The organism is Lentisphaera marina (assembly GCF_028745505.1).
Classification (GTDB): domain Bacteria; phylum Verrucomicrobiota; class Lentisphaeria; order Lentisphaerales; family Lentisphaeraceae; genus Lentisphaera; species Lentisphaera marina.
In genome coordinates, this window is sequence record NZ_JAQZZL010000001.1 from 2,191,517 (window position 1) to 2,306,859 (window position 115,343).

Annotated in this window: 85 protein-coding genes and 1 pseudogene (2 of these 86 running past the window's edge); 31 read left to right on the forward strand and 55 right to left on the reverse strand. The window is 42.0% G+C overall.

Annotation, left to right across the window (positions count from 1 at the left end; translation table 11 throughout):
* The 19 genes from PQO01_RS08965 to PQO01_RS09055 all read right to left on the reverse strand — a co-directional run.
* Nucleotides 1-556 carry the 5' portion of a restriction endonuclease subunit S gene (locus PQO01_RS08965; protein WP_274313680.1) on the reverse strand. Its footprint begins 629 nt before the window's first position, so 556 of the gene's 1,185 nt are visible here — the first part of the coding sequence; its start codon is at nt 554-556; its stop codon lies beyond the left edge, outside the window.
* Nucleotides 556-2,010, reverse strand: coding sequence for a class I SAM-dependent DNA methyltransferase (locus tag PQO01_RS08970; RefSeq protein WP_274313681.1), 1,455 nt, complete (start codon nt 2,008-2,010; stop codon nt 556-558). The genes PQO01_RS08965 and PQO01_RS08970 overlap by 1 nt, the downstream gene beginning before the upstream one ends.
* 701 nt (nt 2,011-2,711) lie before the next feature.
* The gene (locus PQO01_RS08975; RefSeq protein WP_274313682.1) at nt 2,712-4,211 is read right to left on the reverse strand and encodes a sialate O-acetylesterase; all 1,500 of its coding nucleotides are present in this window, start codon (nt 4,209-4,211) and stop codon (nt 2,712-2,714) included.
* Nucleotides 4,212-4,397: 186 nt separating this feature from the next.
* Nucleotides 4,398-5,048, reverse strand: coding sequence for a hypothetical protein (locus PQO01_RS08980; RefSeq protein ID WP_274313683.1), 651 nt, complete (start codon nt 5,046-5,048; stop codon nt 4,398-4,400).
* 6 nt (nt 5,049-5,054) lie between these two features.
* Nucleotides 5,055-5,642 (reverse strand): type II secretion system protein, encoded by a 588-nt coding sequence (locus PQO01_RS08985; protein ID WP_274313684.1) that lies wholly within the window; start codon nt 5,640-5,642, stop codon nt 5,055-5,057.
* 165 nt (nt 5,643-5,807) lie between these two features.
* Nucleotides 5,808-6,407, reverse strand: coding sequence for a type II secretion system protein (locus PQO01_RS08990; RefSeq protein WP_274313685.1), 600 nt, complete (start codon nt 6,405-6,407; stop codon nt 5,808-5,810).
* 149 nt (nt 6,408-6,556) lie between these two features.
* Nucleotides 6,557-7,546 (reverse strand): hypothetical protein, encoded by a 990-nt coding sequence (locus PQO01_RS08995; protein ID WP_274313686.1) that lies wholly within the window; start codon nt 7,544-7,546, stop codon nt 6,557-6,559.
* Nucleotides 7,543-8,121 (reverse strand): sigma-70 family RNA polymerase sigma factor, encoded by a 579-nt coding sequence (locus tag PQO01_RS09000; RefSeq protein ID WP_274313687.1) that lies wholly within the window; start codon nt 8,119-8,121, stop codon nt 7,543-7,545. Before PQO01_RS09000 ends, PQO01_RS08995 begins: the two co-directional genes overlap by 4 nt.
* 155 nt (nt 8,122-8,276) lie before the next feature.
* The gene (locus PQO01_RS09005; RefSeq protein ID WP_420792915.1) at nt 8,277-9,638 is read right to left on the reverse strand and encodes a sulfatase family protein; all 1,362 of its coding nucleotides are present in this window, start codon (nt 9,636-9,638) and stop codon (nt 8,277-8,279) included.
* A gap of 192 nt (nt 9,639-9,830) precedes the next feature.
* A complete protein-coding gene (locus PQO01_RS09010) occupies nt 9,831-10,598 on the reverse strand; it encodes a hypothetical protein (RefSeq protein ID WP_274313689.1) in 768 nt (255 codons plus the stop codon).
* A 106-nt stretch (nt 10,599-10,704) separates the two neighbouring features.
* Nucleotides 10,705-12,261: a sulfatase family protein gene (locus PQO01_RS09015; RefSeq protein WP_274313690.1), complete on the reverse strand. Its 1,557-nt coding sequence runs from the start codon at nt 12,259-12,261 to the stop codon at nt 10,705-10,707.
* Between the two features lie 536 nt (nt 12,262-12,797).
* On the reverse strand, nt 12,798-13,136 hold the full coding sequence (locus PQO01_RS09020; RefSeq protein ID WP_274313691.1) for a hypothetical protein: 339 nt from the start codon (nt 13,134-13,136) through the stop codon (nt 12,798-12,800).
* Between the two features lie 694 nt (nt 13,137-13,830).
* Entirely contained in the window at nt 13,831-15,252 is a 1,422-nt protein-coding gene (locus PQO01_RS09025; RefSeq protein ID WP_274313692.1) for a sulfatase, read from the reverse strand.
* A gap of 126 nt (nt 15,253-15,378) precedes the next feature.
* Nucleotides 15,379-16,116, reverse strand: a complete 738-nt coding sequence (locus PQO01_RS09030; RefSeq protein ID WP_274313693.1) for an EF-hand domain-containing protein — start codon at nt 16,114-16,116, stop codon at nt 15,379-15,381.
* Nucleotides 16,117-16,122: 6 nt separating this feature from the next.
* Nucleotides 16,123-18,771 carry a DUF1592 domain-containing protein gene (locus PQO01_RS09035; RefSeq protein WP_274313694.1) on the reverse strand — a complete coding sequence of 883 codons (2,649 nt, stop codon included), beginning with the start codon at nt 18,769-18,771 and terminating at the stop codon, nt 16,123-16,125.
* Complete coding sequence (locus tag PQO01_RS09040) at nt 18,768-20,048, reverse strand: DUF1552 domain-containing protein (protein WP_274313695.1); 1,281 nt, start codon at nt 20,046-20,048, stop codon at nt 18,768-18,770. The genes PQO01_RS09035 and PQO01_RS09040 overlap by 4 nt, the downstream gene beginning before the upstream one ends.
* 498 nt (nt 20,049-20,546) lie before the next feature.
* The gene (locus tag PQO01_RS09045) at nt 20,547-21,227 is read right to left on the reverse strand and encodes a prepilin-type N-terminal cleavage/methylation domain-containing protein (RefSeq protein ID WP_274313696.1); all 681 of its coding nucleotides are present in this window, start codon (nt 21,225-21,227) and stop codon (nt 20,547-20,549) included.
* A gap of 214 nt (nt 21,228-21,441) precedes the next feature.
* Nucleotides 21,442-22,125: a prepilin-type N-terminal cleavage/methylation domain-containing protein gene (locus PQO01_RS09050; RefSeq protein WP_274313697.1), complete on the reverse strand. Its 684-nt coding sequence runs from the start codon at nt 22,123-22,125 to the stop codon at nt 21,442-21,444.
* Between the two features lie 406 nt (nt 22,126-22,531).
* Nucleotides 22,532-23,791 (reverse strand): IS110 family transposase, encoded by a 1,260-nt coding sequence (locus tag PQO01_RS09055; protein WP_274312477.1) that lies wholly within the window; start codon nt 23,789-23,791, stop codon nt 22,532-22,534.
* Nucleotides 23,792-24,224: 433 nt separating this feature from the next.
* Between PQO01_RS09055 and PQO01_RS09060 the strand changes: the two genes are divergently transcribed.
* Both PQO01_RS09060 and PQO01_RS09065 read left to right on the forward strand, forming a co-directional pair.
* On the forward strand, nt 24,225-24,386 hold the full coding sequence (locus tag PQO01_RS09060; protein WP_274313698.1) for a hypothetical protein: 162 nt from the start codon (nt 24,225-24,227) through the stop codon (nt 24,384-24,386).
* Nucleotides 24,387-24,632: 246 nt separating this feature from the next.
* Entirely contained in the window at nt 24,633-25,892 is a 1,260-nt protein-coding gene (locus PQO01_RS09065) for an IS110 family transposase (protein ID WP_274313421.1), read from the forward strand.
* Between the two features lie 44 nt (nt 25,893-25,936).
* Here the strand turns inward: PQO01_RS09065 and PQO01_RS09070 are convergent, their stop codons facing one another.
* Nucleotides 25,937-28,636 carry a DUF1592 domain-containing protein gene (locus PQO01_RS09070; RefSeq protein ID WP_274313699.1) on the reverse strand — a complete coding sequence of 900 codons (2,700 nt, stop codon included), beginning with the start codon at nt 28,634-28,636 and terminating at the stop codon, nt 25,937-25,939.
* Nucleotides 28,633-28,818: pseudogene (locus PQO01_RS09075) on the reverse strand (DUF1552 domain-containing protein); the annotation flags it as partial. The pseudogene PQO01_RS09075 and the gene PQO01_RS09070, both read right to left, overlap by 4 nt.
* Before the next feature lie 85 nt (nt 28,819-28,903).
* Between PQO01_RS09075 and PQO01_RS09080 the strand changes: the two are divergent.
* On the forward strand, nt 28,904-29,992 hold the full coding sequence (locus PQO01_RS09080; RefSeq protein ID WP_274312032.1) for a transposase: 1,089 nt from the start codon (nt 28,904-28,906) through the stop codon (nt 29,990-29,992).
* 158 nt (nt 29,993-30,150) lie between these two features.
* Here PQO01_RS09080 and PQO01_RS09085 read toward each other — a convergent pair whose 3' ends face one another.
* The 17 genes from PQO01_RS09085 to PQO01_RS09165 all read right to left on the reverse strand — a co-directional run bounded on the left by PQO01_RS09085 (nt 30,151) and on the right by PQO01_RS09165 (nt 50,340).
* Nucleotides 30,151-31,260, reverse strand: coding sequence for a DUF1552 domain-containing protein (locus tag PQO01_RS09085; protein WP_274313701.1), 1,110 nt, complete (start codon nt 31,258-31,260; stop codon nt 30,151-30,153).
* Between the two features lie 292 nt (nt 31,261-31,552).
* Entirely contained in the window at nt 31,553-32,326 is a 774-nt protein-coding gene (locus tag PQO01_RS09090; RefSeq protein WP_274313702.1) for an EF-hand domain-containing protein, read from the reverse strand.
* Between the two features lie 41 nt (nt 32,327-32,367).
* Nucleotides 32,368-34,854, reverse strand: a complete 2,487-nt coding sequence (locus PQO01_RS09095; protein ID WP_274313703.1) for a DUF1592 domain-containing protein — start codon at nt 34,852-34,854, stop codon at nt 32,368-32,370.
* A complete protein-coding gene (locus tag PQO01_RS09100) occupies nt 34,851-36,134 on the reverse strand; it encodes a DUF1552 domain-containing protein (RefSeq protein ID WP_274313704.1) in 1,284 nt (427 codons plus the stop codon). The genes PQO01_RS09095 and PQO01_RS09100 overlap by 4 nt, the downstream gene beginning before the upstream one ends.
* A gap of 58 nt (nt 36,135-36,192) precedes the next feature.
* The gene (locus PQO01_RS09105; RefSeq protein ID WP_274313705.1) at nt 36,193-36,870 is read right to left on the reverse strand and encodes a prepilin-type N-terminal cleavage/methylation domain-containing protein; all 678 of its coding nucleotides are present in this window, start codon (nt 36,868-36,870) and stop codon (nt 36,193-36,195) included.
* A gap of 929 nt (nt 36,871-37,799) precedes the next feature.
* Nucleotides 37,800-38,456 carry a prepilin-type N-terminal cleavage/methylation domain-containing protein gene (locus PQO01_RS09110; RefSeq protein ID WP_274313706.1) on the reverse strand — a complete coding sequence of 219 codons (657 nt, stop codon included), beginning with the start codon at nt 38,454-38,456 and terminating at the stop codon, nt 37,800-37,802.
* Nucleotides 38,457-38,726: 270 nt separating this feature from the next.
* A complete protein-coding gene (locus PQO01_RS09115; RefSeq protein ID WP_274313707.1) occupies nt 38,727-39,398 on the reverse strand; it encodes a prepilin-type N-terminal cleavage/methylation domain-containing protein in 672 nt (223 codons plus the stop codon).
* 269 nt (nt 39,399-39,667) lie between these two features.
* On the reverse strand, nt 39,668-40,339 hold the full coding sequence (locus PQO01_RS09120; protein WP_274313708.1) for a prepilin-type N-terminal cleavage/methylation domain-containing protein: 672 nt from the start codon (nt 40,337-40,339) through the stop codon (nt 39,668-39,670).
* Nucleotides 40,340-40,564: 225 nt separating this feature from the next.
* The gene (locus tag PQO01_RS09125) at nt 40,565-41,677 is read right to left on the reverse strand and encodes a lactonase family protein (RefSeq protein ID WP_274313709.1); all 1,113 of its coding nucleotides are present in this window, start codon (nt 41,675-41,677) and stop codon (nt 40,565-40,567) included.
* A gap of 99 nt (nt 41,678-41,776) precedes the next feature.
* On the reverse strand, nt 41,777-43,696 hold the full coding sequence (locus tag PQO01_RS09130) for a serine/threonine-protein kinase (RefSeq protein WP_274313710.1): 1,920 nt from the start codon (nt 43,694-43,696) through the stop codon (nt 41,777-41,779).
* An 89-nt stretch (nt 43,697-43,785) separates the two neighbouring features.
* The gene (locus PQO01_RS09135) at nt 43,786-44,361 is read right to left on the reverse strand and encodes an RNA polymerase sigma factor (RefSeq protein WP_274313711.1); all 576 of its coding nucleotides are present in this window, start codon (nt 44,359-44,361) and stop codon (nt 43,786-43,788) included.
* A 291-nt stretch (nt 44,362-44,652) separates the two neighbouring features.
* The gene (locus PQO01_RS09140) at nt 44,653-46,017 is read right to left on the reverse strand and encodes a sulfatase family protein (RefSeq protein WP_274313712.1); all 1,365 of its coding nucleotides are present in this window, start codon (nt 46,015-46,017) and stop codon (nt 44,653-44,655) included.
* A 241-nt stretch (nt 46,018-46,258) separates the two neighbouring features.
* Nucleotides 46,259-46,801, reverse strand: a complete 543-nt coding sequence (locus PQO01_RS09145) for a carbohydrate-binding protein (protein WP_274313713.1) — start codon at nt 46,799-46,801, stop codon at nt 46,259-46,261.
* A 21-nt stretch (nt 46,802-46,822) separates the two neighbouring features.
* Entirely contained in the window at nt 46,823-48,247 is a 1,425-nt protein-coding gene (locus PQO01_RS09150; protein WP_274313714.1) for a sulfatase family protein, read from the reverse strand.
* A 279-nt stretch (nt 48,248-48,526) separates the two neighbouring features.
* The gene (locus tag PQO01_RS09155; protein WP_274313715.1) at nt 48,527-49,234 is read right to left on the reverse strand and encodes a hypothetical protein; all 708 of its coding nucleotides are present in this window, start codon (nt 49,232-49,234) and stop codon (nt 48,527-48,529) included.
* 159 nt (nt 49,235-49,393) lie between these two features.
* Nucleotides 49,394-49,786 (reverse strand): hypothetical protein, encoded by a 393-nt coding sequence (locus PQO01_RS09160; RefSeq protein ID WP_274313716.1) that lies wholly within the window; start codon nt 49,784-49,786, stop codon nt 49,394-49,396.
* 11 nt (nt 49,787-49,797) lie between these two features.
* Entirely contained in the window at nt 49,798-50,340 is a 543-nt protein-coding gene (locus PQO01_RS09165) for a hypothetical protein (RefSeq protein WP_274313717.1), read from the reverse strand.
* Nucleotides 50,341-50,509: 169 nt separating this feature from the next.
* Here PQO01_RS09165 and PQO01_RS09170 point away from each other — a divergent pair, with 169 nt between their 5' ends.
* The gene (locus PQO01_RS09170; protein ID WP_274312071.1) at nt 50,510-51,676 is read left to right on the forward strand and encodes an IS256 family transposase; all 1,167 of its coding nucleotides are present in this window, start codon (nt 50,510-50,512) and stop codon (nt 51,674-51,676) included.
* A gap of 21 nt (nt 51,677-51,697) precedes the next feature.
* On the opposite strand, the gene PQO01_RS09175 is transcribed toward PQO01_RS09170, so the two are convergent.
* The 5 genes from PQO01_RS09175 to PQO01_RS09195 all read right to left on the reverse strand — a co-directional run bounded on the left by PQO01_RS09175 (nt 51,698) and on the right by PQO01_RS09195 (nt 57,664).
* A complete protein-coding gene (locus PQO01_RS09175; protein ID WP_274313718.1) occupies nt 51,698-51,979 on the reverse strand; it encodes a hypothetical protein in 282 nt (93 codons plus the stop codon).
* Nucleotides 51,980-52,063: 84 nt separating this feature from the next.
* A complete protein-coding gene (locus PQO01_RS09180; protein WP_274313719.1) occupies nt 52,064-52,489 on the reverse strand; it encodes a hypothetical protein in 426 nt (141 codons plus the stop codon).
* Nucleotides 52,490-53,001: 512 nt separating this feature from the next.
* Nucleotides 53,002-53,610 (reverse strand): hypothetical protein, encoded by a 609-nt coding sequence (locus PQO01_RS09185; RefSeq protein ID WP_274313720.1) that lies wholly within the window; start codon nt 53,608-53,610, stop codon nt 53,002-53,004.
* A 158-nt stretch (nt 53,611-53,768) separates the two neighbouring features.
* Complete coding sequence (locus tag PQO01_RS09190; RefSeq protein WP_337994441.1) at nt 53,769-56,402, reverse strand: DUF1592 domain-containing protein; 2,634 nt, start codon at nt 56,400-56,402, stop codon at nt 53,769-53,771.
* Nucleotides 56,399-57,664 carry a DUF1552 domain-containing protein gene (locus PQO01_RS09195; protein WP_274313721.1) on the reverse strand — a complete coding sequence of 422 codons (1,266 nt, stop codon included), beginning with the start codon at nt 57,662-57,664 and terminating at the stop codon, nt 56,399-56,401. The genes PQO01_RS09190 and PQO01_RS09195 overlap by 4 nt, the downstream gene beginning before the upstream one ends.
* A gap of 320 nt (nt 57,665-57,984) precedes the next feature.
* Between PQO01_RS09195 and PQO01_RS09200 the strand changes: the two genes are divergently transcribed.
* Entirely contained in the window at nt 57,985-59,151 is a 1,167-nt protein-coding gene (locus PQO01_RS09200) for an IS256 family transposase (RefSeq protein ID WP_274312071.1), read from the forward strand.
* 21 nt (nt 59,152-59,172) lie between these two features.
* Here PQO01_RS09200 and PQO01_RS09205 read toward each other — a convergent pair whose 3' ends face one another.
* The 12 genes from PQO01_RS09205 to PQO01_RS09260 all read right to left on the reverse strand — a co-directional run bounded on the left by PQO01_RS09205 (nt 59,173) and on the right by PQO01_RS09260 (nt 74,079).
* A complete protein-coding gene (locus PQO01_RS09205) occupies nt 59,173-59,838 on the reverse strand; it encodes a prepilin-type N-terminal cleavage/methylation domain-containing protein (protein ID WP_274313722.1) in 666 nt (221 codons plus the stop codon).
* A gap of 135 nt (nt 59,839-59,973) precedes the next feature.
* Nucleotides 59,974-61,413 (reverse strand): sulfatase family protein, encoded by a 1,440-nt coding sequence (locus PQO01_RS09210; RefSeq protein ID WP_274313723.1) that lies wholly within the window; start codon nt 61,411-61,413, stop codon nt 59,974-59,976.
* A gap of 299 nt (nt 61,414-61,712) precedes the next feature.
* Complete coding sequence (locus PQO01_RS09215; RefSeq protein WP_274313724.1) at nt 61,713-63,803, reverse strand: sulfatase-like hydrolase/transferase; 2,091 nt, start codon at nt 63,801-63,803, stop codon at nt 61,713-61,715.
* A 79-nt stretch (nt 63,804-63,882) separates the two neighbouring features.
* On the reverse strand, nt 63,883-65,259 hold the full coding sequence (locus PQO01_RS09220; protein ID WP_274313725.1) for a sulfatase family protein: 1,377 nt from the start codon (nt 65,257-65,259) through the stop codon (nt 63,883-63,885).
* 31 nt (nt 65,260-65,290) lie between these two features.
* Nucleotides 65,291-66,697 carry a sulfatase gene (locus PQO01_RS09225; protein WP_274313726.1) on the reverse strand — a complete coding sequence of 469 codons (1,407 nt, stop codon included), beginning with the start codon at nt 66,695-66,697 and terminating at the stop codon, nt 65,291-65,293.
* A gap of 73 nt (nt 66,698-66,770) precedes the next feature.
* Entirely contained in the window at nt 66,771-68,225 is a 1,455-nt protein-coding gene (locus tag PQO01_RS09230; protein WP_274313727.1) for a sulfatase, read from the reverse strand.
* Nucleotides 68,226-68,234: 9 nt separating this feature from the next.
* Entirely contained in the window at nt 68,235-69,431 is a 1,197-nt protein-coding gene (locus tag PQO01_RS09235; RefSeq protein WP_274313728.1) for an FG-GAP repeat domain-containing protein, read from the reverse strand.
* Nucleotides 69,432-70,053: 622 nt separating this feature from the next.
* A complete protein-coding gene (locus PQO01_RS09240; protein ID WP_274313729.1) occupies nt 70,054-70,395 on the reverse strand; it encodes a hypothetical protein in 342 nt (113 codons plus the stop codon).
* Nucleotides 70,395-71,372 (reverse strand): hypothetical protein, encoded by a 978-nt coding sequence (locus tag PQO01_RS09245; protein ID WP_274313730.1) that lies wholly within the window; start codon nt 71,370-71,372, stop codon nt 70,395-70,397. The genes PQO01_RS09240 and PQO01_RS09245 overlap by 1 nt, the downstream gene beginning before the upstream one ends.
* Before the next feature lie 125 nt (nt 71,373-71,497).
* Nucleotides 71,498-71,797 carry a hypothetical protein gene (locus PQO01_RS09250; protein ID WP_274313731.1) on the reverse strand — a complete coding sequence of 100 codons (300 nt, stop codon included), beginning with the start codon at nt 71,795-71,797 and terminating at the stop codon, nt 71,498-71,500.
* An 84-nt stretch (nt 71,798-71,881) separates the two neighbouring features.
* On the reverse strand, nt 71,882-73,084 hold the full coding sequence (locus PQO01_RS09255; protein ID WP_274313732.1) for a hypothetical protein: 1,203 nt from the start codon (nt 73,082-73,084) through the stop codon (nt 71,882-71,884).
* Complete coding sequence (locus tag PQO01_RS09260; RefSeq protein ID WP_274313733.1) at nt 73,081-74,079, reverse strand: FAD:protein FMN transferase; 999 nt, start codon at nt 74,077-74,079, stop codon at nt 73,081-73,083. The genes PQO01_RS09255 and PQO01_RS09260 overlap by 4 nt, the downstream gene beginning before the upstream one ends.
* Before the next feature lie 460 nt (nt 74,080-74,539).
* Here PQO01_RS09260 and PQO01_RS09265 point away from each other — a divergent pair, with 460 nt between their 5' ends.
* The 26 genes from PQO01_RS09265 to PQO01_RS09390 all read left to right on the forward strand — a co-directional run.
* On the forward strand, nt 74,540-76,921 hold the full coding sequence (locus PQO01_RS09265; RefSeq protein ID WP_274313734.1) for a PSD1 and planctomycete cytochrome C domain-containing protein: 2,382 nt from the start codon (nt 74,540-74,542) through the stop codon (nt 76,919-76,921).
* A 3-nt stretch (nt 76,922-76,924) separates the two neighbouring features.
* Nucleotides 76,925-78,331: a DUF1501 domain-containing protein gene (locus PQO01_RS09270; RefSeq protein WP_274313735.1), complete on the forward strand. Its 1,407-nt coding sequence runs from the start codon at nt 76,925-76,927 to the stop codon at nt 78,329-78,331.
* 81 nt (nt 78,332-78,412) lie between these two features.
* Nucleotides 78,413-81,451 (forward strand): FAD-dependent oxidoreductase, encoded by a 3,039-nt coding sequence (locus PQO01_RS09275; RefSeq protein ID WP_274313736.1) that lies wholly within the window; start codon nt 78,413-78,415, stop codon nt 81,449-81,451.
* Between the two features lie 3 nt (nt 81,452-81,454).
* Nucleotides 81,455-83,053 carry a sulfatase family protein gene (locus PQO01_RS09280; protein ID WP_274313737.1) on the forward strand — a complete coding sequence of 533 codons (1,599 nt, stop codon included), beginning with the start codon at nt 81,455-81,457 and terminating at the stop codon, nt 83,051-83,053.
* 41 nt (nt 83,054-83,094) lie between these two features.
* Nucleotides 83,095-83,937: an alpha/beta hydrolase gene (locus PQO01_RS09285; protein ID WP_274313738.1), complete on the forward strand. Its 843-nt coding sequence runs from the start codon at nt 83,095-83,097 to the stop codon at nt 83,935-83,937.
* Nucleotides 83,938-84,570: 633 nt separating this feature from the next.
* On the forward strand, nt 84,571-85,659 hold the full coding sequence (locus PQO01_RS09290; protein ID WP_274312032.1) for a transposase: 1,089 nt from the start codon (nt 84,571-84,573) through the stop codon (nt 85,657-85,659).
* A gap of 282 nt (nt 85,660-85,941) precedes the next feature.
* The gene (locus PQO01_RS09295) at nt 85,942-86,514 is read left to right on the forward strand and encodes an RNA polymerase sigma factor (protein ID WP_274313739.1); all 573 of its coding nucleotides are present in this window, start codon (nt 85,942-85,944) and stop codon (nt 86,512-86,514) included.
* 1 nt (nt 86,515) lies between these two features.
* A complete protein-coding gene (locus tag PQO01_RS09300; protein WP_274313740.1) occupies nt 86,516-86,773 on the forward strand; it encodes a hypothetical protein in 258 nt (85 codons plus the stop codon).
* 181 nt (nt 86,774-86,954) lie between these two features.
* Entirely contained in the window at nt 86,955-88,535 is a 1,581-nt protein-coding gene (locus PQO01_RS09305) for a protein kinase domain-containing protein (protein WP_274313741.1), read from the forward strand.
* 368 nt (nt 88,536-88,903) lie between these two features.
* Nucleotides 88,904-90,928: a right-handed parallel beta-helix repeat-containing protein gene (locus PQO01_RS09310; protein WP_274313742.1), complete on the forward strand. Its 2,025-nt coding sequence runs from the start codon at nt 88,904-88,906 to the stop codon at nt 90,926-90,928.
* 168 nt (nt 90,929-91,096) lie between these two features.
* Nucleotides 91,097-94,453 (forward strand): DUF1961 family protein, encoded by a 3,357-nt coding sequence (locus tag PQO01_RS09315; RefSeq protein WP_274313743.1) that lies wholly within the window; start codon nt 91,097-91,099, stop codon nt 94,451-94,453.
* Complete coding sequence (locus PQO01_RS09320; protein WP_274313744.1) at nt 94,453-95,952, forward strand: sulfatase family protein; 1,500 nt, start codon at nt 94,453-94,455, stop codon at nt 95,950-95,952. The genes PQO01_RS09315 and PQO01_RS09320 overlap by 1 nt, the downstream gene beginning before the upstream one ends.
* A gap of 121 nt (nt 95,953-96,073) precedes the next feature.
* A complete protein-coding gene (locus PQO01_RS09325; protein WP_274313745.1) occupies nt 96,074-97,591 on the forward strand; it encodes a sulfatase family protein in 1,518 nt (505 codons plus the stop codon).
* Nucleotides 97,591-99,087, forward strand: coding sequence for a sulfatase-like hydrolase/transferase (locus tag PQO01_RS09330; protein WP_274313746.1), 1,497 nt, complete (start codon nt 97,591-97,593; stop codon nt 99,085-99,087). Before PQO01_RS09325 ends, PQO01_RS09330 begins: the two co-directional genes overlap by 1 nt.
* Complete coding sequence (locus PQO01_RS09335; RefSeq protein ID WP_274313747.1) at nt 99,084-100,517, forward strand: sulfatase-like hydrolase/transferase; 1,434 nt, start codon at nt 99,084-99,086, stop codon at nt 100,515-100,517. Before PQO01_RS09330 ends, PQO01_RS09335 begins: the two co-directional genes overlap by 4 nt.
* Nucleotides 100,514-102,688, forward strand: a complete 2,175-nt coding sequence (locus PQO01_RS09340; RefSeq protein ID WP_274313748.1) for a sulfatase-like hydrolase/transferase — start codon at nt 100,514-100,516, stop codon at nt 102,686-102,688. Before PQO01_RS09335 ends, PQO01_RS09340 begins: the two co-directional genes overlap by 4 nt.
* Before the next feature lie 114 nt (nt 102,689-102,802).
* Nucleotides 102,803-103,012, forward strand: a complete 210-nt coding sequence (locus PQO01_RS09345; protein ID WP_274313749.1) for a hypothetical protein — start codon at nt 102,803-102,805, stop codon at nt 103,010-103,012.
* 888 nt (nt 103,013-103,900) lie between these two features.
* Nucleotides 103,901-105,442: a hypothetical protein gene (locus PQO01_RS09350; RefSeq protein WP_274313750.1), complete on the forward strand. Its 1,542-nt coding sequence runs from the start codon at nt 103,901-103,903 to the stop codon at nt 105,440-105,442.
* Between the two features lie 91 nt (nt 105,443-105,533).
* Nucleotides 105,534-107,426 (forward strand): hypothetical protein, encoded by a 1,893-nt coding sequence (locus PQO01_RS09355; RefSeq protein WP_274313751.1) that lies wholly within the window; start codon nt 105,534-105,536, stop codon nt 107,424-107,426.
* Nucleotides 107,427-107,460: 34 nt separating this feature from the next.
* Complete coding sequence (locus PQO01_RS09360; protein WP_274313752.1) at nt 107,461-107,691, forward strand: hypothetical protein; 231 nt, start codon at nt 107,461-107,463, stop codon at nt 107,689-107,691.
* Between the two features lie 4 nt (nt 107,692-107,695).
* Nucleotides 107,696-107,896, forward strand: a complete 201-nt coding sequence (locus PQO01_RS09365; protein ID WP_274313753.1) for a hypothetical protein — start codon at nt 107,696-107,698, stop codon at nt 107,894-107,896.
* A gap of 120 nt (nt 107,897-108,016) precedes the next feature.
* Nucleotides 108,017-109,534: a sulfatase family protein gene (locus PQO01_RS09370; protein ID WP_274313754.1), complete on the forward strand. Its 1,518-nt coding sequence runs from the start codon at nt 108,017-108,019 to the stop codon at nt 109,532-109,534.
* A 55-nt stretch (nt 109,535-109,589) separates the two neighbouring features.
* Entirely contained in the window at nt 109,590-111,029 is a 1,440-nt protein-coding gene (locus PQO01_RS09375; protein WP_274313755.1) for a sulfatase family protein, read from the forward strand.
* A gap of 277 nt (nt 111,030-111,306) precedes the next feature.
* Nucleotides 111,307-112,794 carry a sulfatase family protein gene (locus PQO01_RS09380; protein WP_274313756.1) on the forward strand — a complete coding sequence of 496 codons (1,488 nt, stop codon included), beginning with the start codon at nt 111,307-111,309 and terminating at the stop codon, nt 112,792-112,794.
* Nucleotides 112,795-113,002: 208 nt separating this feature from the next.
* On the forward strand, nt 113,003-114,310 hold the full coding sequence (locus tag PQO01_RS09385) for a discoidin domain-containing protein (RefSeq protein ID WP_274313757.1): 1,308 nt from the start codon (nt 113,003-113,005) through the stop codon (nt 114,308-114,310).
* An 84-nt stretch (nt 114,311-114,394) separates the two neighbouring features.
* A protein-coding gene (locus PQO01_RS09390; protein WP_274313758.1) for a sulfatase family protein crosses the window boundary here: on the forward strand, nt 114,395-115,343 show its 5' portion. The gene runs 683 nt beyond the window's last position; the window shows 949 of its 1,632 coding nt (coding positions 1-949); its start codon is at nt 114,395-114,397; the stop codon falls past the right edge of the window.

Below are 115,343 nucleotides of genomic sequence, written 5' to 3' on the forward strand. Positions count from 1 at the left end.
AGACTTTTTGCAGGTAGGAATCAAAGAGTTCGCGGGCATTTTTGAAGTTGGCTTCGTCATTGGCACGCGCCTTTGCGATATCCGCAAAAGCCTGATCCAAAATCTCCACAATTCGCTTTTGTTCAGGGGTAGAGGGGCACCATAACGGGCATTTTAGAATATCACCTTTACGAAGATTTGTTTGATTCTCACCATTATTAAAAGACAAAAGAAATGGATGTCGATTAAGTTGATAATAAAGAAACTTTGTATTGAATTTATTAGATCGTATAGCACAAATCCGTTGATTTAATGAGTACAAATCATCTTGATCAACAATGAAACATTTTGCTAAAGCTTTTCCATTTGGCACATCACTCATTACAAAACAAATATCCTCTTTAACTAAAGGAAATATTTGATGAGCAGTTTTTTTATATACATTACCTTGAGTAGAAATGAACTTTGAATTTACAACTATAAATTCACCTTGGTCATCGATACTTTTCTCATGAGCTTTACCATTATAAAATTCGCATACATCACCTAAGTTAAATATATCGGATTCCAACATCATTAGAGCAATCCTTGAATGCTAGTTAAGATTTTCTCACTTTCTTTATCAAGAGCGATGATGTCCTCAATAATAACTGAGGGCTCACGCAAGGGAGCTTCATCTTCGAGATTGGGATTTTTAACCGAAAGATCGTATGTCGTTTGATCTACATCGCTGACTTTTATTGACCAAGACTTATCGGAATCCGCAAAAGTCTTTTGTAGGTCGACAAATTCTTTGAGGTCTTTATCATTGAGTGGATTCGTCTTACCTAGTGAACGTCCTGGATCGAGTGCATAGAACCAAGTCTTTTCGGTGGGTGCACCTTTCTCAAAAAACAAAACCACGGTTTTAACACCAGCACCTATAAAAGTTCGTGCTGGACAGTCGAGCACCGTGTGAAGATTACAGTTTTCTAAAAGTTCTTTTCTTAGGGCGACTGAGGCATTATCCGAATTGGAGAGGAAGGTATTTTTAATTACCACTGCAGCACAGCCACCTGGCTTGAGGCTTTTCATAAAGTGCTGAAGGAAGAGGAAGGCCGTTTCACCCGTTTTGATTGGGAAGTTTTGCTGAACTTCTTTCCGTTCTTTACCGCCGAAGGGAGGATTAGCTAAAATGATATTGTATTGATTGTGAAGCTGAATATCCGCTAAGTTTTCACCAAGAGTGTTGGTGTGAATCACATTGGGAGCCTCGATACCGTGGAGGATCATATTCATAATGGCAATCACATAAGCCAGAGACTTCTTTTCCTTGGCGTAAAAAGTCTTCTCCTGAAGAGTCTTTAAATCGCTAGTTGATAAGCCTTCACGCTTGCGCAAGTGATCAAAGGCTTCGCAAAGGAAACCCGCTGAGCCCGCAGCACCGTCGTAAATAGTTTCACCGATCTTGGGGTTCACCACATCGATCATGGCGCGAATCAAAGGTCTTGGCGTGTAGTACTCACCACCATTGCGACCCGCATTGCCCATGTTTTTAATCTTCGTCTCATAGAGGTGCGAGAGTTCATGCTTCTCTTCTTGAGAGCGAAAGCGTAATTCATCGATTTTCTCTAAGGCATCGCGCAGTGAATAACCACTTTGAATCTTATTCTTGATCTCACCAAAGATCTCACCAATCTTATACTCAATTGTGTCGGGACTCTCTGCTCTTTGCTTAAAGCCCTTGAGGTAGGGAAAGAGTTCTCCATCCACATACTCCATAAGATCATCGCCCGTTAGAGCCTCATTGTGATCAAAGTTGCCTTCCGCATCCTTGGGCGCAGCCCACTCACTCCAGCGATGCTTTTCATCAATGATGTATTCGTATTCCTCACACTCCAACTCAGCAACAACTGCCTTGTCCTGCTCCAAGTCATCTAAATACTTTAGAAAAAGCATCCATGAAGTCTGTTCCGTGTAATCCAGCTCACTCGAGCAACCCGCATCCTTATGAAGGATATCATCAATATTTTTAAAAACTTGTTCGAACATAACTTCTTTCCCCTAGTCTATCTAAAATTTCTAAGGAAGCCAATGCAAACATCATTCAGCAATACGTTCTCAATTCAATTACTGACTCTCCCTTATTACAGTTTCATACTATTAAGGACATGCGCAATTAGTCAAAAGAAGAAAAGTTTGTACAGGGAAATAAATGGAATTTTCTCAAGTAATTTTAGGGTTTATTTTCTCTCTACAAATAATACACTGCTTTTAAAGCAGCTCTATACAGTTTTCAAGAGAGAGTTTGTTTGTATAATTCGGGCTTAGGGAACTAAGCCCGAATGGGGAATTTGATTACTTAAGGGTGGTTAAGTTATCTTTGTTTTGGAATTGGATGGTGTCGCTATGGTTTGACCAGGTGAAGTAATTTGGCGGTCAGAGCATATTCAGTCAAAGCGCCATAGAATGGCTTCTCCGGTACATTCCATGCTTGGGGTTTAATCTTCCCGTTCTGATCAAAGTCCCGACGAGTAATCGAAGAGAAAATAACGGGCTTACCCCCGGCCTTGATCACTCTATCTACATAGGATTTGAGTTTTTTCTTATATTGGTTTTGATTAAAATTCGGGAGAAGTAATTTCGTGTCAGCTTTTCTTTACTTTGTGCGCATTGGTCCCTATAGAAAGGCTGTCGACATCCAGTTGACTTTGCGGAGCTAAAAATCCATGTCTTTGCGCCTTTCGCTAAATTTATCGAAGGCTTATTTCCTTGGGTGTACGCCAGCGCCAACGATCTGTTCTAAAGGGGTAAGCTGCAAAGTTTTCTTTATTGTAGAGATTACAAAGGGGAAAAGGAGCCCAAGCATAGCGTACAGCGATAGGCTTTTTGACTGAGGGATGAGAAAGAACGACGCTATCATTGCCCTCAATAAGCGCATTAGCGGGGTAAAAGACGCCGCCCTCATCGACTATTTCAAAACCTAAAAGTGTTTCTTTAGGGACTTCATGTCCATCTAGGTTTAGGGTTTTGCTCGTGAGGCCAGTACCGACGAAGTCAAACTTTACCAAAGCCTTGTTCCCTAGGACTTCCCATGACTTAAAAACAGGCCCTCTATAAACTCCTGCTTTCTTATAAACCTTAGCCAATGCCATAGCGCTAAAACGCTGCGCAGGAATTTCCTTAAAAGGTGGATGAATATCTTTTTGCATGCCCCCATCGGGTATGGTAATAAGCCAAGCATTTTCTATGCTCTGCTCTACTTCAGCTAATCCCTCGGCAAAGCGGGAACTATGAGAATCTATCGGCTTATCTTTTCTAGCTCCAAATGGAGCTAGCGAGGTCATAATAAAGGGAAGCTTAGGCGATTTAAATAGACGACGCCAGTCAGCAATCATAGTAGATATTTTATGCTTATAGGTGGAGAACTCCCAGACGTTACCCTCACCCTGGTACCATAAAACACCCTTTAAACCATAGGGCATGATAGGCCCAATCATTCCATTAAAGTGACCGCCTGGTCCGGAAAAATTAGGATCTTTCTTCCTCCGTTCATCAACTTTTTTAATAAAGGCTTTGCAGTCCGCTCTTTTTTTAACCACATCACTTTGCATCCACTGCTCGATAAAAGTGCCACCCCAACTGCCATTAATGATGCCAATAGGGACTGCTAGTTCTTCTTGAATACTTTGACCGAATAGATACCCAATAGCTGAGAACGGGAGTGAGGACTTCTTTGTTGCTACAGCCCAATTGCAATCAACATCCGTCTGTAGCTCATCCGAGACCGATTTCGGAATCGTACAGAGACGCAGTAAGTTATTACCTGCTTTTTTATGAGCATCAGCAACTGGCTTAGACTTTAAACAAGCACGTAAAGACATCCTCATATTGGACTGCCCTGCACACAACCATACATCACCTACAAGAATATCTTTAAGAGCAATGGAATCACCCTCAGTATTTGAGGCAAGTAGTGTTCTGCCTTCTGCAGAAGACTCAAGAGGATCAAGCGTCAATAACCACATGCCGTTTTTATCTGCCTTCGTCGTTTTCTTTTGTCCAGCAAAATCAACGCTCACCTGTTGACCTGGAAATGCCGTACCCCAGATGGGTACAGGACAGTCTCGTTGAAGAACAGCGTGATCTTTAAAGATGCCGCTTAAAGTGATCCTTTTATTGTTTTGATCTCCCGCAAAAGACGGCAAGATCAAACTCATTGCGATGACTATAAATAAGGTTATTTTTTTCATTTATTAACTCGATATCTTAACTAAATTTAAAGAGAAGCATAGGTCCCAATTCATACTCAAAATAATGTTGATTCGAAGGGTTCATGACCTAAAGATCCCTTATAAAAGTTTCTCATCTAGTACATTGTACAGAAAAGCAAGATCTTACAGGATGCTTAAAAACTTTTGTGTAAATGATAAGCTGAGTTATTTCTTGAGCTTAACCACAGTTAGATTATCAATTCTAGCGGGACCTTTGCCAACTGCCCAGCGGATATTGTCGATGGGCCAGTTGATGTAATCGTGCTTAATGCTTAAAGGCTCAGAATTCTCCGCATTTAAAACTCTAGCCGTCAGTTGGTCATGATTAAGTTCAAGCAGGATTTTGTAGTACTTATCAATAGAATATTTTTGCTTTCGAGTCTCATAGACAGCCTTAGGCTTACAGTCACTCTGGACCCTCAGAAAATTAGGAGTTAAAACGACACGACAAATATGTCCTTTCCCAGGGCCTTTGCCGTTTAGGGTGACAATAACATTTTTTGCCTGGTGTAATTGCACTTCAAAGTAAACCAAAGCACTATGACCAATATCTAAATCCATGCCCGAAGTTGAGACGTGTTTGTCTTCAGCGAGTTCTCTGCCTTCCAACTTCCCCTCAAGGACTTCATACTTACCTTTTATGGGGATCCATTTGGGAGAGAGTTTCTCATAAGTCGTATTTTCAAAATCAAAGTCACACAAGATATCGAATTTTTCGTCAGACCGTTTATCGAGCTCAGTCTGCAATTCAGGTGGAATAGCAAGAGCACTCAAATTAAGCAGTAAGAGGAGATGGAAGATTTTGGTGTACATCATTTATTCTTATTCTTTGTCCCAAAGTTCATCACTTAGATGAATACTAATCATGTCCTTCAGTGTTGAAACGTGGCCATCGACCCATAATAAGTTGGGCGCTTCATTATGGCGAAGTCCAATGGGAGCTGCCCAGGCAGACTTGTTGTTAATCAAATAACCTGCAACAGGACGATTATTCCATGGGTGAGTTGTATTTTTATGCCCACTATCAGCAAAGAAGACAGTCTCTGCTGGATTCTTGACTTCACTAAGCTTTTGACTATGTAAATTCCAATAATTAAAACCATAAGAGGGCTCCCATTGTTCTGGATCAGCCTTATCGTCGCTAGGGCACTCCAAGATACTCGTATCGCCAGGAAAGTTACTCCTTTTCGACCAAGGACCAGGATTTGGAAAATGAGCATGAGCTATGATGCGTTCAGAATCATCGTGGTAGATAAACATCGTCGTAGCGAGTTGTTTTAGATTGTTTTTACAGACACTTGCACGACTCTTATCCCTAGCCTTACCCAAAACCGGCATTAAGAAAGATACAAGAATACCAATAATAGCCACCACCACCAAGACTTCGATCAAAGTAAATTTATTTTTCATATCCATTTTATTCCTTTAAGACCACTATTATCCTGAGATTACTTTGGATGACATAAACTCGTATTTTTGTATAATTGTACAAACTTTTGAAGATCTTATATCTTTTTTGAAAAAAATTACGCTCGGATAATGCCGAGATCAAAATAAACTACCCATCATTTTTTCTTATTCTCTATCCCAAAGTTCATTACTTAGATGAATACTAACCATATCCTTCAGTGTTGAAACGTGGCCATCGACCCATAATAAGTTGGGCGCTTCTTCATGACGAAGTCCAATGGGAGCTGCCCAGGCAGACTTGTTGTTAATCAAATAACCTGCAACAGCGCGATTATTCCACGGGTGAGTGGTGTTTATATGCCCACTATCAGCAAAAAAGATTGTCTCTTCTGACTTACTTATTTCAGCAAGCTTACGTTCCTTTAAATAGAAATAATTAAAACCATATGAGGGCTCCCAACTAGCTGGATTCGCCTTTTCATCGCTGGGGCATTCCAAAATGCTGTTATCTCCTGGGAAAACGTTTGCCCTTGACCAGGGAATTGGCAAGACATTAGAAGGATTTGTCTTAAAATGATTAATAATGTACTGAGAATCGTTCAGGTATAAATACATCGTTAAGCTCAGTTGTTTGAGGTTGTTTTTACATACACTCGAGCGACTCTTATCTCTAGCATTGCCCAAAACCGGCACTAAGAAAGATACAAGAATACCAATAATAGCCACCACCACCAAGACTTCGATCAAAGTAAATTTATTTTTCATATCCATTTTATTCCTTTAAGTCCACTATTATCCTGAGATTACTTTGGATGACATAAACTATGTATATTTGTACGAACTCTTGAAGATCTTATATCTTTTTTGAAAAATAATACGCTCGGATAATTCCTAAACCTTCCGCTACCTTCGGTTTACTCAACTGGAGATATCTTAATGCTCACTTTATCAAGGTAATGCTTCTCAAATTTCGAAGGCCCCACAACTGATTTCTCTGCATCAAGGACATAAACTAAAAGAATGAGGTAGCGGCTTTCTGCTGGCAAAACTGTCTCGGTCTCTATATTTTCCCAAGCGCCTCTCTCTTTGAAAGGCAAACGATTTTGTGCAAAAGTTAAAGATTGGTCCATTAACCATTGTGCCGAAATCTGTTTATGAGGCATTTCTGCATCTACTGGAAGCGATAAAATTTGAATTCCATAATGAGTCACTTGATCAGAAGCATTCGTGAAATTGGCACTCCCTTTACAGATGTATGTTTTCGACGGATCCAAATGATATTTCTTGAGGTCGAGCATATAAAACACATTACTGTTCGAGGGGTTACCAGCGGTAAGCTCCCCCTCAAAAGTTGAGCTAATCATCTTTAACATTGATTTGCCGTGCAGTGGGCTAACGCCATTTTCGGCTTGAACAACAAGCGCCGTATCACCTCCCCACTGCTTGGCCTCTATGGGTACGCCATGATCGTAGTAATCTATGTCCTGTTCAAAACTCTCAAAAAATGACATTGTTTGCTGTTTCAAACTCACAAAGATATTCTTCCCATAAGCGGCAGATGTCCCCATAAAACCTACGCATAAACCCGCCGCTAAAGTAGAAATGAGCTGGAATCGACGTCGCAGAGAACTCTTTCTATCATAGCTTGTGATGTCATTCATAACTGATGATTCCAGCCTATTGCCCTCCTCTTCGCTCTCGAGAATTTTATCAATCTTCAGCCATCGGGGAGTCTTTGTCTGGACTTCTTGTACTAAACCATTGAAGTAAAGCTCATCGGCCAATTCCTGTCGAAAGTCGGCATCCTCCTCAAGGCGCTGTTGCAATTGCTCTACTCGGCTTTCATCGAATTCCTCCACATCACCATAGCAAACTTTTAGTAAGTCTTTTAAATCCTTATTCATGATAAGCCTCCTTCTTCTGAGCAAGAGCTTTGGATACATTTCCTGAGCAATTCATTCGCTCTGTAACGAGCCTGGTAAATGGCATTGCGGTTCATTTCGAGTTCCGTTTCCAGGGTATCCAGCCTTAAACCTTTGAGGCCCGTCTCGATGATCCTACTCAATTTATCAGGGAGCTTGTTGATACAGTGTAATAAGCTTGCCATCTGTTCATCTTTGACATTCGCTGAGGCCTGAACAAGCTCTTCATCAATACTTGAAAAAATGTGCTCACGAAAATTATCCATGGCATTAGTACGGCGCTTTGTGGTTTTGAAGTAATTGCGCAAATGATTATGGGCAATTCCAAAGAGCCATGATTGAATGCTTTTCTCAGTATCAAAGGCCGATAGTTTTTTATAAGCAGTAATAAAAGTTTCCTGGGCGAGATCATCAACTTGATCCTGCTTGTAGAGCTTGGTCGCTAAATAAGATCTCACCATAAGCTCATATTCATGAATGATAATTCTGAATTGATTCTTATCGCCCGCTAAAATTGATTCGACTATCTTAGAGACCTCTGAATGAGACAAAGCCATAAATTCACCTATAGATATTATTTTCTAATCAATTATTGTACGCAGAACTTCAGATCTTATATAAAAATTGAATTTTTTTATAAAAAAAACCGCCAATTATCTCAAATTTTGCGAACTGCGCAATAATATCGTTTAAAAATGATTTATTCAGATCTTTATTTAATTTTCTTCAGTGGCTGCGGGTTCTCAACAAAAGCAGCCGGCCTGTTGTTCAGCTTCAGATCTTGCTCAAAAGCCTTGCCGTAGGCGAGTAAACGCTTAAGCACTTCAGGATGAGCTTTCGATACATCCTTAGTTTCACCAATATCTTGCTCCAGATCATAAAGAATCGTTGTTATTTTTTTCTTCTTACCCTGCCTTTTTAAGTGCATCTTCCACTTACCGGATCGCACCGCTTCAAGCGAGTTCGCTTTATAATAGAAGAAAGCCTCGTGTGGTGATTTCTCTTCACCTCTGATGACGGACCAAATATCCTTACCATCAATAACTCGATCGGAAGGAACTTCTGCACCGGCTAATTTCGCAAAAGTCGGCAAAAGATCCATAGTGCTCATAATTTCATTATTAGCCATTCCAGCGGGAATGTTCCCCGGCCAACGAATAACAGTGGGAACGCGCATGCCACCTTCTGAGGTGTGACCTTTTTTCCCCTTCAAGGGAGTAGCCTTGCCAAGTGCCGGGCCATTATCCGAGCTAAAAACTACTAGTGTATTATCGTCGATCCCATGTTTTTTGAGAGTATCAAGAATCTGACCAACAGACCAGTCCACCTCGGCAATGGCCTGGGATAGCAGTTGCTTGCGAGCATTATAATCGATGTAATTATCTTCTTTACTCAAACTTGTTTTGAGTCCCTCCGGTAAATCCTTCATATAAGCCGGGGAAACATGTAGTGGGACATGAGGAATCGGCTGTGGCATATAGATAAAAAAGGGCTCATCCTTGTTCTTTTCGATAAACTGCACAGCACGTTCGGTAAAACGCTTGGTTAAATAATCAGCATCGGGATCCATTTCTATGACCTCTTCTCCTTCAAGTAAGGGCAAAGGCGGAAACTTGAAATGCGCTTGTCGCGGGTGATAAGGGTGAATATCGTGACTGTAAGGAAGTCCAAAAAACTCGTCAAAGCCTTGTCTCGTCGGTAAAAACTCAGGTTGATCTCCTAGGTGCCACTTGCCAAATAAGCCCGTTTTATAGCCCTCTTTTTTAAGAACTTCTGCAATGGTAATTTCTTTAGGATTCAAACCTTTTTTGTCCCCTGCCAGCAGAACGACAAAATTGGAACCCCTAGCCATATCAATGCGTTTGGGGTAGGTCCCCGTCATCAAAGCCGCTCGCGAGGGAGTACACACTGACGCCGCTACATAAAAACTGGTTAATTTTGCGCCTTCAGCAGCCATCTGATCAATTCGGGGTGTACTGACATGAGTACCGCCAAAACAACTGAGGTCAGCATAGCCCTGATCATCGGTAAAAATGATAATGAAATTGGGCTTAGTCCTAGCCTCTTCTGCCATCAGCAAAGAAAGTGGACTAATCACCACAACAAGCAAAAATAATAAATTTAGATAAGACTTCACTATATGCCTATGATTTGTTTAGTTTTAAGTTTGCAGAATTATTCTGTAGTGGAATACGGATTTCCCAGTCAGTAATTTTCAATTGCATATAATGGCATGATTGAAAATTAAACCATGCCATCGATCTATTTACTTAACTTCCCAGAGCTTAATAGCGTCAAAAATAATGCGTTCTTCGAGGCCTTCTTTTGATTTAAAACTGAATCTTGGGCCGTGTTTATCTTTCTTATTTTCTATAGTCACCTGCTCGTGTTCGTAGACTTTACTGTGACCATTAACGCTAAGACGCATTTTTCCTTTTTGGTATTCGAGAATTAAATCGACCCATTCATTGATCTTCATTTCGGCATTAGCTTCGGTAAAAGGTACTTTTGTCTCACCTGGAAGAATGAGTCTATAACCTCCCTCAGGGTTGTAAGATAGCGTCATCATGTGATGACCAATCTGAAATGATGGCCTAGCAGGAACTAAGGCGTCTGTCACAAACTTATAACGCATATGCAGGACAAATTTTTCCGGCACTTTATTGAGGTGCCCTACTACGCCTAAACCAAGGTGATGATCCCGCTTGAGTTTCTTCATCGCCTCTTCTTTCGTTTTAAATTGCGGTGTCATTATTAAATGACCGTCTTTGAGGTACATTTTTTTAGAGCGTAGGTAGTCCTTGTTAAGCTCGCCATCAAAGTTATCTGAATAAATAAGCGTTCCCTGACTAAAGAGCTGTGAGTTAAACTCATCCGATAGAAATGTACTTGCTTGCTGCTTTTGTTCCAATTGAGAAATGTCTTTTTCAACTGTCGTGTGTACGGCCGGCTGGGGATTTTTCGTGCTCTTCACCTGACAACCCGTATTTATAAGACCTGCGAGCAAGAGCAGAGATAAACTTTTTTTATTCATTTCAATGAACCTTAATTAAGTGTTTTATAAGAAAAAATTAGACCTTTCATTAAATACAAAAAGCAGGGAAGAAAATTATCTTCCCTGCTTACTTCCTGTAAATCTATTACTTAGTTACAGGAATCATTTTGTCGTAGTACCACTTAGGGAATTCACCCTGATCAGCTTTGCCTTTGAGACGGTTAAAGAACTGACGTCCTTTATCCTTTTTCAATGGTATATACTTACCATCCGTTGAAGCGAGAATACTGAACATACGGTTTTTCATTTCAGCAATTCTTTCCTGATGCTCAGGAGCTTTGATGAGGTTATTTTTTTCTTCAGGATCATTCACAAGGTCGTAGAGTTCGTCAGTATCCCATACCCCATGGTAGCGGATGTATTTATATTGATCGCCACGAACTGCGTGAATAGTTGGAGTTTGCGGGTAGTTCCATTCCCAGAGGTATTCGTAGAGAAGGTAATCACGCCAGGGGATTTCTTTTCCTTGAAGAATTTTCCAGAAACTATCACCGTGCATTTGCTCAGGCTTAGCAAGACCAGCTGCTTCGAGAATTGTTGGAGCAATGTCAATATTCGCTACGATTTCGTCCACAACGGTTCCAGCTTTGAAACCTTTGGGGTAACGCATGATCATAGGAACGCGAATTGACGCTTCATAAGCAGTTCTTTTGTCGATTAAACCCTGTTCACCAAACTGGAAGCCATTGTCACCCATGTAGACAAATAGAGTATTGTCGAGTTCACCGATTTTTCTAAGGTGTTCAACTGTGCGACCCACTGCATCGTCGATAGGAATGAGGGCTTCACTGTAACGTTTGAAGTAAAAAGTTAAGTCAAAATTTTCGAGGTTGTAACCATAGTCAGAACCGTGACGACTATTGCGCTGATTTATGAGCCACATGGGTTTGTTCTTGCGATTTTCAGGAGTATTAGCGTAAGTGCTTGGAGGTGTCCAAGCTTTATTCTTGTAGATCCCTCTGTCTTCGTCGCGAGCAACAAAGTCTGAGTGCACACCCTTGTGTGAAACGTACATGAAGAAAGGCTTTTCTTTCTGCTTACGGTTATCGAGCCAGTCGATAGACATATCAGTCAATTCATCTGTGATGTAGCCCAACTGCGGAACTTTTTTACCGTTTACATTGTAGCCGTCATAGTTGTTTTGTGGTACAACGCGGCTAGCACCGTGGCCGTCTGCGTAGTAAGTACCCTGCCCTCTGAAGGCCGCCCAGTGATCAAAACCTCTTTGCGGTTCATTGGAATCACCCATGTGCCATTTACCAATGAAAGCTGTTTCATAACCAATTTTCTGTAAGTACTGAGGGAAAAAGAGTAAAGTAGGATCGACATCGTTGTAGTTATCAATCACGCCGTGACTGTGAGCATATTTACCAGTGAGAATTGAAGCACGACTGGGTGAGCAAAGCGAAGTCGTCACAAAAGCATTCTTCATGTGAGCCCCGTCAGCCGCCAGTTTATCAAGATGTGGCGTTTTCAAAAAGGGGTGCCCCATAAAACCAAGCGCATCGTAGCGGTGGTCATCTGTCAGAAAAAAGACAATATTTGGTTTTTTAGATTTGAGCTTTTTAGGCATCGTAATTTCTGCCGATACGAGTTTTGCAGAAAACATCGCAGCTAAACAGATACTCAATAGTTTCTTCATTATTACATCCTCATGAATTTATTTTATAGGTTGAAACTATGATTGTCTCACCATTTTAAACGATGACAGATCCCTAAATCTTTTTTCACTTTTTTATAATATTTTCCCCAAATAACTTATCAGAACAGAGCTGTATGAGCATTTAGAGACGTTTTAAGGGATTCATAGTTTGCGGGCTCCGCACAGCAAAATTAATAGATCGCTGCGCTGTAGATCGGCCTAGGGCCTACAGCTTGTTCGATCTTCATCTCACTGCAGTTTATGTGAGTAATTCTTAATTGAACTCAAATCGGCGTTTCCGGCATAACACGCAATTTTAAGCCGCATTGGAATGCGGTGCTCCCAGCATTATACGCAATTCTTAATTGAACTCAAATCGGCGTTTCCGGCATAACACGTAATTTTAAGCCGCATTGGAATGGGTCGCTCCTAGGTATTATACAGCTCATAAAAAGGATCTATATCAATAGCTTTACTATTTTGATATAGATCCTTTTTTATCCCCGAAGACATTCTTGGGAGGATAGATTCAAGTATTAGTTAATACTCTTAATGGCGATGATGCAGTTCTCATTAATTACTTTGCACTCGATAGTAACAGAGCTATCTAGCTTACCTTCTACTTCATCGTAAATATTTCTTGAAACGGTATAGGTTTTTCCACCGGAGGTAAAGATATAATCATCTCTATCCGCTTCATGTTTTTTATCTTTTAAAGTAAAAGTACCCGTCATTGAGCCTTTCGCTTCTTTAGTAAGCTCATCGTTATTGCCTCCTCCCTTACCTTTCCTCTTGCCTTTTTTCTTTTTCTTTGCTAAGGCCGAAGTACTCATCAAACACACACTCGTGGCTAATAGGAATAACCTTCTATTCATTTTTGTCCTCACTTTTATCTCTTAATATGATTCAGTGTAATGTCCGTTCCGTCCCATAACTGTGCAGTGATTTATTTCTTCTTAATCAAGAAATCTTAAAATGATTTTCTGCTTTTAGCTATTGTGAAACAAGAGCAATACATATCTTTTATGATCTTGAGGGAAGGACAGATAATCATTTTTTTTATAAAATTTTTCTAGCTATTGAACAGAAAAACAAAAAAGTTTTAAGTCGGAATTCTTATATATTCCATCTCAGAAAATCCTGTGAGCGACCCATTCCAATGCGGTATCATTTTGCGGACTCCGCAAAGAAGCTTTTGTCGAAGTAAATTTAAGCTCGCATCGCATAGATTTTACTTTGAGCATATGATGATTATTTTGTATTATTTAGTGCTTCGTTCTTTTTTATGATTAAAGAGCTAACACTAAGTAATTTCAAGAACAGAACATCACAGAAACGAACAGCCTATTTTTACTTAAAATAAGCAATTTTCAATTATAGTAATCCGTGTAAATTGCTGTCATCTGTGGATGAATAATTACATTCATCTGCAATTCAATACCGCATTGGAATGGGTCGCTCCCAGGCATTGCCATACCGGCGAATGAAATGAGCGATCTGCAGCGAGACGAAGTCGAACGATCTGCAGCGAAGCGATCTTTTAACTATTCTCTAACTGCATACTAAAAATCAATACTTATTTTTACGCATTTTTGGGTAGTCTTTCACCGTTTCGGCATCAACAGATTCAAGGAAAGTCACAAGCTTTTTCTTCATATCTTCGACACGCTCAGGTAATTGATGAGCGAGGTTATTACTCTCAGTGGCATCAGCTAAAGTATTGTAAAGTTCTGCCTGGCCTGGAGTTTCGCCATTCCAATTGAGTAAAAGTTTATATCTACCCTTGGTGTAAACTGATTCGCGTTGACGTGGACGGTGAAAAACCAAACCTCCTACAGCACGTTTAACGGGCTTAACAGCCTTATCGTGAATCAAGTGAACAAAACTGCCCCCATCGACAGTTTCCGGAAGCTCTTTAGCACCACCTGCGAGCTCATAAAAGCTCGGTAATAAATCATAGCTTGATACGACTTCATGGCACCAGGAATTGGCTTTTACCTTGGGACCTCGTACATAAAAAGGCACGCGAATACCGCCTTCATTGAGGGTGTGCTTGTAACCTTTGAGGGGATAATTGGGGTCCAAGCCTTCTGCAGCTGCACCTGGGATTTCGCCACGACCACCATTATCTGAGGAGAAAATCACATAGGTATTGTCGGCAATTCCAAGTTCATCCAGGGCATCGAGAATTCGACCTATGGCACTATCAGTTTCTTCAAGCATACCAGCAAATCCCGCCGTGTAACGACGATCTGGCTCACCTTTTTTCTGAAATTTCTTGAGGGATTTTTCTTCTAGTTCAACACTGAGGTGTGTTGCGTAATAACTCACTTGCGCGTAAAAAGGTTTACCAGCAGACTTTTGTTCTCTTATGAAAGTAATAGTTCTGTCCGTCACGGAATTCGTTCGTTTTGGGTCATCCATAATATGAAATGGCTGAAACTTATCTTCCATACCACCTGTTACATTGCCAGTTTCACCGTCACTTAGGTCGTATCCACATTGCTCAGGAGTTGAAATCATATGCTCACCCCATTTGCCGAAATGAGCACAGACATAATTTTCATCAGCCATTTTGAGGGCTCTGGGCATAGTCATATGCTCATGGGGGATAAAAGAACTCTTAAATTCGGTTCCACTACGCGCTACTGAAGCACCGCACAAAATACTTCTACGAGTTGGAGTACAGAGTGATGCCGGTGAATATGCACGCGTAAAACGCATGCCCTCTTCTGCGATTCTCGTCAAATTCGGTGTTTCGAGGTATTTTGACTTAGCCTCTTTCATTTCAGGATGGGGTATATGACCAAATTGACTCCAGCCATGATCATCGGTCATGATAAAAATAAAGTTGGGTTTTTCTGACTGTGAATAAAGGCTCATCATCAAAAAGCAGCTTAAAAAACAATACTTAAACCAAGGCTGTATCATTTTACTTTTATTAGCTGAGTTTTGGCAATTCTTTAGAGGTTTAGCAATTTTTGTATTCATAAATTTAAATTCCATTAATGGTGCCCAAAAGGCTAAATTATATTTAAAATAATGACTCACTTAAGAACATGAGCTTGAGTTGATTTACCTCTAAATTTGTAGGGACTAAGGAGCAAATGACAGCAATTAGTTTTTTTTACCAAAAATAAAGCTTTCGATTAATTGAGTGATTTCCGCCAAGTCAATATCACCTGATTTGTTTTTATCAGCTCTTTTAAAAAAAATCTCGATATGAGCTTCACTTCCCAAAAGACTGACCAGCTCTTCCTTGGACAAGAGATTATTCTGATCCTTGTCGTGGGTCTTTAACTGATCTTCCGGCATCACTCTCGACATCTTCCACCATTTTGTTTTTGCCAAAAATGCCGGGAACTCCTCTTGACTGAGGGCACCGGAATTGTCCACATCTGACTTGGAAAAAGTTACGGGTCCATGCTTGAGTGAATGCTTGATGGTTTTAGATATTTCCACATAAGAAATGCGACCATTCTGATTAAGATCCGCCAAATCAAAAAGTTCTTGATTACTCATCTTGACCATTTCTGGAGTCGGAAAAACCAGTTCCGTGCCAATTGCGGGAGTAACGTATATCGTTGAAATAACTTCATTTTTAACTTGGGCTCTTATACAAAACTCGGCTTTAATTTCTTTCTTGGTATCATCAAAACCAACATAATTAATTTTACTCGCCTCATTCAGAATAAGCTTGCGTTTAAATTTACCGCGAGTTACAACAATAATATGATCACTATGGGCTTCCTCAACAATCGCTATGACCATGGGACTGTTTGGCCCCTTACTTCCATTAGCAGCCAAGAAATTGAAAGAAACAAGGCAGAGTAAAAGAGTCGTTAAAATATTCATAATGACTTACTTGGTCCAGAATTGCTTACTACTAACGAGAGCCTGAACGAATTCATTCATATTGTAGTCTTTGCTTTTTGCAGTGCTTAGGATTTTCTGAGTTAAATCTTCATCGGTAAAGGCATAAGGACGACCAAGACCATACTCAATGAGGGCTTCGCTAAAACCACGCGCAAAGTCGTCTTTCTTATCGTAAATCCTATCTCTTAGCTCAAAGAAATCGGCAAAAGATGGTCCTTTATGAAAGGCGCCGGAGGCATCGACAATGCCCTTCTTATTGGTCTTAGAAATAGCATGTTTATCTTTTGTACGCCACTGACCAATGGCATTGAAGTTTTCTAAACCAAAGCCAATGGGATCAATTTTACGGTGACAGCTGGCACACTGAGGTTCTTCCTGGTGAGCGATTAACTTTTCTTTCTTAGAGATTTTTTTATCAGCTAAACGAGAGAGCTGAGGAACATTCGCCGGTGCTGGCGGGGGTGGATCATTGAGCATGTAACGAAGTACCCAGGCACCGCGTTCCACTGGGCTGCTTTCCATACCATCACTGCCCATGGCACTAATCGCCGCCATGCCCAAAAGACCTCCGCGAGGGGATTTATCTAAAAGTTCAACTTTGCGGAACTCTTCGCCTTCTACACCTGTCATACCGTAGTGAGCTGCCATCATACCATTAACCACCACAAAATCACTTTTGATGAGCTTATGCAGTTGACCGCTGTCTTTGGAACGGAGTAAGTGAAGGATAGTTTGGTACACTTCTTCACGGGAAGCTCTACGTAAATTTTGATCAAATTCACGGAAGTTCGTCACACTAAACTGGAATAAATCTAAACGTTGCATATCCAGCCATTGATGAGTTAAGCCAGCCACAAATCGATGTGCTTTGGGGTCCTTAAGCATGCGCTCAACCTGCTGACGCAAAACAGTTACATTGCTTAACTTGTTTTCTTTAACAACATTCAAGAGCTCCGCATCGGGAGGTGAACTCCAAAGGAAATAAGAAAGTCTTACTGCGGCTTCGAGGTTGCTTAACTGACGTGTTTTATCGTAACCCACTTCATTTTTATAAATAAAACGAGGAGAGGAAACGATGATGCTCAAGGGCGTTCTAATGGCTATATCAAAATCTTTCTCCATGGTCAGTCTATTTTTAAAGATCGCCATGACTGATTCAATAAATTCAGGTCTTGCTTTGTTTGTTCTAAAAGCTTCCTTGGAAAACTCTGTAAGTATATAACGTGCTCTTTGAATATCAGACAAACCTTCTTTATCGCGGTAGGCATCGTAGATTTTTGCCAGTTTTCCTGACTGAGGCTTAGCAATAGGCCCCTCTATTTCTACCCAATCAACCCAAGTCGAAGGTTCGTGGCCGTAACCATTTCTCTTTTTTTCTGCATGATAAACCTTACGCAGCTCATGCCAGGATGTGGGACGTCTTTCGCGTATAGCAAACTCGCGCTGAGTATCTGCTCTCACCTCAAATTCAGTTTCAATAACTCTGGGATTTGTTACCGAGCCCTGAACCTGAATTGCTTTGATTGGGAAGCCTTCAAAATCACCTCTATCATCAATGGGACCCCCAGGATGACCGAACTCAAGGAAATTACGATATGCCGGACTGCCTTCAACTGCGCCTGCCGAAACGCGAAGTTTATAAGTCCCAACAGGCATTTTTCCAGGAACCAACTCGAGCCTGGTTACACCATAATTAAGTTGAAGATAGGTGCCGTTTTCTCTGTGAGGCAAATTATGAAAATGCTTATGATATTCATAATCATTTTTTGACAACTCATAGAATTTTGCCGCATTAAAAAGATTGTATTTCAAGCCAAAATCCTTTGGATGTGGAGCCCCGTCGAGATAGGAAAGTTTTTCGTAATAGCGCCTTAAAAAAGCTTTATCTTTTTTTGACATCTTGGCTATAGTTTCGGCATTTTCCGGTCTTGCTGCAAATTCGTCTACAGCCTTTTTCAGCGCTTCAAACTTTTTGAAAAGTTCATCGGATTTCTTTAATCGCTGTTTCAATTTGGGATTGCCAATATCTTCTGCCTCTATACGGTAAACAAAAGGCTTCGCATTCTGAGCCGCTCTTTGTTCGTAAAATTCATCTATGGCTTTACGCCCCAGCTTTAAGTATTGCTCAAACTTGTCTCCCGACATGAAGAGAGAAGCCCCCACTGTATCGAAATCAGTTGAACCGTCATCGCTGGGCAAAATATTTTCATCCAGTTCGACCCCAACTAAACTTTGAATACTATTTTTGTATTCGCGTTTATTGAGGCGACTCATGGTAATTTTACCACCACTGTCGGAAAGTACTTTCCTTGCTGTGACCATGGTGTCGGACAAGCTTTCCAGGAAGTCAGCTTTCTCATGACTATTAGGCTGTTTTTTATCTTCGGGAGGCATATCGCCTGCATTGATGGCACTGAGTACACGCTGCCATTGCTCGGCCTGCTCAATCGTTGTTATATTAAAGTCCAGATCCTCAAGGTTAACTTTACCTTCCTGCTTTTCTTCGTCGTGGCAGTTTAGGCAGTAATTTGCCAGGAAATCAAAGTTTTTTTCAGGTAAAACAGCTTGGGGTTTTTCGGCCTGAGCACTCAAGCCCATAAGGAAACAGGATAAACCAGTTAAAACTTTCTTCATGCCTGGAGCTCCTTAACAATACCAGTACTATCACCGTGACTATCAACTTTCACACCTACTCCCTGCAACATCGTTAACCATACGTTGTTAAGAGGGGTTCCTTCTTCCAGAACCATATTGTGACCAAGTTTTATATTGGCTGCTCCACCCATAAGTATGGTTGGACAGTTATTTAAATAGTGAATGGAACGAATATTGGAACCAAAAGCCAAAGCAATATTATCGTAGAGGCTGGAGCCATCGACTTCTTTAGTGGCTTTTAGTTGATTGATCAGGCCATTGAGTAATTTTGATTGAGCTAAATCTCTTGCTTTTGACGCTTCTTCCTGAACCGTACCAGGTGCATAATGACTCATGGCGTGAGGGTTGCCACCAATGAATCTCTTCAGAGGCTGTCTGTAGGTAATCACTCGAGTGCTATCAGTTTGCAGGGCTGCAATCATGATTTTATACATGGTTTCAATTTCCTCAGGCCCACTCAATCCATCAGCGGGTGCGCCAAAAGGAGCTTTTGCCTTGGGAACATTCATCCAGGCTTCGGTTTTGCTCAAACGAGTTTCAATATCGCGAATGCCCTGGAAGTACTCACCGATCTTGTCTTTATCCGATTTATTCAAGGAACGTTGAATATCTTTAGCTTCGATGTGAACAGAGTCCAGAATACTACGCTTTTCAGCTAGTAGAGCCTTGCGCTGCTCAATGGGAAGATTGTCAGCTGAAAATAACTTATGATAAGCCTGCAAAGGAGAATTCCAGCCGGATACCGGCTTGCCGTTTTGATCCCAGGCTAAAGAAAGACCTGGACCATGACCTGAGCCATTAGTGTCATCAGAAGATAATTGTATAGACGAATAACGGGTGTACTTGCCAAACTGGGCAGCCGCAAGCTGATCGGCAGAAATTGTGTTGGAAAAAGACTGACCAGGCGTGCCATATTGATTAGCTCCTGTTAACCAGTATGTGCTGCCCCAGTGAGCTTGACGGGAAAACTTGTGCTCACAGCCCTGCACAAAAGTGAAGTTTTTCTGATTGCGAGCTAAAGGAGAAAGTCCCTTGGGTAATTTATAGCCTGTACCCGTTTCTGATTTACTTGGATACCAACTTTCCTGCGTTACACCAAAGCCCATACTCATGAAAGCCAGCCTTTTAGGCGGTACTGGTGTTTTTCTATCGGCGGCTGAAGCAAAAGCTTTAAAGCCTGCTGACTCGAGTAATGGCAATGCAACAAAAGCACCCGAACCACGCAAAAAATGACGTCTGTTGATATTTGATTTCATGAGTTCTTTCCAATTAGTAATTCAAAATTCTTTTTAGCTATCCCTGCTCTTTACTTGATGAATATTTTTTATACTCAAAATATATTCCATTATCAGCTCAGTTGCTATTGATAGCATTCTTTAACTTAAGATTGTATCGAAAACCTGAATAATGACAAATTCCACAAGAAAATGAGTTTATAGCTGATTTTTCTAATGAAGTTTACCTTTATCGACAGAAAATAAGTTTATTGATGCCGGGAGCGTCGCATTCCAATGCGGCACTTTTTACTAAGGATTCGCTAAATTATTTTGGGGTTTTAAAATGGCTGTGAGCGCCGATTGCTAATCGGCACACCTTAAAGCGGGTCATGTAAATTGGTGAATTGATTGAACAAGGGTTTGTGAAAAAAAACATTGAATTGAGCACGACATTTAATGCCGATTAGCAATCGGCGTTCCCGGGTATTTATCCACAGCTTTAATCCGCATTGGAATGCGAGGCTCCCAGCTAATTATCTAGAAATTGATGACTGCTCCACTTTCTGAAAAGATGTAATCGACTCCCAGCCCCTTTAAAGAAGTTAAGTGCTGGGGAGAGACATGACCATCAACAAACCAAAGATTTGCTTTCTCACTGTGTCGAGTATGAATTCTCAATGCTGATGATCTACCTTTATTTTTATATCCATATTCGTAAGTATTCCATTGTTTTAAGACGCCATTACTTAACTTAGCTGAATCGGCATACCAAAAAAACTCTGATGGTGATTCCACTTCAGTAATCTTAAAACCGAAATACGGAGTTTTTACCTCTCCTGGACGAGGCTCTCTCCAATTGTACTCTCTTGGAGCACCATAACTTACATAATGTTCATTAGTCCAATCTCCGTCAAAAGGCAGTGAGGGGCAAGTCATAGCTTCTTCTGTCCAGTTTATATATCCACCTTCTTTTAGAGATCCAGTCCACCAAGACGACTTAGTATAAGGTAAACTTCCGGAAGCACCAGCGGCAGGGACCTTACGATCATTATCCATGGCAAAGGCAAATGCCGATACGCCGAGTTGATTCAAATTAGAAGCACACACTGCTGCTCGACTCTGCTTTCTAGCCGAACTTAAAGTCGGGATCAATAATGACACAAGAATGGCAATAATGGCCAGAACCACCATAATTTCTATTAAACTAAATCTTTTCATATTTATAAGCTCCTTAGATAATATTTTTATTTAATCATCGTGAGGTGACATGGCTATGACAAATCTTGACTTAGATAAAGCACAAAGCCTAGATCCTTATATAAAAGAGTCATTTAACACAAAAAAGTAGTTGTAAACAATTCCAATACCAACACTCTACCCAGGAAATATATTTGTCGAATCATGCCGCTGAGAGCACCGATTATCAATTGAATTAGTAGGCTATTTGCGTCCCGCTTTCTGTCCAGCCACTGTTAAAACCAAGTTGCTTCAAGGTGCCAATTTTATGGGGAGCTACATGACCGTCAATAAACCAAATATTGCCCGCTTCATTATGGCGTGTATGAATTCTCATGCCTGCGTGATCTACTCCACTGCGAAAGACAAAATTAATCCACTGCTTTTCAGCTCCAGCTCCTTTAGCCGAATCAGCGTACCAGAAAAATTCTGATGGTGACTCAACTTGAGTCATTTTAACGCCTTCATAAATTTTATTATCATCATCATCCCTAATAACTATGCGTCCTGTACGATGATCCCTAGCCCTGTTGCCTTCGTTTGCTGCACCATAAGTTAAATAATTTTCACTATGCCAGTCCCCCTCATAGGGTAGTGATGGACAAGTAAATGACTCTTCTGACTTCTCTATATAATTTCCATTTTGCAGGTGCCAATCCCACCAAGAACTACCTGAGGATTTTCCAGAATAAATAATCCGCCCTTCGTTATCTAGAGCAAACATGATTGATGCCGCACCCAACTGCTTCAAATTGGAAGCACATACTGTTGCACGACTCTTCTTCCTAGCAGAACTTAAAGTCGGTATTAATAAAGACACCAAAACACCAATAATTGCCATAACAACTAAAATTTCTATCAAACTAAATTTTTTCTGCATCTTTCAATTTCCATATGATTATTAATTACATAGAGAATTATCGTGAAAATCCCGCAGATGACTGCTCTTGACAAGAACTGATTTTAAAAAAAAACATAAATCCGATATTGTTATATAAATAGAACGATATCACAACAAAAAATTAAGCGCTTATAAAACACTGAAGTTCAAAATTATAGACGGGAAATACCACAGATAAAAACAATTAAAACAGCAGATTCAATGTCGCTGGGAGCACCGATTGCTAATCGGCAATTCGTAATGTGGAAAAATAATTAAAACAGCAGATTCAATGTCGCTGGGAGCGCCGATTGCTAATCGGCAATTCGTAATGTGGAAAAATAATTAAAACAGCAGATTCAATGTGCTGGGCTTTTCTGAGTGCACTTACAACTAGAATTCGAGATTAATTAACGAATTTCTGAAACCATGCTGGTCGCCTCTGCTCCAATACTTCTAGATAGGTCTTTTCATTATATGGAGTTCTCGTTTTCCAACAACTGTACATGATACGAATCCATTTGTACGCCAAAGCTCTAAGTATTGTGAAGTGAGGTATGTTTAGAGCTTTCTTATGATAATAAAATTCATGTGCCCATATTGATGACCTTATGGAATTATTGGCAAACTCAACAAAACTAAGTTGAGTGAACCTGTCGCATAAAAAACGTCTTCGGACAATATTCATTTTCCCACTCTGAATTGTCACAGGAGCTATTTCACTGATTTTAAGAGCCTCATTTACAGACTGAAATTTTTCTCGATCGTTTCCAAAGAAGGCCATAAGACGTGGTCCGATACTAGGACCTGCTCCTGGAAATGATTGGAATATTTCATGATCTTCATTTTCCCTATAAGCTTGCTCAATTTTTTCGTCATAAGCTTTAATAACCTTATTTAAACTCCGGATTCTGTGGCAGAATTGTTGTATCTCAAATATGTAGTAATCCACCTCATCTTCATCATTAACAACAATAACAGAAGCGCGTAATATTTGAACCCTCACTTTTGTTTTTGTATGGCTTGTACTGCGTTTGTTAAAGAATTTAGTAATGCCGATTTGATGAGCATTAATGATATCCTGCGGGCTTGGATATTTATCCAAAAAATCTAGAAACATGTCTGCATATAAATGATTCCCCACGACTTTGAGTGCATTTGGATAATAGATCTTCAACAATGCAGTGAGTTGATTAGTTAAACGAGTTCTATCATTTACTAAATCACGCCTTTTTATATTCAGTCGCTTCAGTTTTCCTTTTGAAAAAGATTCGTCTACTCTTTTAACTTTATCAGGGTGTTTTAAGTATAGTTCAAGTAATGATTTGGTATCTGCTCGGTCACTTTTCGCGCCACTAAGATGGAATGTTTTAGCAAACTTCGAAGAAGTGGTCGGGTGAACTGTATAGACATCAAATTCACTAATGGATATCAATAAATTCATCAGTGCAGATTGGCAGCTTTCGATGACAACCGCGATGGGATCATTAACAGATTCAAGTATGAGTTCATTAAAGAATTTTTTGAGCGTAAGTAAATCACTACTGATAACTTTACATTCTTCTTCACAATCCCGAAGGATTCGTAGATCATGCTTTTGATCAGCCCAGTCAATCGCAATAATAACTGAGTATTCAGATGGCTTTTTAGTTCTTGTATAATACATTTTTACTCCTTAGGAATATATAGATTTAAAAGTCAGCGTGCGAAATTCCTATAGCATTCGTGGTGGAAGCTTTCTGAGTATTCGTCTTGCTGATAATCATTCCCGGTCGAAGTGCCCAGAAAGTCTTTCAAAGACAGGAGCGCCAATTCGTACCGAGAATAATTAAATTTATATGTTCCTTTTTTAATTCTAAAATTTCTCCCCCAGACCCCCTCATTATATTTATCTATTTAATTACTTGGACTACTATAGGAGCGCCGCATTCCTATGCGGCATTTCTAATAGCGCTTATAAAACTCTACTGAATTAAGTAGTAATGGTTTATGGAAAAACTTTTTTATTGAATTGAGCCCGAAGTTTAGTGCCGCATTGGAATGCAACGCTCCCGGCTTTCAAATCCTCAAATAGACGATTCATTATATCCCCAATCTAAATGCCGCATTGGAATGCGGCGCTCCCAGGTATTGCCATACGGGCAGATACGCTTTATCCACATTTTAAGCCGCATTGGAATGCGGCGCTCCCAGGTATTGCCATACGGGCAGATACGCTTTATCCACATTTTAAGCCGCATTGGAATGCGGCGCTCCTATAGTAGTCCAAGTAATTAAATAGATAAATATAATGAGGGGGTCTGGGGGAGAAATTTTAGAATTAAAAAAGGAACATATAAATTTAATTATTCTCGGTACGAATTGGCGCTCCTGTCTTTGAAAGACTTTCTGGGCACTTCGACCGGGAATGATTATCAGCAAGACGAATACTCAGAAAGCTTCCACCACGAATGCTATAGGAATTTCGCACGCTGACTTTTAAATCTATATATTCCTAAGGAGTAAAAATGTATTATACAAGAACTAAAAAGCCATCTGAATACTCAGTTATTATTGCGATTGACTGGGCTGATCAAAAGCATGATCTACGAATCCTTCGGGATTGTGAAGAAGAATGTAAAGTTATCAGTAGTGATTTACTTACGCTCAAAAAATTCTTTAATGAACTCATACTTGAATCTGTTAATGATCCCATCGCGGTTGTCATCGAAAGCTGCCAATCTGCACTGATGAATTTATTGATATCCATTAGTGAATTTGATGTCTATACAGTTCACCCGACCACTTCTTCGAAGTTTGCTAAAACATTCCATCTTAGTGGCGCGAAAAGTGACCGAGCAGATACCAAATCATTACTTGAACTATACTTAAAACACCCTGATAAAGTTAAAAGAGTAGACGAATCTTTTTCAAAAGGAAAACTGAAGCGACTGAATACAAAAAGGCGTGATTTAGTAAATGATAGAACTCGTTTAACTAATCAACTCACTGCATTGTTGAAGATCTATTATCCAAATGCACTCAAAGTCGTGGGGAATCATTTATATGCAGACATGTTTCTAGATTTTTTGGATAAATATCCAAGCCCGCAGGATATCATTAATGCTCATCAAATCGGCATTACTAAATTCTTTAACAAACGCAGTACAAGCCATACAAAAACAAAAGTGAGGGTTCAAATATTACGCGCTTCTGTTATTGTTGTTAATGATGAAGATGAGGTGGATTACTACATATTTGAGATACAACAATTCTGCCACAGAATCCGGAGTTTAAATAAGGTTATTAAAGCTTATGACGAAAAAATTGAGCAAGCTTATAGGGAAAATGAAGATCATGAAATATTCCAATCATTTCCAGGAGCAGGTCCTAGTATCGGACCACGTCTTATGGCCTTCTTTGGAAACGATCGAGAAAAATTTCAGTCTGTAAATGAGGCTCTTAAAATCAGTGAAATAGCTCCTGTGACAATTCAGAGTGGGAAAATGAATATTGTCCGAAGACGTTTTTTATGCGACAGGTTCACTCAACTTAGTTTTGTTGAGTTTGCCAATAATTCCATAAGGTCATCAATATGGGCACATGAATTTTATTATCATAAGAAAGCTCTAAACATACCTCACTTCACAATACTTAGAGCTTTGGCGTACAAATGGATTCGTATCATGTACAGTTGTTGGAAAACGAGAACTCCATATAATGAAAAGACCTATCTAGAAGTATTGGAGCAGAGGCGACCAGCATGGTTTCAGAAATTCGTTAATTAATCTCGAATTCTAGTTGTAAGTGCACTCAGAAAAGCCCAGCTCTCTTACTTCGAGTGAAATTCTTTTGACTGAACAATGGCATGTAAGAACTCACTGAGGGCATAGTTTTTGCTCTTAGCTGAATCCAAAATGTCATTTGCCAAATCTTCGTCAGTAAAAGCAAAAGAACGACCTAGAGAGTAAGCTACTAAAGCTTCAGTCAAACCACGGGCAAAGTCATCTTTGCGCTGGGCGATGATATCGCGCATTTCAAAATAGTTACCAAACTCCGGACCATTGTGAAATTGCCCGGCAATTTCGATGAGTCCTTTGGGGTTATTCTCAGTCACTTCGTGTTTATCTTCCAGGCGCCACTTACCTGCCGCACCAAAGTTTTCCAGACCAAGACCAATAGGGTCAATCTTACGGTGACAACTGGCACACTGAGCCTTCTCCTGATGAGCAAAAAGCTTTTCGCGAGTTGTCAGCTTTTTGCCCTTCAAGCGGGAAAGTTGTGGAACATTTGCCGGCGCCGGTGGTGGGGGATTATTTAACAAATGACGCAAGACCCAGGCACCGCGCTCAACCGGACTTGATTCAACGCCGTCACTACCCATGGCGTGAATTGCTGCCATACCAAGTAAACCGCCACGTGGAGAATTCTCCGGTAATTTTACTTTGCGGAACTCATCTCCCTCAACCCCTTCAAGACCATAGTAAGTCCCTAGAAGACCATTGATGATAACAAAGTTACTCTTCAGGAAGTTACCGATATAACCGCCATCATTACCTCTCAGTAGATGAGCAAATGTTTTATAGACTTCCTGACGGGAAGCCGCTCGGGTACTTTCATCAAACTCACGATGTAAGCTGACATCGAACTGAAATAAATCCAAACGCTGCATATCCAACCACTGATGCACAAAGGCGGCGATGAATTTATCTGAGCGCTTATCTGCAATCATACGATCTACTTGCTGACGAAGAACATCTGACTGCTTTAACTTACCTTCTTTGGCAAGTTCCAAGAGTTGCTCATCTGGAGGACTACTCCACAAGAAATAAGCCAAACGAACGGCGAGTTCACGTTGATTAAGATCACGGCGGTTTTCATCTGTTCCCGGTTCATCGAGATAAAGGAAACCCGGAGAAGCCAAAATGATACTCAATGGAAGTTTGATAGCCTCTTCAAAAGGGCTCCAATCAGAAATACCGACTGAGCCATTGCTGCGTTCTGCTTCATACAAAGCCATCAATTGATCCAGAAACTCTTCCGAAGCATCGGTTTCGCGCATAATCGCATGAGCAAAATCTTTCAAAGCAGCTCTAACTTCTCTGGCTTCCCACCCGTAGTCACGAGGGTTGCCTGCAACCTTAATCTGATGCTTAGCGAAAACCTTCTCAAGAATACTCATGTTTTCATTGCTTCTTATGGGGCCTTCCACCTCAACCCAGTCGATCCAGATAGAAGCCGGAGTTCCATAGCCGTTTTGCTTCTTGTCTCTGGCAAAAACAGGTCGCAAAGCAGTTCCTTTGGCTGGTTGTCTTTCCTGAACAGAAAATACGCGCGGCGTATCAGCCCTTACCAGGACTTCAGTCTCGATTAAACTGGGTTGAGCGACAGTACCGGTAATATGGTGAGTGCTTATGGGAAAACCATCTAAGCCATTTTGAAGTTGATGAGGGTGTCCCAGTTCGATAAAGTGCCTGAAATCAGGTGCGCCTTCAGCAATACCGGCACTTATTCTAATTTTATAAATCCCTGGAGGCATAGTTCCGGCAGGTGGTGAAATATCTACGCGGCCAACTCCCCAAGTCGTTTTTAAATAGGTGCCTCGATCATTGCCAGGCAGACTTAAATAATGTTTGGTGTAATTATAATTACGATCCTTAGTGATCTGAGCGAATAAAGCTCTACCCGCATCACGAAAACCATAGTCTTTGGGCTTGGGAGTATTTTTCAATTTTTCAGCATTTCGATAAAACAGCTGATCCTCGGGGAAGTTCTTTTTATTATTTTTCTTAAACTCCGGTAGCATTGCTTGATTTTCCGGTAAGTCAGCAACCTTATCAACTGCAGCTTTCCATGCATCTATTCGTCTTTGCCTGTCTTCCATCACAAGCACAGACTTTCGAAGTTTAGGATTCATTGTCTCTTCAGGTTCGACACGGTAAGCCATAGGTCTAGTGATGCCTTTAGTTTTCTGACGTTCAAAAAACTCATCCAAAGCCTTATGACCAATTTCTAAATACTTCTCGAATTGATCACTGGAGATAAATTGCGATGACCCGGAAGTGTCGTAACTACCACCTCCGCCATCCTGTGGCAGGTCAGCTACATCTACTTCCACACCAAGTGCTTCTCTAATAGTATTTTGGTACTCACGGCGATTAAGTCGGCGTATAGTGATCTTACCTCCGGAATCTGAAAGTAGTTTACGAGCATCAACCATAGTCGCAGCCAAATCGTCAAGGAAATCTGCCTTTTCTTCGTTTGTCGGCTGCTTTTTATCTTCTGGAGGCATTTCACCAGAATTCAAAGCCGCAAGAACTTTTTGCCAATGCTCAGCCTGTTCAATGCTTGTTATATTAAAATCTAGGTCCTCGAGATTAACTTTACCTTCCTGCTTTTCTTCATCGTGGCAATTGAGGCAGTAATTCGCTAGGAAGTCAAAGTTCTTTTCAGGTAAAATAGCTTGAGGATTTTCGGCTTGAGCACTCAAGCCCATAAGAACGCAGGATAAACCGGTAAAAACTTTCTTCATGCCATTAACTCTTTAACAATTCCTGTGCTGTCACCATGGCTGGAGGCTTTCACACCTGCGCCCTGCAGCATACTCAACCATACATTACATAAAGGTGTATCTTCTGGTAAAACCAGGTTTTGCCCCTGCTTGAAGTTAGAACCACCACCTGCGAGTAAAGTCGGGCAATCAGTTAAATAATGAGCCTTTTGCAAAAGTCATAAAACAAGCTGAATAAAAGTAGAAACATGTTATCTCAATAGTTACCAAAACAAAAAGAGAAAAAACATGAATCTACCCGGCTTATGGGATACCATAGAAAAGTATTTATTTCCAGGCTTAGAAGAACTTTTAGGCGGAGAATTAACTAAGAAAGAGAAAGAGTTTGTTCGCATCTGCACAATAACTGAGCTTGATCAGTTCAGCCATGAATTTGAATGGTGTGGATTTGGGCGACCTCCGAAAGATCATTTTAATATAGTGAAAGCTTACATAGCCAAATCCGTTTATAACTTCGATACAACAAGATCTTTTATAGACTTTCTCAAATCAAGTACAAAGATACGTCGTTTATGTGGTTGGGAATTTGCAAAACAGCTTCCTCATGAAAGTACTTTTTCTAGAGTATTTGCAGAAATCACCGCCTCTCAGCTCTGCCAAAGAATCCATGAATTCTTAGTGGTAAAACATTGTGGAGACACCTTAGTACCGCACATTAGTAGAGATTCTTCAGCAATTGAAGCTAGAGAAAAAGTCATGTCTGAACCAGGGGCTGAGCCTAAAGCCCCTAAGAAACGAGGGCGGCCTAAAAAAGGTGAGATCCGAATTAAAGAAAAAACCGTAGTGGAAAAGCAGGTCGACCGGTCACTTGAAGAAAACTTAAAAGAGCTCCCAACGCACTGTAATAAAGGGACAAAGAAAAACAGTAATGGTTATAAAGTTTCATGGAAAGGCTACAAGCTTCACTTAGATTGTATTGATGGAGATATACCAGTCGCAGGCCTATTGAGTTCAGCGTCTTTACACGACAGCCAAGCGGCAATCCCTTTAGCACAGATTAGCGCACAACGCATAACTAATTTATATGATTTAATGGATGCAGCCTATGATTCACCTTCTATCCATAAATTCAGCCATCTTTTAGGACATAAATCTATTATTGATCACAATCCTAGAAAAACTGGGGAGAAAAAGATTTTTGACCCGCCTGAAAAAGAACGGTACAAACAGCGGTCATCTGTTGAAAGAGTCTTTTCGAACTTAAAAGACAACTATGGTGGTAGGATGATCAGAGTACGAGGACATGCAAAAGTCATGACTCATCTAATGTTTGGCATTATTGCAATAACAGCAAACCAACTCTTCAAGACTATTTAGCAACTAACATAAAACTATACGTCATGATCAACTTGCGTCCATTTTTGGCTTGTTTATACTCACATGTATCCAATTTCGAGATACATGTGAGCGAGATCTTAAGATTTATCCTGGATGAACTTTTTAATCACTCTAATTCAGGACTTTTGCAAAAGGATCTAATGAATAGAGCGAATATTAGAACCAAACACCAAAGAGGTGTGATCAAATAGACTGGAGCCGTCAGCTTCTTTAATGGCTTTCAGCTTATCAAATAAACCAGCCAGAAGTTCGCTATGAGTTTTGTCTCTTAGTCTGGAATCATTTTTGCGGCTATCCGAACCATAATGACTCACGTTATGAGAACTGACAGTTACACCGATACTGTCAAGAAGTGTTTGGCCTGGCATTCTGTAAGTCATGACTCTGGTAGAATCTGTTTGTAGCGCGGCGGCCATCAAATCATACATTGTTTTGATGGCTTCTTTACCCTGAAGGCCCTCTTTTGGCTCTGCCAAAGGCGCTTTTGTCTTTGGAATACTCAACCACTGCTCATCTTTAGTCAGTCTCGTTTCAATATCGCGAATACTCTGGAAGTATTCGTCGACCTTATCTGTATCAGATTTTGAGAGGCCGCGCTGAACTCTTTTAGCCTCAGTCAAGACGGCATCGAGCACACTGCGTTTTTTGTTGATAATCGCCTGACGTTGTTCTAGTGGCATTTTTTCTTCTGAAAACAGTTTATGAAAAAGCTTAATCGGCTCATCCAGCCCGGAAACGGGCTTACCATTCTGATCCCACGCTAAAGATAAACCTGGACCATGACCGGCAGCTTTACCTTTTTCACTATCAAGCTGAATGGATTTGAAACGTGTCTCTGCCCCGAATTGATTCGCCGCAAGCTGATCAAGAGAAATACTGTTCGAGAATTTCTGACCCGGAACGGCATAACGGTTTGCTCCAGTCAACCAGAATGTACTACCGTAGTGAGCATCTTGACTATACTGGTGTGTACAGCCCTGAACTATGCTAAAATCCTTTTTGTGTCTAGCTAAAGGAGATAATCCCTCTGAAAGCTTATAGTTAAAGCCAGTATCCTTTTTATCCGGCAACCAGGTCTCCTGAGTCACACCAAAGCCGATTCCAAGACAAACCATTCTTTTAGGAATAACAGCAGTTTTGTTTTTGCTCGAAGCATGAGCCTTATAACCCAGAGATTGCAAAGCCGGTAAGGCAATGAGTGCTCCAGAACCACGTAAAAAGTGACGTCGATTAATATTTGCTTTCATATATCTTTTTCCTCTGATACGAAAAATTGATTATTTACTTATCTAATATTTGTCGTGATTTTAGAGGAAGTGACAAGCACTAAATTTTAGCTATATATTTTTGAGTATTGTTTTTATAAACCCGCTCAAGGCTGATAGATACTACCATACAGAACAAAATTGTATAAATTAAGAATGTGTTAGAGAAAATATACAGTCATTAATAAACTATAAACAAGTCCGTTTATATTGCTTTTCATAGTTTCAGGATACCTGTAATTACTGCAATGATAGCTATAGCGCAGACGAGTCTTTATGGCTTTTCTTCTTTCTCTAGTTTATTCGCCTTCTTGATATTTTTTGCTTTTTTACTCGGAAAAATTTCTTCATCGATATAAGCGGCGGCCTCCTCTAGGTCGAGGCTTCCGGATTTGTTTTTGTCAGCTCTGTTAAAAAAAGTATTTAGATGTGCTTTTTTACCTAAAAACAGTGCAAATTCTTCTTTGTTAAGCAGGCCATCGCCATCCTTGTCTGCAGGTTTGAACATTTCCTCTGGTGTTTTTCTTGATAAGTTCCACCATTCGGTTCTCGTTAATTGAAGCTCGAACTCCTTCAAATTCAGAGCGCCAGATTTATCTCTGTCGCTCTTGGAAAATTTTCTTGGGCCATGTTTGGGACTACGCTCAAGGACTTTTGCGATTTCCGCATAAGACACCTGGCCGTTGCCATCTAGGTCAGTTATTTTAAAAAGTTCAGGCGGAGTCATCTTTAACATTTCTGGAGTGGGCTCGACGATTTCATTTGTAACTGGCAAAGTAAGAGTAGCAGATTGAATAATCTCATCCTTGACTGAAACAGATATAGCATAATCAGCTTTGATCACTTTTTCAGTATTTTCAAAACTAAGGAATTTGATTTTACTTTGCTCATCTATTGTCAGCTTGCGAAGATAATTATCCCGCGAAAGCACCTCAACCTTGTTGCCCTCGACTTTTGTAACGACACCAATAATCAAAGAACTCTTCGGGCCTTTAAGGCTTTTTTGTGCATAGAGCTGTAATGAACTTAGGCAAAAGTAAACTAGCATTACCCTAATTAAAACTCTTTTACAGAATATCATCGTCCCCCCTATTTAGACTGAAATTCTTTTGATTGCACTATGCCGTGAATGAAGTCGACCAATTGATAATCTTGGCTCTTTGCTGATGACAATATTTTTGCCGCTAATTCATCATCTGTAAAAGCATAAGGTCGACGCAGGCCATACTCGATGAGAGCCTCGATGAAGCCCTGAGTAAAATCATCTTTTCTTTCGCTGATTCGATCTCTCAATTCAAAGAAATTAGCAAAAGCAGGACCTTTATAGAAGGCTGCGGAAGCATCGATCTTTTTGGGTTTGAAACCCTTCATTTTTTTTCTATCTTTTTTACCTAGATGTTTTATATCGTACACCTTACGCCACTTCCCTGCGGCATCGAAGTTTTCCAAGCCAAAGCCAATGGGGTCAATTTTGCGATGGCAGCTCGCGCACTGGGGCTCTTTCTGATGGGCGATTAAGCGCTCTCTATGTGTTAACTGTTTGCCATCCAGTTTCGAGATTTGAGGTACATTGGCTGGAGCTGGAGGTGGTGGATCATTGAGTATGTGGCGCAAAACCCAGGCGCCCCGCTCTACAGGATTACTATCTACGCCATCGCTGCCCATGACGTGAATAGCCGCCATGCCTAAAAGGCCGCCTCGCGGAGAGTTGTTTTCCAGCGGAACTTTGCGGTAGTGATCCCCCTTCACACCTTCCAGTCCATAATAAGACGCCATCATAGCGTTGACGACAACATAATCACTTTTTAATAAGTTATGGACTTGTCCCTGCTCTGCAGAGCGCAATAGGTAAAGAAATGATTGATACACTTCTTCACGCGAAGCCTCCCTGGTGTTTTCGTCAAATTCGCGGAAGGTCTGCCCATTAAACTGAAATAAATCCAGGCGTTCCATGTCCAGCCATTGATGTACAAGACCTGCGGCAAAGTTATGTACTTTGGGATCCTTGATCATGCGTTCAACTTCCTGGCGTAAAACTTTTGGATTTCGCAATACTCGCTTTTTGGCAAGGCTAATAAGTCTATCATCCGGAGGCGAGCTCCAAAGAAAGTAAGACAAGCGCACGGCCAACTCGCGATCACTTAAGCCCCGCGGCTTACCCTCCTGCCCAGGTTCATTCAGAAAAATAAATCCGGGCGAAGCCAAAATTATACTCAAGGGCTTTCTAATAGCGATATCGAAGTCTTTGTCAATTTTTAGCTGTCGCTTAAAAATTTCTAGAAGTGCATCGACAAACTGTGCGCTGGGTTGGTTTTCACGCAGAGCTTTAACAGCAAAATCTTTAATAATATTTCGAGCCCGCTTAAATTGATCTCCAGTACTTTTTTCATGATGAAGGTCAAGAATTTGATCCAAGGGCGATTTAGCCTGATTTTGCACTATAGGACCTTCAATTTCTATCCAATCGATCCAAATGGAGGGTTCATGTCCATAACCGTTTCTTGCCTCCTCTTTGTGCATTATCTTCCTTAAGGGGCCCCATTCAGTAGGCTGACGTTCACGAATAACAAAATCACGTCTTGTATCCATCCCCACTCTTATTTGAGCTTCAGTAACATTCGGCTGCCCTGGTCTTCCAGTGATATGCAAAGCCTTAATGGGAAAGCCTTCTAGTTGACTCTTAATATTTTTCCCTTCCTCAGGATGTCCCAACTCGATAAAATGACGGTATGACGGTGACTCTGCCGTGACCCCTCCAGCCACACGTACGGTATAAGTTCCAGGAGGCATCTCTTTTTTGGGGTTTATATGAATGAGCACATTACCGGTGGTGAGCATCAAATAAGCGCCTTTATCGTTATGAGGAAGTCTAGCGTAATGTTGACCGTATTTTCCCCCTCCATAATGTTGGGGCTTTTTAGCATCCTTCTTAGCTTTCGAGCTATTCTCACGAGCCTTTTTGATTAATATTTCAGGCTCTACACGAAAAACAAAGGGCTTAACATTTCGTGCAGCTCTCTTGAGATAGAACTCATCCAGAGCTTTGCGACCGCTTTTTAAATACTCTTCCAATTTGCTGCTGGACAGAAATAATGAGGCACCAACGGTATCGAAATCATTGGAGCCGCCATCAGCTGGAAGGAATTCTTCATCCAGCTTAACGCCTAATAAAGCATCAATACTATTCTGGTACTCTCTTTTATTGAGGCGGCTCATGGTGATTTTTCCGCCACTATCCGAAAGGACTTTTCTGGCATCTACCATGGTATTGGAAAGGCTTTCAAGAAAATCGGCCTTTTCCTTACTCTTGGGCTGTTTTTTGTCTTCAGGGGGCATTTCCCCGGAATTGATTGCATTGAGTACACTCTGCCAGAGTTCAGCCTGTTCAATGGTCTTAATGTGAAAAGGTAAATCTTCGAGGTTCACTTCGCCCTCTTCTTTTTCCGCATCGTGACAATTAAGACAATAATTAGCTAAGAAATCAAAGTTTTTTTCAGGCAAAATGGCTTGAGGTTTTCCTGCCTGGGCACCTAACCCCATAACTAGGCAGGATAAAGTAGTCAAAACTTTTTTCATGCCTGCAATTCCTTAACAATACCAGTGCTGTCACCATGACTTTCAACATTCATACCAACTCCCTGCAGCATGGTCAACCAGACATTATTTAATGGTGTATCCTTAGGTAAAACGAGGTTATGCCCCAATTTTAGATTGGCGGCGCCACCGGAAATAATCGTAGGACAGTTATCCATGTAGTGAATGGAACGAATATTGGACCCAAAAGCTAATGCGACATTATCAAATAGACTTGATCCATCCGCCTCTTTAGTTGCTTTTAATTGATCTATAAAACCAGCAAGCAATTCACAGTGAGCCTTATCTCTTTTCTTTGAAGCCTCCATGGTTTCGCCGGGTTTATAGTGACTCATATTATGCGGGTTATTGCCGATTGCCAAGCTTTGCATTAAGCTGTGAACTGGTAAGCGGTAAGTAATCACACGGGTGCTGTCTGTTTGGAAAGCGGCGACCATCAGTTTATACATGACTTCAATTTCCTGAATACCCTTCAAATTACCGGAGGGTGCTGCTAAAGGTGCCTTTGCTTTGGGAACGTCCAACCAACTCTCTTCCTTACTTAAGCGTGTTTCTATATCGCGTATGGACTGGTAATACTCATTCAGTTTATCCACATCTGTCTTGGTCAAACCCTTTTGAATGCGCTTGGCTTCAATGTGCATTGAATCCAGTACACTGCGTTTATCCGCAATAAGGCTTTGACGCTGAGCGAGCGGCATATCATCTGCAGAAAACATTTTGTGATAAGTCATAAGCGCTGAATTGAAGGCAGGTATGGGCTTACCTCTTTTATCCCAGGCTAAAGAAGTCCCGGGTCCATGACCGCCACTTTTAGTATCTCTGCTATCCAATTGAATAGAGGTAAAACGCGTGTATTTGCCAACGGCATTTGCCATGACCTGATCAGCGGAAATAGTATTGGAAAATGATTGCCCCGGAGTGCCATATTGATTAGCTCCTGTGAGCCAAAAGGTACTTCCCCAGTGTGGCTGACGACTGAATTTGTGCTTACACCCCTGAACGATGGTAAAGTCTTTCTTGTGGCGTTTTAAAGGAGCCAGTCCCTGACTAAGTTTGTAATCAGCTCCTGAGTCTTTGATATCCGGAAACCAGGTTTCCGCAGTTACGCCATAGCCCATGCCCATGAAAGCCAGTCTTTTAGGTGCTAATGTCTTTTTATTGGAGCTGGCAGCAAAGGCCTTAAATCCAGCTGATTCAAGTAACGGCAAGGCCACAAAAGCCCCTGAGCCGCGTAAAAAATGACGTCTGTTAATGTTCATGTGTGTTCCAGTTTGATCTTTTATAAAATAATAAAGCTTCGGCCTCTTCTCTAGATAACTAGAAACTAAGAGCTGTTCCATTTTCTGTAAAAATATAATCGATTCCCAATTGCTTCATTGAACCTAACCAATGGGAAGAGACATGACCGTCGGCAAACCAAAGGTTTGCCTTTTCACTGTGTCGATTATGAATTCTCAACCCTGAACTTTTTCCATTGTTGTTTTTATACCAATATTCATAGTTATTCCATTGGTGTATTACACCATCACTTTTTTTTGCGGAGTCTGAGTACCAAAAGAATTCTGACGGTGATTCTACTTCAGTAAGTTTGAAACCACTATAAGGACTTGTGATCTCACCTGTGCGCCCCCCAAGTCTTGGTGCACCATAAGTTACGTAATTTGTATCATTCAACCAGTCTCCCTCATAGGGCAATGATGGACAGGACATGGCCTCTTCTGTCCACTTAACATAGCCTCCCCCATTTAGAGCATGAGTCCACCAACGCCCAGGGGTATTAGGAAAACTGCCAGCTGCACCACTCACTGGAATTCTACCATCATTATCATCGGCAAACATATATGCAGACACACCAAGTTGTCCAATGGTGGATTTACAAACCGCTGATTTACTCTTCTTTCTGGCTTCTTTGAGTGTGGGGAGCAATAAAGACGCCAAAATACCAATAATAGCAACGACAACTAATAGTTCGATCAAACTAAATTTTTTTACCATCTAAAAGCTCCAAATTTATAACATTATTAATCTTTGATTATCGTGAAAATTAAAGCTTATGACAGATTTTGAAAAAAATTATAAAAAAAATTATTTTTTAATTTTTTCATTGTTTATCTACATTGATAATTTCGGAGCATGCCGGGAGCGCCGATTTGTAATCGGCAATTCTTATTGCGGACAAAAATTATCACGATTATCCAGTTAAGCGTGAAAGCTCATTTATACGCCGTTGCTTCAGAACGGTAAAACTTCTTAAATATAACTTCTATGGTTAAAGAGACTGTGTGAAAAACACAAATACAACTCAACTTAGGGCGTAAAGCCCGTCCGACTATAGCATGCACCGTGAGGTGCATGTGCCATGTTCGTAGCCATCAGAAAGGGCCCAATTTGTGGTCCGACACTATATGCCGGACTCACAAGTGAGCCCTTATTAACATTTTCACTAATATCCTGTGGCTCACGCCACGGACTATTCCATATCGGTGCTTTGCACCTAAAAGAGTATTTTTACACAGCCTCTAATGAGTTATGCTCAGTGCCTTTGGCACAATCATATTACATCGTTAGCTGGATAATCGTGAAAATTAAAGCTTATGACAAATTTTGAAAAAAATCATCTTTTTGAATTTCATAGAGTTCATCTACAAAGATAATGACAATTCATGCCGGGAGCAGCAAATACGAGCAATTACGAATTGAGAATTGAGAATTGAGAATTGAGAATTGAGAATTGAGAATTGAGAATTGAGAATTGAGAATTACGACTCCCGTCGGGAGCGCCGATTTGTAATCGGCACTTCTTATTTTAGATAACAAGTAAAATTTGACAATAATTGATTCTGCAGCGAATGAAATGAGCGATCTGCAGTGAGCTTTGCGAACGATCTGCAGCGAAGCGATCTCCTAACTTTAAAGGAAGGACCTCAGTAGTTTATCTGAGTCCCGCTTTCCGTCCAGCCGCTATTGAAGCCAAATTGTTTTAAGGAACCTATTCTATGGGGAGCAACGTGACCATCGGCAAACCATAGGTTGGCGGCCTCATCATGACGAGTATGAACCCTTTGCCCACTTGCACTTGCTGTTTGATGATAAATAAAATTATTCCATTGCTTATAAGCTCCTGTATCTTTAGCCGAATCTGCATACCAAAAAAACTCTGATGTTGATTCCACTTCGCTAATGCTGAAGCCAGAAAAACTGGTAATAGAAATTTCTCCTGTACGCCCTGCGAGTCTTGGCACACCATAAGTTACATAATTCTGTGTTGACCAGTCTCCTGGAAAGGGCAGTGATGGGCAGCTTGTAGCTGCTTCTGTCCATTTTAGATACCCCCCATCTTTTAGAGCATGAGTCCACCATCCACCGTTAGTATAAGAAAAATCACCGGAATAAGGAATTCTACCATCATTGTCATCGGCATACATACTTCCGGAAATACCAAGCTGTTTAAGTGTGGATTTACAAACCGCAGATCTACTCTTCCCCCTAGCACTCTTAAGAGTAGGTGCCAAAAGAGAAGCTAGAATCCCAATAATGGCCACGACAACTAAAAGTTCAATTAAACTAAATTTCTTCTGCATAGAGCTAACCTTATGATCTACTTTTAATTAAGATTGTATTGAAAATGAAGTAAATGACAAATTTCACAAAAAAATGATAAAAACACCCATTTAATTTATTTTATACACTTATGTATTTCATAAAAGGATAGCTTATGGAGAACTTATTCCGCATTGGAATGCGGGGCTCCCACTTTTAAAGTTAGAAGATCGCTTCGCTGCAGATCGTTTGCAAAGCTCACTGCAGATCGCTCATTTCATTCGCTGAAGACTCAAGATTATCAATTGAACTTAGTAGTCTATTAACGTACCGGCTTCCAACCAGCCGCTTCGAAAGCGCAATTGACTGAGTGAACCAATTCTAAGTGGGGCCACATGGCCATCGAGAAACCATACATTACCCGCCTCATCGTGACGGGTATGAATTCTTGAATCAGACCCTTGATTCCTTGACCTATTCCATTCAAAATTATGACTTTGGACTAAATCTCCACCTGAAGCCCTTGCGGAATCCGCATAAAAGAAATGCTCTGAACTCACTTCAACTTCATTTGAATTGAGCCATTTATTCTTAAGACCACCATCATCTGTATTATAATGCCCTGAACGAAGTGGAGCCTTATCCTGAACTACACCATAAACATTTAAAGCATTATCGATTTCATTCCAATTGGCCAAAGGTAGTGATGGGCAGGTAAAGGATTGTTCATTTATACTCGAAACATAGCCCATAGATCTCAATGGGTACACATACCAACCACCATTTAATTGAATGGTATACACGCCGTTATTATCTTCGGCATACATAACTGCGGCCATACCGAGCTGATGTAAATTTGATTTACACACAGCCGCTCGACTCTTTTCTCGAGAGCTCTTTAATGTCGGCGCCAAAAGGGAAGCAAGAATCCCAATAATGGCCACGACAACTAAAAGTTCAATTAAACTAAATTTCTTCTGCATAGAGCTAACCTTATGATCTACTTTTAATTAAGATTGTGTTGAAAATCAAGTAAATGACAAATTTCACAAAAAAATGATAAAAACACACATTTTATTTATTTTATACACTTATGTATTTCATAAAAGATAGCTCATGGAGAACTTATTCCGCATTGGAATGCGGGGCTCCCACTTTTAAAGTTAGAAGATCGCTTCGCTGCAGATCGTTTGCAAAGCTCACTGCAGATCGCTCATTTCATTCGCTGCAGACTCAAGATTATCAATTGAATTTAGTAGTCTATTAACGTACCGGCTTCCAACCAGCCGCTTTTAAAGCGCAATTGACTCAATGAACCAATTCTAAGTGGGGCCACATGACCGTCGAGAAACCATACATTACCCGCCTCATTGTGACGGGTATGAATTCTTGCACTAGAAGCTTGACTCATTGATCTATTCCATAGAAAATTATAACTTTGTACTAAGCTTCCACCGTTAGCCCTAGCGGAATCGGCATAAAAGAAATGCTCTGAACTCACTTTAACTTCATTTGAATCTAGCCATTTATTCTTAGGACCACCACTATTTACCTCATAATACCCTGAACGTACTGGTGCCTTGTCCTGGGCTACACCATAAACATTTAGAGCATTGTTAGTTACATTCCAATTGGCTAAAGGTAGTGATGGGCAGGTAAAGGATTTTTCATTAATACTCGAAACATAGCCCATTGCAGTCAGTGGATACACATACCAGCCTCCATTAAATGAAATGGTATACAATCCCTCGTTATCATCAGCATACAGGCCTGCCGCCATGCCAAGCTGATGTAAATTTGATTTACACACAGCCGCTCGACTCTTTTCTCGAGAGCTCTTTAATGTCGGCGCCAAAAGAGATACCAGAATCCCAATAATGGCCACAACAACTAAAAGCTCGATCAAACTAAATTTCTTCTGCATAGCTTACAACTCCTAATTTTACCAGCTATGATTGTCGTGAGCTGTCTTTGAATGACAAAACATCGAAATAAACAATTAAATTCTACAATTTGATGCCGATTAACAATCGGCACTCCCAGGCCTTTGCTTTATTCCGCGTCGGAACGCGGGGCTCCCAGCGATTACAAATCTTCAAATCGCCCGTTCACCAAATCCTCAATTAGAACGTTATTTCATACATATCTTTTATTCTGCAAAGATGATGCACAGGGGACTTGGAACACTGACAATATTTTTTGTATTAAAAGTCAACTCGCCCGTTTGCTGATTAATTTTAAAGACTGACACGGTGTTGGAAAATTGCCCTGCTGCGAGAATCCAGCTTGAGCTGGGATCCATATTGATATTGCGAGGCCATGACCCACGCACTGGCTCAGCTTCAACGAAGCTTAATTTGCCTGTAGCTGCGTCAAGCTTAAAAGCTGAAACGCTATCGTTACCGCGATTGGATGACCAGATGAATTTACCATTGGGATGAACGAGAATCTCGGCAGAGGAATTAAAAACTTCTTTGTCCTTCACTTCTTTAGGCAGTGCTGAGGTGACTTCCAATAATTTGGCTTCACCCTTTTTGCTATTGTAGGCAAAAGTAGAGACTGAGAGATCTAGCTCATTAAGTAGGTAAATAAACTTGCCATCAACTGAAAAACGCATGTGGCGTGGACCTCCACCGGGTATTGTTTTAGCGAGACCGTGTTTAGTAATTCCCGATAAGTCATCTTTCACTTTGTAGATGTGAATATTATCTGTGCCAAGATCTGGGACAAAGGCATATTTGCCATCAGGTGAAAAGCCAGTCCAATGAGGATGTGGATCATTCTGACGTGTGGGATGAACTTTCGAAGCGCCCTCATGTTCAATCCTCACCCTCTCCCCTAGTTCACCGTCTTTGTTAAGGGGAAAGTAAGCAACTGATGGCCCTAGATACTGGGCTGTCAATAAAAATTTACCTGAAGGATGAACGCTGATATGTGAGCCTTTATTGCACTTAATGAGTGAGCTGGAAAACTTCTTGAGTCCTCCTTTTTTGTCAATCTTATAAGCAACAACTGCATGCCCCTCAGCTAGCTCGGCACAAGCATAAAGCTTATCTTTTTCCGGATGAAGTGCTAAGAAATTGACATTTTTTAATTCTGCAGCCAAAGACGGATGAGACAGTTTACCCGACTTGGTATCAAATTTTGATTTGTAAATACCGAGGCTTCCTCTTCCTCCGGTCCCAAAATAAACATTTACCGTTTCGGCTAAGCAAAACGTATTTAAACTCAAAAGTGCTATAAAAACTTTTAATTTTCCCATGGCGTATCATCCTATTTATCATTTAATTTAAGTATTATTGTCGTGAGCCAGCAGGATATTACTACTGAGGATAAATAATTCTGTAATTAAGCTGAGTTATTATTTATAGCTGACTTTCGTTTTAATAAATGCATTTTCATGAACATGCTGCTCCTTGCTTACGATCAAATTCTTCGTAAATTTAAAGGAGTCCATATTCTTATGAGAGGGGAAACCTGATATGGTAGACATCTCCTCTATCTTACTATCGTGAACATCTAAGATGCTAAAACTCATGTAGGAAATACAGCGGATATCACGAAGCCCTGAATTGCCCGACAAGTCATATTTCAATGAATTAAGCCCCCCTCGAAGCTTCCCTTTAATCTCCAACTTATTCTCCTGACTTAAAAGCCAGTTCAAATCTTGTTGAACTTCAAAGATCTTTTTTCCAGGAGTTCTCTCAGTATTGATGATAGCCCAGGCATATATCTGAGATTTAAGGGTGTAAAGCTTGTCTGTTTCTATGTGCTTTACCACCACAGGATAAACTTCCTGAATCGTCAAAACTTTATCTGATTTTAGAGCCTCCAACTCAGCAAAACAATCCTTAATGGGATCACTGTGCACATTGTGTCTTCTAAGGTTTTTTACTGTGAGAGCAATATCAATTTGCTTTAGAGCTTCGGAGTATCTCTGCTGGACGCCTAAAGATTTGACCAGCCCCATCCTAGCCTGATAAAACTTTGGATTATGAATGATAGCTGCTTTGAAAGCATCTACAGCTTTTGAGTTATTAAAAAGATAATATTCCGAGCGTCCTTCAGAAAAATAACTTTTACTGGTTTCTATGGACATTTTTTCATTTAAATCGAGCAGCTTCTGTGATTTAATCAGGGCTTCATTTGTCCTTTCTTTTTCCTTCTTCAAACTATCGATAAAAATGAGTGAACCTAGAACAATGACAAAAACGAGAGCCATCGCTGAAAGACAAATTTGTTTATTTCGCTTATAAAGTAAATAGAGTTGTCTAAAAAAGGATGACTCTTCAGCAGCAGTCATATAGCCGTGTCGGTAAGAGTCAATATCTGTAATAATATCATCCACGGACTGATAGCGCTCTTTAGGGTCCAGTTTCATGGCTTTTAAACAGATAGCTTCCAGGCTGGCTGGTATATTAAGACCAGGATTCTTCCGACTGGGTGCTAGAATGTGCCCTTTTAAAGTCAAATCAATGGTCTCTTTTACATTTTCTCCATCTAGAGCATGATCCAAGCACAACAATTCGTACAAAATACTTCCCAAAGCATAAATATCGCTGCGCTCATCCTTTGCTTCATTTCCACCTTTTGCCTGTTCTGGCGACATGTAACCCGGAGTGCCTTTTATCTCCCCACTCAGGGTATAATAGCGCTTACTGTAGTAATCCAAACTTTCAGTCAAAGTCTGATCAATCTCTTCGTTTCTACCAAGTATTGCAGCCAGCCCCCAGTCGCAGACAACAACATCCCCATAGGTACTCACGGTGATATTATCCGGTTTTAAATCTAGGTGAGCAATAGCTCGCGAATGGGCATATGCCAGGGCATCACATATCTTTAAGAAGATGTCAATTCGCACGGGAAGAGGATAATCTGTAAAATCCTTCTCGTTATCATTTTTTAATTCTTCCAGGATATCTCTTAGAGTGCGCCCCTGAATCAGCTTCATTATAAAAAAGGGCTGTCCCTGCTCATCAAGCCCAATATCATAAAGTGGAACAATATTAGGGTGCTGAAGCATGGCTGTGATTCTAGCTTCACGAAGAAAACTCTCAACGGTTTGTTCATCCTGAGAACTCTTGAGTACTGCCTTGGCAACAATCCTTCCGGATACATTATCGGTGGTGCGGATAATCTTTTTCATTGCACCGGAGCCAGCAAGCTGAGCGTTGGTATAACGCTTATCTATATTTGACAAAGTATTGAGAAGGCTGTTTTCACGTCCATCTTCATCCGCTACATCATATAGACTTTCCCAACTCTCTATATCGTCATTCATTTGGCCAAAACCACTTACTTAAGTACTCATTAATATATGAAAACGTTCTTTAAAAACCCTACAGGGAGTAAGGGTTCGATTCCTAAAAATCAGCCCAACTCACGCTGAAGTCTTTGAATCTCTTTGATCATTTTCGGAGCTATTCTTTTCTTATTAACCGAAATCGTGTTTTTGGGCATGGAAAGACGTTCTGAAATACTCTCAACCGATTCACCTTCCATGAGTGCAGAAAAACTGAGACGGGAATTTTCTGTCAGATCGTCCTTAATATTATCCCAGGCCATTTTTGAAATAAACATTTTCCATTCACGATCAGAGATTTCTTCAATTTCTGGACTAAGAGAAGTTGGGATTTCAATTTCTTGGTCAAGTTCGGCTCGACGGCGGTATTTACGTGAATGATTACTAACGGTGTATTTGGCGATGCGACTCAACCAATAACGAAAGCGTCCCTTGTCGGGTTCGTACTGAAATTCTGGAAGTTTTTGCCAACAGACAATCAATGTCGTTTGGACATGGTCTTCAATTTCATGGGCTTTTACACCAAAGGTTTTTATGACGTGATAGATGTAAGGACGATAAATCTCGACAAATTCATTCCATGAATCTTCGCTATACACATCCTTAATTTTTTGTAGAAGAGTCTGTCTAGTGTAGTACTTCATAAAAGCAGCTTGTTCCAAAAAATTAAGTTTTAAAGTAATCAATAAGTGTCGATACTGATATTGTTTTCTAAGCTACACCAAAATTGTAATGAAATACAAACATATTACAAGTCAAATAGTTTTTTTTAAAAAAAACTAGAATATAGGGTCAATGACTTAAGTTTTCTTCATATAAATGAGTTCCACAATTGAAAAAAATATTGCAATGCTTTGCTTCCACTTATTGCCACAGAGGCAAGTCTATTTTCTGTTAGTTCGAGGTGTAGCCGGCTCCTCGAGCAAAGCGATCCTTTAAGACTTCTTTTTCTTATTTTTTTTAGCTTTTTTAAGCTTAGGCTTAGGTGCTTTAAAAAGACTTGGCTGTTGATCCATTTCGTCCAGGACTTGTTTTAAATTCATAAATGTCGCCTGGTCTCGTTCACTTGATGAGTCAAAATCCACTTTTTCTTCTTTGAAGTGTGCGGGGAACTTTTGATAAATAACTTTGCCTTTGTCTTTCAGGACGCCATGACTGACATTGCGAGCCCACTCACCACCTTTGAAATACCAGATATAAATTTGTTTTTTATCACGACTGCCTTCACCGGAAAGTACTGGCCATAAACTCAAACCATCCTCTGGATAGTTTTCGGGCAATGGTGCCCCAGAAATCTCACAAAGCGTCGGCATGATATCGGAAAACTCCACCAATTCCTTATCCTGCACTTTTGGAGAAATCTTACCCGGCCAATTCACAATAAAAGGAACGCGAGTCCCTTCATCCAAAACCCTGCCCTTTTTGCCAACAACTTCCCTATCGTTCCATTGCGTCTTAATTGGAGAATCCGTCCCATTATCACCCGTAAAAATCACTATCGTATTATCGCGAAGACCAAGAGCTTCCAACTTAGTGATAATTTTGCCAACGATTTTATCGGCGTACTGAACCATATCACGGAAATGAATTTTCTTTTGTTTATCATCACCCGGCCCCTTGTAGGTCTTAGACCCCGGTGATTTAGGATCCCAGGTTACGGAGTCCGGAGTTGCATCAAAAGGACAATGAGTCAGAATCATCGGGTAATAAACAAAAAAGGGTTTCTCTTTATTTGTTTCCATAAAGTCACAAATAAAATCTGCACAGACATCTGGACCATATTCACCATTTTTGTAGTCCACTACCTCACCATTGATCTCCAGCTGAGGATTGGGGAAACGACTATCAAAACTTGTTCCTGGTTTGACTTTTGGGCGAAAGTGCTGCCAGAGGCAAGCTTGATCAAAACCAAAATGCTGAGGGGCATCTTTTTCTTTACCTAGCTGCCATTTGCCGGCAATTGCGGTGGCATAGCCCGCCTTTTTAAGCTGGTGGGCAAAAGTCGTCTGTGAACGATCCAAGACCCCAAACCTGGTGAAATTGCGTTTGTTATACAAGCCCGTCATAATCTTCACTCGAGATGGTGTGCAAATGGGATTGGCGAAACATTGCTCAAAGCGCATGCCTTTTGCAGCTAACTTATCGAGTTCAGGTGTATTATAATCTTGGCTTCCGTTTGAACTCAAGCACTCATAGCCCATATCATCGGCCATAATTAAAACGATGTTAGGCTTTTCATCCGTGGCTAAAATCCTAAAACACAGCATTGATGTTAAGATTAAACTGAAAACTTTGATCATATTACCTCTCTAAATTTTATAATTAATACACCACCATTTTTATAAAATTTCTAAAACGGGCAAATAAATATAAAATTTTTAATATTTATTTTTCACTGCAGTGAACTCGCTTGAAATTGCCCGTATGGCAATACCTGAGAACTCAGCGTTCCGACGCGGAATGAAGCTAATGACAAAACCAAGCTGCCCGTATGGCAATGCCTAGGAGCGCCGATTTGTAATCGGCACCAACATTGTCTATCTATATGCTTATAGTTTCTTTCTCTGGTTTGATTGGCTCAGTAGGATCACTTTCCTGAGCTGGCAGCTTTTCTTTTACTTTCGGCTGCTCAGCATTCTGCTGACTTTCATTGGACGTACTTAAGCCGCTATTATAAATTTCCAGATAATCTAGATTAGCTCCCCTTGTAAAGGATATTTTATTTTCACCCGGTTTTAAAGTGAGTTTTAGATCTAGGGTTTTATACCTTTGCCAATTTGAGGTACTGGGTAATTCCACGATGGACTTTTCCTCATTGACTTTCATAAAAGTTTTCATATTTCGGTCACAGGCATAAGCCAACTTTGCGTCGAATGTTCCAGCTGAGCTGCCATGATTGATAATGAATTCCACCGAAGCACCCTTTTTTTGCAGATCTCCCACAACCTGACTTCCAGAGGCAACTTTGACGGTTTTTATAACTGCACCGTTAGTCAGAGTTCCCGCTTCAATTTCATAACGTTTTACATTTTCAGCTCCATACACAAATGAACTGAATAAGAGGATTAAAGAAAGGTATTTCATTTTATATTTCCCTAAATTAAATTATTTATTGCTATCGAACTTACGTTCATCTAAAAGCTTCTTGAGCTCAGCACGAATTTCCGGATAATCATTAGCCTGGTTCTTACTTTCTGCTACATCCTCAGAAAGGTTGAAAACTTGCACCACTTTTGGATTGTGTTTCGGCCTCACCGGCATTGACCAATGACCAAACTCATGGCCCTGGCGGTATTTCCAATCGCCTTTGCGAACGGCACTTTTTCCATAATAAAATATTTCATAGGGTGTTTTCACAGTCGCATCACCAGTGATCAGTTCACTTATATCGTAGCCATCCGTTTTTAGGTCCTTGGGCAATTCTGCTTTTGCGATCTTCGCAAAAGTTGGCATAAAATCCATAGTGCTGGCCATTTCCTTACATTCACTTCCAGCAGGGATTCGAGCCGGCCATCTCATAATAGTGGCCACGCGCTGCCCACCTTCATAGCTTGAGCCCTTACCATCGCGAAGTGGGTCTGCTTTTCCTCCATGATCCGCCTTAGAAAGCCAAGGACCATTATCGGACGTAAAAATAACCAAGGTATTTTTATCAACTCCGTGCTTTTTGAGGGCATCCATGACGCGTCCAGTGTTGTGATCGATTTCTGCGATGACATCGGCGTAAAGCCCCTGCCCAGTTTTACCATCAAACTCAGGAGAGACAAAAAGTGGTACGTGGGGCATGGGGTTCGCCAAATAGAGAAAAAATGGCTTCTTGGCTTTTGCGTTCTCCGCAATAAAGCGAATACTTTCGTCAGCGAGGCGACGCGTTATTGTCGTTTGATCCAGGGGAAACTCGATACATTCTTCATCGCGCATGAGAGGTACTTTATCTCTCATGTCAGGTTGTTTATTTTTCATGAGTTTAGTAAAGGCAAGAGCAATTTTCTCTGGCGTTACTCCCTCACGGTAAAAACAATCTTCGGCGTATTTCATGCTTTTAGAGGGGTACATGTCATTACTATAAGGAACACCGTAATAGGAATCAAAACCCTGATTCCTTGGTAAATATTTTGGCTCATCACCCAAATGCCATTTACCACAGGCAAAAGTGCTATAACCAGCCCCTTGAAGTAGCTGAGCAATGGTAAAGTGATCTGGGCTTAGGCCCTTGCTACCATCTCTCGTTACACGATTGGGAAAGAAGACTCCGTTAACGCCCACATTCTCTGGATAACGCCCCGTAAGCAGTGAGGCACGAGATGCAGAGCAAACTGGTGATGCCACATAAAAGCTTGTAAACTTCCTTCCCTCTTCCGCCATTTGATCAATTCGTGGAGTTTTATAATTCTTAGCTCCAAAACAACTCAAATCGGCATAGCCCATGTCGTCGTTCAAAACAATGATAATATTCGGCTTCTCTCCTGCTGCTTGAGCATTTGCTCCTAGGCTAAAAAGGGCTAATAAAGCAATGAAGGTATTTTTCATATAGAGTCTCGTTTGTTAAATGATTTTAGAACAATTGTCACAAGTTTATTAGTAATGACAGGCTTTAACATGTTTTTTAACTAATCTCTCAAATTTAATTATTATAATGAATTACCCTGAAATTGTCGCAAGAAATCTAAGTATGACAATTTTTTAACATATTTTATAACTTTTATAAAAATTAAACCACCTACAAAATAGATGATATCCAATTCCGCAATAAGCTAAGAAAACTGTACCTTAAATTTAACTATGAAGATAGCTATATATTCACTAGACCTATTCTTCATCTTTAGGTTCCATTTTAATCATTCTATTAAGAATACTTGGTATAAGCTTGTTTAATGATTGAATTTTAGCTTCATTAATAACGCGTTTTTTTTCTATAAAAAATGCTGGTCTGGTTTCGGTTGTTTTGGCTTCTTCTTCTAGAGATAAATATAAAAACTCATTTCTAACATCCCATAAATTTGCTCTACTTATATATAAGCTATCAGCAATTGTTCCTGGTATAAAAAAAGGAGTGATAATCAAACAATATGTAGCGCCTAGTACATTATTATGTTTGTCCACAGATCCGATTCCATCAATAACCATTACAGCGTCTGCACCTAATCTTGCCGCGGCAAGCCTTATATCTTTTAAGCTAATACCGTGAACTATAGAGTTGTTGATCACAAACAGATCTGAAACTATTTTTTTATCAATTAAGTCTTTTTCTAATTCTGCAATTTTATTTTTATTCTCTAAAGTCAATGCAGTTCTATCATGGCAAAAATGGTGATAAGTGAATGAGTCTTTAAAATAAATAGCTAACTTAAATGGCTTGGGTAATTGAGCTTTTAAATTTAATATTCTCTCAATTTCATTACATGTATTAATTTGATCTCTACTTAAACTTTCACGCATTAATCCTCTATCAAAGCCTTGACTAGATGCGCATGAAAATAAAAATAGTCCAGCTATTAAAATTAAAATTTGTTTCATTTTTTTCCTTTGTAATAATATCTGATCACTATAAAAATATGGATCGCTAAGCTGTAAACGAAATCTAGTAATCAACGATCTTTATGTAAGTGTTGAGGATGAGCTTATACCCGTGTGATGCTTAGAAGAAATTATGATAGAACAACCCTCAATGGAGTCTCAGTCATACTTTAACAATACTGTTTTCGTAAGATCTTTGCTTCCAGTGAATGGGCAGAACTTTAAATCATCGACTGAAGGTATGACAGGCAGCGCCTGAATTGCTCCAGGAAATTTAAATAGTTTTACAGTTTTTCCAATTGTGTGACTCCAAATAGAAGCCACAGGCTCAGGAGCTTTTTCGTTTCGTTTCCATGATAGATACAAAAAAGTCTTTGAGACAGGATCAAAAGCTGTGTATTTACAGGTACTAAATCCACCTCCAAACATAACCTGGTATGTCATTTCTTGCTCTTCATGTATACTCGTTATCTTGTAAAGTGTACCTGAAAAAAGTGAGCTTGAGCTAAGAAGTAAAATCACGCATAAATGGATAATTTTTTTGGCATGCATACTTAGGTCCTCTATAAATTAGTATAATGTGCAATTAAACGCTCTTTGATAACGGGGATAGACTCACTCGTGTTTATTAAATCATTGATAGATTTTTTTTCGACAGTTATCAAATATTCGATCAACTTTCTGTAGACAAAGTAATCATATGATTTTGAGTTTATATCTAAACCTTTAATGAGCGCTTCAAGTCCATCTTTTTCAGAAAAACTACTTTCTTGAGCAACAAACTCAGAATAACCTTCTTTTATCCACTTAGGAGTTTTTAAATTTTGAATTAATGACAATTCTCTATTCATCATCACATGATTAATTTCATGTGCAATTACACTTTCCAAAGATCGTAAATTATTTTTTTCTCTATAAGCTGTAGAAATATTATTTTTAAAATCAGCATTTGCGATAAAGATATTGTTTGCCAGATTAGTTGCAGCAAAAGAACCTACTGAGAGTGGTGCAAACAGGAAATATAACTTTTCATTATTACAAAGGTAAATGTCGTACTTTTTACTTTGATCGTAATAAAAGCTTTTACTTATTTGGTAGTGTCCCAAATTTTCTGTAAATTCTGCTATAGCTCTACTTTAAGAGTTATGAATAGCTTCCGAGACTTCGCGAGAATGGGAACTTTCTCGTCGGAGCGAAATTGAGGAAGTTGTTTGTAACTCGGGGTAAAGAAGATGCAGAGTGGTGTTGCACCAAAACAACCCACAAGGAATTATTATGCACCACTCTACACACGAGAACAGTAGTGTCTTATTAGAAATGATCCACCAAGTCACAGAAAACGGCGAAAGCGGAATGCTTGAAGCTATGAGAGTATTACTAAATGAAGCGATGAAAGTAGAGAGAAGTAATTCTCTTGATGCTGCTCCATATGAACGCAATGAAAATCGCTTAGGTTATGCTAATGGCTATAAAAACAAAACCGTAAACACTCGACTTGGAGCAATGAAGCTCAACATTCCTCAAGTCAGAGGTGAAATCGATTTTTATCCAAGTTCTTTAGAAAAAGGCTTACGAAGTGAGCGAGCTTTGATGACAGCTATGGCCGAGAGTTATATTCAGGGAACTTCGACAAGAAAAGTCACGAAACTTCTAGAGAAAATGTGTGGTCTTTCCGTGAGTAAATCACAGGTGTCACGAGTTGTATCTGAGCTAGATGAAAGCTTAGAAAAGTGGCGTAACCGTCCTTTAGGGAAATATCATTACCTTTTGGTGGATGCGAGATACGAAAAAGTTAGAGTAGATAAGACTGTTCGAGATTGTGCTTTGTTAATTGCTTATGGGATAGATGAATCAGGAAAACGCTCAGTTTTAGGTACAAGTGTCTCTTTAAGTGAAGCTGAGGTTCATTGGAGAAACTTTTTCCTATCATTGAATGCTCGAGGACTTCATGGTCTTAAGATGATCACGAGCGACAGTCATTCGGGACTGAAAGCCGCTTTAACAACTGTCTTTGGGTCAATCCCATGGCAGAGGTGTCAATTTCATTTACAGCAGAATGCGGGGGCTTATGTGCCTAAGAAAGCGATGCGTTCAGAAGTTGCACAAGACATTCGAGATATCTTTAATACCCCTTCAAAACAGGACGCCGAAAGACTTTTAAAGCTTACTTGCTTAAAGTATGAAAACAGTGCTTCTCAATTATCTGAATGGATGGAATCCGCACTTCCTGAAGGCTTTTCTGTATTTGATTTAGATCGTTCTTGTTGGACAAAACTGAGAACCACCAATATGATTGAAAGACAGAATCGAGAAATTCTAAGGCGAACTAGAACCGTGTCTATTTTCCCAAATGAAGCTTCACTGCTTAGATTAGCGTCCGCTATTCTTATGGAATTAGATGAAACCTGGATAGCTACAAAAAGAGTTTATCTGTCTGTTTAACTAAAATTGGTCAACACCAATTTACAGAAACAACGGGACTCTATCACTTATTTTTTCATTGACCTTTTTAATATATTGATCAACCCCATCTGGGATTTCATTATTTGAATAAATTGTGATGTTTCCAAATGTTTTTTCATTAGCAAAAATAGTATTTGGAAATAATAAAAGTAACAAATAAAGTAAGCTGAGAACATTTGCCGTCTTCTCCAACCTGCGAAGTATTAAACCACGCTTTGTTTTGGGTTTGTCTTTTCCAAAACCACATCCAAATAATGCCATAATAACTTTATAAATTTTCATTTTTCTTAATACTCTCCTTTCTTAAATAATTTTGAACATAATTGATGGTGGTAAAAATATACAGGTCTCAGCTTGATCCACTGCTTAGCTGTTTTTTGTTTTTGAGATAACTGAATTTTGGATAATTTCTTCAGTTTCTTTAACTAAATTTTTTAATTTAGAGTATTCAGTTTTTGATAACTTTGTTTCAAAATATGAGAGTGTTTTTAGTTGAGGATTATATAAAGAAATTTGTTTATTTTCTACATCATATTTTATATTATTTATTTCGATATAATTATTATCACTAATAGTTGCACTTATACCTTCATTTTTAGGGTAAATTATCACTCCACTAAACTCTTTTATCTTAATTGAATTTTTTTCATTATGTGTAGTGAGATATAATGCTTTAAATTCTTGGTTCTTATAATCGACCCTGTATGAGAACGACGTTGAACTTGAAGAGTGTGTCTGTTCAGTACAACTGATCATAAAAACTGTAAATATTATGGTTAAAATATTTTTCATTCTATGATTCTACCTTTATCTAATATATTGATTATGAGTCATTACAGATTGAAGTGTAAGCTAATAAAAACTGAACTAATACTAAAAAGTAATACCCCAATAATCATTAACCTAAATGCTTGCCAGTAACTGACTTTTGGCAGACTAAAAACATCCGGCATTGTCGTGTTCCACAGATATTTAAGTAGCCATGATAGTGCTAGCACAGATAAAATAGCTCCTAATATAACTCCTAATATAACTCCTAGTAACATTTTAAAATTTCCTTTGTTTGATCTAACGATTGTATGATTAAAAGATGACATTCTAAATTGTCACAAGTTTTTCAATAATGACAGGCTTTAACATGTTTTTTAACTTTTTTGTCTATTACAGATGACTTAAATATAAATTGTGGTCGTCGGTATGCTGGGCTTAGAACCCTCAGTGTATCATTCCGTATTGGAATGCGGTGCTCCCAAACTCAGATTCAATTTTTAATTCTCGCTTAGATTTCGAAATATGCGATAAAATTATTTCGCTTCCCAAATTCTGACGTAATCAAACAAGGTTTTGTCTGCTCCACGATATTTGAAAAGGATTGACTGAGCCCCATCCATATTTATCCCTTCACCTTCAAAAACTATTTCTTTGCCATTGATGTTCAGCAGCATTTTACCTTGCTGATATTCGATAATCATATCAATCCACTGATTAGCTATGAAGCTTTTGACCTCACTATTGGTTAATCTCTTGCCAGTCTTTCTCAAAAAGATCGAGAAAGCTTCTTCCGAACCGGATAAATGCATTTTATGATTACCTATCTGCATTGCTGCTCCAGCATTTGGATCACTTTTCATCACTTTAAAACGCAAGTGACAAACGAACTTTTTTGGAATATTATAGATATGGCAAACCGTCATATCTTTGGGCTTCCCGGATAAGGGTAAGACTTCCAAAATGCCATCGCCGACTTGTTTTATATTGTTGTTCTTTTTTGGACCATAGCGCCCCTTGTATTTGGGCTGATCAAAATCATCGGAAAAACGCAAAGTTCCTTGGGTAAAGAGCTTTGATTTAAACTCAATTTCTTCAGCACCCAAGCTCATAAAAAGCCCCAGGCATATCAATAAATATTTCATGTATTTCCTAATAATTTAAAAAATTTTAATTATGCCTTCGGCGAGCGGGGAGCCCCCGCGGGCGTGTGACTTTTTACTGCTTGTTGCTCATCATTAAATGCCGATTAAAAATCGGCTTTCAAACTGTGGATAAATTATAGTCGCCCGTATGGCAATACTTACTTACTCTGAAACTGTCTAGTATGAACGATAGCTTTGACAAAAGAACTCATTTGATAATCTCTTTTCTTCACAACTGCCAATAGATTGTCCACCATTTCCTCATCAGTAAAAGCATAAGGACGACCTAGGCTGTATTCAACTAATGCCTCAGCGAATCCGCGAGCGAAAGAATCTTTTTTATCATTGAGCTGATCTCGTAATTCCATAAAGTTAGCAAAACTAGAACCTTTGTAAAAAGCTCCCGAAGCATCGATAATGCCCTGCTTGTTTTTAGCACTTCTTACATGGGGATCCGTTTTCCTCCAGCGACCGATGGCATCAAAATTTTCCAAGCCAAAGCCAATGGGGTCGATTTTGCGGTGGCAGCTAGCACATTGCGGTTCTTCTTGGTGAGCGATTAATTTTTCACGCTTGGTCATTTTACCTCCTATCCTATTGAGCATTGGAACATTGGCCGGCGCTGGTGGAGGTGGGTCATTTAAAACGTGACGCAGAGCCCAGGCCCCGCGTTCCACTGGGCTAGATTCCACACCATCACTGCCCATGGCATTGATAGCCACCATACCCATGAGTCCGCCGCGCGGTGAATCTTCTTTTAACTGAACTCGGCGAAACTCATCACCTTCTACTCCCTCGATACCATATATATTTGCGAGCATCGCATTCACAACAACAAAGTCACTTTTTAGCAGCATGTTTAACTGCCCCTCTTCATTGGAACGCAGGAGGTGAAGCATGGTTTGATAAACTTCTTCTCGTGAAGCATTGCGGGCACTTTGATCAAATTCACGGTAGTACCTCAAACCGAATTGAAAGAAATCCAGCCTCTTCATATCCAGCCATTGGTGAGCTAGGCCATCCACAAAGTTACGAGCTTTGGGATCTCTGAGCATGCGCTCAACCTGCTGAGATAAGTTTTGCTTGAGCTTGCCTGCTTTTGCTAAACTGATCAAAGTAGCGTCGGGAGGTGAACTCCACAAAAAATAGGAAAGGCGGATAGCGAGTTCACGTTCATTGAGTTTTCTTGCTTCACCTTCCACACCCGGTTCACGCATATAGATAAAACGTGGCGAAGCTAAAATAATGCTCAGCGGTGTGCGTATAGCCACATCAAACTCTTTTTCTTTCTTGAGTCGATCCTGAAAGAGTTCCATTAAACCATTAATAAACTCGGGTCTTGGCTTCTTGTAGCGATAAGCGACTAAGGAAAAATCATTGATAATTTTCCTGGCTCGTTCCAGGTCATTTTTTATTGGAGCGTGCTTAGCCAGAATATAAGCCAACTTACTCTCATCTTTTTGAGCTATAGGACCCTCGATTTCGACCCAGTCCACCCAAGTCGCAGGCGGGTGTCCGTAACCATTTTTATTGCGTAGAGGGTAGTAGTAAAACTTACGCAATTCGCCCCAATCCGATTGACGTTCACGAATGGCTAAAACTCTTTTAGAATGTGAGTGAATTTCTACAGAAGTTTCAATAATCCGTGGTTTATCCGGAGTGCCAGGAACATGTAGAGTCCTAAGAGGATAACCGGAAAACTGCCCTCTTCCGATATCCTTTTCAGCTTGGTAACCAAGGTCTAAGAAATGACGGTAGCCGGTAGCCCCTTCCACAGCCCCTGCGCGAACCCTGACCTTGTACTTACCAACTGGCAAGGCTTTCCCTGGATTTAGTACAATTTTTGTAGAACCAAAATTCAGCTGAAAGTAAGCACCAATATCGTTATGAGGTAAACTGGCGTAATGCTTGTAATAATTTGAATCATCTTTTAAAGATTTAATTGTTTTTCCTGCCCAAGCAAAACTTTTGAAGCCAAAGTCACTAGCTTTAGGCATGCCTTTTAAGCCGGCAATTTTTCGATAAAAATTTGCCGGGTTATTTTTGTCATTTGGTCTTAACTTAGAAACATATTTTTGATTTTCTGGTGTTTGTAAAGCTTTATCAACGGCTATTTTAAAACTCGCCAGGCGCTTTTCCTTATCAGCAAAACCAGCTACACGTTTCTTTAGGGGTTCCCCAAGTACTTTCTCAGCTTCAACTCGATAAGTGAAGGGCTTTACTTTTTTGGCTTCCTGGGCCTCATAAAAATTATCCAGCGCTTGACGGCCGAGTTTGAGGTACTGCTCAAATTTGTCCCCAGAGATAAACTGTGCCGCACCGACGGTATCAAAATCTTCGGTGTTATCATCACTTGGAAGTGTATCCTTTTGCAGAGTCACGCCGAGCAAATCCTTGAGCGTGTTGCTATACTCACGTTTATTAAGACGACGCATAGTTATTTTGCCACCACTATCTGAAAGAACTTTGCGAGCGGTCACCATGGTATTGGAAAGCCCCTCTAAGAAGTCGGCCTTTTCATGACTTTTTGGCTGCTTTTTATCTTCAGGAGGCATATCTCCTGCATTGATTGCAGCTAATACGCCTTGCCATTGTTCAGCTTGCTCAATGGTTTGAATATGAAAAGGCAGATCTTCTAGGTTGACTTTTCCTTCTTGCTTTTCTTCATCGTGGCAATTAAGACAATAATTCGCTAAAAAATCGAAGTGCTTCTCGGGTAAAATGGCCTGGGGCTTTTCGGCATAAAGTGAGAGCCCAAATACCAGGGGTAAAACAAACTTAATTATATTCACGCCTGTAACTCCTTAATCACACCAGTACTGTCGCCATGGCTATCCACTTTAACACCGGAGCCCTGGAGCATGGTCAACCACACATTATTGAGTGGTGTTTCATCAGGCAAGATCATGTTGTGTCCCATCTTCAAATTGGCCCCGCCACCCATGAGAATTGTCGGACAATTTTTGAGGTAGTGAATTGAACGAATATTGGAGCCAAAGGCTAAAGTTATATTGTCGTACAAAGTTGAGCCATCGACTTCTTTAACCGATTTCAGATGAGTAATTAAACCAGCCAGCAACTTGCTCTGCATGAGATCTCGTTCTTTAGACTTTTCTTCTGTAGTCTCACCAGGTGAGTAATGACTCATACCATGGGGATTGCCACCAATAAATCTTTTTAGAGGCTGACGATAGGTGATGACGCGGGTGTTATCGGTCTGCAAGGCCGCAACTAAAATTTTATACATGGTTTCGATTTCTGCAGGCCCTGAGATATTGCCTGTGGGCGCTTCGAAAGGCGCCTTCGATTTGGGTACATCCATCCAACTCTCAGTTTTACTCAGGCGGGTTTCGATATCGCGAATCCCCTGAAAATACTCATCGAGTTTGTCTTTATCAGACTTACTTAACCCACGTTGCATGTCTTTGGCTTCGATCAGAACATTATCCATAATACTGCGCTTTTCTGCCAACTGTGCCTGACGCTGCGCCAAGGGTTTGTCATCTGCGTTAAATAAATTGTGATAAGCCACCAAGGGAGAATTCCAAGCTGATACAGGCTTACCTCTGTGATCCCAAGCTAATGAAAGACCTGGACCATGGCCATCCCCTAAATCAGGTGCGCTTAACTGAATTGAGCTGAAACGTGTGTGTTTACCAAATTGAGCTGCTGCTACTTGATCGGCAGAAATAGTATTGGAGAAGGACTGGCCAGGTGTGCCATACTGATTAGCACCCGTGAGCCAATAAGTACTTCCCCAGTGAGCCTGACGAGAAAATTTGTGTTCACAACCCTGAACAAAGGTAAAGTCCTTTTGATACTTCTTCAGAGGTGATAATCCCTGAGGGATTTTGTAGCCTGTACCCTTTTGGTTTTTGTCGGGAAAGTAAGTCTTTTCTGTTACGCCAAAACCCATGCTCATAAAGGCCAGACGTTTGGGTGGTTTACTTGGCGACTTAGTACGCGTAAAGGCTTCTGCCCCCATAGACTCCAGAGCGGGCAAAGCAATAAAGGCTCCGGTTCCACGTAAAAAGTTTCGTCTATTTATTTTCATTATTTATTGTCCTTGATATATAAAAAGTAAGCAAAATTTTCCTCAATCACAAGTCTAAAAGGTCATTCCTTATGTTTTCTATGGAATTCATTGCATCGAGTTGATTTAAAGAATAGCAGAATTAATCCCTATCCCACAGGTAGTGTCCCAAATTTTCTGTAAATTCTGCTATAGCTCTACTTTAAGAGTTATGAATAGCTTCCGAGACTTCGCGAGAATGGGAACTTTCTCGTCGGAGCGAAATTGAGGAAGTTGTTTGTAACTCGGGGTAAAGAAGATGCAGAGTGGTGTTGCACCAAAACAACCCACAAGGAATTATTATGCACCACTCTACACACGAGAACAGTAGTGTCTTATTAGAAATGATCCACCAAGTCACAGAAAACGGCGAAAGCGGAATGCTTGAAGCTATGAGAGTATTACTAAATGAAGCGATGAAAGTAGAGAGAAGTAATTCTCTTGATGCTGCTCCATATGAACGCAATGAAAATCGCTTAGGTTATGCTAATGGCTATAAAAACAAAACCGTAAACACTCGACTTGGAGCAATGAAGCTCAACATTCCTCAAGTCAGAGGTGAAATCGATTTTTATCCAAGTTCTTTAGAAAAAGGCTTACGAAGTGAGCGAGCTTTGATGACAGCTATGGCCGAGAGTTATATTCAGGGAACTTCGACAAGAAAAGTCACGAAACTTCTAGAGAAAATGTGTGGTCTTTCCGTGAGTAAATCACAGGTGTCACGAGTTGTATCTGAGCTAGATGAAAGCTTAGAAAAGTGGCGTAACCGTCCTTTAGGGAAATATCATTACCTTTTGGTGGATGCGAGATACGAAAAAGTTAGAGTAGATAAGACTGTTCGAGATTGTGCTTTGTTAATTGCTTATGGGATAGATGAATCAGGAAAACGCTCAGTTTTAGGTACAAGTGTCTCTTTAAGTGAAGCTGAGGTTCATTGGAGAAACTTTTTCCTATCATTGAATGCTCGAGGACTTCATGGTCTTAAGATGATCACGAGCGACAGTCATTCGGGACTGAAAGCCGCTTTAACAACTGTCTTTGGGTCAATCCCATGGCAGAGGTGTCAATTTCATTTACAGCAGAATGCGGGGGCTTATGTGCCTAAGAAAGCGATGCGTTCAGAAGTTGCACAAGACATTCGAGATATCTTTAATACCCCTTCAAAACAGGACGCCGAAAGACTTTTAAAGCTTACTTGCTTAAAGTATGAAAACAGTGCTTCTCAATTATCTGAATGGATGGAATCCGCACTTCCTGAAGGCTTTTCTGTATTTGATTTAGATCGTTCTTGTTGGACAAAACTGAGAACCACCAATATGATTGAAAGACAGAATCGAGAAATTCTAAGGCGAACTAGAACCGTGTCTATTTTCCCAAATGAAGCTTCACTGCTTAGATTAGCGTCCGCTATTCTTATGGAATTAGATGAAACCTGGATAGCTACAAAAAGAGTTTATCTGTCTGTTTAACTAAAATTGGTCAACACCAATTTACAGAAACAACGGGACTCTATCATCCCACAATGATGTATCACCGTTGATTGATTGAACTTTAGTCGGCCGATAAAAGGTTACGTGACCATCTAGCCAAAGAATATTTGCACCATTATTATCATGACGTTCCCAATAAATATTTCGGTCACCTCCAGTAGAAAGAAGCCACGACCAATAATTATCTTCAACTTTGTGACCACTATCAGCAAAAGCAACGGTTTCAGACGGGGTAGCTACAGAATTCAATTGTTTACTAGCTAAATTCCCTGTATTATATCCATAAGAGGGTTCCCTTTTGTGGCTATTGCTACTAGCATAAGCTTCAGCATAGGGGTCACTTGGACACCAAAGTAAATCATGAGAGCTATGTACATGCAAATTATTTAAATAAGCCCCAAAAGTCTCTCCACTATTGGACCATGTTCTATATGAAGTACCATGCAAGCCGTTGGTTGCGTACATCATTAGACCTTTATTATCATAAGTGTACATATGAAACACAACTCCCATTTGTTTGAGGTTACTGCCACATACAGTTGCTTGACTGCGTTTTCTTGCCTTGCCTAAAGATGGCAAGAGTAACGATGCCAAAATACCGATAATCGCAACGACAACCAGTATTTCTATAAGAGAAACATATTTCTTTTTAATAACTTTTTTCATGATTACTACACCTCTAATAATGATTATTAATCCATAATTGTACTGAGATTTCAAGACATGACAAAAAAGATAAAAAAAATGTTAAATTAATTTAAAAGTCTATTTTTAGGATTTGTTATTGATTTTTAGTTCAAATCACTTTTTCTGTTTAAAGATGTCGTATTCGGGGTTCTCGACTTTACCTTTTGCGTGCTTGTAAACCTTTTCCAGTTCTTCTCTAGTGGACGGAATTCTGCCTTTATCATCAGTCGTCTCCTCCCATTCTTTAAGCTGCTGACGATGCTTTTTTAGAATAGAGGCATATTCAGGATTCAAAGCCAGATTGCGAACTTGGTGGGGGTCATTTTCCAAATCATATAACTCCTCCACTTTTCTCTTTGAGCTATCGTGGTAGGAAGCCTGTAAATCTGTGAGTTGCCCTTCATCATATAATTGCCTAAGATTTTTAAAAACGGCATGTCCATCTCTGTAGGCGGCTTGATAAAGAGGACGATCCGTCATGTAATTTTTTATGTAGACAAACTTCTCAGTTCTAAGAGCCCGTACGTGATCAATTGCAATACCCATGCGGTCTTTAGCAGAAATCACATAATCCCGCTCTTGATAATTTTTTGCGAAAAGTTTTTTTCCCTCCATGAAATCCGGAACCTTAAGCCCAGCTAAATCCAGCGAACTCGTTGTGATATCTATGCCACTCACTAAATCATTGCGAACTGTCCCCAATTGCTTGATTTTATCTGAACCTGCCGGCCAATGGACAATTAAAGGAACTTTTGTACCTTCATCATACAGGTGTTGTTTAGCTCTGGGCATTTGGCAACCGTGATCAGTAAAGAAGAATACGATGGTATTTTCCCAAAGCTCATAGTCTTTTAAGGCTTTAATAATGGCCCCAACCTGACTATCGCAATAAGCAATTTGCTCATAATGACGTGCCATGGCATTGCGCATCACTTTATTATCTGGATACTGTGGAGGTACACTAATTTCACTTTCTTTGACACGGCTTGATGCAGGGTACTTCCTACCTGCTTCCCCCTGATACTTGCCTCCATAAAGTTGTATTTGACCAAAAAACTTTTTCCCTTTGAGTTGCTCGAGCCAAGTCAAATCATGGCCACGCAGGTGCCCCGAAACGATTTTTTTATTGGGGCTTTTAAATTCAGGAGAATATAAATCACTCAATTTATAAGAAAAATTATAATCCGTTTTTTGTTCATTGAATGTCAGGTAACCCGCTTGGCGAAACAACTGTGGAATTGTCGTAATACCAGCAGCAAGAGGCTTCTTAATCATAGTGCGGTGCTCATGCAGGCCATAACTTGTTTGCATCGTTCCGGTAATCAAGGCCGAGCGAGTTGTGGAACAAACTGGTGCCGGCATATAAGTCCGTTCAAACTTCACACCTTTTTCAGCCAGCATATCAATATTTGGAGTAGCAACTGTCTTATCTCCATAACAGCCTAGCCAAGCACTCATATCATCAGCGTAAATCCACAAAACATTTGGTGAATTTTGTGAATATACGGAAAAGTTTAAAGTGAAAAAAATAAGTGCTGCAATAACTACTTTCATATGATTAGGCCTCTATATATGTGCTTCTTACCATGAACTTGTTTCGAATCGGGCAAATGACACATGAATGGTGATGACTTTTTTATTAACTAACGCGCGCCAGGTCAAGGAATGGCAATTCCTTGCTAGGGGAGCTCGAGGGGGACAGCGTCCCTCTCGCATGCGAAGCATCAAGCCCTCTACTAGATGTGTCTTACTGTGAGCTTGTCTCGAATCAGATAAATGACACATTGATTGTGATGATTTTTTATGCCTAAAGCTCTGACAACATCTAAGTTCTGCAATTAATGCTAATTGCTTTACAGAGCTTTAGATTCAAGTTCTTTACGAGCTTGAGTCTGCCACTTTTTCCCATGTTTCTTTTTAAATTCTTGTAGAGCTTTGTACTCACTGGAATCCACCTTACCATCGCCATTTTTGTCCATAAAAGTAAAGACCCATTCTAAGCCCGGCCGTTCTTTATTCCATTGTGCTTGAGAAGCCCAAGTGTTTTTCCCCATCTTCACTTTTGCTTTTACTTTAGTTTTAGACTCTTTAATTTCTTCCTTGGGTACTTCGATTTCAATTTCAGTCACTTTTGCTTGATCATCTCGAATAATACGCAGGCGATCGAACTTGAGTTGCTGTTTCGCTACATTTGAAATAAAACGAATAATTTTGAGTCCGGGCTCGTCAAAGCGAATGGCACCAAGAGCTTGTGTTTTCATTGATTTTGACGCTTCCAATTGAGCTAATGTTTTCATGGGATAGCCTGTATCAGATTGAGCCGCATCGTTTTTCACATCATCAACCTGTACTAAAAAACTACCACTAGCGGCCATATCAGCTTCGAGGCGATAAGTCCCGGGTATTTGCACGTCTAAAACAAAATCTATATAGCTGCCCTTTCCCGCGTACAGATCCGCAAAAATCATTTTACCTCCGGAGGCATTGGCGTCCGTTCTAGAGTAATGACAATTACCACGGAGTTGATAATCAGCCGAAGTCTGCGCGGGAATAGCTTCGGCTTCAATCCAGCCGTCCTGCGGAATAAGCGGATAAGAAAATGACAGTTGTTTTTCCAATTTTTTTATAAGAGGCGCATATTCAGGATTGTTCGCCAGGTTCTTAAATTCGTGTGGATCAGAGGACAGCTTATACAATTCCGTTTCACCTGTAGCCAGTCGGGTCATGCGATAATCATTGGAGAGTATTGACTCAAAAAATACACCATCCATCTGACTGGTCATTTGAACGGGATAATCCCAGTCCATATCAGGCTTTTTGATGAGAGGCAGCAAACTCTTGCCATCGAGTTCTTGAGGAGGTTTTGGCAGCTCAAGAAGATCCAGTAATGTGGGATAAAAATCTAAAAGTGATACGGCATTATTAATCATCTGCCCCTCGGGAATTTGAGGACCGGCAATCATAAAATTGCTGCGTGAAGAATCATACCAGGGTTTAATTTTTGACCAGGCCTTCTTTTCACCAAGCATATAACCGTGATCACTCCAAAGTATCACATAGCCAGTCTTTGCATGAGGACTAGCGTACCAGGCATCTAGTAGACGCCCGACCTGTTCATCGGCAAAAGTCACACTTGCCAAATAGGCGCGTACAAACTGCTTATCGTAGCCCTTTTCTACCAGCTTGTCGTGGTAGCCTTTCCCGAATTTAGCCTCTAAACCAGCGACCAATTTAAAGCGCTCAGGTAGATCATCCAGATCATTGGCTCGTGATTCCGGCAGCTCTAAAGTTTCTAGCGGATATTTATCGAAATATCCCTGAGGAACAATCCACGGCGCATGGGGCCGATAAATTCCCACTGACAATAAGATCGGCTCCTTGTTTGATTGAATTTCCTTGATGCCCGCGCTGGCCGCTTTATAATCAGCCATCTCGCTCGCCGGTGCATCGGCTACATCCCAAATGGCAGAAGAATTGAGTTTTATACCGACGCCTTTAACTTTTTTAACCTTTGGGAAAGGTGGTATATATCTATCAAATTCCGGTTTATCTCCTTTGTGAAAGTTCTTGGCAATTCCAATACTTTGCCAACCGTTCTGAGAAAAGAGCTTAGGTATGGTGACCGCATTCGCCCCCACATAAAAACGCCAGGGATGCTTACCGTTATCATTTGAAATGTTCCCTGAACGCCAGGGGGCAATACCGGTGAAAAAGGCGGGCCGAGAAGGTACACAGGAAGGGGAAGCACATATTGCATTACTAAAAGTTACCCCCCGCTCTGCCAGGCGCTTAATATGGGGAGTAATGGCTTGCGGATGCCCTTTTAAGACTTCATTCCAGTCATTCCAGTCATCTACATTGATCATTAAAACACTGGGCTTTTCTGAACCCAGCAAGGAAAATGCTGTTAAAATCAATAAAATTATTGAGTACCGTTTTTTCATTATTCTTTCCATATAAATTTTTAGCTAAAATAGAAATTCAGACTTCTCTTATAGTAAGTTTTGTAAGTTTTTCCTTTATTCAAATACCTGAAGGAATTTTTCGATCACCGATTAGTTCCATCCACTTAGATAAAGAGTCTTTAAGTTCTTTGAGAATATTTGTCAGTTCCGGATTTTCTTTTGAGTTAGTCAGCTCATAGGGATCTTTATCTTGGTTGTAAAGGAACTCCTCGTTTTTTCCTGTAAGTATGTACTTCCACTTAACGCTTCGTACCATGCGATGTCCCTCTCCTGGCTTGGCATCTACACCAACACATTCGCTAAAAACAAGATCGCGGACTTTAGCTTCCTTATCCATAAAAATGGGCAGTAGTGATTTACCCATAATATGATTTGGCAAAGGAGCTCCGGCTAAGTCTAACAGTGTTGGGTAAAGGTCTAAGCTGGAAACTAGTGAACCTGACCTTTTACCTTTAACATGAAGCTGACTCCAATTGACAAACATTGGAACCCGAACGGATTCTTCGTGCATTGTAATTTTATTTCCTAGACCGTGATTCCCCAGGTGGTAACCGTTATCAGAAAGAAAGATGATCATCGTATTATCTTTGAGCCCCAACTGCTCCATATTTTCTATCATTTCTCCAAGCTGATGATCCAGGTGACTAATCGTAGCATAATAGGCCTTGATAAAAGAGCGCATAGTCACTTCGTCTCGTGGAGGACCTGCAGGGAGTTTTTTCCATACTGCTTCATATTTACTATCGCGATAATAATCCTCTCCGGGTTTACCCTGATTAAATACGCTTATGGGAAGTGGTTTTTCACGAAAATTTGGATCGAGTTTTAATTCATTTTCCTGGTAAAGTTCAAGCCATTTTTTTTCAGGGTATAATGGGAGGTGAGGTTGACGGGGTGCCACCCACAAAAAAAAGGGTTTGTTCCTTTTTGACTCTTTTTTCAAAAAAGAATTCACCCTTTTAAAGGTTTCTACATCATCGAAGCCCTTAACTTCTTCACCTTCATCAAAGCCATAACTTTGCGGCTTACCAATGTGTGACTTGCCCCAAAATGCACAATGATAGCCCGCTTTCTTCATCTGCATCGGCAAAGTCTGATCTGCCATTTTACCTTTAGTAAGGTACTTTCTAAAAGCCTTATGATTCAATGCAACCACACCATTTTGCTGAGGGTACACACCAGTCATCATTGCTGCTCGACTGGCTGCACATATTGGAGAGGCTACGTAGGCATTATCAAGAATAAGGCCCTCGGATGCCAGCTTATCGAGGTGAGGCGTCTTGATAAGCGGGTTATTATATCCAATAGCTCTGTAAACTTGGTCATCTGTGAATATGACTAAAATATTTGGTTTACTATTCTTTAGAGAACTTCCAGCAAAAGCATTGGAACTCAATGTTGTTATAAACAATATCAGCAAAAAATATTTACCCATATTATTTATACACCTAGATAACATGCTCTACCTATTTGGCTTCAGCAGCATTAAAGGCTTTGTGACCAGTTGAATTTTGACCGAGAATGGGAGCGCGTTCTGCGGGCACCTGCTCACGGTGTTTTGCTATCATTGAAGCGTACTCAGGATTCTTAATCTGATTATTCCACTCGTGTGGGTCTTTGCTTCGGTCATAAAATTCTTCTGAACCATCATTGTATTGGATATAACGGTACCTTTCAGAAACAATCGCGTAATTGCCCGGTCCAAAACTCGAACGTGCATAGTGCGGCCAATCACTTTGCGGATTGCGCAAGAGCTGTACCAATGAATTACCTTCAAGTTTTGGATCAGCATTTAGACTTGTGAGTTCTAGAAGCGTTGGGTAAATATCCATAAGCTGAACCGGCTTGTGACTCACACCAGGCTTGATTCCTGGGCCAGCAATCATCATGGGAACTCTCGAGCCATCTGCCCAGATACTGCGCTTGGCGTAACGTTCCTTTTCACCGAAGTGAAAACCATGATCACTGTATAGCACGACATAGGTATTATCTTTGTGGGGGCTAGCATCTAGAGTATCGAGAATTTTCCCAACTTGAGCATCCACAAAAGAAACACAAGCTAAATAAGATTGAACGAGCTTCTTTTCTTCTTTGTTTTCCACAACCCAATCATAAGTCGGCGCAACGTGCTTTTCTCTTGTTAGATCAATTCCGTATTGAGATATATCGGCCAGGTCGTCTTTTTTCATTTTGGGTAATTGCACTTCATCAAGCGGATACATATCAAACCATTTTTGTGGGGCAAATTGCGGAACATGAGGACGATAAAAACCTATACCCATAAAAAAGGGCTTATCGCGTTCCAAAGCTAATTTTTTCTCACCCCATGCAGCAATTTTTGCATCAGGCATTTGATCATCACGCTCGGGGTAAACTCCCCAGTCCCAAAGTGGATGCCCCGGAAAAGAGGTGATTTTCTTTTTAGGTACGGGGCCAAAACCACCGTAGCTACCGCCGTACTCTTTAAAGTATTTTTTATTTTCTGAGGAGTGAAATAGTTTACCTGCGGCACTCACTTCAAAACCTTCTTTTTCAAAACGCTTGGGCATCACTAAATGACCTTTTGCCTTGGGCGAAGCCGCAAAACTTGGATTCAAAAAGTAGATACCTGTGGTACTTGGGTACAGCGAAGACATCATGCTCGCCCGCGACGGATTACATACAGGAGATTGACATTGAGCATTGGTGAATAAAACGCCTCGTTTAGACAAGCGGTCCATATTGGGAGTTTGAGCCTGCGGGTGCCCACCCAAGACACCAATCCAGTCATTGAGATCATCTACTGCAATGAGCAAAACATTAGGTTTTTGCTGGGCAAAAACTGCCGATCCCATAAATAAAAAGGATACAATAAGTCCTTTAATAATTTTCATTTATTTCTCCTAGTTTTTAAGAAAGAACTGAAGTCTTTCACTTTTATAATTTATTGATTAATGTCTAAGGCGTTTAAGAGGCTGCTTTTGATTTTCTTTTACTCTTTTGACTTTTTTTGCCCTTGTCACTCCTCTTGCCCTTATTGCGCTCACTCACCTCTTTCACCTCAGCTGCTGCCTGTTTCGGTAAGTACTGAGCCAATTCATCGCGAATGGCTTTATACTTAGGGTCATTGATCAAATTCTTATATTCATCCGGATCATTTTTATGATCGTAAAGCTCTCCAGCTCCGTCTTCATAAGAAATTAAGCGCCAATCACGAGTTCTAACTGCGTGATTACCATAATAAGATGATATAATTGCCGGTTGTTTACGCTCAGTGAGCGGATTTTGTAGTTGTGGAAGCAAGGAAATGCCATCCAGTTTATGAGGTGTTTCTACTCCGCACAAGTCGACTAAAGTTGGGTAAATATCGATTAAACTTGCCGGTTCAACACAGGCTTTGCCAGGTGCTATGCCTGGTCCGTACACTAACAAAGGTACTTTAGTGGATTCTTCCCACAAAGTTCGTTTAGCCCAATGCTGTTTTTCGCCCATATGAAAACCGTGGTCACTCCACAAAACGACAATAGTATTATCTGCATATTTACTATCTTTAAGGGCATCCATTACAATGCCCACACAGGCATCAACAAAGCTAATAGAAGCCAAATAAGCATGAGTAAGTTTTCTGTCAGAATTGCTGGCTAAAACATCTGCATGAGTCGGAGCAACTGCATAGTCATTGATCGTTTGAAAATTCTTCGGTACATCATCCAGGTCGGATTTGGGTGAAGGAGCCAGAACAATTGATTCTTCATCATAAAGCTCAAACCATTTAGGTGGAACCAATAAGGGAACATGCGGTCGGTAAAATCCAACTGACATAAAAAAGGGCTTATCGAAATCTTCCTGCAGTGCTTCGGCTGCATTATGCGCCAGCTTCATATCGTGAGCATCGGCATCAGTTAGGGGATGGTGTCCCCAGTCCCAGGCCCTACTCCAACCTTGGGGAAGGTTTAATGGCTGCTTTGGTTTTGGACCGGAATGTCCTTTAATTAGTGAGCGGTCGATATCACTAGCAACGGGGCCGCCAAATCCATGATGCAAGACCTTACCTCCAGACAAAGTGTAATAGCCCTGGTTTTTAAAATGGCGCTGAATCGTCACCACGTCTTTGAGGGCCGGAATGGATTGATAGCTCGGCCCGATCTCGTAACTGCCATGAGTCGTTGCCGCAAGACCTGACATCACACTGACACGCGATGATGAACAGACCGGAACAGCACAATGAGCATTAGTAAAAAGACGTCCGCTACTGGCGAGTTTGTCCATATGAGGAGTCTTCACCTGTGGGTGCCCTCCTAAAAAGCCCGTCCAATCGTTTAAATCATCTATTGAGATCATTAAGACATTGGGTTTTTCTTTAGCAGCTAAGTCAATGCTTCCCGTTAAAAATGATAAAAGAATAAGTGATAAAAACCTCATAAAATAAGCCTATTTTTTCTTGAGGAACAAATGTGTTCCCTTCTTGTTACTCACCAGGATATCATTGAGGCCATCTTCATTAATATCTCCGGTACTAAATTGTGTTCCCACTCCTGAGTTATCATCAACTTTAATGGGCTTAAAGTAGGCTTCACCGCCTTCGCGAACAAGCTGAAAAACATATAGAACTGCAGGTGCCATAGCTTCGACATCACCTTTAGGACCGTGAGCCCAGTAGCGTTTTCCTGTGACGATATCCTTCAGGCCGTCATTATTCATATCGATAAGTTCTAATGCATGTAATTGACTGAACTTCACCCCGAATTTATTATCTTTTGTTTTGGCACCGATAACAATTTGTTTAATAAATTTTTTATTGTCGATATTTTTAAACCAATAGAGGCCATAACCATGGGCATTGCCGGAAGTGATGACATCATTGCGGCCATCGCCATCCACATCATAGGCAAACATCTGCGCTCCACAGTGTCTTTCACCATTAGAGAACTGCTGCTGGTGATATATCCACTCCTGCCCTGGCTTAGCATCTGCAGGTTGTTCCAACCAACCGTGACCCGCCAGCATGTCCAAACGACCATCATTATTCACATCGCCCATGCCAATACCATGAGTATACTTATGCCATTTACCCTTGGCTGAAATCTTGTGAAAAGTCCATTTTTCTAGTGGCTTGTCAGGATTCATTTTTGCATAGCCAAAATAACCATCATAATTGCAAATAAGTTCCTCAGTTCCGTCGCCATCTATATCTACAAGTTGAGGTGATTCATTATCCACCACATCCCATAGAGCCACTTCACGCCATTGACCTTGTCCCTTGCCGGGATTGAGATAGGCATACAAGGGTGAGCCTGGTAAGCCCACCAGAAGTATATCATTGTGACCATCCTTATTGATGTCTCTCATCCAATTGACAAAGGAGTTGGAGTACTTAATCGGCGTATAGGCATTATTCTCGACTGGAGTATGCTTTTTACTACCATCGAGCTCACGGATTTGATGCTTTACTTTATAGTTAGGTCCTTCCCACCAAAAACTTCCTGTCACAATGTCATTAACTCCATCGCCGTTAAGATCACCATAGGCAGCTCCCTCCGAATAAAATTGGGGACTTATAGTAATTTTTTCGTAGTCCGCCATCAAAGACGTATTCAATAATAGTCCGAGTAATAATAGTTTTTTCATAAGTCTCTCAATAATTTATTTAATCATCACGGGAAGCATACTTTCAATTATAATTTACTAATACACACTAGAGTTTCGTTTTATATAAATATTAGAACTTAAAATATAATAAAATCGTCATAATAAGCTTTCAAAACAAGCTCCTTTCATCGACCTTACACTGTCTTCAAACCAAGCTACATTATAATTTTTCGATTAGCCATCAATGAGAAAATCTTTTATTGACTTGGCTAAAGCTTAGCAAATCCTTATAAGTAGAATTCGAGAGGGGCCGCACCTTTTACCGACGCGAAATGTCATGTCTTTTATTGTGTTTAATCGTAAATATTCATTACTATACTTGTCTTCGGACAATTGACTTATGACAGTAAAAGATATCCAAGAAGAATTATTTTTGCATTTCAAGTAACCTTTATGCTTTTGAGCAAAGTCTTCTATTTTTGTAATAATTGAAGCGATAGTTCTTTATAGCTTGGCTACTTGTCTGCGGATATCGCAGAAATCCCTCTCACTTTTGTGACAATCTTTTTAACTAGTCTATAGCCGCTTCCAGTTAATCATAATTTTTTGTTTTACAATTAAGTAATGTCATGGAGCTTTTCATCGTCCGTTTTAATTGGCTTCAGATCTTATTACTTGAAGTACCCTTAGTGTGCTTCTCTTTCTCCAATTCTTGTTTTTGTTGTTTTTTATACTCAGAATTATAATAAACTGACATGGGCCACCAAAAACAGTCGGCGACGAGAGTAAATGGCAGGTCTACAACTTTAAAGGTGTACCACGCTATACTATCTCCAGTACTCGCTGGATGCTTTGGTGATTCGGGAACCCCCATTATAGCAATGGCTTGAGTCCCCGCAAAAGGCTCTTGTGTACCCGTCAAACCATAAGCAAGAGTGCTATGACATGAGTTCAGTACTAGACTCAACAAACAAAAAAATAAATTAAACACTGCTTTCTTCACTATTGGTCCTTTTTGAGAACCTGAAAATCGGAACTTGCTGCAAGTGCTTTAGCCCTATCGTTAAGAACTATACTATGACTATGTGCAGCTTTGTAATAAGTCTCGGCTTTGTTAAGATCTTTACCTTGAAGTGCCACAAGGGCATGTAAAAGTTCACACACTTGTAATTGCTGAGTTTGTCTAACGTAGCGCTGACGAATAGCCTCCTGTAGAGAACTTTTCTTTTGAGTAAAATCTTTTGAGTGCATTTCTTGGTTCGATCTTTTTTGATATTTCAGAACTTTGCTTTCAACTTTCTTAAGTTCTTTAAGTGCTAGGTCAACTTTCTCAGCCCTACTGAGCGCTAAGGAATAAGCCAATTGTAAATCCCATCCATAGGGTTCGATGGGAATTCCAAAAGCGTGCATTCTATCACTTATACGTACACCTTTTGGCGGCTCAATTAAGGTACTAAGGAAAACGGCTTTTTGTTTATTAATTTTACCAGTTGCTAAAAAAGACCATGAGAGGTCTGCTAAAGTATTTTTTTGATTAATTTCAGATTCAGTATTTTTATTGTAGCCAACATCAGCTATAGCTTGTTTGAGTTCTTCTTGAGCTTTTAAATTTTCATTACTGCTTTCGGGTAAAATGGCCCAATATTCCAAGATAATGGGGATATACTCGCGGTAGGCAACGTCCCTTTTCTGACTTGCATCAAACCACAATTTTGTGCGATTTTTCTTCTCATCAGCACTAAGCTTATCGCTCTTATTGCTCCAGTGATAGCGATCGTGAATTTTGTCTACTTCCTGAAAGTTTTGGCGCTTTTGTTCCAGCTTATTTTTCAAGTCCTGAAGATTTTTCTCATCCTTTAAACCGTCAATTTCTTTTGTGTGACTAATTGTGTTTTTAGCTTTACTAGTTTTTGTATTATCTTTAGCGCATGATGATACAAAAAGAAGCACTAAAGCGATCATAATAAGAGTTTTATACATTTTTCATTCCTGTTAATTTTGTACGCTCTAAAAGACAAGGATAATAAGTATCTACGAAATAATAAAACAGATAGCCTGTATTGATTATATGAATAAACTATTTCTAATAGAGTGTGTTTAGGGAGTTATTTACTTTTGTCTTTCAGTAAGTTGAGTACTACATCTTTTTCTACACGCTCTTTCCACGATTTTAAATTCATGAAGTAAAGCTGAGTGACTACAAGCATACATAAAGTTAAAACTGAGGTCATCATTATCATAATTATGAGCTTTGCATTTTGAGGGGATTTCTCCGGTAAATAAAAACAAGTACTTAGTATAAGTAATTGAATCATTATAAAAACTGGCATGAAGTTTTTCTTTTTCTTCATACTCTTCTGTTTTTCCGTCAACCTAGCTAAAAGCTCTTCATTGTGACTACCCACGAAACATCCTAAAAGTTTTAACTATTACTGTCATTAAAAACTGGCATATGACAAGAAAATGTTAGAACGAGGAGATTTTTCATCTTAAAGACGATCTTCATGCTTTTGAGCGAAGCTTTCCATTTTTTGCATTGTCTGGGCAGACAGTTTTTTTTCGCTCAGGTAGTTGTACGCACGTCTCGCCGTAAAGAAATCTTTCACATCCAAAAGTTTGCTCAGGTTTGTTTCGATCTTTTCAGAATAAAGATCTTTATCTTCTATGGTCCTTAATGATAAATGAACCGCATAATAGGAAACTTCCTTAAGTTTAGCCGTAAGAGATAGGAGTATTTGATCATCCAAACTTTGCTGCTGACTTAATTGGTCGATAATGAGCGCTGCATTATAATTTCCCTGCTTTGGCAAAGTATTGATAAGGCATTCAAAATAATCGTTTTGGCTTTTACTAGCTTTTTTTAAGTACGCTAAAGCAGGTTCTATTTGATCTATACTGGCCTTTGCTAAACTTGCACTTATGGAGTCGATGTAATCCTGAGAGTAAATTTTCTCACTATCTAAGTGATTTATAATAAATTCAATTTTAGACCAATCGCCACCATCCAAAGTTTTTTGTATGTAATACGGAGTCGCTTGAGCTAGTGTTTCGGTATGCAATATGGGAACAATTTCTGTATTAGCATAAGTCCATAAAACCCAAGTCGTCCAAGCCGCATCTTTAACAACGGCATCTTTAACTGCGGCAGGTGTGGCTATAGCTTCCCCATCTACATCTTCATCACCTTCTAATGGTGCGCCAAATGATGATAATGGATCAATAAATGTATCTACTTCCTCTTTTTTCTTTTTAGGTTTTTCAGGTTCTTTGGCTAAGTAAGCCAGTGAATGATTCTGTAAAATCGAAGTTTTATCCTTTAAAATTGTGTCAAGCCTCAAGTAATCTTCTTTGGTAAATGGATCGTGCTCAACTTTAGTTAGTGGTTTATTTTCAGGATAGGTAAGGTGTGAATAATTACCTGCATCATCCCAATACATGGTCACTTCTACAAGTTTACATTTTTCATCCAGACAAACAGAGTTTTTTAAATACAGTGAATACTGCTCAATATAGCCATCCTTACCTTTGTAAATATTCAGCTCATGTTGCCTTTTGGCTTCTTCGGGATACACGGGATCAATTAATTCAATCTCTTTTAATGCTAGCTTTTCAGAAGATGCACAAGATATGAGAACCTGACATAAAAATGACAGAATCAAAAAACGATAAATAGTCGACATATTTTTCATCATGAGAAGACTTTAAACCCCTCAGTACATTCAACATTACCAGCTTTGTCCACAAAGAGTGCATCGACCTTTGGCAGGCTTTCAATAAGCTTGCGTCCCTTTTCTAACCCTAAAACAAAGACAGCCGTAGAGAGTGCATCGGCTTCCATAGCACTTGGAGCAAGCACCGAAACATTGGCAAGTTCAGTTGGCGATACCCCCGTGCTGGGGTCAAATAAATGGTGATGACGATAGTCGTCTGAAAACTTCATCTGATAATCACCTGAAGTCGACAAGCAGCGATCACTTAAATTAGTTTTGCATAAATATTGTGACTTACGTGTATGCTGAATAGCAATTTTCCAGGCCTCTCTATTACTTGGAGAACCCATGGCATTGAGTTCACCTGTATCAATTAATGCGTGTTTGATCCCTCTCACTTTTAGCGCCTTATGGGCCATATCTGCAGCCAGCCCCTGTGCTATTCCATTGAGTGTTATCTGAGCACCAGGCTTGTTTAAGAGGATCATATCAGGGGTAATCTCAAGAGACTGCCATGCTACTCGCTTCTTAACTTTAGCAATTTCATTCTGACTTGGAATCGTTCCCTTAATAGAATGTTTTCTAAAGAGCTTCCACAGTGGCTGAACCGTAATATCAAAAGCTCCATCACTTAATGCCGAAGTTTCCTGTGTCCTTTTCAAGACATCAACAAACAAGGGGTGAGGATTGCGCAAAAGGCCTTCACGATTGAGCTGACATAATTGACTCTCTGGGCGATAAAGACTCATTAAGTTTTCAACGAGTTCAATCTTTGCCATTGCCTCCTCTAGGGCCTGATGAGCTAATTTTTCATCATTGTGAAAAAGAGTAAAAGTCATTTTAGTACCGAGGCCATGAGAATGACGCACCACTTTTTTGAGTCCAGCTTTTTCAGCATGAGCTGAAAATCCAAGAAACATCAAAGATGCACCTGAACTCAAGGACATAAACTGTCTTCTATTCAATGAATTTATCATCGTGACTCCATTAAAATATAAATCTTATTACTTATTTATTTGTCCACAAAAAAATCCTGCCGCCCTATTTACTAATATTTTAAAAAAAATATTAAAAATCTGTTTTACCAAAATCATCGTATAGCGATGACACATAACAGCCCCATATGTGAATGTGGGGTGGAAGCATGAAAAAATGGTCATGTGCTTTTAGGTACATCACTCTGTTCCATACCTAAAGGCATGGGGGAAGTCAGTCATACTTGGTCTTAGGGCTGTGCCCTAAGCTATTAAGTTTTATGGTGCAACCATAATACTAGAATCATAAATTTGAGTACCCACCTATATGATTATAATCATATCTTTTTCAAGAAAGCAACGGCAGGATTTTCTGGAGCTCAAATTATTAAATATAAGACTCGACGGATGGCTAAGGCCACTCCTCTATTCAAAACATTAATTTGCGTAATCCAGGGAGTTTATGAAGTATCTTATCTTACTTACTGTATTTATATCTTTGAGCAATCAGGCAAAAGACATCAATTTCAATCGCGATATCAGGCCCATCTTATCTGACCGTTGTTTTCATTGTCACGGCCCGGATAAACACGATCGCAAGAAAAAGCTTCGATTGGATATAGCTGAGGGAGACGATGGCGCTTACCGCGAACGTAGAGGCAAATTTGGTATTGTGCCGGGAAATCTTGAGAAGAGTACTGTTTGGCAGCGTATCATCACTGATGATGAAGACGATATTATGCCCCCTTTGGACTCTCACAAAAAAGCATTGAGCCAAGAAGAAAAAGAACTCATAAAACAGTGGATTCTAGAAGGTGCTAAATATGAAAAGTTTTGGGCGTTTGAGAAGCCAAAACTAAAGATCCCGACACAATCTAAATTAAATTGGGGAAATTCACCATTAGATAAATATGTTTTGGAGACCCTAGAGAAAAATAATTTAAAGCCATCGGAACAAGCGACAAAAAGAACATTAATCCGCCGCTTAAGTTTTGACCTTACTGGTTTGCCACCTTCACCTGAAGAGATCCGTGCCTTCGAAAATAAGCAAAGTCCCGATGCTTATGAAATGTTGGTCGACAAACTTTTAGCTAAGCCCGCTTACGGTGAACACATGACGCGTTACTGGCTGGATTTAGTTAGAGCTGGCGATACTAATGGCCTGCATAGAGACTTGTATCGCAATACCTATACTTATCGAGATTGGATAATCAGAGCCTTTAATAACAATCTGCCTTACAGTGATTTCCTGAAGTATCAGTTAGCTGGTGACCTTTATAAAAAACCCACAGATGACCAACTCATTGCCTCAGGTTTTAACCGACTGCATTTGGTGATGGCCAGAGGAACTGCACCACCAGAAGAGAGTTACACTAAAAATGTGATTGACCGAGTTACCGCCGTGAGTACAGCTTTCATGGGCCTAACTATGCAGTGTGCCAGATGTCACGATCACAAGTTTGATCCAATCACTCAAAAAGATTTTTATGCCATGTTCGCATTTTTTAATAACTTCGATGGTGATGCAGAAACAAAAAGGGAAGTAAACGGGCTGCAAGCCCCCTTTATCATTCTTGGTAGCGATAAAGAAAAGGCCAAATTTGCTGAATTACAAAAGACCTATTTAAAAGCCAAGCCTAAGATAGAGAAACTGGAAAAAAGAGTACGTCAAGAAAAAGACAAAGCAAAGAAAAAAGTTTTACAGGCTGAATTGAATGAGCTTAAAAAAGTCCCAAAATCCTATGGAGATTACCTGGCTAAGTTTGATGGAGCTATGGTGATGAAGGGGAGGGAAAAGATTCGCTCATCGTATATGCTCAATCGAGGTGAATACGACCAGAAAGGCGAAGTAGTTGAACGCGACATTCCGGAGTTCTTTGGCTCTATCAAAAAAGATGGTGAACTTACAACACGCATGGATTTAGCCAATTGGTTTCTGGCTAAAGATAACCCCTTGACGGCACGCGTAGCCGTCAATCGCTTTTGGCAACAGTTTTTTGGTGTTGGTTTAGTGAAAACCTCTGAAGACTTTGGGGCCCAAGGGGAGCCACCAAGTCATTTGGAATTATTGGATTACTTAACAATCCAATTTGTTGAATCAGGCTGGGATATCAAGAAGTTACTTAAAACTATTGTTATGTCAGAGACCTATAGGCAAACATCCATAGCAAGTGATGAGCAATTTAAAAATGACCCTGAAAATCGCTTACTCGCTCGAAGTTCACGCTACCGTATGGCTGCCGAAATGATTCGAGATAATATCTTGGTCAGCAGCAATTTGCTGAATTCGCAAATGTACGGCAAAAGTGTAAAACCACCTCAACCTGATGGACTATGGGCTGCCGTAAGTATGACTAATGAAAGCTACAAAGCGGATAAAGGTGATTCCATCTACCGCCGCTCCCTTTATACCTTCTGGAAAAAGATCATGCCACCTCCACAAATGACAATTCTAAATGCCCCAAGTCGGGAATTTTGCGTTGCTCGCAGAGAACGTACAAACACCCCACTCCAGGCTTTACTTCTTCTTAATGAACCTGAGTACTTAAAAGCTGCGACAAATTTAGCTACCATCATTGTTTCGGATAAGACCACAAGTGATGAAGAGAAAATCAGAGCCGCCTATGAACGCGTCACCTGTAAACTCGCGGATCGGCATGAAGTAAGCTTACTTGTAGAGCTCTTGGGCAAAATGAGAAAGCGTTATACCGCTGATAAAAAACTTGCTCATCAAATGCTGGGTGAAGTAAATTTACTTCAGAGTCAAAACAAGATTGAGCTGGCTTCATGGACCATGTTGATCAACACACTCTATAACTTAGACATCACCAAAAACAGGGAGTAAAATATGTCAGGATTAAATCTATCGCGTCGCTCCTTTCTCAGTACAGTAGGCATGGGCACAATCGGAGCCATGTTACCGCAAAATGTCTTCGCAGCTAGTCAGGGACTACACCATAAACCTAAAGCCAAGCGTCTCATTATGCTTTTTATGGCAGGTGGCCAAAGCCAACTGGATCTCTTTGATCATAAACCTGGTTTGCAGAAACTTGCCGGTCAAGAAATGCCTCCCTCTATATTAGGCAATCAACGTTTCACAGCGATGACTCAAGATCAAAAAAAGATTGTCACCCCCTCCAAATATAACTTTAAGCGCTATGGCTCAAATGGCATCCTCATGGGCGAAAACTTACCCCACCTGGGATCGGTCATGGACGATCTTTGTCTGGTCAAATCTCTCTATACCGAATCCATCAATCACGACCCGGGAAAAACGCTGTTCTGTACTGGCCAGGAACTACCGGGAAATCCGAGCCTGGGATCCTGGTTGAGCTATGGTCTTGGCACTATGAATAAAGATTTGCCGGATTTTATTGTTCTCCCATCTGCTTTTTGGAGTGGAAAAGCCAATGTCCAGGCCCTCTTCTCCCGCCTTTGGGGTAGCGGATGCCTGCCCTCCAAGCACCAGGGCACTTCTTTTCAAAGCAAAGGAGACCCAGTCTTATTCCTTTCAAACCCAAATGGAGTGAGCCCTCAAGTTAGAAGGGAAATGCTCGACACCCTTGGTCAGCTCAATCAAAAACATTTTAATGAATTGCGCGACCCAGAAATTCAGACCACTATGGCACAACAAGAAATGGCTTACCGCATGCAAAGTTCCATTCCTGAGCTAACTGATATTACTAAAGAATCAAAAGCTAATTTAGACCTTTATGGCCCTGAAGTCATGAAGCAAGGTTCTTATGCGCGCAACTGTCTACTAGCTCGTCGAATGGCTGAACGTGACGTTCGTTGTATTCAACTTTTTCATCGTGGTTGGGATCATCATGGGGACTTGCCAAAATACCTACCTGGCCAATGCCGTGACGTTGATCAGCCAACAGCAGGTTTAATCAAGGATCTCAAGCAACGTGGTCTATTAGAAGATACTTTAGTTGTCATGGTTGGTGAGTTCGGTCGTACTTGCTATGGTCAGGGCAAATACAATAAAAATGACTACGGTCGAGATCATCATCCACGATGCTTCTCGGCACTCCTCGCTGGCGGTGGCATACAAGGTGGCATCGAATATGGTCAAACAGATGAATTTTCATACAATATTGTGGATAAACCCGTTCATGTCCGCGATCTACATGCCACCCTGCTTTGGCAGCTCGGCTTAGATCACAATCAGCTGAGTTATCCATTCCAGGGACTAAATATTAAACTCACAGGTGTCAATCCCGCTCATCTTGTTCAGGGGATTCTTTCCTAACAATAAAATTTATAAAAAAAACGGCAGGTTTTTCTTTCACTCAAATTAGATGATATACAAATATCAAATCAGGTCATATTAATGCGAATATCACATTTCCTTAAATTAGCGTTAGCTATTGCTCTCTTACCTCTCTCAGCTTATTCTATGGATAAAGTCCTGGAGTCAAAATCCACTTTGCCACTGGCTTATGATGTGGATGTACTCGTCGCCGGCAGTTCACTAGCGGGCATTGAAGCCGCGTGTGCCGCTGCGGACAATGGAGCTTCCGTACTGGTCATTGAGTCACGCCCTTATCTTGGTTACGATATCTGTGCTAATCAAAAACTCTGGCTTGAAGATGGTGAAAAACCGCAAACTGAAATCTCACAATGGATATTTGATAATAAACGTCAAACGACGCCTCTCAAGGTCAAGGGGCTTTTTGATAGAGTTCTCCTCAAAAGAAACATTCAGTTTTTAACGGGGAGTTTTCCTGCCGAATTGTTAGTTAACGAAAACGGTAAGCCAGCAGGCATGACCATGGTGAATCGCAGTGGACGACAGGCCATTCGCGCAAAAGTCATTATTGATGCCACTCCTTACGCTGTTTTAGTGCGTCAATTGCCCAATGCTTTAACTGATTTTCAAGCTGGTGATAAACAAGCTTCTTTCACTGTGATTGGCGGTGACTTAAAAAAAGCCAACGAAACTATCAACGGAAAACAGGTTCCCAACCTTCAATTTTCTTCAAAATTCACCGTTAAGAAAAAGCAAAAGAATAAGAAGAGAAAAATAGAATCGGTGACTAAAAACTACCCCGTTTATCACTACGACGCCAAAGTTAATTTAAAAAATGATACTTACCGTGAGCATAGTAAAGCTATTCATAAGATCAGATCAATGGTCTCTGATTCAAAGATGGTTGACCACTCAGAGGGGCTATTGCTTTCCCCTGAAAGAATGATCCAAACAAATGAGCCCAGTCAAGATAGTCATGACCTAAATAACTACCTACCTAAAGGCTATAATAATATTTTCAGTTTGAATGCTTATGCGGGAATTAAAGACAATTCCGCTCGCCATCAACTTTTAAAAAGCCCTTATCAATTTGCCCCAATTGGCAAAGAGATTGGTTCAAAAGCAGCCAAAATCGTAAAAAATATTCCCACATCAAATAAAATTGATTACTTGGCTGCTACTGCACAAAAGGGGAAAATTGTCTTATCTGAACAAGCTAATAGCTTTCGCTTTAATGATCGTCCGCAATTGCAACTCTCCGACCATGACTTACCAGTTTTAGGCCGTTGGGATGTGGTCGTCGTTGGTGCTGGTACATCAGGTGCTCCAGCCGCCTTGGGCGCTGCCAGAGCTGGAGCAAAAACTCTCGCCATCGAGTACATGGATGAGTTAGGTGGCGTTGGAACTGCTGGTATGATCTCAACTTATTGGTATGGCTTTCGCTTTGGCTACACCGCAGAAGTGGATAAAGCTCTTGGCACAAAAGAAAGCTGGAATCAAATACAAAAATCCGAGTGGCTTCGTCAGCAAATACTTAAAAGTGGTGCTGAACTTTGGTTTGCCAGCTATGGCTGTGGCGTAGTTATGAAAGGTAATAAGGTTTCCGGCGTTATCGTCGCAACTCCCTTTGGGCGAGGTGTCGTTTTAGCCGATGTCGTAGTCGATGGTACTGGCAACTCAGATTTGGCTGCCGCTGCCAAGGCAAAAACTCAGTACAGCATATCAAAACACGGTGACCTATCTGTACAGATTTCTAATTATGCAGTACGTAAACTTGGTGCAGGCACACATAATCCTGCTCGCTACATGCTCAATGACAACGATATATTTGACCGTTGGCACCTAAAATTATCTGCTAGGCAAGAAGCTTACAAGTCCTTAAATTCTCATGATATGGGGCAACTGATCCCTTCACGTGACCGTCGTCGCATCGTCGGAGAATACACTTTAACAACAGAAGATATCCTCACCGAACGTACTTTCCCGGATACAATTAGTCATCACAAAAGTAACTTCGATGCCGGTGCTCATCCGGATACTGAAATGTTCCTCATCAAAGATATGAAAGGCCCTGTTTTCAACTGTGACATGCCCTACCGTTCCGTTATCCCGCAAGGGCTCGAGGGACTGCTTGTTATCGGCCTGGGAGCAAGTGCAGACCGTGATGCCATGACTTTAGTTCGTATGCAACCCGATTTACAAAACCAGGGCTACGCCGTGGGCATGGCGGCGGCCATGGCTGTATTGACAACAGGCGGTAATGTTCGCGATATCGATATTAAGATGTTACAAAGGGAACTGGTGAAGGTCAACTGCCTGAACAAAAGGGTTCTCACTGATCGCGATTCCTTCCCTCTTAGTCAAGATAAAATTAAACAAGCAGTGAAAACTCTTCACAAGCTTACCATTGACGTTCACCAAAAACCAGGAAAGGACGACACTCATAGCGCTTTAGCCATAGTGATCAGTCACCCACAAGAATCTATTCCTCTTCTAAAAACGGCTTACGCACAAAGTTCAGATGCTAAAGTGAAATTAAATTTCGCTCGTATTTTGGCTATCCTTGGAGATGATACAGGAAAAGTCACACTTATTGATGCAGTTAAAAATTCACCTGACTGGGGGGATGGCTGGGACTATAGTAACCAACGTAAATATGCTAACACCTATGGCCCCGTAGACCGAATAGTGTTAGCCATGGCCTTTTTGAATACCCATGATATTCACGCACCGCTACTCAAAAAGCTTGAGCAATTAAATTTAAAAAGCCCCCTTTCTCATTACAAAGCTCTATGCTTGGCTTTGAGGATGAACAAGGATAAATCACTAGCTGAGCCACTGGCTCAATTTCTTCAAAAGGTAAAAGGACATAATGAAGTTCTGAGTTATTATGAACTTAAAGACAATGTTTATGTTCGTAAGGGAGTTGATACAAAAGGTGGAACTGTTTTGAATAATAAATTCAAAGAACTCTTGATCGCCGCTCTTCTTTTCGAATGCGGTGATCACCAAAATGAGGGACGTAAAATTTTAGAGACCTACACCAAGGATGTTAACGGTCACTTTGCGGAGTACGCAAATACAGTCTTAAGCAATGGCACGGCAATAAGGAAAAAATAAGCTATGAAGTTTTTAGTATGTAGTCCACGATTTATCTTGCGGGATTTATTAGCTAGTAACAAAAAATTCTCTGTAAAGCTTTTTAAAATCAGCGTAATTTTTAGTGTGTTCACACTGCTTAGTACGCCTCTTCTTGGTGCTGAAAAGCCCAATATCATTGTCATCCTTGCTGATGACCTTGGCTATTCAGATCTAAGCATTTACGGAGGAGAAATAGAAACTCCCAATATAGATCAGCTGGCGCGGGAAGGAGTACGTTTTACGGGATTAAAAAATGCCTCGCGCTGTACACCTTCACGAGCTTCTTTCTTAACTGGTCGCTATTCCCATGCCGTTGGAGTTGGCGCCATGTCCAAGGATCAGAACTTACCTGCTTATCGTGGCCAGCTTTCAGCCGATGCACCCACAATCGCTGAAATCATGAAACCACAAGGCTATGCAACGGGGATTGTCGGCAAATGGCACCAGACATATACTGGTGAATCAAAGCAAAAAGCACTGTACCCGCTCGATCGTGGTTTTGAGTATTTTTACGGCACCTGGTGGGGTGCTAAAAGTTACTTCAAACCCAAATTCATGATGAAGAATGATGAGCACATACCCGATGACACAAAATATCCTGAGGATTATTATTTAACGCATGCGCTTTCAGATTCAGCCATTGAGTTTGTCGAAAGTTCTGTTGATCAACAGAAGCCCTTCTTTCTTTACCTAGCGCATTATGCCCCTCACGCTCCAATTCAGGCTCCAAAAGATAGAGTTCAAAAATGTATTGAGCGTTATAAAGTTGGATTTACCCAATTACAACGCGAGCGACTCAAACGTCAGAAAAAACTAGGTGTAGCGCCAAAGAATGCTGTTCTTCGGGATCAAGCAAATAACTGGAATAAACTCAGTGAGAAAGATAAAGGTGAATGGGTAAATACTATGGCAACTTATGCCGCCATGATTGAAATTATGGATGATGGCATTGGCCAACTCATCGATGTCTTAAAGAAAAAGAATCAATACGACAACACTTTGATCATCTTTCTAAGTGACAATGGTTCTACACCTGAAAGAAAGGGAACAAAAACCCTAGCCAATTTTTGTGCAAATCTCAGCAATACACCTTACAGCGGCGTCAAGGCCCATGCTCTCGAGGGTGGTATTTCTTCGCCACTCATTGTCAGCTGGCCAAAGCAACTTGCGGAATACGCAAGTCAAATACGCCATGGTCACTGCCACATCATTGATATCTTACCGACTTGTCTGGAAGCAAGTGGGATCAGTTTCCCGGAATCATTTAAGGGGAAAAAACCTGTTCAAGCCGATGGCCAAAGTTTGATGGCCGCAGTCAAGGGAGCTGAACTGGAAGAAAGACCATTCTTTTGGGAGCATTATCAAAGTCGGGCGGTTTACCACGAGGGTTGGAAACTTGTCAATGATAGAAGTACTTGGAAGCTTTACGACCTAAAAAATGATCCTGGGGAACAATACGATTTATCAAGCCAGTACCCAGAACGCGCAGACACACTTCGCGCTATGTGGACAAAATGGGCCGAAAAAAATAAGGTCACCCCCTTCCCTTCCAGAAATAAGAAAAATAAGAAAAAGAAATAGAGGCTAGTCAATACAAAGGACTTTCTCTTGGAGCTTTAAAAATGAAAAGTATGATAATCGCAATTTTCTCTTTTTTATTTTCTCTGAGTACCATCGCGAACGAGCCACAACCCCACGAAAAAATTCTTTATAAAGATGTTAAGGGTATTAAGCTGAACCTTCATGTTTACTACCCGGATGATCATAAAAAAACAGATAAGCGACCTGTTATCATTTTCTTTCACGGAGGAGGCTGGGTTCGCGGTGCTCCTGTGACCTTTTATCGGCAGTGTAACTACCTTGCCTCGCGAGGGATGGTTGCCATTTCAGCAGAATATCGATTGAAAAGCACCCACAAAACTACGCCGATTGAGTGCGTAAAGGATGCAAAGTCAGCAATTCGATGGGTTCGCAAAAATGCCGCTAAATTAGGGATTGACCCAGATAAACTTATCGCTGGTGGAGGTTCCGCTGGTGGGCACATCGCGGCAGCTACGGGAACGGCAACAAGCTTTGAAGAAGATACGGACGACAAAAGCATCAGCTACCGCCCACAAGCCTTGGTACTCTTTAATCCGGTGTACGATAACAGTAAAAAGGGATTCGCATATAAGCGAGTCAAAAGATACTGGAAAGAGATTTCTCCTATGCACAATTTGACCAAAGACACACCTCCCACCATTGTCATGTTGGGGACGAAAGATAAGCTCATCCCCGTTGCGACCGCCAAAAAATATAAAAGTGAGATGGAAGCGCTGGGCATACGCTCAGATCTTTATTTGTACGAGGGACAGCAGCACGCCTTTTTTAATTATAGTATAAGCCCTGAAATGCACCAGAAAACGACCAAGGATATGGATCATTTTCTAAGTTCATTGGGATACATCAAAGCACTCGACCACTAATTATATGGTCCGACACAATCTTTTAGGATTACAGTCCTAAGCTCTTTTATTGTTGTTTATGCCTCTTTATACACTGCATGGTGTACAGCCCGTAACATTCTTTGCTTAAATAATTTTTTTCTAAACTACAAAAAAGCACAGGAAAACTGCGAAGTTCGCAATAAATTAGGGATATAATTATTCACAAGATTTAGCAATCACCACATACTGTTTGGGGATTGGTATCGACTTAAGGAATAAAGATTTTTCATCCGATCAACTTCACCCTTGATTCAGCAAGAAATACAAGCATTGGGCAGTGTTTAGAATAGTTATTATTACTCTATTATTTATTCGCTCTGACAAGCCCTATGATTCACTAGGCCACCGCGGATGATATATCCCATGCAGCTTGCTTTGACTATACCGAGGTGAAATCCCTCATCTCAACTGTATAAGAATCGTAAAGTATCTTTATCAGTATTAAAATTAGGAACTTCTTAATTTAGATACAAAATAACAACAAAAAATGAAGAAAATCTTCAAGATTAAAAGTTCTTAAACAGCTGAGCCTTTTGCAAAAGTCATAAAACAAGCTGAATAAAAGTAGAAACATGTTATCTCAATAGTTACCAAAACAAAAAGAGAAAAAACATGAATCTACCCGGCTTATGGGATACCATAGAAAAGTATTTATTTCCAGGCTTAGAAGAACTTTTAGGCGGAGAATTAACTAAGAAAGAGAAAGAGTTTGTTCGCATCTGCACAATAACTGAGCTTGATCAGTTCAGCCATGAATTTGAATGGTGTGGATTTGGGCGACCTCCGAAAGATCATTTTAATATAGTGAAAGCTTACATAGCCAAATCCGTTTATAACTTCGATACAACAAGATCTTTTATAGACTTTCTCAAATCAAGTACAAAGATACGTCGTTTATGTGGTTGGGAATTTGCAAAACAGCTTCCTCATGAAAGTACTTTTTCTAGAGTATTTGCAGAAATCACCGCCTCTCAGCTCTGCCAAAGAATCCATGAATTCTTAGTGGTAAAACATTGTGGAGACACCTTAGTACCGCACATTAGTAGAGATTCTTCAGCAATTGAAGCTAGAGAAAAAGTCATGTCTGAACCAGGGGCTGAGCCTAAAGCCCCTAAGAAACGAGGGCGGCCTAAAAAAGGTGAGATCCGAATTAAAGAAAAAACCGTAGTGGAAAAGCAGGTCGACCGGTCACTTGAAGAAAACTTAAAAGAGCTCCCAACGCACTGTAATAAAGGGACAAAGAAAAACAGTAATGGTTATAAAGTTTCATGGAAAGGCTACAAGCTTCACTTAGATTGTATTGATGGAGATATACCAGTCGCAGGCCTATTGAGTTCAGCGTCTTTACACGACAGCCAAGCGGCAATCCCTTTAGCACAGATTAGCGCACAACGCATAACTAATTTATATGATTTAATGGATGCAGCCTATGATTCACCTTCTATCCATAAATTCAGCCATCTTTTAGGACATAAATCTATTATTGATCACAATCCTAGAAAAACTGGGGAGAAAAAGATTTTTGACCCGCCTGAAAAAGAACGGTACAAACAGCGGTCATCTGTTGAAAGAGTCTTTTCGAACTTAAAAGACAACTATGGTGGTAGGATGATCAGAGTACGAGGACATGCAAAAGTCATGACTCATCTAATGTTTGGCATTATTGCAATAACAGCAAACCAACTCTTCAAGACTATTTAGCAACTAACATAAAACTATACGTCATGATCAACTTGCGTCCATTTTTGGCTTGTTTATACTCACATGTATCCAATTTCGAGATACATGTGAGCGAGATCTTAAGATTTATCCTGGATGAACTTTTTAATCACTCTAATTCAGGACTTTTGCAAAAGGATCAGCTAATATATATTTAGCGTAATAAAGCTCTAAACTGTAATATCCCTTCACTGAAATATTATTTCGCTTGCTTTTCGAGTTTAATACTTCTAATATATTCTAAATTCATCCTTTAGGAAGCCTTTGAATACTTACGTCACCAGCCACTCTCTACTAAACAGAGCCATAAACAACAAAGACTCTGATGCATGGGAAGTTTTTGCGGAGCGCTACCATCGCTACATTTACAAATTACTGGATAAGCTTGGGATCAAAGAAGATAAAGATGATGTAGCCCAGGAAGTTATGCTGACTATTTGGAAGAAACTGGATACCTATGACCGTGAACGCTGTAAGTTTCGTACCTGGCTTTCCTCGGTTATTCGCATCACTGTACTCAAAAGCTGGCAGCAAAAGCATAAAAAGCAAAACATCGATGGTGGTGACAGTCTGCAACATATTGCAGATGAAAAATCCTTCTTGGATTTTGCAGAAGAAGAATGGAAACACTTTATTATGCAGAAAGCTATGGAGAACATAACTAAGGACTTTAAAGGCAAAGCCATGGAAGTCTTCCAACTCAGTTTACAGGGGGTCACCGTTGATCAGATCGGCGACAAGCTGGAACTCAGCAAAGCATCTGTCTATACCCTTAAAAAAAGAGTTAAAAAACGCCTTTTAGAGGAAGTCTACTTTTTACAAAAAGACCTGGGGTAAAATGGCTGATTCCTATAAAAAAAACCTGCTGGAGCTCTTCGACATAGTAGAAGATGCTGAAGAAAACAAGATTGCCAATAATCCCGATTGTGAAGAACTCGGAAAAATTGAATCTCGCTACGAAAAAAATGAACTCGCCGGCCAAGGGGGCATTAAAAAAGTCTGGGCGGCAAGAGATAACTTCTCTAAAAGAATTATTGCTTACGCCGAACCCCGCGACGACATTCACCCGGTATTTTACGATCGTCTTTTAAGATAAGCCTGGCTAACATCTTCTCTTCAGCACCCAAATATCATAAAAATTCATGATGTCGGCATAGATAAGGATCAAAAGCCACTTTTTACTATGGACTTCAAGCGAGGTCAAAATCTCGCCAGTTGGCGATCGGCGCAGACAATTATAGACCTGGAACAATGTCTGGATATCTTTTTAACTATCTGTGATAGCTATTGAACACGCTCATTCAAAAGGTATCATCCACCTTGATCTCAAGCCGGAAAACATTCAACTCTATTCCTTTTCCGAAATAGTCGTCTGTGATTGGGGCATGGGTCAAAAAATATCTGCTTCAGAAATCAGTTCACTTATAGAAATCTCTGACTTTTCAGAAGCGACTGAGAGTACTATTGGCGGCACACCCGGCTTTATGGCTCCAGAGCAAATAAGGCAGGATGAAACTCCTGCGGAAGGCGCCGATATATATGGACTTGGGGCCCTTCTTTATTATCTGGTCTGTGGAGAAAGGTGCCATGAGGGGAAATCGGCGGAGGCGCTTATAAAGTCTACTTTGGAAAATACCCCTAGAGAATTACGTGAGCGCTTTCCCAATCTTAAAACTTCCAAAACTCTTGACCGGATCATCCAGCGCTGCTTACAGCTGAAAGTTTGTGATCGCTACCAATCAGTTAAAGCCATTATTGATGACTTGCGTTCATTTATAAAACTGCGACCAACGAGTTTAGAAAAGGAAAATAAACTCTTCTGCGCCTGGCTATTCTATAAGAGACAAAACTTACTTTGTAACCTGGCCCTTGTCATCTTGCTTACTGTAAGTCTAAGTATCAACTGGTTTTCTCAGAGGATTCAGGCCGAAACCCAGCAACGTCAACTTCAGGAAGTCAGAGCCTTAAAAGCTGAAAACAAGGCTCTTCTTGCAGAGGATGAAATTCAGCGCAAAATTAAAGAGATTTTCAAAATTAGAGACCAAAGCCGCGAACAAAAAAAAGCCAAGGCTGACGAACTTAATGAACTTGTAGTCAGTATTAAATCCAGAACTGTGTATGTAAAAACCATGGAAGCGGTCAGTATCATGGAAGACTTATCAAGCTTGGCTTTAACACTGGATCCTGACTCTCATATGGCAAAACACCAAATTGCCGAAGTTCATTTCATTCAGCTCAACACAGCTAAAACCAAGAAAATGCTCAAGCACTATACTCCGGATTCAGACGAGCTTCTGCAAGTCTTTCAAGACTGCCCATCGTTGAAGTTCACCAGACACAAGCGTCCATCAAAGCAACAAGTCATAGATTTCTTAAAAGCTATGAATTACAATGAGGTGGGGCACATCTTAGCACAGCGGGTCGTTTTATACGATTACGAAATACGCAGTCGATCAAGAAAATTTAAGGGTTACGAGGGTGTCATCCAAGCTTATTTTGAAGCTGGAGGCAAAGCCATACAATCTTTTGCCTATGATTACAATAAAGCTGCTCGTCATTTAACTCTTGAGGGCAACAATGAAGATAAGAATAATCCTCCACCAAGACTTTTCTTAACTCGATTCCTTGATCTGGATACTCTTGTTCTCAAGGGTGATTTTTGCAATTTAATGGGCTTAACAAACGCTAAAATCACCACGTTGGATCTTTCTCAACATATGCCGATACCGACTATAAAAATGAATCATTGCCTCACTAACCACCCTACTCTCAAGACAATCATTTTAAAAGACGGAAGCTACCCCGAATCAGTCATCAAGCGACTAAGCAGCTTTTACGAACTTAAATTTGTCCCCTAGTTACAGTCGTAATTTAGCTCAAGCTCAGCATGAAAAAAGATCATTCGCTGCCCCAAACAGTTCTTTTTCCTGTATTAAGTACTGAGACCTAGGTTTTATAAATCCAACAAAGTATTCACAAGCAGGTATCGTTTGCGAATTTCCTGATGATAGTAAATATTTTATAATCAAAAAAAGTTTATTCAGCTGTAAAGAAATAAGTTCAGGTCTCCGTGCTTATTCACAACAGTCTTCTACAATCAAAAAAAAGTATAGAAAAAAAATTATGAATCCACTCAAAACCCCAATAGGAAACTCGATGATAATAAGACTCAACTTTATTGCCAATCTGGCACTTTAGAAACTTTGCAAACAATGAAGATTTAATCATGATCAAACAATTTATGCTATTAATGTTACTGCTGGCGGTGGGTAGTTCAGCTGACGATCGCCTCGCCCACGACGAGATCAGCCTGCTTTCCCCGGAGAACGGTGCAACCCTATACCTGCCCCACCCTCACCTTCACTGGCAAAAGGAAGCCGGCGCGAACATTGAGGACCGCTATCAGGTTCAGATATCCCAGGACGAGGATTTTCAAAAACTGCTAATTGATGATTCACTCGAAGTGGTTTCGCGACTGGTTTGCGCAAAGCCGCTATCAATCGGGACCTATTTCTGGCGTGTTCGCAGAGAGGGGAAAAAGTCTTGGTCAAAGGTTTTTTCCTTCACTCGCGGCAAATCTAAAGAGTACCTAGTTAAGAAGGGATCCACAACTCAAGAAATTGCGGCCGTACTCAAAGAAGCCGCCGGCAACACCCCGGCCAAACTTATCTTTGAGCCGGGAGATTATCATATCACTAAGATGATTCCACTGCGTAAGGTCAAGGACCTGATCATTGACGGAAGCGGCTCTACTCTAACGATCAAAGACAGGTTTCTGGATCTCAAAAACTGCGCTGACATCACCGTGTGTAACATGGTGGTGACGCCTGAACATGTGGCTAGCACAAACGTCGATATACTGGCGGTAGACCCGGACGCCGGCACGCTCACGGTGCAGGTCCAGCCGGGATTTCCTGAAGACTTTCGCTCTTATTTCCCAGCTGGCAAAAGCGGCAATACAATCATGCGCGTCGTTGATGAGGCCAACCAGGGTCGCGCCCTCGCCGGATGGGGATCTGCTGGCAAGCACATGGAGGAGCTGGGCGAGCGTCGTTATCGCATCCACGGTTTGAAAGCCAAGGAACTTGAAAAAATCCGTCCCGGGATGGTTGCCTATGCGAAGACCTATAGGGGGGGCTTTGGGAAAGTGAATTACGTGACGAGGATCACGCTCAGCAAGGTCAATTTTATGGGAATGGGCGGTACCATTTGGCTTGGAGGTGGAGGTGAAACGGAAGCTAAATCCTGTCTCTCCTGCGCATTTCTACCGCTGTCTCCTGAGTACTATACCGGGGCATCAGGCGTGATCGGTGGAGGTAGGATCGGATCGTGGTACGAAGACTGCCGTTTTGAAATGGGCGCCGACGACAACACTATGGATCACATGTTTCCATTGCCCGTCGCCAACATCCAGGGCAATGTAGCCACCCTCAAGTATCCATGGCCGTGGCCGCAGGATATCCATAAAGGCGACACATTTGTTCTGTGGGACTGCATGAACGGTGAGAAGGGACGGGCTACTAACGTTACCATCATGGAGGTCCAGGACGCCGGCGGCAAACCGATGGTGATCAAAGAGCTGAATTTCCAAGCCCCGCGACGTCTGGTGCTGTCGAAAAACGCGGCGGAGTTGAACCGCGAGTTGGGTCGGCCGGAAGATGCCTCGTTCCTTTCTCCGGGCAAGACAAATCTTGCGTTGAACAGTATGCTGCTCATACGCTTATCACATAACAACCAGGACTTTGTCTTTCGCCGCAACAAAGTGCTCGGCGGCAGCGCCGGTATGCTCAACAACTCCACTCGCGCCTTAGTTGCCGAAAACACTTTCAAGAACCTTCGCGGACCGGCCGTGCACGCCGGGTTTTGCTCAGGCCCCAAAGCGTTTCCGTTAGAAGGCTGTGGCTCAAGGGACTACGTCATCCGTGACAACACGATGGAGAACTGTGGACGCAACTCCATTAGCGTCAGATCCGATTCCGGCTTCGGCGGCAACATTATTATCAAGAACAATACGATACGTTACAGCGCCGACTGGGCGCCCTGGAATTCCATCGGCGTGTCGGGCGATATCAAAGGGGTCATCGTAAAGGACAATCTGTTCCAGAGCGCGAGCCCCCCCGAGCGAGGGGGGTGGATCTATTCGAATCTGAATAGTTACGCGGTTCAGCACAGCAATAACCGCTTCGATCCGCCGCACCCCAATGTGCCGATGGTTAAAAAAAGGAAGCCACCAAAGAAGAAAAAGAAGTAAGAATAAGAAGCCTATTCAACAGTATTCGCGGGGGAACGTTGGCTTGGATTTCTCCCAAGTTGATGGTATATAGCGGCTTCCATAACATCAGATAATCAGGATTTATATCTGAATCAAAGCGCTTCTTTGTACAGTCGTTCGAAGGCCCAAGAAAAAAGGAGAAAAACTATGATAAAAATTAAAATTACAACCTTGATGGTGAGCATCCTTTTTTGTGGCGTCGTTGTATCGCAATCCCTAGCCGCCTCAGATGATGCGACCAGCACGGTCACCGCTACTAAGAACCTTGTAGATCCGGACGAGGTAATCACCGGATTCGATTCCCGTGTTGAGAGTATGTTCAAAGCTGAATCGGGAAATCCGTTGGTGCGGGCAAAAAAGAATCCGCCGCTCAAGCCTGGACGCGGCAACTATGTTCGGCACTACTCGTATTCCATGGTCGCGTACGCGGCTCGCTGCCTTTACTTGAACGAGTCCTTGGAGCCAGCGAACGCGGCTTTGGTGGAGAACGCTCAGCACTATATTGACAATCCACTGGATGTAAATGACCGCGATAGTTTTCATTGGCACGCCTCCGAGGTGATGCGGCTACTGGAGATGTACGGACCGAAGGGTACGGCGGCTCCGGGCCGGCTATCTGAGGCAACCGTGGATATTTGCCTGAAGCCCATTTTTATGTATGCGGATGAATTTTCAAACCGCTGGGAATACAAGAAATCGAAGACCTGGCACATCTATGAGTCCGAGAATCACCATGCGATGAGTTTCTCCACCTGTTGGCAGTTCGCCCGGATTGCAAGGAACCATCCGGAATATAAGGATATAGAATACGGCAGCTTTACACCCGCCCAGCATTACGATGCCTGGAACGAATATTTCGTTGCCTACTGCCTGGAGCGGGCACGGAAAGGGATGTTTGTTGAGATGATGTCTGGCGGCTATAACAGCACGTTGATCAAGGGCATCTACAACTTCTACGACTTCGGTGAACCCGAAGTAAAGAGAGCGGCTGGGCTGTTACTGGATCTTTATTTCGCCTATTTTGCCCAAGAGCAGATGGACGGCATTCAGGGCGGTGGCCAATCCCGAATCTATTTCCAGAAAGGTCTGCATAGCAAACCCGCACACGGAATCATAGAACTGGCGTGGTATTATTTCGGTATTGGGGAGGTTCCTGCCGTGAGCGGTCATGACCTCAACGCGGCCCTGAGCGACTACCGGCCGCCGGCGGTCGTGGTCGATCTCGCACTCGATGTTACGGGGCGCGGTCGTTACGAAGTGAAACAATTTCCAAGAGGGCTGGGGCAGTCGGGCGACCGCAATCCGTATCGAATGATGGTGGACAATGGCGGTATTCAACGCTACAGCTATTGCGATCCAGCCTTCATTCTGGGAACTCCGATGGTTGCAGCCCGCCCGCTTGAGGACTGGGCGGCGATCAGTTCCCAGAACCGTTGGCAGGGGGTGATCTTTTCGGGTGAGACGCCATCCCGGATCGTCCCAATCCCCCGACCCATAGATAATAGGGTGGCCCTCAACGGCTTCTGGTCGGTGCAACGCAAGGGCTGTCTGATCACGCAGAAGCTCAAGTCAAATAGACATGCAGCTGAGATGATCGTCTGGATGAGTAAAGATGGACTCAGTAAACCGGTTGAAGAAGAGGGAATTCTTTTTGTCGAAGCGCCCGGGGCTTACGCGGCGGTGCGGGTGGGTCAGAACGGATACACGCTGGACGAAAAGGATTTTTGCTGGACGGACTCTGCTGGCGCCGCACGCACGGTCCCATCGGGATGGATCATCACGCCGAAGGACGAGTATGCGCCGGTAATCCTGGAAGTGATGGCGAAGACCGACGTCAAAAATTTCGACGACTTCAAGCAGAAGGTGAAAGGGTGCAAACCCCAAACCAACGGAACCGTATTGAGCTATCGGTCGATCTATGGCGACACGCTCACGCTGGATACATCGTACGAACAGACCCCGACGGTGAATGGAGAATCGATCAATTACAGCAAACCCAAGATGGCTTTCGACAGTCCGTTCCTTGAATCCGAATACGACAGCGGCGTCGTGACGATCCAAAAGGGCAAGCGGAAGCGGGTGTTGGATTTTAATAAAATCAAGAGAGAGTCTGTGACGCCTATAACGATCGGACTCATCGGCGATTCCACTGTCGCCTCCACTTACGGCTGGGGGCCCGGCTTTGCCGACCGTATGCGCAAAGAGGGAACGGTCCTCAATTTCGCTCGGAACGGAGCGACTCTTGGTTCGCTCTCCAAATCATTGGGTTCGCTCCTCAAGAAGAAGCCGAACTATGTGCTGATCCAGTTCGGGCATAATGATATGAAGCGTTATGGAACTGAGGATTACAGCAAGAAACTGCGAAACTACGTTGAACGGATTCGAAAAGCCGGCGCCCAGCCGGTCATTCTCAGTTCTGTGACCCGTCGTTCGATGGATTCCGACGGGCAGATCGTTCATCACGCCATCAAGGGGCGGCGACTCTCGCAGTACGGCGAGGCGGCCGGAGCGCTCGCTCGTGAAATGGGGGTGCCTTTCGTGGATCTGCTCCATCTCAGTGTCGAACAACACAACCGCGTGGGACCCGAGGTTGTTTCGACCTATAATTTTGTCGAAGGGGATCGAACCCACTTCAGCCCTGCAGGCGAAAAGGTTGTTGCCGACCTCGTCCTGAAAGAGATCGGGACGCGGATTCCAGAATTGGCTCCCTATATTCTGCAAGAGCCGGCAGGACCTCGAGTGAGAAAGCCCTTGAGCCAGAAATTCGAGACGATTCTGTTTAATGATGCAGAGAGTGGAGCGTGGCAAGAAAGCTTCTTCGATCTCTGCACCGCAGACTGGAAGAAAAAGTGGTTTCTCGATGGCCATGTCGGTACGGTCGAGACCGATAAAGACGGCATGACCCTGACAGCGGGAAAAGAATGGAAAAATGATGCGCACCACATGGTGTTGTGGAGCAGGGAGGCATTCAAAGCTGATCTGAAGATCGAATACGATTGGACCCGGCTTGAAGATGAGAATCGTGGCGTGAACATCCTTTATGTTCAGGCCACTGGAAGCGGCAAGGCACCCTATACCGAAGACATCAGCCGCTGGAATGATCTGCGCCAAGTGCCAGCCATGAAGGTCTATTACAACAACATGAATACCTACCATATCAGTTATGCCGCCTTTGGAAATGATGGAAAGCCGAGCAGCTCCTACATCCGCGGTCGGCGCTATATGCCCAACAAAACCGGTCTGAAAGGGAGCAATCTTTGGCCTGAGTATGCATCGAACACCCTTTTCGCAAAGGGAGTGCAGCATCACATCACTATTATCAAGGCGGATCGAGGGCTGTTTATGCGGATCGAGAATTCCAATGAGACCTTCTACTGTCATATGGATAACACCGATCTGCCAATCATCACCGAAGGTCGTATCGGGTTGCGCCATATGTTCACCCGCTCGTCGCGCTACAAAAACTTGCGCATCAGTACTAAAAAGGAAATGGAGGCTAAATAATGAAAACAATTGTAGCTTTATGCATCTTCCTTGCTGGTTGTTTAACAGGCTTGGCTCAAACTGAAACCATCCAAGCAATCAGCCAGACGGATCAGCATCAACCCCGGCCTAATGTGATCGTTATTTTATGCGATGACCTGGGATACGGTGAACTGCCTGTTTACCGTAAGCTGTACAAAGGAAGCAAGGATATTCAGACGGCGATTGGTTCTTTCACCCCAAATATCGACCAGTTGGCGAAAGATGGTGTTGTCTGCACCCGGGCTTACGGTAACAACACATGCTCGCCATCAAGAATGTCTCTCTTGAGTGGAAAGTGGCCGACACGGAAGATCAGGCTGGGCGAGCACAGCTTGATCGGGAGATATATGCGTCAGCGTGGCCTCAAGACTGCTCACTATGGGAAATATCACCATCCCGTTGAGAAGGAAATCACTATTCCCTATCATAAGGAATTCCTCGAGTTTGATGAATTCCTTGGCTTCGAAGCAATGACCAATTATTTCCGCAAAGCTGGCGAAAAAGTAGCCCCGAGGAAGAATTCCCCGATCACTTACCGGGTCGGAAGTAAAACGATCGACTTTCAGTTCAAGAAAGAGGGAGAGTACCTTACAGACACTCTAACCGATCTCTCCGTCGACTTCATTGAGCGCTGCGCTGAGGATAAGAAGCCCTTTTTTGTATACATCCCCTTTAACGCACCGCACGCTCCCATACAAGCAAAGCCCGAAGATCTAAAAACTCTGTTCCCGAAACGTAAGATTGGAAAAACTGGGAAAGACAATAATCGCGAACGTATTATGGCGATGGTCTATGCCGTGGACCGCGGACTTGGTAGGATTATCAAAACACTGGAGAAAACTGGACAGCTCGATAACACCCTCATCATCTTTACCGGCGATAATGGTGGCGAACAAAACCTGTCTCTAAGCTATCCTATGCACGGCTTCAAGCACGAGCCCTTTGACGGTGGAATCCGCGTACCCTATATCGTGTGGTCAAAACCCCTGCAGAACTCCGAATCGAAACCCGACTACTATGATGGTCTCGTCTCGCTCTGTGACATTCTGCCTACGTCCTTGAAGTATGTGGATCCGTCAACGGAACTTGCTTCCCTGAAAAGCGACGGCACCGATATCATGCCTTACCTTATGGGCAAGGAGCCACCGTTAAAGGGGCGTGCCTATATCAATTTGCGCACCCTCAACCACAGGTCCAACACCTGGAAAGGGGGTCGGGACACCAAGGGTAAAACCATCGGCTCCTGTATAGCTCTTCTCGTTGATGATTGTAAGCTTATGAGACTGGCTCAGGACGAGAAGAAACAGGAAGAATATTCGTATGCATTTCATCATCTACCGAATATGATTGGTAAGGATCGGCCCAAAGCGGAACTGAAAGAAGACTACTACGAGAGCACCGACAATAATCATCCGGAGAAGAAGAAAACGATGATCAAACAACTTGAAAAGCTTCTTGAAGGAACAAACCTCGACTGATAGCGAAAGGAACAATACCGTAAACCACGCCAAGAAAAATCAGTGCCATGGGAAAAAACTTCTACCTGCTTAAACCTACAAAACGCATATAATAGAAAATCAATATAAAACTAGGCCTTACATGAAAACAAAATCCCTACTTGTCGCTGCAACGGTAGCCCTATTCTCTCCTTTCATTTTTGCGGAGAACGCAAAACCCAACGTTATCCTCATTATGGCCGATGACCTCGGCTGGGGCGATACAGGATTTAACGGCAGTAAAGTCATCAAAACACCTCACCTCGACCAAATGGCCGCAGAAGGCCTCCAACTCGATCGCTTTTATTCGGCTTCAAGTGTCTGTTCCCCCACGCGCGCTAGTGTCCTCACAGGTCGCAACCCCTACCGTACAGGCGTCCCCACTGCCAATCAAGGCTTCCTACGCCCAGAAGAAATCGCCCTCCCCGAAGTCCTTAAAGAACAAGGCTATGCAACAGGCCACTTCGGTAAATGGCACTTAGGAACTCTGACTCACACAGAAAAAGATTCCAATCGTGGCAAACCCGGCAACACAAAAGAATTTAACCCACCTAAACTTCATGGTTACGAGGATGCCTTCGTAACAGAAGCTAAAGTACCCACTTACGACCCCATGATTAAACCAAAAAACTTCGATAAAGGAGAATCTTTAAAGTTCGGTTGGGAGTATATCAAAGAAGGCGAAGAATCAGAACAATACGGAGCTTTCTACTGGGATATCGAGGGCAAGAAAGTCACTGACAATCTCAAAGGCGATGATAGCCGCGTCATTATGGATCGCGTTCTTCCCTTTATTGACCAAGCGGTCGCTGACGAAAAACCCTTCCTCTCCGTTGTTTGGTTTCACACACCTCATCTCCCTTGCGTAGCTGGTCCCCGTCACCAAGAAATGTATAAAGGTCACCCCATCCACCTCCGCAACTACGCGGGTTGTGTCACAGCCATGGATGAACAAATTGGCCGCCTCAGAAAACACCTTGCCGATAAAGGCGTCGCAGACAACACCATGATTTGGTTCTGCTCTGATAACGGACCCGAAAGTGCTAACCGCCCCGACAATGGTAGCGCCGGTCACTTCCGCGGTCGCAAGCGCGACCTCTACGAAGGTGGCGTTCGCGTTCCTGCCGTCATGGTTTGGCCTGCGAAAGTTAAAAAAGCCCGTAAAATCTCTGAACCCTGTATTACTTCGGACTACATGCCCACAATTCTCGATGCTCTCGGCATCCCCCACCCCCAAGCTTCTTACGCAACTGACGGCCGTTCACTCATGCCGATTATTAACAATGAAGATTTTACAAGAGACAAAGAAATCGGCATCATGTTTAACAAGCGCATTGTCTGGCACAAAGGCAACTTCAAACTTCTCTCTTATGATGGCGGTAAAAAATATAAACTCTATAACCTGGTCAATGACCCTTCGGAAAAATCGGATCTCGCCGCTAAAAAACCCGAGCTCGTAGAAGCACTCAAAAAAGATATGCTTGCTTGGCATGAATCAGTAAAAAGCAGCTACGAGGGTTCTGAGTACGGAACAAAGTCCCTTAAACGCCTCGGTCGTCCCTGGAGTTCTCCACTAAGCGCTAAAGCCAAAAAGAATAAATCTAAAAAGGAAAAGAAGTAATGATCAAATCCCTGTTCACTCTCTTCATTTTTTGTGGCTTAGCGCTCCAAGCTCGTGAAGCCACAGACAAACCCAATATCATTTTTGTCCTCTTGGATGACCTCGGCAAAGAATGGATCAACTGTTATGGAGGTGAAAACATCAAAACACCTCGCATCGATCAATTAGCTGAACAAGGTTTAAAATTTGATAATGCCTACTCCATGCCTCAGTGCACACCGAGCCGTGTCTCCTTCATGACCGGCCAATACCCCTATCGTAGTGGTTGGGTGAATCACTGGGACTCTCCACGTTGGGGCGCTGCTTACTACGACTGGAATAAAAACCCTTCAATTGCCCGCACCATGCAATCTGTCGGCTACACAACTGCCGTCGCCGGCAAATGGCAACTCAACGATTTCCGCATTCACCCCGATGCCATGGTTAAGCACGGTTTCGATGACTACTGCATGTGGACTGGCGGTGAAGGTTCAAAAGATAAAAAGCATAAAAACATCAGTAATCAACGCTACTGGAATCCCTATATCCACACTAAAGAAGGCAGCAAAACCTACCCCGGTAAATTTGGTCCCGATATCTACAATCAATTCTTACTCGATTTTATCAGCGAAAACAAAGACAAACCTTTTTTCATCTATTACCCCATGGCTTTGCCTCATGGCCCTCTCGTTCACACCCCTCTGAAACCTAATGTCAAAGATAAATATGCGAAACACAAAGCTATGGTTCACTACATTGATCTGCTCACTGGAAAGCTCGTCGACCACCTCAACGATCTGAAAATTCGCGAAAACACCATCATTGTTTGGACTTGTGATAATGGCACTTCGGGTGGCATCAATAACAATATGAATGGACGCGAAGTAAAAGGTGGCAAAACTCAAACTACTGAGAATGGCGTCAATGCCCCATTCATCGTTAGTTGCCCGGGACTCATTCCTGAAGGAAAAACCTCCAAAGCGATTGTCGACTTCACCGATATGCACCAAACTTTTGCGGACTTCGCAGGGGCTAAACTCGATCCCAACTATACGTATGATGGTAAATCTGCCAAAGAAGTCTTTCTTGGCGCACCTAAAGGTCAACGCGAATGGATCATGGCCATGGGCTCACACCCTGCACGTATGACTGACAAGGGAGTTGAAAACGTCTATTATTTCCGCGATCGCGTCGTTCGCGATACTCGCTACAAACTCTTTATTAGCACTGACCGCAAAGCAGAAAAACTTTACGACCTCGAGAAAGATCCTGCGGAACTCAATGACTTAATCAATAACCCAGAATATAAAGCGGTACTCGATCGCTTGAGTCAAGCCATCGAAACTTTTCCTGAGACTGATAACGATCCCACTTACACTAAACTTGATACTAATCCTTGGGGCAAGAAAGCCACTTTCCCCTCAAAGATCCACAAGCAAGGTCACCCCGATCAGCCAGAAAAATTTAAAGTCAAAGCAATATCTAAAAAGAAAAAGCCTAAAAAGGAGAAAAAATGAAATACAATTTTTACATTTTAAGTGCGTTCATGTTCTTAATAGTCAGTATAAACGCTGAGCAAAAGAAGCCGAATATTATTATCTTCTTTGCCGATGATTTGGGCTATGGAGAACTCGGTTGTCAGGGGAATGATGAAGTCCCTACACCGCATATTGACTCTATTGCAAAAAATGGCGTGCGCTTCACCGATGGTTATGTGACTGCACCAGTCTGCGCGCCATCGCGAGCCGGCTTCATGAGCGGACGTCACCAATCGCGTTTTGGCTGGAATATAAATGTTATGCCACACACCATACCGCATTCTGAATTTGGCATTCCTTCGTCTGAAACAACGATTGCCGAACGCATGAAAGGTGCCGGCTATCGCACAGGCTTAATTGGTAAATGGCATCTGGGTTCACGCAAAGACTTCAATCCGGTTCACCATGGCTTTGACTATTTCTTCGGCTTCGCTCATGAAGGTCGTTACTTTGTGCGTCCGCCTTACCAGGGCGCTACCAGCCTTATCCGTAAAAAGAAATTACCCATAGGGGCTCAAAATCATCGCTGGTACTCCCCGGAGAAGAAGCTTATCTATCATGACATTATGCGATCTGATGAGCCGCGGTACGATCTCCATAATCCTATGCTTCGTGGCGAAGATATTGTTGAAGAAAAGCGCTACCTGACAGACGCTTTTACTGACGAAGCGCTTCAATTTATTGATCGTGAAAAAGAAAAACCTTTCTTTCTCTTCTTATCCTACAATGCCGTTCATAGCCCGCTACAGGGTGCCGATGCGTACATGGAAAAGATGAAGCACATCTCTGATATTCACCGTCGTATTTTTGCTGCTATGCTATCAAATCTGGATGATAGTATTGGTACTGTTCTAGCTAAATTAAGAGAAGAAAAACTCGAGGAAAACACTCTCATCTTTTTCCTCAGTGATAATGGCGGTCCCACTAAAGAATTGACCTCAAGCAACAGCCCTTTGAAAGGCTTTAAAGGACAGTTTTTTGAAGGTGGTATTCGCGTGCCGTTTCTGGCTCAGTGGAAAGGGACAATCCCTGCGGGACAGACTTATAAGCACCCGGTGATGTCTTTGGATATTTACGCCAGTGCCGCAGCTCAGGCAGGTCTAAAATTAACTTCAAAAGAAACCGACGGAGTGGACCTGGTGCCATTTCTTAAAGAACAAAAAACAGCTATCCCTCATAAACAATTGTTCTGGGATTTCAAAACAGATGGCGCTTTTCGTGAAGGAGATTGGAAGATCGTCAAGTTCAAAAATAAATGGTCTCTCTTCAATTTAGCTAAGGATATTTCTGAAGAAAATAATCTTTCAAAAAAAGAGCCAGAGAAGTTCAAAGACTTATTGGCAAAATGGACGGCTCTAAGAGAAACAATGCCTGTTTATAAGCCACTTAAGAGAACGAAAAAGAAATGAAAACCACTCTTCTTTTACTCTTCCTTTTCACCAGATTGCTCTCGGCAGATAACAAGAAGCCCAATATCGTCTTCTTTTTTACTGACGACCAGACCAGCAGCAGCCTGGGCTGCTATGGAAATGAAATTGCTCAAACGCCCAATATCGATAAACTGGCAAGCCAGGGAACGCGCTTTACCAACGCCTTTGTCAGTCAATCCATCTGTTGGGCCAGCAGAACCACCATCCTCACCGGGCTTACCGGCCGCAGTTTCGGAACTCCGAAAGGGGCACGGTCGGACGCAGTAAAGGAACTGTACAGCGATATCCTTCGCAACCATGGTTACCGAACCGGCTACTATGGGAAATGGCATGCCAAGATGCCAAAGGGCTGGAAAAAGAAGGCTCACTTTGATAAGTTCGGAGAAATTTTCAGACGGCCCTTTTACAAAAAACAGCCGGATGGCAGTCTGCGGCATGAAACGGAATTGATTGTCGACCGCGGCATTTCTTTCCTCAAGAGTCAGCCCAAAGATAAACCGTTTGCCTTGAACCTGTGGTTTAACGCCTGTCACGCCGAAGACCAGGATCGCCGCCCCGGCATTGGACACTTTCCCTGGCCGCGGGCTGTTGACGGCATGTATGACGATGTGGACTTCAAAGCACCCCGCCTGAATGACCCCGCCATTTTTGAGAGCCACCCAGAGTTTTTTCAGACAACCATAAACCGGACTCGCTACTTCTGGCGCTGGAATACACCGCAAAAGTATCAGACCAACATGAGAGCCTACTACCGCATGGTGACAGGTATTGATGTTGCCATCGGCAGGTTTATGAAGGCACTGGAAGACGCTGGTCTGGCGGACAACACCATTATCGTTTATTCCGCCGACAATGGCTACTACCTGGGCAACCGCGGCTTTGCCGGAAAATGGTCTCACTACGAGGAGTCACTGCGCGTGCCGCTGATCATCATGGACCCAAGGGTCCCAAATAAACAAAAGGGCAAAGTCGTCGACTCCATGGCACTGAATCTTGACTTCCCGGCCACTTTTCTGGATTGGGCCGGTGCCAGGATACCTGACCGGTATCAGGGACACAGTTTAGAAGCTCTGGTGAGCACCGGGGAAGCAAAAAACTGGCGAACGGAAACCTTCCATGAGTTCTTTTCCGGACGAGCCAGGAACCCGGCATTCGAAGGCATCCGCAATGCCAATTATAAATATGCCCGCTATTTCGATAATGGGGATTATGAGTTTTTACACGACTTAAGAAAAGATCCAGATGAATTGCTTAACCTGGCAAAGGATCCGGAATATAAAAAAGTGCTGGAACAGATGCGCCAGCGTACAACAGAAAGAGTCAAAGAACTGGGTGGCCCTCTTGCTCCATTGAAAGAAAAGAAGGTCCAATCCACAGCGCCCTTTCCCAAGGCAAGCGCTTATATTTCTCACACACAAGATGCAAATGGTTTTGTATCTCTGTTCGACGGCAAAAACTTAAAAGGCTGGGCCGGAGACAGTGATTACTGGACGGTGAAAAACGGCGCCATTACTGGCACCACAGATGGATCTCTGAAGAAAAGTACCTTTCTAAGTTGGAAGGGCTCGACGATCCGCAATTTTGATCTGCGCCTGAAAGTTAAGATAAGTTCCGGCGGAAACAGTGGTATTCAATACCGCGCCTTTTCACGTCCGGACCTAGGCCTCTACGACGTCTCCGGATACCAATGTGACATCGTCCCGGACAAACCGGCATACAACGGTATGCTTTATGAAGAAAAAGGTCGCGGAATCCTTTCGCGCAGCGGTGAAAAGGTGATCGTTGACCATGAAGCACAGCCATGGGTCGTCGGCAAACTTCCCCTACAGGACTTTCAATCAGATCAGTGGCACGAATACCGCATCGTCGTTAAAGGGAATCATCATCAACATTGGATTGATGGTCACCAGACCGCAGACGTGATTGACCTGGATTCAAATGGACGATCCCTTGAAGGAATTCTCGCTTTACAGCTTCATGCGAAGCTAAAAATGACTGTTCAATTCAAAGATATTCGCATCAAGCATTTCGACGACGACCTGCCTCTATTGAAAAACTCAAACGCTCCTATTCCGGCAAGCGCCTACTCGGTGAAACCTTTGGGGAAGTTGCCGGCTGATTGGCAACCGACGATTTATGGCGAGCGATGATTACCAGCCACGGACCAGGGCATCGGGGCGCACCACCATAGGCGTTCGCGCGGGAAGTTGTACTGATAACGGCGCGTTGGAATTGAACCTGATCAAATAAATTGGACTAGATAAATGATTCGATTATTTCTTGTATTTGGGCTTGCTGCCAGTGCCGCGTATGCGGCGGAAAAACCAGACCTTGTGTTTATTATCGTCGACGACCTGAACGACTGGATTGGTGCCACGGGGGGGCATCCTCAGACCCAGACGCCGAATTTGGATGCATTGGCGGCGCGTGGCATTTTGATGATTAAATCCTTTGCGCAATTCGCAATAATTTGAACGATATCCCATTCGGTCGGACCTGTGTTCGTGGGGTTGCACCCCGCGCTGGAGTCGGTCAGACCTACGGCCCTTGATTTTTTATCTAAATTCTATTCGTGGGGCTCCTCCCCACGCTGGATTAGGTCGGACCTATGGCCCTAGGGCTGGAAGCCCGACCGACACTAGCATGCAGCTCCAGCTGCATGATCAAAACACAACTATTTTTAAGGGCCGAAGGTCCGACCGAAATAATGTCATTCTAATCAATGCCGTTGAATTAAGGTTTTTGAATTTGATTCAATTGTTGCTACCGGCGAGCCGCCGGTGCTCCCAGAACTAAATGAATTTCTTAATTCAACAGCATTGTTATTCTAATGATTGCGAATTCCGCAATTCCCGTGCTCTTTGCTGATTTAATAAATTCCACAAAGTATTCACAAGCAGATATCGTTTGCGAATATCCTGATGATAGTAGATATTTTTATATCAATTAAAATCTGCCCAACTGTAAAGAACTCACTTTAGGTCTCCGTGCTTATTCACAACAGTCTTCTACAATCAAAAAAAGTATAGAAAATAAATTATGAATCCAATCAAAACCCAAATAGGAAACTCGATAATAATAACTCAACTTTATTGCCAATCTGGAGCTTTCTAATCTTAGCGATGATATCGAGGAAAAGCAGAACCTTGCAGCCCAACACCCTGAGCGGGTCAAACATTTACACAAACTGTTAAGCGCATGGCGTAAGGACGTTTCAGCAAAACTGCCTAGAGGTCAAAAATATGCAACGCCATGATTGTCGAACAAGGCGTGGCTAGCAAGATTTGCTGTATCTTCAGAAAATCAAAATTCCTATCAGTATCAGTATCAGTTTTTAAATAAATGAAAAAGGAGTGAAAACTATGTATAAAGAAAAAAAATATCTGGTAATGCTATCCGCATTGCTACTCTCATTGTCGTCTGTTTTTGCCCAGACTACCTTCACCATCGAAAGTGAGAGTGATTGGAACAATGCTCTTGAGAAAAGCGAAGGTGTTAGTGTCAAAGATGGTCGTGTTGTCCCCGATGGGAAAACAGGTCTGATACGCAGCAAGCTTCAGCGTTATAACGCCAAACAGAAACTTCAATCGATCACCGTGGGACAATCACCCGTTTGGGAGAATTGGGAACCGCTCAAAAGCCTTGGTCCAGCCAATCTTGGAAACGCTCCGGTAATGGTTTGTGTCGGCCCTGATAATTATTGGATGTTTGGAAGATATGATGGCGCGAGAAACAGCAAGAACTTTAAGCCGCAAACTGCGAAACTTGATGGTTTTGATGTTCCACTGCAGACCACTCCATTCAAAAATCAGTACAATGCTCCAGGTGGTCTAATGCCTTCACTTGGAGGGTATCATGCATGGCAGAGTCGCGATATGCTTACCTGGGTGCATCATGGACCGGTTAGTGAAAGCTACTCTAAATGGGTAACCACTGCCGAATATGTAGATGGTAAACTTTATCTTTACTACGACTATCCAAATGACATGGACCCATACCTGTACATCGATGACAACCTTTTCGATGGTAAGCCCGGCAAGAATATGGGGCTGGTCTTTAAAGACCCTTCTTATGGATCCGATTGTGCCGTGATTAGGAGTCTTGATGGGAAGTTTCACATTATTTCTGAAGACTGGTCTCCAATCTCAGCTAACAATCATTCTTGGGACTCACCACTGGCAAGCCATGCGGTAAGTAAGGATGGAATAAAAGACTTCAAAATACTTCCACCTGCTGTTGACTACCGTACAACACCTACAGGTAAGATTGAAGCTTTCAAAATGCACTCGAATCAGAATCCAGCTTCATACCCACAGTCCCCGTTTCCAGGTCGCTTACCAGCACGTGAGTATAAATTTGCTAAGTATGAAGTTCACGAGCCCAAACAGGATGCTTACGGAGACTGGGCATCAATTAGCATAGGTGGTCAATATTATCTGTTTGGCGATTATCATCCTTCAAGTGCAAGGAAAGGCAGCAGTGGGATGAGCACAGCCTGGTTTACAGCTGCAAGCATTGATGAACCGTTCAAATTCTGTGGGAACATTGGAAAAGGTCATCCGGATCCGGATATTGGCTTTGCCGAAGGTCGATTCTACCTGATCAGTCAGACTGATGATTTCGTCAGCGATGGCCCGTGGGTTGAGAAGGTGGAAGTGCGTATTGGTGTTGATACCACTAATGATGGTGAATCTGATAGCTGGAGCGACTGGCAGGAGATTAAAGAGAAGTACGACTACATCAAAGGTTTCTCCAAGCAGGTGAAACGCATCCCTGCAGCAATGGACGTCAGCACGCTACCGGAAGGATACGGTTTCTGTTTCGAACTTCGACTCGAGGACACGACCGAGAACAAATCAAAACCGATCATCGACAGCATCACAATGACGATTGGCCTGCAGTAATATCGCTTTTCAGCCAAAAAGGGTAAGCGAAAACGAATCTTGGACTTTAATAAATAGCCGCTGAATTGCGGTTTGTGACATAGGAGTGAGAATGAAAACAATAATGATGGGAGTGTTACTCCTTTGTAGTGCTGGCGTTGCTCAAGCAGCAACCCCGGAAGAGGTCATCGCCGGATTCGATGCCCGCGTTGAGCAGATGTTCAAAGCGGAATCGGGCAAGCCGTTAGTGCGGGACAAAAAGTATCCGCCGATCAAGCCTGGGCGAGGTAATAGAGTTCGGTGGTATTCGTACTCCATGGTCGCGTACGCGGCTCGCTGCCTTTACTTGAACGAGTCTTTGGAGCCAGCGAACGCGGCCTTGGTAGAGAACGCGCAGCACTATCTGGACCATCCAAAGGATATCAATGACCGTGAGAGTTTCCATTGGCATGCCTCCGAGGTCATGCGGCTGTTGGAGATGTACGGTCCGAAGGGTACGGAGTCTCCGGGGCGACTCTCCCAGGAAACCGTGGATATTTGCCTGAAACCTATTTTTATGTATGCGGATCAATTTTCCAACCGCTGGGAATACAAGAAATCGAAGACCTGGCACATTTATGAGTCCGAGAACCATCATGCGATGAGTTTCTCCACCTGTTGGCAGTTCGCCCGGATCGCAAGGAACCATCCGGATTACAAGAATGTCAAGTACGCCGGTGGTCTTACACCCGCCCAGCATTACGAAGCCTGGAACAACTACTTCATCACCTACTGCCGGGAACGGGCAAAGAAAGGGCTGTTTATTGAGATGATGTCTGGCGGCTATAACAGCACCTTGATCAAGGGCATCTACAACTTTTACGACTTCGGTGAACCCGAAGTAAAGAGAGCGGCCGGTCTGTTACTGGATCTCTATTTCGCCTATTTTGCTCAAGAGCAGATCGACGGTATTCAGGGCGGAGGCAAATCCAGAATCTATTATGAGCAAGGTCTGCCCAGCGAACTGGTAAGCGGAATCAAAGAACTTGTGTGGTACTATTTCGGGATTGGAGAAGTGCCGCACGTGAGCGGTCATGACCTGAACGCCGCCCTGAGCGACTACCGACCGCCGGCGGTCGTGGCCGATCTCGTGCTCGATGTCAAAGGGCGCGGTCGTTACGAAGTGAAACAATTTCCCAGAGGGCTGGGGCAGTCGGGCGACCGCAATCCGTATCGAATGATGGTGGACAATGGCGGTATTCAACGCTACAGCTATTGCGATCCATCCTTCATTCTGGGAACGCCGATGGTCGCAGCCCGCCCGCTTGAGGACTGGGCGGCGATCAGTTCCCAGAACCGTTGGCAGGGGGTGATCTTTTCGGGTGAGACGCCATCCCGGATCGTCCCAATCCCCCGACCCATCGATAATCGGGTTGCCCTCAACGGCTTCTGGTCGGTGCAACGCAAGGGCTGTCTGATCACGCAGAAGCTCAAGTCAAATAGAGGTGCCGCTGAGATGATCGTCTGGATGAGTCAGGATGGACTCAGCGAACCCGTTGACGAAGAGGGGGTTATTTTTGTTGAAGCGCCCGGGGCTTACGCGGCGGTGCGGGTGGGTCAGAACGGATACACGCTGAGCGAAGAGGATTTCAGCTGTGTGAACCCCTTAGGCGCTATAAGCCATTCCCCGCTGGGGTGGGTCATCACTCCGACGGACAAGTATGCGCCTGTCATCCTGGAAGTGGTAGCGAAGGCCGACGTCAAAAGTTTCGACGCGTTCAAGCAGAAGGTGAAAGGGTGCAAACCTCAATTCAATGGAAAGGTGTTGAGCTATCAGTCGATCTATGGCGATACACTCACGCTAGATACCTCCTACCAAAAGACTCCGACGGTGAATAGGAAACCGATCAATTACAGCAAACCCAAGATGGCTTTCGACAGTCCGTTCCTGAAATCCAAATACGACAGTGGCGTCGTGACGATTGAAAAGGGTAAGCGAAAACTAGTCTTGGACTTTAATAAATAGCCGCTGTTAAATTTTTTGAACAGAAGGAGATAAAATGAAAAAACTAATAACTACACTTGTTATCTCGATGGCATGTTCACTTTTTGCAGACGAATCAGGTGCAGGTAAAAAACCGAATATCTTGTTTTTCTATGCCGATGACTGGGGCAAAATGGCGAGTTGTTATACCGACGATTCCGTGTTCGGAAAAATGAACGAAACGTTTCAGACACCGACGATCGACCGCTTGGCGAACGAAGGGGCGCGCTTTCGGAACGCCTTTTAAGCTTATGAGGCTGGCTCAGGACGAGAAGAAACAGGAAGATTATTCGTATGCATTCCATCATCTACCGAATATGATTGGTAAGGATCAGCCCAAAGCGGAACTGAAAGAATCCTACTACGAGAGCACCGACAATAATCATCCGGAGAAGAAGAAAGCGATGATCGAACGACTTGAAAAGCTTCTTGAAGGAACAAACCTCGACTGATAGCGAAAGGAACAATACCGTATACCACGTCAAGAAAAATCAGTGCCATGGAAAAAGCTTCTACCTGCTTAAACCTACAAAACGCATATAATAGAAAATCAATATAAAACCAGGTGTTACATGAAAACAAAATCCTTGCTCCTCGCTGCAATGGCAGCCCTATTCTCTCCTTTCATTTCTGCGGAGAATGCAAAACCCAACATCATACTCATTATGGCCGATGACCTCGGCTGGGGCGATACAGGTTTTAACGGTAGTAAAGTCATCAAAACACCTCACCTCGACCAAATGGCCACAGAAGGCCTCCAACTCGATCGCTTTTATTCGGCTTCAAGTGTTTGCTCACCCACTCGCGCTAGTGTCCTCACAGGTCGCAACCCCTACCGTTCAGGCGTTCCCACTGCCAACCATGGTTTCCTCCGTCCAGAAGAAATCACCCTACCCGAAGTCCTCAAGGAACAAGGCTATGCGACTGGTCACTTCGGTAAATGGCACTTAGGAACTCTGACTCACACGGAAAAAGACGCCAATCGTGGCAAACCCGGCAATACAAAAGAATTTAACCCACCTAAACTTCATGGTTATGAGGATGCCTTCGTAACAGAATCTAAAGTACCCACTTACGACCCCATGATTAAACCAAAAAAATTCGATAAAGGAGAAAGTAAAGGCCTCGGTTGGGAATACATCAAAGAAGGTGAAGAATCTAAACCCTACGGGACTTTCTATTGGGATATCGAAGGCAAGAAAGTCACTGACAATCTTAAAGGTGATGATAGCCGCGTCATCATGGATCGCGTTCTTCCCTTTATTGACCAAGCGGTCGCTGACGAGAAGCCCTTTCTCTCCGTTGTTTGGTTTCACACGCCTCACCTCCCCTGTGTGGCTGGTCCACGTCATCAGGAAATGTATAAAGGTCACCCCATCCACCTCCGTAACTACGCGGGTTGTGTCACAGCTATGGATGAACAAATTGGCCGCCTGAGAAAACATCTTGCTGATAAAGGCGTCGCAGGCAACACCATGATTTGGTTCTGCTCTGATAATGGTCCTGAAGACAATAACCGCCCCGACAATGGCAGTGCCGGTCACTTCCGCGGTCGCAAACGCGACCTCTACGAGGGTGGCGTTCGCGTCCCTGCCGTCATGGTTTGGCCTGCGAAAGTCAAAGAAGCCCGCAAAATCTCCGAGCCCTGTATTACTTCGGACTACATGCCCACAATTCTCGATGCTCTCGGCATCCCTCACCCCCAAGCTTCTTACGCAACTGACGGCCGTTCACTCATGCCGATCATTAATAATGAAGATTTTACAAGAGACAAAGAAATCGGCATCATGTTTAACAAGCGCATTGTTTGGCACAAAGGCCACTTCAAACTTCTCTCTTATGATGGCGGTAAAAAATATAAACTCTATAACCTGGTCAATGACCCTTCGGAAAAATCGGATGTCGCCGCTAAAAAACCCGAGCTCGTAGAAGCACTCAAAAAAGATATGCTTGCTTGGCACGACTCAGTAAAAAGCAGCTACGAGGGTTCTGAGTACGGAACTAAATCTCTCGATCGTTTAGGCAAATCCTGGAGTTCTCCACTAACCGCTAAAGCCAAAAAGACTAAAAGTAAAAAGGAAAAGAAATAATGATCAAATCCCGACCCTATCTACTAGCTGCTTCAGAGCTTATGGAGATTAAAAAATGATTAAAATGAAAGGTTTTAAAAAGGCACAGATGACAAAAATAATCGCCATCTTATTATTCCTAACATGCAGTATTTTTGCGGCAGAAACAGATAAGCTCAATGTCATTGTCATCATGGCCGATGATTTGGGCTACGCGGATTTATCCTGCACAGGCTTGGCTGATGATGTGCAGACCCCCAATATTGATCGCATTGCGAAAAAGGGGATTCGCTTTACTAATGCCTATGCGACATCTCCCATATGCAATGCTTCGAGAATTGGCATAGCAACAGGTGCTTACCAGCAACGTCAGGGGATGTACTGGTATCAAGGCAAGGGACTTCATGACCCCAAGTTTAACACCATAGGTGAATCTCTAAAAGAAAATGCTTATAAGACGGGCTATGTGGGGAAATTTCATCATGGCCGAAGTGATCAACCCAAGCATAGAGGGTTTCCACTCAATCATGGTTACGATAGCTTTTATGGTTTTTCGGGTGGCACTAAGCACTATTTAATACACAACAAGGCTAGTGAAAAAAAGATTTACCGTGCCGGTCCCATGTATGTTCAGGACAAGCATTTAGATGTGGAAGGTTTTACGACTGAGCTCTTCGGTCAACAAGGCCGGGATTTTGTGCGAAAGCATAAGGATGAGCCCTTCCATCTTTTCCTCTCATTTAATGCGGTTCATCATTACATCCACCAACTGCCCAAGTCCTACCTAAAGGAAAAAAATCTAAAGCCAATCCCTGATTTTATAAATACTAACAAAGGTAAACTTAAATGGCGTGAAAAATTTGATTCCCCGAATCATCCACAAGGCCGTCAATATTATCTTGGTCAACTCTATTATTTGGATCGTGAAATCGGCTTGCTTTTAGATGAATTGGAGACTCTTAAAATTGCCGACAAAACCATTATTGTTTTTATTGGAGATAATGGTGGTTGTCTCACCATATATGCCAATAATGGGGTATTGAAAGGTGGCAAGCGTACTGGTTTTGAAGGTGGCCTGCGTGTTCCAATGATTATTTCACATCCTGATATCAAAACGGCGAATATGGTATCCAATGCAACGGTTAGCGCTTTAGACCTGCATCCAACGATTTGTGCCATGACTGGCAGTGAAATTCCAAAGAATGTCGATGGCATCAACTTAAGCCCCATGTTTAACGGAGAACAGTTAGATACTGAGCGTCGTGCCCTCTATTGGGAGACACCTTACCAAAAGGCAATCCGCAAAGGGAAATGGAAGCTCTTAATCAATGAGAGTGATCCAAGCGCCGGCAAGCCTGAAAAAAGAGTTGAAGTTCTGAAAGGCACCTTCTTATACGATTTGGAAGAAGATCCGGGAGAAAGTAAAGATCTTAGTTCTGGGTACCCTGAAATAAAACAAGACTTATTAAAAGACCTGCAAAAATGGCAGGCTGAAGTCAAGAAATCTCAAAAATAATTGAAGGAAATTTATGTTCAAGAAAAACCCTCAGCAACAAACTAAAAATACTTTAAAGACCTTTGCCAAGTCCTGCCTTTTCCTATTTCCTATCATAAGGAATTCCTCGAGTTTGATGAATTCCTTGGCTTCGAAGCAGTGACCAATTATTTCCGCAAAGCTGGCGAAAAAGTAGCCCCGAGAAAAAAGCTTCTACCTTCTTAAACCTACAAAACGCATTAACTATTATATTTAATTACAATAAGTAAACACAAGCATATCTAAATTTAGGTTAATTATGAAAAAGAATACTTTAACATTATTGATTTCTTTTTGTTTCGTACTTTCGCTGTGCGCAGAGGAAACAAGACCAAACATCATTTTACTGATGGGCGATGACCATGGTTGGGAGGAGACGAGTTACAACGATCACCCTTATGTGAAAACACCGTATCTAGATGAAATGGCTTCGACAGGAGTTCGTTTAGATAACTTTTACGCGATGCCTTCTTGTTCACCGACTCGTGGCAGTATTCTAACTGGACGTCACCCCAATCGCTATGGTATTTTCAATCCGGGATATTCTTTGCGTCCGGAAGAAATCACAGTTGCTCAACTTTTGAAAAATGCCGGTTATGCAACAGCGCATTTTGGCAAATGGCATGTTGGTCCAGTTAAAAAGAAATCGCCTACCAGTCCCGGAGCGATGGGCTTTGATGAGTGGCTTTCTCATGATAATTTCTTCGAGATGGATCCGGTCTTTTCTCGTAATGGAGAAAAACCAGAAAAATACTATGGCGAAAGTTCTGAAATCATCATTGATGAAGCGATAGATTTTATTAAAAGAAAACATGAGAACAAGGCTCCTTTGTTTCTGGTGATTTGGTTTGGTTCTCCTCACGAGCCTTATAGCGGCACAAAAACTGACCTAGCTCTCTATAAAGATTTACCTGAGAAGTACTCGAAAACTAAAGTCTCGCTCACCTCAAATGAAACAGGTTTGAGAGTGAAGCGCCCCTTGCGCGATGTTCTTATCGAGCGTTATGCCGAAATTACCGCTATGGATCGGTCCATTGGTAAACTCAGGAATTCACTCAAAACCCTGGGACTTAAAGAAAATACCCTTTTGTGGTATTGTGGGGATAATGGAATTCCATCCAGTGGCTTGAGAGAGTCACGGTTCAGAGGATTAAAGGGAAAAGTGTATGAAAATGGCATCAGAGTTCCAGCAGTGATAGAATGGCCGGAAAAAATAAAGCATAATCTTATCTCTAAAGTTAACTCTGTAACAAATGATATGCTTCCAACTTTATGCGCACTGGCTGGGACAGATCTACCCAAGCGTCCTCTCGATGGGATTAATTTGCTCCCTGCAATACAAGGAAAGATGCAAAAACGTCCAACAACACTCAATTTTTGGCAATTTATAGCCGACAAAAAAGCACAGGCAAGCATGAAGCCTTACCTGGATCCAGAACTTCAAAAGGGAACGACCCCAGTCGCTAAGAAAAAGAATGGCGTTTTTACCCGAAATTTTAGCAACTACCAACACCCAAGAATCTCTGAAAAGGATTACTTGGGACCAAGAAGCATTATTAGTAATGATTATAAACTCGTGATCGATGGAGACAAAGGCACAGGTGTTGAACTTTTTAATCTTAAAACTGACATCTCAGAAAGTAAAAATCTTGCCTCCTCTCATCCCGATATTGCAGAAAAAATGTCTAAGCAATTACGTGATTGGCAGACAGATGTTTTGAATAGTTTAATGGGTCGCGATTACTAAGAGCTTGGAAGGCCTAAGTCAGATAACATTATCATTCGCTGTTTTTACTAGTGCGCTTGGGAGCACCGGCGTCTCGAAACTTTGTAAAATAAGGCTGAAGGCCTTCAAGCAACGTAGCCTATGGCAATCGCCATAGGAGTGCAATTCACCAACAACATGAAAAACTTCTTGAAGGAACAAACCTTCACTGAAGGTTAAGGACTAAACGATGAATAAAAAATATTTCCCATTTATGATCAGCTGTTTTTTCATTTTATTTTCTTTCACTTCAACTGTTTTTGCAGCTGAAGCCAAAAAGGAGAAAACCACACCATTTCAAATCAAAGCATCCACCTCCGAAGAAAATCATGATGCAACTTTGGCGGTTGATGGTGATAAAAAAACATATTGGATCCCCAAAGATACTCCGAGCCAATCCCGCCCACAGTCGCTCATCTTGAAGTATGACAATCACATTCTGGTCACTAGCGTAGAAGTGACTGGAAACTCCGAAAGCGAGGCGTTTAACGTGGAACTTTTGGGTTTACCTGGGGGGACAATTCCCCATGGAACCTGCAAAGCAGACCAGCCCTTAGTCCTTAATTTTGATCCGGTCAAGGCCCGAAGTCTGGAACTCCGTTTCAAAAGCGGAAAGGTTCAGGTTTCCGACATCCAGGTCAAACAGCTGCCCTTGCCCAAACCTACATTGTCCAATGTCCCCTATGGCAAGCACGAACGTCATACCATTGATTTCTGGAAAGCTCCCTCAGACAAACCCACACCCTTGGTTTTTGTTATTCATGGTGGAGGCTGGGGAGGCGGCGACAAGGACAGGGTTCATCGTTTTGCCGATGTTACTCCCCTGTTAAAGGCGGGTATCTCGCTCGTTGCTATTAACTACCGATTGATGAGGCATACCAAAGGTGTCAAGCCGCCGGTCAAGGTGCCCCTGCATGATGCTGCCCGTGCCCTGCAGTTTGTGAGAAGTAAAGCAAAAGAATGGAATATAGATAAACAACTCATTGGAGCAGCCGGAGGTTCAGCCGGTGCCTGTTCTAGTTTGTGGCTGGCTTATCACGATGATCTTGCCAAGCCGGATAGTGATGATCCCATTGCACGTGAATCTACACGATTGTATTGCGTAGCTGTTAGGGGACCGCAAACCTCGCTTGATCCACAGCAAATGAGGGAGTGGATACCGAACATCAAATACGGCGGGCATGCGTTTGGGAAAAAGAATTTTGAAGAGTTCATTGCTGAGCGCGAAAGCATTTTGCCCTGGATTGCCGAATACTCGCCCTATGCGTTGGTGAGTACCGATGATCCTCCTGTCTATTTATCGTACGGCAAAAGTCCGGCTGTTGGCAAAAACCAAAGCGATCCGACCCACTCCGCAAATTTCGGAGTAAAGTTAAAGGAGCACTGTGAAAATACTGGTATCAAATGTGACCTCGTGTACCCTGACGCTACTGACATAAAATACAAAACTACAACAGATTATCTTATTGAAAAACTCAAATCAGGAGCAGAACAATAGAATTTGAAAAAACTAAAACCATTAAATACTTGATCTATATATCAGTAAATCAAAATTCTAAGCAGTAAATCAAAGGAGATACAAATGAGAGCATTATTAAAAATAGCTGCAGTTATGGGCTTAGTCTGCGGAGCACAGGCGCAGGCAGCAGAACAATCGAAACCGAATATTATCTATATCTTGGCCGACGACTGGGGCCTGGGGGATGTGAAAACCTATGGCGGAGACCGTTGTAAGATCGACACACCGCACATGGATCAACTGGCTGCCAAGGGAATGAAGTTTACCGATGCCCACACCTCCTCATCGGTGTGTACACCAAGCCGCTACAGCGTGATGACGGGCCGCTATAATTTTCGTGGATCCAACGGAGTTGTGAATGGCTACAAGGCAGCAAAGATCAAGCCGGGACGGGAAACGGTTGCTTCGATGTTAAAGCAGAATGGATACGCCACCGGAATGGTTGGTAAGTGGCATATTGGAATGAATTTGCCGACCACTGACGGAAAACCACCACGCGGAATGGCAGACAATAAAAAAGGGACAGTTGATTCGAATATTGACTGGAATGGGACAATCACCGGAGGACCATACGATGTGGGCTTTGAGTATTACTATGGAATTAATGGATCGCTGGATATGCCTCCTTACGTCTGGATAGAGAACAATCGCTTTACCGAGCCGGGAACTAAACCGAATGATATGTGCCGTCCGGGACCGCAGGGTGAAAGCTTTGATTTTAGAGACGTATTACCTAAAATAACCAGAAAATCTGTTGCCTGGATACAAGAGCAGGCTAAATCGGAGCAGCCGTTCTTTCTCTATATGGCGCTGACCAGCCCTCATACGCCACTTGTTACTTCAGCTCAATTCAAGGGTAAAAGTAAGGTCGGACCGTATGGCGATCTTGTGATGGAAACCGACTGGTCGGTGGGAGAGGTGGTGAAAGCCCTTGAACAGGCAGGGATTGCGGATAACACGCTGATTATTGTAACTGCCGACAACGGATGCAGCCCGGCCGCGACAATCGGGC

Bases quoted from the DNA above. Each gene is read 5' to 3' on its own strand.
- PQO01_RS08970 (WP_274313681.1), bottom strand. From the start codon at position 2,010: ATGTTCGAACAAGTTTTTAAAAATATTGATGATATCCTTCATAAGGAT.
- PQO01_RS08975 (WP_274313682.1), bottom strand. From the start codon at position 4,211: ATGAAAAAAATAACCTTATTTATAGTCATCGCAATGAGTTTGATCTTG.
- PQO01_RS08980 (WP_274313683.1), bottom strand. From the start codon at position 5,048: ATGATGTACACCAAAATCTTCCATCTCCTCTTACTGCTTAATTTGAGT.
- PQO01_RS08985 (WP_274313684.1), bottom strand. From the start codon at position 5,642: ATGAAAAATAAATTTACTTTGATCGAAGTCTTGGTGGTGGTGGCTATT.
- PQO01_RS08990 (WP_274313685.1), bottom strand. From the start codon at position 6,407: ATGAAAAATAAATTTACTTTGATCGAAGTCTTGGTGGTGGTGGCTATT.
- PQO01_RS08995 (WP_274313686.1), bottom strand. From the start codon at position 7,546: ATGAATAAGGATTTAAAAGACTTACTAAAAGTTTGCTATGGTGATGTG.
- PQO01_RS09000 (WP_274313687.1), bottom strand. From the start codon at position 8,121: ATGGCTTTGTCTCATTCAGAGGTCTCTAAGATAGTCGAATCAATTTTA.
- PQO01_RS09005 (WP_420792915.1), bottom strand. From the start codon at position 9,638: ATGGCAGAAGAGGCTAGGACTAAGCCCAATTTCATTATCATTTTTACC.
- PQO01_RS09010 (WP_274313689.1), bottom strand. From the start codon at position 10,598: ATGAATAAAAAAAGTTTATCTCTGCTCTTGCTCGCAGGTCTTATAAAT.
- PQO01_RS09015 (WP_274313690.1), bottom strand. From the start codon at position 12,261: ATGAAGAAACTATTGAGTATCTGTTTAGCTGCGATGTTTTCTGCAAAA.
- PQO01_RS09020 (WP_274313691.1), bottom strand. From the start codon at position 13,136: ATGAATAGAAGGTTATTCCTATTAGCCACGAGTGTGTGTTTGATGAGT.
- PQO01_RS09025 (WP_274313692.1), bottom strand. From the start codon at position 15,252: ATGAATACAAAAATTGCTAAACCTCTAAAGAATTGCCAAAACTCAGCT.
- PQO01_RS09030 (WP_274313693.1), bottom strand. From the start codon at position 16,116: ATGAATATTTTAACGACTCTTTTACTCTGCCTTGTTTCTTTCAATTTC.
- PQO01_RS09035 (WP_274313694.1), bottom strand. From the start codon at position 18,771: ATGAAGAAAGTTTTAACTGGTTTATCCTGTTTCCTTATGGGCTTGAGT.
- PQO01_RS09040 (WP_274313695.1), bottom strand. From the start codon at position 20,048: ATGAAATCAAATATCAACAGACGTCATTTTTTGCGTGGTTCGGGTGCT.
- PQO01_RS09045 (WP_274313696.1), bottom strand. From the start codon at position 21,227: ATGAAAAGATTTAGTTTAATAGAAATTATGGTGGTTCTGGCCATTATT.
- PQO01_RS09050 (WP_274313697.1), bottom strand. From the start codon at position 22,125: ATGCAGAAAAAATTTAGTTTGATAGAAATTTTAGTTGTTATGGCAATT.
- PQO01_RS09055 (WP_274312477.1), bottom strand. From the start codon at position 23,791: ATGTATTATACAAGAACTAAAAAGCCATCTGAATACTCAGTTATTATT.
- PQO01_RS09060 (WP_274313698.1), top strand. From the start codon at position 24,225: ATGCCGCATTGGAATGCGGCGCTCCCAGGTATTGCCATACGGGCAGAT.
- PQO01_RS09065 (WP_274313421.1), top strand. From the start codon at position 24,633: ATGTATTATACAAGAACTAAAAAGCCATCTGAATACTCAGTTATTATT.
- PQO01_RS09070 (WP_274313699.1), bottom strand. From the start codon at position 28,636: ATGAAGAAAGTTTTTACCGGTTTATCCTGCGTTCTTATGGGCTTGAGT.
- PQO01_RS09080 (WP_274312032.1), top strand. From the start codon at position 28,904: ATGAATCTACCCGGCTTATGGGATACCATAGAAAAGTATTTATTTCCA.
- PQO01_RS09085 (WP_274313701.1), bottom strand. From the start codon at position 31,260: ATGAAAGCAAATATTAATCGACGTCACTTTTTACGTGGTTCTGGAGCA.
- PQO01_RS09090 (WP_274313702.1), bottom strand. From the start codon at position 32,326: ATGCTAGTTTACTTTTGCCTAAGTTCATTACAGCTCTATGCACAAAAA.
- PQO01_RS09095 (WP_274313703.1), bottom strand. From the start codon at position 34,854: ATGAAAAAAGTTTTGACTACTTTATCCTGCCTAGTTATGGGGTTAGGT.
- PQO01_RS09100 (WP_274313704.1), bottom strand. From the start codon at position 36,134: ATGAACATTAACAGACGTCATTTTTTACGCGGCTCAGGGGCTTTTGTG.
- PQO01_RS09105 (WP_274313705.1), bottom strand. From the start codon at position 36,870: ATGGTAAAAAAATTTAGTTTGATCGAACTATTAGTTGTCGTTGCTATT.
- PQO01_RS09110 (WP_274313706.1), bottom strand. From the start codon at position 38,456: ATGCAGAAGAAATTTAGTTTAATTGAACTTTTAGTTGTCGTGGCCATT.
- PQO01_RS09115 (WP_274313707.1), bottom strand. From the start codon at position 39,398: ATGCAGAAGAAATTTAGTTTAATTGAACTTTTAGTTGTCGTGGCCATT.
- PQO01_RS09120 (WP_274313708.1), bottom strand. From the start codon at position 40,339: ATGCAGAAGAAATTTAGTTTGATCGAGCTTTTAGTTGTTGTGGCCATT.
- PQO01_RS09125 (WP_274313709.1), bottom strand. From the start codon at position 41,677: ATGGGAAAATTAAAAGTTTTTATAGCACTTTTGAGTTTAAATACGTTT.
- PQO01_RS09130 (WP_274313710.1), bottom strand. From the start codon at position 43,696: ATGAATGACGATATAGAGAGTTGGGAAAGTCTATATGATGTAGCGGAT.
- PQO01_RS09135 (WP_274313711.1), bottom strand. From the start codon at position 44,361: ATGAAGTACTACACTAGACAGACTCTTCTACAAAAAATTAAGGATGTG.
- PQO01_RS09140 (WP_274313712.1), bottom strand. From the start codon at position 46,017: ATGATCAAAGTTTTCAGTTTAATCTTAACATCAATGCTGTGTTTTAGG.
- PQO01_RS09145 (WP_274313713.1), bottom strand. From the start codon at position 46,801: ATGAAATACCTTTCTTTAATCCTCTTATTCAGTTCATTTGTGTATGGA.
- PQO01_RS09150 (WP_274313714.1), bottom strand. From the start codon at position 48,247: ATGAAAAATACCTTCATTGCTTTATTAGCCCTTTTTAGCCTAGGAGCA.
- PQO01_RS09155 (WP_274313715.1), bottom strand. From the start codon at position 49,234: ATGAAACAAATTTTAATTTTAATAGCTGGACTATTTTTATTTTCATGC.
- PQO01_RS09160 (WP_274313716.1), bottom strand. From the start codon at position 49,786: ATGCATGCCAAAAAAATTATCCATTTATGCGTGATTTTACTTCTTAGC.
- PQO01_RS09170 (WP_274312071.1), top strand. From the start codon at position 50,510: ATGCACCACTCTACACACGAGAACAGTAGTGTCTTATTAGAAATGATC.
- PQO01_RS09175 (WP_274313718.1), bottom strand. From the start codon at position 51,979: ATGAAAATTTATAAAGTTATTATGGCATTATTTGGATGTGGTTTTGGA.
- PQO01_RS09180 (WP_274313719.1), bottom strand. From the start codon at position 52,489: ATGAAAAATATTTTAACCATAATATTTACAGTTTTTATGATCAGTTGT.
- PQO01_RS09185 (WP_274313720.1), bottom strand. From the start codon at position 53,610: ATGAAATATTTATTGATATGCCTGGGGCTTTTTATGAGCTTGGGTGCT.
- PQO01_RS09195 (WP_274313721.1), bottom strand. From the start codon at position 57,664: ATGAAAATAAATAGACGAAACTTTTTACGTGGAACCGGAGCCTTTATT.
- PQO01_RS09200 (WP_274312071.1), top strand. From the start codon at position 57,985: ATGCACCACTCTACACACGAGAACAGTAGTGTCTTATTAGAAATGATC.
- PQO01_RS09205 (WP_274313722.1), bottom strand. From the start codon at position 59,838: ATGAAAAAAGTTATTAAAAAGAAATATGTTTCTCTTATAGAAATACTG.
- PQO01_RS09210 (WP_274313723.1), bottom strand. From the start codon at position 61,413: ATGAAAGTAGTTATTGCAGCACTTATTTTTTTCACTTTAAACTTTTCC.
- PQO01_RS09215 (WP_274313724.1), bottom strand. From the start codon at position 63,803: ATGAAAAAACGGTACTCAATAATTTTATTGATTTTAACAGCATTTTCC.
- PQO01_RS09220 (WP_274313725.1), bottom strand. From the start codon at position 65,259: ATGGGTAAATATTTTTTGCTGATATTGTTTATAACAACATTGAGTTCC.
- PQO01_RS09225 (WP_274313726.1), bottom strand. From the start codon at position 66,697: ATGAAAATTATTAAAGGACTTATTGTATCCTTTTTATTTATGGGATCG.
- PQO01_RS09230 (WP_274313727.1), bottom strand. From the start codon at position 68,225: ATGAGGTTTTTATCACTTATTCTTTTATCATTTTTAACGGGAAGCATT.
- PQO01_RS09235 (WP_274313728.1), bottom strand. From the start codon at position 69,431: ATGAAAAAACTATTATTACTCGGACTATTATTGAATACGTCTTTGATG.
- PQO01_RS09245 (WP_274313730.1), bottom strand. From the start codon at position 71,372: ATGTATAAAACTCTTATTATGATCGCTTTAGTGCTTCTTTTTGTATCA.
- PQO01_RS09255 (WP_274313732.1), bottom strand. From the start codon at position 73,084: ATGATGAAAAATATGTCGACTATTTATCGTTTTTTGATTCTGTCATTT.
- PQO01_RS09260 (WP_274313733.1), bottom strand. From the start codon at position 74,079: ATGATAAATTCATTGAATAGAAGACAGTTTATGTCCTTGAGTTCAGGT.
- PQO01_RS09265 (WP_274313734.1), top strand. From the start codon at position 74,540: ATGAAGTATCTTATCTTACTTACTGTATTTATATCTTTGAGCAATCAG.
- PQO01_RS09270 (WP_274313735.1), top strand. From the start codon at position 76,925: ATGTCAGGATTAAATCTATCGCGTCGCTCCTTTCTCAGTACAGTAGGC.
- PQO01_RS09275 (WP_274313736.1), top strand. From the start codon at position 78,413: ATGCGAATATCACATTTCCTTAAATTAGCGTTAGCTATTGCTCTCTTA.
- PQO01_RS09280 (WP_274313737.1), top strand. From the start codon at position 81,455: ATGAAGTTTTTAGTATGTAGTCCACGATTTATCTTGCGGGATTTATTA.
- PQO01_RS09285 (WP_274313738.1), top strand. From the start codon at position 83,095: ATGAAAAGTATGATAATCGCAATTTTCTCTTTTTTATTTTCTCTGAGT.
- PQO01_RS09290 (WP_274312032.1), top strand. From the start codon at position 84,571: ATGAATCTACCCGGCTTATGGGATACCATAGAAAAGTATTTATTTCCA.
- PQO01_RS09300 (WP_274313740.1), top strand. From the start codon at position 86,516: ATGGCTGATTCCTATAAAAAAAACCTGCTGGAGCTCTTCGACATAGTA.
- PQO01_RS09310 (WP_274313742.1), top strand. From the start codon at position 88,904: ATGATCAAACAATTTATGCTATTAATGTTACTGCTGGCGGTGGGTAGT.
- PQO01_RS09315 (WP_274313743.1), top strand. From the start codon at position 91,097: ATGATAAAAATTAAAATTACAACCTTGATGGTGAGCATCCTTTTTTGT.
- PQO01_RS09320 (WP_274313744.1), top strand. From the start codon at position 94,453: ATGAAAACAATTGTAGCTTTATGCATCTTCCTTGCTGGTTGTTTAACA.
- PQO01_RS09325 (WP_274313745.1), top strand. From the start codon at position 96,074: ATGAAAACAAAATCCCTACTTGTCGCTGCAACGGTAGCCCTATTCTCT.
- PQO01_RS09330 (WP_274313746.1), top strand. From the start codon at position 97,591: ATGATCAAATCCCTGTTCACTCTCTTCATTTTTTGTGGCTTAGCGCTC.
- PQO01_RS09335 (WP_274313747.1), top strand. From the start codon at position 99,084: ATGAAATACAATTTTTACATTTTAAGTGCGTTCATGTTCTTAATAGTC.
- PQO01_RS09340 (WP_274313748.1), top strand. From the start codon at position 100,514: ATGAAAACCACTCTTCTTTTACTCTTCCTTTTCACCAGATTGCTCTCG.
- PQO01_RS09345 (WP_274313749.1), top strand. From the start codon at position 102,803: ATGATTCGATTATTTCTTGTATTTGGGCTTGCTGCCAGTGCCGCGTAT.
- PQO01_RS09350 (WP_274313750.1), top strand. From the start codon at position 103,901: ATGTATAAAGAAAAAAAATATCTGGTAATGCTATCCGCATTGCTACTC.
- PQO01_RS09355 (WP_274313751.1), top strand. From the start codon at position 105,534: ATGAAAACAATAATGATGGGAGTGTTACTCCTTTGTAGTGCTGGCGTT.
- PQO01_RS09360 (WP_274313752.1), top strand. From the start codon at position 107,461: ATGAAAAAACTAATAACTACACTTGTTATCTCGATGGCATGTTCACTT.
- PQO01_RS09365 (WP_274313753.1), top strand. From the start codon at position 107,696: ATGAGGCTGGCTCAGGACGAGAAGAAACAGGAAGATTATTCGTATGCA.
- PQO01_RS09370 (WP_274313754.1), top strand. From the start codon at position 108,017: ATGAAAACAAAATCCTTGCTCCTCGCTGCAATGGCAGCCCTATTCTCT.
- PQO01_RS09375 (WP_274313755.1), top strand. From the start codon at position 109,590: ATGATTAAAATGAAAGGTTTTAAAAAGGCACAGATGACAAAAATAATC.
- PQO01_RS09380 (WP_274313756.1), top strand. From the start codon at position 111,307: ATGAAAAAGAATACTTTAACATTATTGATTTCTTTTTGTTTCGTACTT.
- PQO01_RS09385 (WP_274313757.1), top strand. From the start codon at position 113,003: ATGAATAAAAAATATTTCCCATTTATGATCAGCTGTTTTTTCATTTTA.